Origin of the sequence: Psychroserpens ponticola (genome assembly GCF_023556315.2) — a bacterium.
Classification (GTDB): Bacteria; Bacteroidota; Bacteroidia; order Flavobacteriales; family Flavobacteriaceae; genus Psychroserpens; species Psychroserpens ponticola.
This window is the reverse complement of the sequence record NZ_CP116221.1, coordinates 3,855,072-3,970,414: the sequence shown is the minus strand read 5'-3', so window position 1 is coordinate 3,970,414 and position 115,343 is coordinate 3,855,072. Positions and strand designations below refer to the sequence as shown.

The 115,343-nt window shown below is 32.4% G+C and carries 100 protein-coding genes (1 of these 100 only partly in view); 48 read left to right on the top strand and 52 right to left on the bottom strand.

All coding sequences use genetic code 11. From position 1 onward, the window contains the following. The first annotated feature begins 114 nt into the window (after positions 1-114). Entirely contained in the window at positions 115-1,167 is a 1,053-nt protein-coding gene (gene thiL / locus MUN68_RS17470) for a thiamine-phosphate kinase (RefSeq protein ID WP_249997010.1), read from the top strand. Here thiL and MUN68_RS17465 read toward each other — a convergent pair. The 4 genes from MUN68_RS17465 to MUN68_RS17450 all read right to left on the bottom strand — a co-directional run bounded on the left by MUN68_RS17465 (position 1,148) and on the right by MUN68_RS17450 (position 3,903). Further along, the gene (locus MUN68_RS17465) at positions 1,148-1,426 is read right to left on the bottom strand and encodes a hypothetical protein (RefSeq protein ID WP_249997009.1); all 279 of its coding nucleotides are present in this window, start codon (positions 1,424-1,426) and stop codon (positions 1,148-1,150) included. The genes thiL and MUN68_RS17465 overlap by 20 nt on opposite strands. An 80-nt stretch (positions 1,427-1,506) precedes the next feature. Next, positions 1,507-1,770, bottom strand: coding sequence for a hypothetical protein (locus tag MUN68_RS17460; protein ID WP_249997008.1), 264 nt, complete (start codon positions 1,768-1,770; stop codon positions 1,507-1,509). 62 nt (positions 1,771-1,832) lie between these two features. Then, the gene (locus MUN68_RS17455) at positions 1,833-2,609 is read right to left on the bottom strand and encodes an alpha/beta fold hydrolase (protein ID WP_249997007.1); all 777 of its coding nucleotides are present in this window, start codon (positions 2,607-2,609) and stop codon (positions 1,833-1,835) included. Position 2,610: 1 nt separating this feature from the next. After that, a complete protein-coding gene (locus MUN68_RS17450) occupies positions 2,611-3,903 on the bottom strand; it encodes an aminopeptidase P family protein (protein ID WP_249997005.1) in 1,293 nt (430 codons plus the stop codon). A gap of 120 nt (positions 3,904-4,023) precedes the next feature. On the opposite strand from MUN68_RS17450, the gene MUN68_RS17445 reads away from it, so the two are divergent. The 7 genes from MUN68_RS17445 to MUN68_RS17415 all read left to right on the top strand — a co-directional run bounded on the left by MUN68_RS17445 (position 4,024) and on the right by MUN68_RS17415 (position 15,127). Continuing rightward, the gene (locus MUN68_RS17445; RefSeq protein WP_249997004.1) at positions 4,024-5,799 is read left to right on the top strand and encodes a T9SS type A sorting domain-containing protein; all 1,776 of its coding nucleotides are present in this window, start codon (positions 4,024-4,026) and stop codon (positions 5,797-5,799) included. A gap of 157 nt (positions 5,800-5,956) precedes the next feature. Further along, positions 5,957-8,800 (top strand): WD40/YVTN/BNR-like repeat-containing protein, encoded by a 2,844-nt coding sequence (locus MUN68_RS17440; RefSeq protein WP_249997003.1) that lies wholly within the window; start codon positions 5,957-5,959, stop codon positions 8,798-8,800. A gap of 38 nt (positions 8,801-8,838) precedes the next feature. Beyond that, positions 8,839-9,714, top strand: coding sequence for a hypothetical protein (locus tag MUN68_RS17435; RefSeq protein WP_249997002.1), 876 nt, complete (start codon positions 8,839-8,841; stop codon positions 9,712-9,714). A gap of 92 nt (positions 9,715-9,806) precedes the next feature. Next, complete coding sequence (locus MUN68_RS17430) at positions 9,807-10,481, top strand: succinate dehydrogenase cytochrome b subunit (protein WP_249997001.1); 675 nt, start codon at positions 9,807-9,809, stop codon at positions 10,479-10,481. A 12-nt stretch (positions 10,482-10,493) separates the two neighbouring features. After that, positions 10,494-12,506, top strand: a complete 2,013-nt coding sequence (locus MUN68_RS17425; protein WP_249997000.1) for a fumarate reductase/succinate dehydrogenase flavoprotein subunit — start codon at positions 10,494-10,496, stop codon at positions 12,504-12,506. A 14-nt stretch (positions 12,507-12,520) separates the two neighbouring features. Next, positions 12,521-13,267, top strand: coding sequence for a succinate dehydrogenase/fumarate reductase iron-sulfur subunit (locus tag MUN68_RS17420; RefSeq protein WP_249996999.1), 747 nt, complete (start codon positions 12,521-12,523; stop codon positions 13,265-13,267). A 90-nt stretch (positions 13,268-13,357) separates the two neighbouring features. Then, positions 13,358-15,127 (top strand): MutS-related protein, encoded by a 1,770-nt coding sequence (locus tag MUN68_RS17415; RefSeq protein WP_249996997.1) that lies wholly within the window; start codon positions 13,358-13,360, stop codon positions 15,125-15,127. Between the two features lie 119 nt (positions 15,128-15,246). Here MUN68_RS17415 and rpmA read toward each other — a convergent pair whose 3' ends face one another. Both rpmA and rplU read right to left on the bottom strand, forming a co-directional pair. Next, positions 15,247-15,507: a 50S ribosomal protein L27 gene (gene rpmA / locus MUN68_RS17410; RefSeq protein ID WP_249996996.1), complete on the bottom strand. Its 261-nt coding sequence runs from the start codon at positions 15,505-15,507 to the stop codon at positions 15,247-15,249. A gap of 39 nt (positions 15,508-15,546) precedes the next feature. Further along, entirely contained in the window at positions 15,547-16,230 is a 684-nt protein-coding gene (gene rplU / locus MUN68_RS17405) for a 50S ribosomal protein L21 (RefSeq protein WP_249996995.1), read from the bottom strand. A gap of 305 nt (positions 16,231-16,535) precedes the next feature. On the opposite strand from rplU, the gene MUN68_RS17400 reads away from it, so the two are divergent. After that, positions 16,536-17,864: a M16 family metallopeptidase gene (locus MUN68_RS17400; protein WP_249996994.1), complete on the top strand. Its 1,329-nt coding sequence runs from the start codon at positions 16,536-16,538 to the stop codon at positions 17,862-17,864. A gap of 19 nt (positions 17,865-17,883) precedes the next feature. Continuing rightward, positions 17,884-19,965: an insulinase family protein gene (locus MUN68_RS17395; RefSeq protein ID WP_249996993.1), complete on the top strand. Its 2,082-nt coding sequence runs from the start codon at positions 17,884-17,886 to the stop codon at positions 19,963-19,965. A 54-nt stretch (positions 19,966-20,019) separates the two neighbouring features. Here the strand turns inward: MUN68_RS17395 and MUN68_RS17390 are convergent, their stop codons facing one another. Beyond that, positions 20,020-20,898: a DMT family transporter gene (locus MUN68_RS17390; RefSeq protein ID WP_249996992.1), complete on the bottom strand. Its 879-nt coding sequence runs from the start codon at positions 20,896-20,898 to the stop codon at positions 20,020-20,022. 94 nt (positions 20,899-20,992) lie between these two features. Here MUN68_RS17390 and MUN68_RS17385 point away from each other — a divergent pair, with 94 nt between their 5' ends. Further along, positions 20,993-21,508, top strand: coding sequence for a heavy-metal-associated domain-containing protein (locus MUN68_RS17385; RefSeq protein WP_249996991.1), 516 nt, complete (start codon positions 20,993-20,995; stop codon positions 21,506-21,508). Between the two features lie 55 nt (positions 21,509-21,563). On the opposite strand, the gene MUN68_RS17380 is transcribed toward MUN68_RS17385, so the two are convergent. From MUN68_RS17380 to MUN68_RS17370, 3 genes are read right to left on the bottom strand one after another with little or no spacing between them, the layout of a single operon-like run. Continuing rightward, positions 21,564-22,085, bottom strand: a complete 522-nt coding sequence (locus MUN68_RS17380; RefSeq protein WP_249996989.1) for a YciI family protein — start codon at positions 22,083-22,085, stop codon at positions 21,564-21,566. Positions 22,086-22,099: 14 nt separating this feature from the next. After that, positions 22,100-22,567 carry a CYTH domain-containing protein gene (locus MUN68_RS17375; RefSeq protein WP_249996988.1) on the bottom strand — a complete coding sequence of 156 codons (468 nt, stop codon included), beginning with the start codon at positions 22,565-22,567 and terminating at the stop codon, positions 22,100-22,102. Positions 22,568-22,587: 20 nt separating this feature from the next. Next, on the bottom strand, positions 22,588-23,184 hold the full coding sequence (locus MUN68_RS17370; protein WP_249996987.1) for a DUF2238 domain-containing protein: 597 nt from the start codon (positions 23,182-23,184) through the stop codon (positions 22,588-22,590). 31 nt (positions 23,185-23,215) lie between these two features. Between MUN68_RS17370 and dinB the strand changes: the two genes are divergently transcribed. Continuing rightward, complete coding sequence (gene dinB / locus MUN68_RS17365; RefSeq protein ID WP_249996986.1) at positions 23,216-24,325, top strand: DNA polymerase IV; 1,110 nt, start codon at positions 23,216-23,218, stop codon at positions 24,323-24,325. 147 nt (positions 24,326-24,472) lie between these two features. On the opposite strand, the gene pyk is transcribed toward dinB, so the two are convergent. The 5 genes from pyk to MUN68_RS17340 all read right to left on the bottom strand — a co-directional run bounded on the left by pyk (position 24,473) and on the right by MUN68_RS17340 (position 28,778). Beyond that, entirely contained in the window at positions 24,473-25,915 is a 1,443-nt protein-coding gene (gene pyk, locus MUN68_RS17360; RefSeq protein ID WP_249996985.1) for a pyruvate kinase, read from the bottom strand. Next, complete coding sequence (locus MUN68_RS17355) at positions 25,915-26,397, bottom strand: IPExxxVDY family protein (protein ID WP_249996984.1); 483 nt, start codon at positions 26,395-26,397, stop codon at positions 25,915-25,917. The genes pyk and MUN68_RS17355 overlap by 1 nt, the downstream gene beginning before the upstream one ends. Before the next feature lie 135 nt (positions 26,398-26,532). Further along, entirely contained in the window at positions 26,533-27,273 is a 741-nt protein-coding gene (rnc, locus tag MUN68_RS17350; protein WP_249996982.1) for a ribonuclease III, read from the bottom strand. A 6-nt stretch (positions 27,274-27,279) separates the two neighbouring features. Beyond that, entirely contained in the window at positions 27,280-28,530 is a 1,251-nt protein-coding gene (gene fabF, locus MUN68_RS17345) for a beta-ketoacyl-ACP synthase II (RefSeq protein ID WP_249996981.1), read from the bottom strand. Between the two features lie 14 nt (positions 28,531-28,544). Beyond that, positions 28,545-28,778, bottom strand: a complete 234-nt coding sequence (locus tag MUN68_RS17340) for an acyl carrier protein (protein WP_033959404.1) — start codon at positions 28,776-28,778, stop codon at positions 28,545-28,547. A gap of 185 nt (positions 28,779-28,963) precedes the next feature. On the opposite strand from MUN68_RS17340, the gene purN reads away from it, so the two are divergent. The 4 genes from purN (at position 28,964) to MUN68_RS17320 (ending at position 33,134) form a co-directional block, all read left to right on the top strand. Further along, the gene (gene purN / locus MUN68_RS17335; RefSeq protein ID WP_249996980.1) at positions 28,964-29,530 is read left to right on the top strand and encodes a phosphoribosylglycinamide formyltransferase; all 567 of its coding nucleotides are present in this window, start codon (positions 28,964-28,966) and stop codon (positions 29,528-29,530) included. After that, positions 29,523-30,164 (top strand): ribonuclease H1 domain-containing protein, encoded by a 642-nt coding sequence (locus tag MUN68_RS17330; protein ID WP_249996979.1) that lies wholly within the window; start codon positions 29,523-29,525, stop codon positions 30,162-30,164. Before purN ends, MUN68_RS17330 begins: the two co-directional genes overlap by 8 nt. 55 nt (positions 30,165-30,219) lie before the next feature. Next, the gene (locus MUN68_RS17325; protein ID WP_249996978.1) at positions 30,220-31,146 is read left to right on the top strand and encodes a PfkB family carbohydrate kinase; all 927 of its coding nucleotides are present in this window, start codon (positions 30,220-30,222) and stop codon (positions 31,144-31,146) included. 89 nt (positions 31,147-31,235) lie between these two features. Further along, complete coding sequence (locus MUN68_RS17320) at positions 31,236-33,134, top strand: amidophosphoribosyltransferase (RefSeq protein ID WP_249996977.1); 1,899 nt, start codon at positions 31,236-31,238, stop codon at positions 33,132-33,134. Between the two features lie 574 nt (positions 33,135-33,708). Here MUN68_RS17320 and MUN68_RS17315 read toward each other — a convergent pair. Continuing rightward, the gene (locus MUN68_RS17315; RefSeq protein ID WP_249996975.1) at positions 33,709-34,317 is read right to left on the bottom strand and encodes a superoxide dismutase; all 609 of its coding nucleotides are present in this window, start codon (positions 34,315-34,317) and stop codon (positions 33,709-33,711) included. 112 nt (positions 34,318-34,429) lie between these two features. Here MUN68_RS17315 and MUN68_RS17310 point away from each other — a divergent pair, with 112 nt between their 5' ends. The 13 genes from MUN68_RS17310 to MUN68_RS17250 all read left to right on the top strand — a co-directional run bounded on the left by MUN68_RS17310 (position 34,430) and on the right by MUN68_RS17250 (position 50,324). Continuing rightward, entirely contained in the window at positions 34,430-37,582 is a 3,153-nt protein-coding gene (locus tag MUN68_RS17310; RefSeq protein ID WP_272792391.1) for a UvrD-helicase domain-containing protein, read from the top strand. Between the two features lie 20 nt (positions 37,583-37,602). After that, on the top strand, positions 37,603-38,796 hold the full coding sequence (kbl, locus tag MUN68_RS17305) for a glycine C-acetyltransferase (RefSeq protein ID WP_249996972.1): 1,194 nt from the start codon (positions 37,603-37,605) through the stop codon (positions 38,794-38,796). A 133-nt stretch (positions 38,797-38,929) separates the two neighbouring features. Further along, a complete protein-coding gene (locus MUN68_RS17300) occupies positions 38,930-40,291 on the top strand; it encodes an OmpA family protein (RefSeq protein WP_249996970.1) in 1,362 nt (453 codons plus the stop codon). A 70-nt stretch (positions 40,292-40,361) separates the two neighbouring features. Continuing rightward, positions 40,362-43,124, top strand: coding sequence for a PD-(D/E)XK nuclease family protein (locus tag MUN68_RS17295; RefSeq protein ID WP_249996968.1), 2,763 nt, complete (start codon positions 40,362-40,364; stop codon positions 43,122-43,124). Continuing rightward, complete coding sequence (locus tag MUN68_RS17290; protein ID WP_394357625.1) at positions 43,121-43,978, top strand: alpha/beta hydrolase family protein; 858 nt, start codon at positions 43,121-43,123, stop codon at positions 43,976-43,978. Before MUN68_RS17295 ends, MUN68_RS17290 begins: the two co-directional genes overlap by 4 nt. Positions 43,979-44,080: 102 nt before the next feature. Then, positions 44,081-44,935, top strand: coding sequence for a helix-turn-helix domain-containing protein (locus tag MUN68_RS17285; protein ID WP_249996966.1), 855 nt, complete (start codon positions 44,081-44,083; stop codon positions 44,933-44,935). A gap of 92 nt (positions 44,936-45,027) precedes the next feature. Next, entirely contained in the window at positions 45,028-45,423 is a 396-nt protein-coding gene (locus tag MUN68_RS17280; protein ID WP_249996963.1) for a DUF5367 family protein, read from the top strand. Positions 45,424-45,469: 46 nt separating this feature from the next. Next, a complete protein-coding gene (locus tag MUN68_RS17275; RefSeq protein ID WP_249996961.1) occupies positions 45,470-46,300 on the top strand; it encodes an NmrA family NAD(P)-binding protein in 831 nt (276 codons plus the stop codon). A 108-nt stretch (positions 46,301-46,408) separates the two neighbouring features. Beyond that, a complete protein-coding gene (locus MUN68_RS17270) occupies positions 46,409-46,690 on the top strand; it encodes a 5-carboxymethyl-2-hydroxymuconate Delta-isomerase (RefSeq protein WP_317134784.1) in 282 nt (93 codons plus the stop codon). 36 nt (positions 46,691-46,726) lie between these two features. Further along, positions 46,727-47,830 (top strand): serine hydrolase domain-containing protein, encoded by a 1,104-nt coding sequence (locus tag MUN68_RS17265; RefSeq protein ID WP_249996958.1) that lies wholly within the window; start codon positions 46,727-46,729, stop codon positions 47,828-47,830. Positions 47,831-47,834: 4 nt separating this feature from the next. After that, positions 47,835-49,334, top strand: a complete 1,500-nt coding sequence (locus MUN68_RS17260; RefSeq protein WP_249996956.1) for a serine hydrolase — start codon at positions 47,835-47,837, stop codon at positions 49,332-49,334. Continuing rightward, on the top strand, positions 49,334-49,750 hold the full coding sequence (locus MUN68_RS17255; protein WP_249996954.1) for a hypothetical protein: 417 nt from the start codon (positions 49,334-49,336) through the stop codon (positions 49,748-49,750). The genes MUN68_RS17260 and MUN68_RS17255 overlap by 1 nt, the downstream gene beginning before the upstream one ends. A gap of 37 nt (positions 49,751-49,787) precedes the next feature. After that, positions 49,788-50,324 carry a DUF7010 family protein gene (locus tag MUN68_RS17250; protein WP_249996951.1) on the top strand — a complete coding sequence of 179 codons (537 nt, stop codon included), beginning with the start codon at positions 49,788-49,790 and terminating at the stop codon, positions 50,322-50,324. A 23-nt stretch (positions 50,325-50,347) separates the two neighbouring features. Here the strand turns inward: MUN68_RS17250 and MUN68_RS17245 are convergent, their stop codons facing one another. Continuing rightward, on the bottom strand, positions 50,348-51,145 hold the full coding sequence (locus MUN68_RS17245; RefSeq protein ID WP_249996949.1) for a universal stress protein: 798 nt from the start codon (positions 51,143-51,145) through the stop codon (positions 50,348-50,350). A 56-nt stretch (positions 51,146-51,201) separates the two neighbouring features. On the opposite strand from MUN68_RS17245, the gene MUN68_RS17240 reads away from it, so the two are divergent. The 5 genes from MUN68_RS17240 (at position 51,202) to MUN68_RS17220 (ending at position 54,534) form a co-directional block, all read left to right on the top strand. Then, positions 51,202-51,702: a GNAT family N-acetyltransferase gene (locus MUN68_RS17240; RefSeq protein ID WP_249996947.1), complete on the top strand. Its 501-nt coding sequence runs from the start codon at positions 51,202-51,204 to the stop codon at positions 51,700-51,702. Further along, positions 51,699-53,033, top strand: a complete 1,335-nt coding sequence (locus MUN68_RS17235; protein ID WP_249996946.1) for an MATE family efflux transporter — start codon at positions 51,699-51,701, stop codon at positions 53,031-53,033. Before MUN68_RS17240 ends, MUN68_RS17235 begins: the two co-directional genes overlap by 4 nt. A gap of 31 nt (positions 53,034-53,064) precedes the next feature. Next, entirely contained in the window at positions 53,065-53,214 is a 150-nt protein-coding gene (locus tag MUN68_RS17230) for a hypothetical protein (protein ID WP_249996944.1), read from the top strand. Positions 53,215-53,315: 101 nt separating this feature from the next. Continuing rightward, entirely contained in the window at positions 53,316-53,768 is a 453-nt protein-coding gene (locus MUN68_RS17225) for a 6-pyruvoyl trahydropterin synthase family protein (protein WP_249996942.1), read from the top strand. Positions 53,769-53,778: 10 nt separating this feature from the next. Next, the gene (locus tag MUN68_RS17220) at positions 53,779-54,534 is read left to right on the top strand and encodes a UDP-2,3-diacylglucosamine diphosphatase (RefSeq protein ID WP_249997049.1); all 756 of its coding nucleotides are present in this window, start codon (positions 53,779-53,781) and stop codon (positions 54,532-54,534) included. Between the two features lie 3 nt (positions 54,535-54,537). On the opposite strand, the gene MUN68_RS17215 is transcribed toward MUN68_RS17220, so the two are convergent. The 4 genes from MUN68_RS17215 to MUN68_RS17200 form a co-directional block, all read right to left on the bottom strand. Further along, a complete protein-coding gene (locus tag MUN68_RS17215; protein ID WP_249996939.1) occupies positions 54,538-55,827 on the bottom strand; it encodes an MFS transporter in 1,290 nt (429 codons plus the stop codon). Positions 55,828-55,988: 161 nt separating this feature from the next. Further along, entirely contained in the window at positions 55,989-56,726 is a 738-nt protein-coding gene (locus MUN68_RS17210) for a GNAT family N-acetyltransferase (protein WP_249996937.1), read from the bottom strand. A gap of 32 nt (positions 56,727-56,758) precedes the next feature. Further along, positions 56,759-58,444: a single-stranded-DNA-specific exonuclease RecJ gene (gene recJ, locus MUN68_RS17205; protein WP_249996935.1), complete on the bottom strand. Its 1,686-nt coding sequence runs from the start codon at positions 58,442-58,444 to the stop codon at positions 56,759-56,761. A gap of 22 nt (positions 58,445-58,466) precedes the next feature. After that, positions 58,467-58,889: an OsmC family protein gene (locus MUN68_RS17200; protein WP_249996933.1), complete on the bottom strand. Its 423-nt coding sequence runs from the start codon at positions 58,887-58,889 to the stop codon at positions 58,467-58,469. 157 nt (positions 58,890-59,046) lie between these two features. Here MUN68_RS17200 and MUN68_RS17195 point away from each other — a divergent pair, with 157 nt between their 5' ends. From MUN68_RS17195 to MUN68_RS17185, 3 genes are all read left to right on the top strand, one after another. Next, a complete protein-coding gene (locus tag MUN68_RS17195) occupies positions 59,047-59,649 on the top strand; it encodes a carboxymuconolactone decarboxylase family protein (RefSeq protein WP_249996932.1) in 603 nt (200 codons plus the stop codon). Positions 59,650-60,402: 753 nt separating this feature from the next. Then, a complete protein-coding gene (locus MUN68_RS17190; RefSeq protein ID WP_249996930.1) occupies positions 60,403-60,984 on the top strand; it encodes a hypothetical protein in 582 nt (193 codons plus the stop codon). Positions 60,985-61,056: 72 nt separating this feature from the next. After that, entirely contained in the window at positions 61,057-61,374 is a 318-nt protein-coding gene (locus tag MUN68_RS17185; RefSeq protein ID WP_249996928.1) for an HIRAN domain-containing protein, read from the top strand. 179 nt (positions 61,375-61,553) lie between these two features. Here the strand turns inward: MUN68_RS17185 and MUN68_RS17180 are convergent, their stop codons facing one another. Together MUN68_RS17180 and rsmI are read right to left on the bottom strand one after the other, a co-directional pair. After that, on the bottom strand, positions 61,554-62,129 hold the full coding sequence (locus MUN68_RS17180; protein ID WP_249996927.1) for a uracil-DNA glycosylase family protein: 576 nt from the start codon (positions 62,127-62,129) through the stop codon (positions 61,554-61,556). A 126-nt stretch (positions 62,130-62,255) separates the two neighbouring features. Next, positions 62,256-62,930 (bottom strand): 16S rRNA (cytidine(1402)-2'-O)-methyltransferase, encoded by a 675-nt coding sequence (gene rsmI, locus MUN68_RS17175; protein WP_249996925.1) that lies wholly within the window; start codon positions 62,928-62,930, stop codon positions 62,256-62,258. Positions 62,931-63,019: 89 nt separating this feature from the next. On the opposite strand from rsmI, the gene MUN68_RS17170 reads away from it, so the two are divergent. Beyond that, complete coding sequence (locus MUN68_RS17170; RefSeq protein ID WP_249996923.1) at positions 63,020-66,397, top strand: DUF7933 domain-containing protein; 3,378 nt, start codon at positions 63,020-63,022, stop codon at positions 66,395-66,397. On the opposite strand, the gene MUN68_RS17165 is transcribed toward MUN68_RS17170, so the two are convergent. Further along, positions 66,394-67,122: a hypothetical protein gene (locus MUN68_RS17165; RefSeq protein ID WP_249996922.1), complete on the bottom strand. Its 729-nt coding sequence runs from the start codon at positions 67,120-67,122 to the stop codon at positions 66,394-66,396. The two genes, MUN68_RS17170 and MUN68_RS17165, sit on opposite strands and share 4 nt — an antisense overlap. A gap of 104 nt (positions 67,123-67,226) precedes the next feature. Here MUN68_RS17165 and MUN68_RS17160 point away from each other — a divergent pair, with 104 nt between their 5' ends. The 9 genes from MUN68_RS17160 (at position 67,227) to MUN68_RS17120 (ending at position 82,842) form a co-directional block, all read left to right on the top strand. Beyond that, the gene (locus MUN68_RS17160; RefSeq protein WP_249996920.1) at positions 67,227-67,874 is read left to right on the top strand and encodes a thymidine kinase; all 648 of its coding nucleotides are present in this window, start codon (positions 67,227-67,229) and stop codon (positions 67,872-67,874) included. Beyond that, positions 67,867-68,976 carry an alanine racemase gene (gene alr / locus MUN68_RS17155; RefSeq protein ID WP_249996918.1) on the top strand — a complete coding sequence of 370 codons (1,110 nt, stop codon included), beginning with the start codon at positions 67,867-67,869 and terminating at the stop codon, positions 68,974-68,976. Before MUN68_RS17160 ends, alr begins: the two co-directional genes overlap by 8 nt. 81 nt (positions 68,977-69,057) lie before the next feature. Next, a complete protein-coding gene (mscL, locus tag MUN68_RS17150) occupies positions 69,058-69,462 on the top strand; it encodes a large conductance mechanosensitive channel protein MscL (RefSeq protein WP_249996916.1) in 405 nt (134 codons plus the stop codon). A 131-nt stretch (positions 69,463-69,593) separates the two neighbouring features. Continuing rightward, positions 69,594-70,583: an aspartate-semialdehyde dehydrogenase gene (locus MUN68_RS17145; protein WP_249996914.1), complete on the top strand. Its 990-nt coding sequence runs from the start codon at positions 69,594-69,596 to the stop codon at positions 70,581-70,583. A 205-nt stretch (positions 70,584-70,788) separates the two neighbouring features. After that, entirely contained in the window at positions 70,789-72,174 is a 1,386-nt protein-coding gene (locus MUN68_RS17140; protein ID WP_249996912.1) for an Ig-like domain-containing protein, read from the top strand. A gap of 27 nt (positions 72,175-72,201) precedes the next feature. After that, the gene (locus tag MUN68_RS17135) at positions 72,202-75,456 is read left to right on the top strand and encodes an FG-GAP-like repeat-containing protein (protein ID WP_272792390.1); all 3,255 of its coding nucleotides are present in this window, start codon (positions 72,202-72,204) and stop codon (positions 75,454-75,456) included. 114 nt (positions 75,457-75,570) lie between these two features. Next, on the top strand, positions 75,571-79,239 hold the full coding sequence (locus tag MUN68_RS17130; protein WP_272792389.1) for an FG-GAP-like repeat-containing protein: 3,669 nt from the start codon (positions 75,571-75,573) through the stop codon (positions 79,237-79,239). Between the two features lie 178 nt (positions 79,240-79,417). Then, entirely contained in the window at positions 79,418-81,859 is a 2,442-nt protein-coding gene (locus MUN68_RS17125; protein WP_272792388.1) for an FG-GAP-like repeat-containing protein, read from the top strand. A gap of 71 nt (positions 81,860-81,930) precedes the next feature. Next, on the top strand, positions 81,931-82,842 hold the full coding sequence (locus MUN68_RS17120; RefSeq protein WP_249992631.1) for an ABC transporter ATP-binding protein: 912 nt from the start codon (positions 81,931-81,933) through the stop codon (positions 82,840-82,842). On the opposite strand, the gene MUN68_RS17115 is transcribed toward MUN68_RS17120, so the two are convergent. From MUN68_RS17115 to pdxA, 19 genes are all read right to left on the bottom strand, one after another. Further along, on the bottom strand, positions 82,832-83,398 hold the full coding sequence (locus MUN68_RS17115; protein WP_249992633.1) for a 4'-phosphopantetheinyl transferase family protein: 567 nt from the start codon (positions 83,396-83,398) through the stop codon (positions 82,832-82,834). The genes MUN68_RS17120 and MUN68_RS17115 overlap by 11 nt on opposite strands. Further along, positions 83,395-83,649 (bottom strand): acyl carrier protein, encoded by a 255-nt coding sequence (locus MUN68_RS17110; protein ID WP_249992636.1) that lies wholly within the window; start codon positions 83,647-83,649, stop codon positions 83,395-83,397. The genes MUN68_RS17115 and MUN68_RS17110 overlap by 4 nt, the downstream gene beginning before the upstream one ends. A gap of 51 nt (positions 83,650-83,700) precedes the next feature. Beyond that, a complete protein-coding gene (locus MUN68_RS17105; protein ID WP_249992637.1) occupies positions 83,701-84,969 on the bottom strand; it encodes a beta-ketoacyl-[acyl-carrier-protein] synthase family protein in 1,269 nt (422 codons plus the stop codon). After that, positions 84,966-85,403, bottom strand: coding sequence for a 3-hydroxyacyl-ACP dehydratase FabZ family protein (locus MUN68_RS17100; RefSeq protein ID WP_249992639.1), 438 nt, complete (start codon positions 85,401-85,403; stop codon positions 84,966-84,968). The genes MUN68_RS17105 and MUN68_RS17100 overlap by 4 nt, the downstream gene beginning before the upstream one ends. 65 nt (positions 85,404-85,468) lie before the next feature. Beyond that, complete coding sequence (locus MUN68_RS17095; protein ID WP_249992641.1) at positions 85,469-86,266, bottom strand: SDR family oxidoreductase; 798 nt, start codon at positions 86,264-86,266, stop codon at positions 85,469-85,471. After that, complete coding sequence (locus MUN68_RS17090) at positions 86,260-87,312, bottom strand: type III polyketide synthase (protein WP_249992643.1); 1,053 nt, start codon at positions 87,310-87,312, stop codon at positions 86,260-86,262. The genes MUN68_RS17095 and MUN68_RS17090 overlap by 7 nt, the downstream gene beginning before the upstream one ends. Further along, positions 87,302-88,027, bottom strand: a complete 726-nt coding sequence (locus tag MUN68_RS17085) for a methyltransferase domain-containing protein (protein ID WP_249992645.1) — start codon at positions 88,025-88,027, stop codon at positions 87,302-87,304. The genes MUN68_RS17090 and MUN68_RS17085 overlap by 11 nt, the downstream gene beginning before the upstream one ends. Next, a complete protein-coding gene (locus MUN68_RS17080; RefSeq protein ID WP_249992647.1) occupies positions 88,024-89,163 on the bottom strand; it encodes an NAD(P)/FAD-dependent oxidoreductase in 1,140 nt (379 codons plus the stop codon). Before MUN68_RS17080 ends, MUN68_RS17085 begins: the two co-directional genes overlap by 4 nt. A 1-nt stretch (position 89,164) precedes the next feature. Next, positions 89,165-89,704 carry a YceI family protein gene (locus tag MUN68_RS17075; RefSeq protein WP_249992649.1) on the bottom strand — a complete coding sequence of 180 codons (540 nt, stop codon included), beginning with the start codon at positions 89,702-89,704 and terminating at the stop codon, positions 89,165-89,167. A gap of 36 nt (positions 89,705-89,740) precedes the next feature. Next, a complete protein-coding gene (locus MUN68_RS17070; RefSeq protein WP_249992651.1) occupies positions 89,741-90,199 on the bottom strand; it encodes a GreA/GreB family elongation factor in 459 nt (152 codons plus the stop codon). Then, positions 90,186-90,890 carry a monofunctional biosynthetic peptidoglycan transglycosylase gene (gene mtgA, locus MUN68_RS17065; RefSeq protein ID WP_249992653.1) on the bottom strand — a complete coding sequence of 235 codons (705 nt, stop codon included), beginning with the start codon at positions 90,888-90,890 and terminating at the stop codon, positions 90,186-90,188. Before mtgA ends, MUN68_RS17070 begins: the two co-directional genes overlap by 14 nt. A 111-nt stretch (positions 90,891-91,001) precedes the next feature. After that, positions 91,002-92,078 (bottom strand): polysaccharide lyase family 7 protein, encoded by a 1,077-nt coding sequence (locus MUN68_RS17060; RefSeq protein ID WP_249992655.1) that lies wholly within the window; start codon positions 92,076-92,078, stop codon positions 91,002-91,004. A gap of 78 nt (positions 92,079-92,156) precedes the next feature. After that, positions 92,157-93,272, bottom strand: coding sequence for an NAD(P)/FAD-dependent oxidoreductase (locus MUN68_RS17055; RefSeq protein ID WP_249992657.1), 1,116 nt, complete (start codon positions 93,270-93,272; stop codon positions 92,157-92,159). Positions 93,273-93,488: 216 nt separating this feature from the next. Continuing rightward, positions 93,489-94,838: an acetyl-CoA carboxylase biotin carboxylase subunit gene (gene accC / locus MUN68_RS17050; protein WP_249992659.1), complete on the bottom strand. Its 1,350-nt coding sequence runs from the start codon at positions 94,836-94,838 to the stop codon at positions 93,489-93,491. 75 nt (positions 94,839-94,913) lie between these two features. Further along, positions 94,914-95,402 (bottom strand): acetyl-CoA carboxylase biotin carboxyl carrier protein, encoded by a 489-nt coding sequence (gene accB / locus MUN68_RS17045; RefSeq protein ID WP_249992661.1) that lies wholly within the window; start codon positions 95,400-95,402, stop codon positions 94,914-94,916. Positions 95,403-95,437: 35 nt separating this feature from the next. Then, on the bottom strand, positions 95,438-96,433 hold the full coding sequence (locus MUN68_RS17040) for a beta-ketoacyl-ACP synthase III (protein ID WP_249992663.1): 996 nt from the start codon (positions 96,431-96,433) through the stop codon (positions 95,438-95,440). A 178-nt stretch (positions 96,434-96,611) separates the two neighbouring features. Next, positions 96,612-96,815 (bottom strand): 50S ribosomal protein L32, encoded by a 204-nt coding sequence (gene rpmF / locus MUN68_RS17035; RefSeq protein ID WP_028873082.1) that lies wholly within the window; start codon positions 96,813-96,815, stop codon positions 96,612-96,614. 8 nt (positions 96,816-96,823) lie between these two features. After that, positions 96,824-97,366 carry a YceD family protein gene (locus tag MUN68_RS17030; protein WP_249992665.1) on the bottom strand — a complete coding sequence of 181 codons (543 nt, stop codon included), beginning with the start codon at positions 97,364-97,366 and terminating at the stop codon, positions 96,824-96,826. Between the two features lie 72 nt (positions 97,367-97,438). Beyond that, positions 97,439-98,485, bottom strand: a complete 1,047-nt coding sequence (gene pdxA, locus MUN68_RS17025; RefSeq protein WP_249992674.1) for a 4-hydroxythreonine-4-phosphate dehydrogenase PdxA — start codon at positions 98,483-98,485, stop codon at positions 97,439-97,441. A 126-nt stretch (positions 98,486-98,611) separates the two neighbouring features. Between pdxA and MUN68_RS17020 the strand changes: the two genes are divergently transcribed. Then, complete coding sequence (locus MUN68_RS17020) at positions 98,612-99,199, top strand: riboflavin synthase (protein ID WP_249992676.1); 588 nt, start codon at positions 98,612-98,614, stop codon at positions 99,197-99,199. A 13-nt stretch (positions 99,200-99,212) separates the two neighbouring features. Here the strand turns inward: MUN68_RS17020 and MUN68_RS17015 are convergent, their stop codons facing one another. From MUN68_RS17015 to MUN68_RS16975, 9 genes are all read right to left on the bottom strand, one after another. After that, positions 99,213-99,416 carry a hypothetical protein gene (locus tag MUN68_RS17015; protein ID WP_249992678.1) on the bottom strand — a complete coding sequence of 68 codons (204 nt, stop codon included), beginning with the start codon at positions 99,414-99,416 and terminating at the stop codon, positions 99,213-99,215. Between the two features lie 287 nt (positions 99,417-99,703). After that, entirely contained in the window at positions 99,704-100,453 is a 750-nt protein-coding gene (locus MUN68_RS17010; RefSeq protein ID WP_249992680.1) for a LytR/AlgR family response regulator transcription factor, read from the bottom strand. 2 nt (positions 100,454-100,455) lie between these two features. Then, positions 100,456-103,422 carry a ligand-binding sensor domain-containing protein gene (locus MUN68_RS17005; protein ID WP_249992682.1) on the bottom strand — a complete coding sequence of 989 codons (2,967 nt, stop codon included), beginning with the start codon at positions 103,420-103,422 and terminating at the stop codon, positions 100,456-100,458. 197 nt (positions 103,423-103,619) lie between these two features. Continuing rightward, positions 103,620-104,342, bottom strand: coding sequence for an SH3 domain-containing protein (locus MUN68_RS17000; protein WP_249992684.1), 723 nt, complete (start codon positions 104,340-104,342; stop codon positions 103,620-103,622). A gap of 391 nt (positions 104,343-104,733) precedes the next feature. Next, on the bottom strand, positions 104,734-106,815 hold the full coding sequence (locus MUN68_RS16995) for a tail fiber domain-containing protein (protein WP_249992687.1): 2,082 nt from the start codon (positions 106,813-106,815) through the stop codon (positions 104,734-104,736). A gap of 11 nt (positions 106,816-106,826) precedes the next feature. Beyond that, on the bottom strand, positions 106,827-109,034 hold the full coding sequence (locus MUN68_RS16990) for a tail fiber domain-containing protein (protein ID WP_249992689.1): 2,208 nt from the start codon (positions 109,032-109,034) through the stop codon (positions 106,827-106,829). A 352-nt stretch (positions 109,035-109,386) separates the two neighbouring features. Next, entirely contained in the window at positions 109,387-113,232 is a 3,846-nt protein-coding gene (locus MUN68_RS16985; RefSeq protein ID WP_249992693.1) for a two-component regulator propeller domain-containing protein, read from the bottom strand. Positions 113,233-113,398: 166 nt separating this feature from the next. Next, positions 113,399-115,090: a T9SS type A sorting domain-containing protein gene (locus tag MUN68_RS16980; RefSeq protein WP_249992696.1), complete on the bottom strand. Its 1,692-nt coding sequence runs from the start codon at positions 115,088-115,090 to the stop codon at positions 113,399-113,401. 123 nt (positions 115,091-115,213) lie between these two features. Continuing rightward, a protein-coding gene (locus MUN68_RS16975; RefSeq protein WP_249992699.1) for a tail fiber domain-containing protein crosses the window boundary here: on the bottom strand, positions 115,214-115,343 show its 3' portion. Its footprint extends 1,442 nt past the window's final position; 130 of the gene's 1,572 nt are visible here — the last part of the coding sequence; its start codon lies off the right edge, out of view — the gene reads right to left on this strand; the stop codon is at positions 115,214-115,216.

The following is a 115,343-nucleotide window of genomic DNA, read 5'->3' as shown; positions in this document are numbered from 1 at the left end:
TAACTTAGACTAACCACGTATTTTTTCGATGAAATGCATTCATATTCTTGTTTTACGTTTTGAAAAAGGCCTAGAAATGTAAAGTCTTCAAAAAAAACATACTATTTTTGCACTATGATTGAAGATAAAAACCAACAACGTACATCTTTAGAGAATTTAGGTGAATTTGGACTCATTGAGCACTTGACAAAAAACTTTGATATTAAGCACAAGTCAACTATTAAAAGTATTGGAGATGATGCTGCTGTTTTAGAGTTCAAGACTAATCAAATTGTAGTTACTACAGATTTACTTATTGAAAATGTACATTTTGATTTAAGCTATGTACCCTTAAAGCATTTGGGTTATAAAGCTGTAGTTGTAAACCTCTCTGATGTGTATGCCATGAATGCTAATGCTACACAAATTACAGTTTCTATAGCAGTCTCAAATCGTTTCCCACTTGAAGCACTTGAAGATTTGTATGCTGGTATTGAAGCTGCTGCAAAAATCTATAACATTGATGTTATTGGTGGAGATACGACATCTTCAACTACAGGACTTATTATTTCTGTAACTGCAATAGGAGCGGTTGATGAAAAAAATGTGGTGCTTAGGTCTGGAGCAAAAGCTAATGATTTAGTTGTTGTAACAGGAGATATTGGAGCTTCATATATGGGTTTACAAGTATTAGAGCGTGAAAAGGAAGTGTTTAAGGTAAATCCTCAAAACCAGCCAGATTTAAGTATGTACTCTTATATTATTGAACGTCAATTAAAGCCTGAAGCTAGAAAAGATGTTATTGAATTGCTAAAAAGTTTAGACGTAAAACCAACTTCCATGATTGATATTAGTGATGGTTTGTCATCTGAAATTATTCACTTGTGTAAAAACAGTGATGTTGGTGTTGAACTCTATGAAAATAAAATCCCATTAGATCCTCAAGTGATTTCTACTTGTGAAGAATTTAATATTGACAGTACAACTATAGCTTTAAATGGTGGTGAAGACTACGAATTATTAATGACAATTTCACAAGAAGATTTTCCGAAGATAAAAGGAAACCCAAACCTTACAGTAATTGGTTATATTACCGAAAAGTCAAGAGGTATGCACTTGATAACAAGAGGAGAGCAAGCTATACCAATTATTGCAAAAGGGTGGAATGCTATGAAAAATGAGGTGTGAAATTTATCAGATTTTTTTCATTCTTAACATGAAATGTTTTTTCTTTTTTAAGTCCTAATCTAGACATTCGTTTATTATGAATACGTTCTAACACCGAATTAATTTCTTTGAATTTAGGCGTAAGTGGAGATATGCCACCTTTTCCATTTGTGGTCATCTGCGTACTACAATGTGTACACTTATATTCTTTAACGTGATAGGTGATTTTTTTAGAGACCTCATATTGGTGTCCAAAAAATGAGCAGTAGATACTTTTCATTATACAGTTAAATTTAGTTATTACTTTAGATGGATTAATCTAAATATATTGAAAACCAAATATTAACGTGCGTTTTTTCCTTAATAAATCGATGAAGTGAGTGTTTTATTCTTCAAACGTATCATTCTACGTGTATAAATCTCTTCAAGAATGCTATTAATTTCTTGAAACTTAGGTGTTAATTCGGTAAGTTTTCCATTACCATTTGTTGTTAATTGACGTTTACAACACTTACATGTATATTCCTTTACATGTTTAGTTACCTTTTTAGTCATTTCATAATTGTGCCCAAAAAGGTCGCAGTAAATCCTCATCGGAGCTATAGCATTTGTAGTTTTTTTCATGTCTTAATGATTTGGGAACCACTAACATAGAAAAAAATATCAATAACAAACGATTAAGAGCTTTATTTTTCGATGAAATGCAATAATTTGTAAGTTAATTCTTTCTTATTTTCAATATGACTCATGTGACCATCTGGAAATTCAACTATTTTAGTAGTTGAATTATGAACAAGATTGATAAGAGTATTGTATTCTAAAACAGGGTCTTTACGTCCAATAATCATCATTGTATTAAAATTAGCTTTTTGAAAAATAGATTCTCTATTTAGCCTAACTTTCATACCTTCCAAAGCAGCAATAATTCCTTGAATTGGCATTTTAAGCGCCTCTTGTTTTATAAATTCTATCTCTTTAGAAAATCGCTCTCTATTATCTGATGCAAAAAGATTTGCAATCGACATGCTAATAAATGTTTTATGATTTTTCTTTACGGCTTGTATGGCTCTATCTCTATTTATTTTTCGCTCTGCATTGTCGTCTAAAGCAGAAGAGTTCATCAAACATAAGCCACTAATGAAACTTGGGTGTTTTTCGGCCAAAGCCAAAGCAACATATCCACCCATTGAATGACCAATGAGCGTGCATGTCTTAATTTTTAATTCATCAAAAACTGCTTTTACTGCATCTGCCATATCATCCATAGAATGAATATATCCAATGCAACCTGTATTTCCATGACCTAATAAATCAATACAAACCACTCTATTGGAATCGACAAAATATGGAACAAGAGATTTCCACATTGTACTATTTTCTAGAAAACCATGTAATAAAACAACAGGATTTCCTTGCCCTTCATCTGTATAAAAAACAGAGCTTCCTTTGTATTCTAAAATCATTTTATGAATTCATAATTTCCTCAATCTCTTCAGCTTCAATAGGAATATTACGCATCAAATTAAAAGGCTCTCCATTTTCTTGGATTACCAAATCATCTTCTAAACGTATTCCGAAACCTTCATCAGGAATATAGATACCTGGTTCTACAGTAAACACCATATTGGCTTGCATAGGTTCAGTTAAAATTCCGTAATCATGCGTATCTAATCCAATATTATGACTCGTACCATGCATGAAATATTTTTTGTAAGCTGGCCAATCTTTATTTTCATTTTGAACATCAGCCTTATCTAATAAGCCCAAACCTAATAATTCAGAAGTCATTAATTTCCCTACTTCAACATGATAATCTGCCCAAATTGTTCCTGGTGTAAGCATTTTTGTAGCTTCATTTTTAACGCGATTCACAGCATTATAAACTTGCTTTTGTCGCTCAGAAAACCGACCAGAAACAGGAATAGTTCTTGTCATATCACTTGAGTAGTTCGCATATTCTGCTCCAACATCCATTAAAATCAAATCACCAGCTTTACACTGTTGGTTATTCTCTATATAATGTAATACATTGGCATTATTTCCAGAAGCAATAATTGGTGTGTAAGCAAATCCTTTAGAGCGATTATTTAAAAACTCATGCATAAATTCAGCTTCAATATTGAACTCCCAAACATCAGGTCTAACAAAGTTTAATACACGACGTAATCCTTTTTCGGTAATATCACTGGCTTTTTGCATCACATCTAATTCAATAGCATTTTTTACAGAACGTAAGCGTTGTAAAATTGGATTACTCTTAGCCACAGCATGTGCTGGATATTTATCTTTAAGCCATTTTGTAAAACGATCTTCACGAGTTTCTGTTTCTACATTCGATCTGTAATGTTCATTCGTATTGATAAAAACCGTGTCACATTGTGTCATCAGCTCAAACATGATTTTCTCCATGTCTTGAAGCCAATAGACCGTTTTAATTCCACTAGTTTTAAAAGCTGCTTCTTTAGTTAATTTTTCACCTTCCCAAACTGCAATATGTTCATTCGTTTCTTTTAAAAATAAAATTTCACGATGCTTTTCATTTGGGCAATCAGGAAACATTATTAAAATGCTTTCCTCTTGATCAACACCGCTCAAATAGAAAATATCTCGATGCTGCTCAAAAGGCAATGTACTATCTGCGCTAACTGGGTAGATATCGTTAGAGTTGAAAACTGCTAAGCTGCTAGGTTTCAGTTTAGCAGCAAAATTTTTTCGATTTTTTATAAAAAGAGTTCTATCTATTAAGTGATATTTCATGGTTTATTGTTTTAATATGGTAAAGGTAAATAGTTTAAGTAAGTATCGCAACTTATCGATAAATCGCTATATTTACCGATGAAATACAATAATTAAAACATTAACCGACAACTAACCAATATGAAAAAAACTACTTTTAAAAATTTGTTTGCAGCAGTTTTAATGCTGTGTATGATTGTAAACATGTCAGCACAAGAACTCATGTTTGAAGTACCTTTAACTGAGCAAATTCAAGCATCTACACAAATAGTTGAAGGGAAAGTTGTTTCAAAAAATTCGTTTTGGGATATCAATCGCGAAAATATTTACACTTCAAATATTGTAGAAGTTTATAAAGTATTTAAAGGCGAATCTATATCAACTATTGAAATTATTACAAGAGGTGGTACCGTTGAATTAGAAGCTGAAATTGTTACTCCTAGTCTACAACTGGGTCTTTATGATATTGGAATATTCACATTACACGATAACAACACTAATATTACGAATAACTCAACTTCTACATTTCAGCCATATAGTGAAGCTCAAGGCTTTTACAAATATAATACGCTTTCTAATGTAGCAGCAAACCCTTTTAAAATAAAACAAGGCATCAACAATTTTTATAATGAAATTGAAGGCCTAACGAATAACGCGTACACTAGTATTGGAAACTTTAGCATAACTGATATCATAAGTTTAAATGAAGCAAATAGAGGGGTAATTAATATCACATCATTTGATCCAGCAATAGCTACTGCTGGAACACAAACGGTTTTAACAATTAATGGTTCTGGTTTTGGAACAACGAAACAAAACGTTGGATTTGCTAATGCAAATGATGGTGGTGCTACTTTTACTTTAGCATTAGAATCACAGATTTTAACATGGACAGATAATCAAGTGACCGTACAAATACCTTCTCAAGGTGGCTCAGGTCCTTTTGCATTAATTAACTCTGCTGCAACAGCTGTAATAGCACAATCAGGAAATTTGGATATCACTTATGCTGAAATAAATGCTGTTTTTGATCCTGATGGAAATGGGAACTTTGCCTACCCAACTCAACATATTAATAATGATGGTAGTGGTGGATACATTTGGCAAATGGAAACCGATTTCAATAACAATACAGCTGCTAACGAATCTTTCACTAGAGCCTTTGATACTTGGAGGTGTGAAACTGGTATAAATTGGACTATTGGAGCTGTAACTGCTACAGATGTTATTGCTGATGATGATATAAATGTCATTAGATTTGATGATGGATCTGAGATGGCTTCTGGAACTTTAGGAGTATGTACTTCCCGCTTTGGAGGTTGTTATACACAAGCACAACCAACAACCGAAATGCAATGGTTGGCGACCGAACTTGATATTGTTTTTAACGATACTACTAATTGGCAATTTGGACCAGCAAATGCGAATAACTCTCAAATAGATTTTGAAACAGTTGCTGTGCACGAATTAGGACATGGACATCAATTAACTCATGTGATTGACACAAACAAAATAATGCACTTCGCCATTGGTGGTGGCACCAATAATCGCTCATTAAGTGCTAGTGATATTTCTGGCGGTAATGATATACAATCAAGAAGCACAACCCTTACTCCTTGTGGAGCTCCAGTTATGATTGATTTTGATTGCTCAACTTTAAGTGTAAGTGACCAAGGATTTGCTGAGAATATATCTATTTATCCTAATCCAGCAAAAGATTTGCTTAATATTAAGCATTCCGGAACTATTCGCTTAGATACAGCCATATTATATGACGTAAGAGGGCGATTAATTTCAACCCTTGACCTTAGCAATACCACATCAATTAATACGAGTCAACTTCATTCAGGAATTTATTTCATAAGGATTGACGACACTGATGGAAATACATTAACTAAGAAATTTATTGTAGAATAATCACAAAACAAATAATCTAAAAAGGCGTTCAAATTATATTGAATGCCTTTTTTAATTGTAAGTGCCTCATACCTATTTGTAAAGCGTTAAATACAACTAGGAATTACTGTTTTATTCAAAAAAGCAGTAATTTCATAGCTCAAAAATTCTAACCAACATGTCGTATTCTAAATTTTTATCAATCATTGCACTTATCTGTGTTTTTATTTCTACAGCACAACAAACATCTACATCATCTGATCCTATTATTAAAATACTAGATCAAAAAGAAAACCTCTCCAAAACGTCACTGGTAAAAAATGTTTTCTTTGAAAATATTGGACCAACAATTATGAGTGGTCGTGTTGTTGATCTCGCTGTAAATCCAGAAAACCCAACAGAGTTTTATGTTGGATATGCTTCTGGAGGTGTTTGGCATACTATAAATAACGGAACAACCTTTACACCTATTCTTGATACGTCAAACACACAAAATGTTGGCGACATAGCAGTCGATTGGAAAAGTAGAACCATTTGGGTTGGTACAGGTGAAAATAACAGTTCAAGATCGAGTTATGCTGGAATTGGAATTTTAAAATCTACTGATAACGGAAAAAATTGGCAAAATATGGGCTTAGTAGATTCTCATCATATTGGCCGAATTCTTATCAATCCAAACAATCCTGATGAAGTTGTCATTGGAGTTACTGGACATTTATATTCTCCAAACCAAGAACGAGGCATTTACAAAACAATGGATGGCGGAAAAACATGGTCGCAAAAATTATTTATAGATGATATGAGTGGTATTATTGATGTGCAAACCAATCCTAATAATTTCAATCTCATGTTTGCATCGTCTTGGACTAAAGATCGAAAAGCTTGGAATTTTAGCGGAAGTGGAAATAATTCTGCCATATACAAAAGTACTGATGCTGGAAATACTTGGATTAAAGTATCTACTGAAAAAAGCGGCTTTCCAACTGGAAATGGTGTTGGCAGAATTGGCTTAGCCATTTATAATGATGATATCGTTTATGCTGTACATGATAGTCAATTTCGTAGACCTTCCGAAGACAATAAGGAAACCTCAAATAGGTTAACAAAAAATGATTTTAAAAGTATGACGACTAAAGCATTCTTAGCTTTAGATGATAAAAAACTGAACGACTATTTAAAAACAAATGGCTTTCAGGAAAAATATAGATCTGAAAATGTAAAGCAAATGGTACGTAGCGGAAATGTAAAACCGATTGACCTTGCTAAATATATTGAAAATGCAAATTCTATATTGTTTGACACACCTGTTATTGGAACAGAAGTTTATAAAAGCACAGATGGAGGAACAACATGGAAGAAAACACACGATGATTATCTAGACGATATTTACTATAGTTATGGCTATTATTTTGGTCATATTTATGTCGCTCCAAATAATGAAGATCATATTTACATTTATGGCGTTCCTATTGTGAAATCTAAAGATGGTGGGAAAACGTTCACTTCTATTAGTGCTGAAAATGTTCATGCAGATCATCATGCACTTTGGATCAACCCTAAAAACCCAAACCACCTCATCAATGGAAATGATGGAGGTGTAAACATTAGTTATGATGATGGTGAAAATTGGATCAAAAACAATTCACCTTCTGTTGGTCAATTTTATGCGATTAACGTTGATAATGAAAAGCCATATAATGTGTATGGTGGTTTACAAGACAATGGTGTTTGGGTTGGCGCTAATAACGCAAGAGAAGATAAAAGCTGGCACCAAAGAGGTCAATACCCATGGAAAGGTATAATGGGAGGTGATGGCATGCAAATTCAAATTGACAATAGAGATCATAACATTGTGTATACAGGCTATCAATTTGGAAATTATTACCGACTTAATCTCGAAACTGAAGAAGACGCATACATTCAACCTAAACATGAGTTAGGTGAAAATCCATATCGTTTTAATTGGCAAACACCCATTTTTTTATCACCTCACAATCAAGATATTTTATATTTAGGTGGAAATAAACTCATGCGCTCCATGAATCAAGGTGATGATTGGGAAGCCATTAGTGAGGATTTAACCAATGGTGGAAAAAAAGGAAATGTGGCTTACGGAACCTTAACTTCAATAAGTGAATCTCCTTTTCAGTTTGGATTGATTTATACAGGAAGTGATGACGGATTAATTCATGTTACTAAGAATTCAGGTAGCCATTGGACTAACATTTCTAATAATTTACCAAAAAACCTTTGGGTGAGTCGCGTCATCGCATCAAAACATAAAAAAGAACGTGTTTACGTAAGTTTAAATGGGTATCGTTCAGATGATTTTAAAGTCTATATCTATATGAGTAATGATTATGGGCAAACTTGGAAAGACATTAGCGCTAACATTCCTGCGTCTCCAGTAAATGTGGTTAAAGAAGATACTGAAAATGAAAATATCCTTTATCTAGGAACAGATAATGGCGCTTACATCTCTTTTAATCAAGGAAAAAATTGGGAAGTTTTCAGTAAGGGATTGCCAAATGTTGCAATTCATGATATTGTAATACAACCAGAAGCTAAAGATCTTTTATTAGGAACTCACGGAAGAAGTATTTATAAAACTGATATTTCAGCACTTCAATTAATGAATTCTAATATATTATCAGATGAAATTACACTTTTTAAAGTAGATGATGTAAGACATTCTTCGCGATGGGGAAGTTCTTGGGGAAAATGGTACGACACCAATGAACCTGAAATTGAATTGGCTTTTTATGCTAATACTTCAGAAGAAAAAACGGTAAAAGTTTTATCTGAAAAAGGAACGCTTCTCAATGAGTTGAAAGTAACTGCTGACAAAGGATTTAATTATGTAAATTATAATTTATCATTAACCGAAAAAGGACGAAAAGCTTTACTTAAAGAAAATACATCCATAGAAATAGAAAAAGCTAAAAATGATCTGTATTATTTACCTAAAGGCATATATACATTTCAAATCAACAATGTAAAAACTAACTTTGAAATAAAATAAAGCTAATACTTTAAAGTTATACTAAAAACTCTAAATCAATGAAATACATTAAACTTAGCATCCTTTTAATCTGTGGATTAGTGATGTCATGCAGTGAAGACAATGATGACAACTTAAGACTTGACCCAACAGAACCTAACTTGGTTATTAAACTAAAATTTGACCCTAATCAAGAACGTTTAGGTAATCTTGGTCAACCTGTTTCTGTTGTTACTGGAAATGCCGCACAATCACCTAGTATTAATCGCATGAGTGCCAATTATATTGAATTTGCTCAAATGGAAACAACTGCTTTAGGAACTGGTGAAATTATTTTTGAAGGCGATGAAACAACTGCTGGAGGAGCTCTTGCTATCGATTTTCAAAATGCTGTTTTCGCAGGAGATAATGAAACATTTTTAACGATTCCGTTAAGTGAAATTGCTACAGGAAACTACGAATGGGTTAGAGTCTCTTTAGCATATCAAGAAGGTAATATTGATCTATTGGTAAATGGACAAGATTATACTGGAACCTTAGCTAGCTTTGTTGGTTACAATTCTTATATCACTTCTTTTGATCTCAACGGAAGCACTTTTGATATTAATAACAATAAAGTACAAGGCTTTTGGGCTTTTGAATCTCAAGAAATCACCACACAAGGACAAGCTCCAGCAGGTGCTACAACAGTTCCAAATCCACTATTTAACTCATCTCCAATTCCGCAAGGATCATGTATTGTAACTGGTGAATTTGAAAACGGATTAGCCATCACTGGAAATGAAACACAAGATATTACTGTAACATTATCATTTTCAATCAATAATAGTTTTGAATGGACCGAAGTAAATGCAGATGGAAAATATGAACCAGAAGCGGGAGAACAAGTTGTAGACATGGGACTTCGTGGTTTAATTCCAATGGTTTCTAATTAAACCCATTCTAAATTATCAAAATTGTAGCTAAAATTTGTTGTACAACACAATGAATCTTATCTTTGTTAGACAAATAATTAACTACAATTATAATGAGCGGAATTTTAAATTCGTCGATTGGAAGAAAATTTGCCATGGCACTTTCGGCACTCTTCCTTATGTTTTTCTTACTTCAACACTTTGCAATCAATATTCTTTCTGTGTTTAGTGCAAATGCTTTTAATGAGGTATCTCACTTTATGGGAACGTTTTGGGCCATTCAGTACATCCTACAACCTGTATTGATTTTTGGCGTGATTTTTCACTTCGTAATGGGTTTTGTTCTCGAAATTAAAAACAACAAAGCAAGACAAATTAATTATGCTAAAAATAATGGAGCTGCGAACTCCTCTTGGATGAGTAGAAATATGATTTGGAGTGGTTTAGCAATTTTAGCCTTTATAGTGCTTCACTTTATTGATTTTTGGATTCCAGAAATCAACACAAAATACATCGTTGGCGACATGTCTGGTTTGCACAATGGTGAATACAGATATTTTCATGAATTAGTAGAAAAATTTCATAGTCCGCTTCGTGTAGGAGCTTACATTATCGCATTCGTATTCTTAGCATTACATTTATTACATGGTTTTAATTCAGCATTTCAATCTGTTGGAGCAAATAATAAATACACTAAAGGATTAAAAACGTTCAGTAAGATTTTTGCAATAGGTATTCCATTAGGATTCATTTTCATTGCATTATTTCATCATTTAACAGGACACTAAAAAACAGCTTGTATGGCTTTAGATTCTAAAATACCACAAGGTCCAATTGCGGATAAGTGGACAAATTATAAAAATCACATCGACTTAGTAAATCCTGCTAACAAGCGTAACATTGATGTTATTGTTGTTGGTACTGGTTTAGCTGGTGGTTCTGCTGCTGCTACTTTAGCAGAACTTGGCTACAATGTAAAAGCATTTTGTTTTCAAGATTCGCCAAGACGAGCACATTCAATTGCAGCTCAAGGTGGAATCAATGCAGCAAAAAACTACCAAGGTGATGGCGATTCAACTTATAGATTATTTTACGACACTGTAAAAGGTGGTGATTATCGTTCTCGTGAAGCTAACGTATATCGCTTAGCTGAAGTTTCAGCAAATATTATTGACCAATGTGTTGCTCAAGGTGTTCCTTTTGCTCGTGAATATGGTGGGTTATTAGATAACCGTTCGTTTGGTGGTGTTCTTGTATCAAGAACATTTTATGCTGCAGGACAAACTGGTCAACAATTATTATTAGGAGCATATTCTGCAATGAATCGCCAGATTGGTCGTGGAAAAATCAAAATGTACAACCGTCACGAAATGTTAGACGTTGTTAAAGTTGGTGGAAAAGCTCGTGGAATCATAACGCGTAATTTAATCACTGGAGAAATTGAAAGACATTCAGCACATGCTGTGATTTTAGGAACTGGTGGTTATGGTAACGTCTTCTTTTTATCAACTAATGCAATGGGATCTAATGTAACAGCTGCTTGGAAAGCTCACAAACGTGGTGCTTACTTTGCAAATCCTTGTTACACACAAATTCACCCAACTTGTATTCCTGTTTCTGGAGATCATCAGTCTAAATTAACATTGATGTCTGAGTCTCTACGTAATGATGGACGAATTTGGGTGCCAAAACACATGAAAGACGTTGAGGCTATTCGTAATAGAACTTTAATGCCTAAAGATTTAGCTGAAGCTGATCGCGATTACTATTTAGAACGTCGTTATCCAGCCTTCGGAAACTTAGTGCCTCGTGATGTTGCTTCTCGTGCTGCAAAAGAACGTTGTGATGCTGGTTTTGGTGTAAATGCAACTGGTGAAGCTGTATTCTTAGATTTTGCTTCTGCAATTCAACGTTATGGAAAAGAAACTGCACATGTAAAAGGTTTAGATGAAAATGACGCAGCTCTTGTTAAGACATTAGGACAAGAAGTTATCAAAAATAAATACGGAAACTTATTCCAAATGTATGAGAAGATTGTAGATCAAGATCCATACAATACTCCAATGATGATTTATCCAGCTGTTCACTATACAATGGGTGGAATTTGGGTAGATTATAATTTAATGACAACGGTTCCTGGTTTATACTGTATTGGTGAAGCTAATTTTTCTGATCATGGTGCAAACAGACTTGGAGCTTCGGCTTTAATGCAAGGATTGGCAGATGGTTATTTTGTATTACCTTATACCATTGGAGATTATTTATCTGATGATATTCGTACAGGTACAATTCCAACAGATTCTAAAGAGTTTGAAGATGCTGAAAATGAAGTTAGAAAGACTTTAAATTTCTTCGTTACTAATGAAGGAAAACACTCTGTAGATTATTTCCATAAGAAATTAGGAAAAATCATGTGGAATAAAGTCGGAATGGCTCGTAACGTTAAAGGTTTAACCGAAGCTATTTCTGAAATTAAAGAACTTCGGGCAGAATTCTGGAAAGATGTTAAAGTTCCTGGAACTAATGAAGAATACAACGAAGAATTAGCAAAAGCTGGTCGTGTTGCAGATTTCTTAGAATTAGGAGAACTATTCGCAAAAGATGCTTTAGATAGAGAAGAATCTTGTGGTGGACACTTTAGAGAAGATGCTGTAGAATTAGATGGTGAACAAAAAGGAGAAGCAAAACGTGACGATGAAAACTTTGCTTATGTTTCTGCTTGGGAATATAAAGGTGAACCTAGTGATGCTGTGTTGCACAAAGAGCAGTTAGAGTTTAAAGATATTGAATTGAAACAAAGAAGTTATAAATAAGGAAAGCTATGAATATGAATTTAACACTTAAAATTTGGCGTCAAAAAAACGCAAGTGATAAAGGAAGTATGGTTGATTATAAAGTCAGTGATATTTCGCCAGATATGTCTTTTCTTGAAATGTTAGACGTACTAAACGAACAACTCGTAAATAAAGATGAAGAGCCAGTTGCTTTTGATCATGATTGTCGTGAAGGTATTTGCGGCATGTGTTCTTTATACATTAACGGTGAAGCACATGGTCCAGATAGAGGAATAACGACTTGTCAATTACACATGCGTATGTTTAAAGATGGTGATACGATTACGATTGAGCCATTTAGAGCAACTGCATTTCCTGTAATAAAAGATTTAATTGTCGATAGAACTTCTTTTGATCGTATTCAACATGCTGGAGGATTTATTTCTGTGAACACCTCTGGAAACACGATTGATGCGAATGCAATTCCGATTAACAAACACGACGCAGATACAGCGTTTGAAGCTGCAACTTGTATTGGTTGTGGTGCTTGTGTTGCGAGTTGTAAAAACTCATCTGCAATGTTATTTGTTGGTGCGAAAGTATCTCAATTTGCATTATTACCACAAGGACAAGTTGAAGCTACAGATCGTGTGTTAAACATGGTAAAACAAATGGACGAAGAAGGGTTTGGGAACTGTACTAATACTGGAGCTTGCGAAGTAGAATGTCCTAAAGGCATTTCTCTTGAAAATATTGCTCGTATGAATAGAGAATATTTAAAAGCAAGTCTAAAGGGATAATCTAAAATAGTTTAAAACTCAAATTATATACAAACGAAATCTCAAGAGCAATCTTGAGATTTTTTGTTTCTTTACTACATAAAATTAATCATGATTGATCCCATAACATTCTATAACCAAGAACTAGAGACATATAAAACAGAAGTCGCTTCACATAAAAAAAGCCTTTTAATACTCAGTTCATTGCGTATATTAATATTTGCACTTACTGGAATAGCAATATATGTTACCTTTTCCAACTGGCAATTAGCATTAGCTATTGGAGTGTTAGGTTTAACAAGTTTTATATATTTACTTTCAAAGTATACAAACATAAAAGCAAAACGCGAACTCCATAAAGCATTGGTTCATATCAATGCTGAAGAATTAAAAATTGCTTCTGGTGATTTTCATCATAGAGATACAGGCTTACAATTTCAAGATCCAAAACACTTTTACAGTTTAGATATTGATCTCTTTGGAAAAGGATCTTTTTTTCAATTTATTAATAGAACAATTTCTTCGGAAGGTCAACACGAACTTTCAAATGCCCTAAAAACAAATAATACCTCTAACATTGAAGAACGACAAGACGCAATTAAGGAGTTATCTGAAAAAACAGAATGGACGCAATTGTATTCAGCTACAGGAAGCTTAATAAAAACTGAAACTCCAGCATTAAAAATTATCAATTGGTTAAAAAACCATAAAGGTTTCATTCCAAAATACATGAAATTGTTACCATGGCTATTTACAATAATCTCAGTAACCTTATTAATCTTATCGATCCTTAACATCTTAGATATTACATACTTTGGGTATTGGTTGTTTGTTGGATTAGGATTGACAGGGTTATATTTGAAAAAAATTAATGTTTTAGCTGTAAATTCAGATAAAGCTAAAGACACCTTTAGACAATATGCGTCTTTATTACTTCAAATAGAAAATGAACGTTTTACATCAAAACTTCTTCAGGAAAAGCAAAAACAAATTCAATCTGAAGGCAAAAAAGCGTCAGCAATTTTTTCTGAATTTTCAAAACACTTAGATGCTTTAGACAATCGCAACAATCTTATTGGAGCAATTTTCGGAAACGGTTATTTGCTTTCAGATATTAAAAACGCTTATAAGGTGGAGCAATGGATTTCTAAGTATGGACACAAAGTTGAAGATTGGTTTGAAGTGGTTTCCTTTTTCGATGCTTATAATAGTTTAGGGAATTATGCTTTCAATCATCAAGATCATGTATTTCCAAAAATTTCAAAAAATCAAATAACCATAAATTCAAAAAATTTAGGCCATCCATTACTAGATAAAACCAAACGCATCAATAGTGATGTCTCTATCAAAAATCAGCAATTCTTTATTGTGACTGGAGCAAATATGGCTGGTAAAAGCACATTTCTAAGAACAATTTCTTTACATATTATGATGGCAAATGTAGGATTACCTGTTTGTGCTACATCAAGTTCTTATTCTCCTGTGAAACTCATTACAAGCATGCGTACAAGCGATTCATTAACCGATGATAGTAGTTATTTCTTTTCAGAATTAACACGCTTAAAATTCATTGTTGATGCCATTGAAAAAGAACCTTATTTTATCATTCTAGATGAAATTTTAAAAGGCACTAACAGCACTGATAAAGCCATTGGCTCAAGAAAGTTTGTCGAAAAATTAGTTGCAGGAAACGCGACTGGAATTATTGCCACACATGATTTAAGTCTATGTAAAATTTCTGAAGAATTAGACGATGTAGAAAACTATTATTTTAATGCTGAAATTGTAAACGACGAGCTCTACTTTGATTATAAATTCAAAAAAGGAATTTGCCAAAATATGAATGCGAGCTTTCTGTTAAAGAAGATGGAGATAATATAATAGTCTAGATATCATTCAAAGCCTTCTGAATGACAATAGACATTTTTAATTTATTGAATAAAACAAAAAAACCCATTCTAAATTAGAATGGGTTTTTAATATTGTGAGATAAAACTCAATTAAGCTTCAAAAGGCTCAATAGAAACGTAAGACTTATTGTCTCTTTTCTTTGTGAATTTCACTAAACCATCAACTTTAGCATGTAAAGTGTGATCTTTTCCACCATACACATTTTCACCAGGATGATGTGTATTACCTCTTTGTCTAACGATGATGTTACCAGCTAATGCAGCTTGACCACCAAATATCTTAACACCTAAGCGTTTCGATTCTGATTCTCTACCATTTTTAGAACTACCTACTCCTTTTTTATGAGCCATTGTATTAAGGTTTTATATTGTTATACTTAAGTGGTTAGCTTACGCTTTTCCACCGTCTAATTCGTCTTGCCATTTCTTTAACTCATCCCACTTACCATCAGCAGCTAATTGAGCTTGTGCTGGCCAAGTATCTGTTACGTGGTTTCCACGAACATCTGCGATGATTTCTGAAATTTTTGCAGAATCTGCTTTAGCTAAATCCGCATAAGTTGCGATTCCTGCTTCAACTAATGTTGATGCAATCTTTGGTCCAATACCTTCGATTTTCTTTAAATCGTCAGCTTTTCCAGTTGATTTCTTAGCTTCAGTTTTTGGAGCAGCAGCTTTTGCTTCTACTTTTGGTTCAGCTTTTTTAGTTTCTTTTTTCGGAGCAGCTTTCTCAGCTTTTGCTGGAGTTGCTTTTTTTGCTCCTGAAGCAACAATACTTTCAATTACGATTTCAGATAAAGATTGTCTGTGTCCATTTTTAACACGGTAACCTTTTCTTCTTTTCTTTTTGAAGACTATTACTTTATCACCTTTAAGGTGCTTTAAGACTTTTGCACTTACTTGTGCTCCGTCTATAGCTGGGGCGCCTAAAGTTACATTGTTACCATCGCCTATTAAAAGAACATTATCGAAAGAAACTTTCTTACCTTCTTCTGTTGCTAAACGGTTAACAAAAACTTTTTGGTCTTTTTCAACTTTAAATTGATGCCCTGCTATCTCTACAATTGCGTACATAGCGTAACGTTTTTATTAATTATTTTATTCAAAATGTGTACTTTCTCTTCAGAAAGCGGGTGCAAATATACATCCTAATTAATTAATTTACAAACGATTTAAACAAATTGAGGAATATTATAGTTTATTTGAATTGAAGCCATTAAAAATTCATAAAAAAAATGACTATTATATGAATTTTAAGATTTTTTTAGAATCAGAACCACTAAAAAAGAATAGTTAATCATTATTTTTGTAAAACATTGTAACATTTCACGTTATAAGAACACTTACAACTCGTAAAACTAATTTAAAACAAACTCACAATGAAAAAAGGCTTATTTACTTTAGCTGCTTTTGTACTTGCAATATTTGCTACATCTGCACAAGAAGTTAAATTTGAAGAATTTGATCTAGACAATGGATTACATGTTATTCTTCATCAAGATAACACTGCTCCAGTAGTTATCACATCCGTTATGTATAATGTTGGAGGAAAAGATGCAGGAGGAACTGCTGAAGCACCTCGAACAGGATTTGCTCACTTTTTTGAGCACCTTTTATTTGAAGGAACAGAAAATATTGGACGTGGAGAATTTGCAAACATAGTTCTAGCAAATGGCGGAAGATTAAATGCAAACACGTCACAAGACAGAACCTATTATTATGACATCTTTCCTTCTAATAAATTAGAATTAGGGCTTTGGTTAGAATCTGAACGTATGTTACATCCTGTAATTGATCAAGTTGGTGTTGATACACAAAACGAAGTTGTTAAAGAAGAAAAGCGACAACGTTATGAATCACCTTACGGTAAAATCTTTGAAACTTTAGGAAAGAATCTTTTTAAAGTACACCCTTATAAAAACCCAAATATTGGCTTTATGGAAGACTTAGACGCTTCTACTCTAGAGGAATTTAACACCTATTTTAAAGATTATTACAGTCCAAATAATGCTGTTTTAATAGTAGCTGGTGATATTGATTCTGGTGAAACTAAAGACTTAGTAAAGAAATACTTTAATGAAGTTAAAAGAGGATCTGAAGTGGTTAGAAATTTCAGTAAAGAGCAACCAATTACTGTTACAGAAAAAGCGAAGGCTTACGATAAAAACATTCAAATTCCAGCGATACTTGCAGCTTACAGAACACCTGGATTTGGAACAAGAGATGCTTATATTTTAGATATGATTTCTTCATATTTAAGTGGAGGGAAAAGCTCTGTACTTTATAAGAAATTAGTTGATAACCAAAAACAAGCATTAGCTGTTCAGGCCGTAAATATTCCACAAATGGATTATAACATATTTGCCATGTTTGCACTTCCATTAGGTGAAGTTGGTTTAGAGACTTTATTAACTGAAATTGATGAAGAGGTAACTAAAATGCAAACCGAATTAATTACTGAACGTGATCACCAAAAACTAATCAATCAATTTGAAAATCAATTTGTAAATGCAAACTCTGGTATTGAAGGTATTGCAGAATCACTCGCAAAGTACTACCTTTTATATGGTGATGTAAATTTAATCAATAAAGAAATTGAAATATACAGATCTATTACAAGAGAAGACATTCAGGCTGCTGCTAAAAAATATTTAAGTCCAAATCAACGTGTTGAAATTGAATACTTACCTCAAACAGATGAACAATAAGATGAAAACTATATATAATATGAAAACGAAATTATCAGCATTTATTTTACTGTTCTTAATGTCAGTAGTTAGTGTAAATGCACAGTTAGATAGATCAATTCAGCCAAAACCAGGACCAGAACCGTCAATTACTTTAGAAGTCCCTAGTGAATTTGAACTAAAAAATGGATTAAAAGTTCTTGTTGTTGAAAACCATAAACTGCCAAGAGTTACGTATTCTTTAAATATTGATAACAAGCCATTTTCGACAGGAGCAAAAGCTGGTATTGAAAGTCTTATAGGATCGATGTTAGGAAATGGAACTACAACTATTACTAAGGACGATTTTAATGAAGAAATAGATTTTTTAGGTGCCAATTTAAACCTAGGTATTAATGGTGGTTTTGCGAGATCACTTTCAAAATATTCGGAAAGAATATTAGAATTAATGGCAGATGCTGCTATCAATCCTTTGTTAACTGAAGAAGAATTTAACAAGGAAAAAGAAAGATTTATTGAAGGTTTAAAAACTGAAGAAAAAGATATCGATGCTATTGGTGATCGTGTTGGTGATGCTTTATTATATGGTGCAAAACATCCTTATGGAGAATTTGTTACTGAAGAAACAATTAATAATGTCACTTTTGGTGATGCCGTTGCATTTTATGAAAAACACTTCAACCCTAATAATGCTTATTTAGTAATTATTGGAGATGTTGATTTAAGTACTGTTAGAAAACAGGTTAAGAAATATTTTAGTGATTGGGAAAAGTCTATCGATGTGTCAACTACAGTTCCTGCAGTTAATCCAAATGCCCAATACACCCAAATTAATTTTGTGGATTTACCAAATGCATCTCAATCAAGTATTTCAGTTAAGAATAGTGTTGATTTAAAAATGAATGATGAAGATTTTCATGCAGCACTTATTACAAATGACATTTTAGGATCTGGTTTTTCTGGTTATTTGTTTAAAAACTTACGTGAAGACAAAGGATATACTTATGGTGCTTATTCAAGATTAAGAGCTAATAGATATGGTGCTGGAAGTTTTAGTGCAGGTGCAAAAGTGAGAAACATGGTTACAGACAGTGCTGTAGTTGAAACCATGAAAGAAATTAACCGTATTAAGACTGAGACTGTAGAATCTCAAACGCTTAAAGATGCAAAAGCAAAATACGTTGGTAATTTTATCATGGGATTAGAAGATCCACAAACCGTAGCACGTTATGCTTTAAATATTAAGTTAAATAACTTGCCGAAAAATTTCTATACGACATATTTACAAAAAATTAATGCAGTTACTGCAGACGATGTAAAACGTGTAGCAAACAAATACATGAAAGCTGAAAATGCTAGAATCGTAGTTATAGGTAAAGGAAGTGAAGTTTTAGAAAACCTTGAAAAAACAGGAATTCCTATTAAATATTACGATAAATATGCAAATGCTGTTGATAAGCCAGTATTCTCTAAGCCAATCCCTTCTGGAGTAACAGCTGAAACTGTTATTGCTAGTTACTTAAGCGCAGTTGGAGGAAAAGACAAATTACAAAACATCAAAACATTATTAAATAATGCAGATGTAACTATTGTTGGTGCTCCTTACAAACCTAAAGCTGTTATAAAAGCTATGGCTCCTAATAAGGAATCTATGGAAATGATTATAGAAGGTATGGGAACAGTTATGAAAGAAAAGTTTGATGGTGCAACTGGTTACAAAGAACAACAAGGAATGAAAATACCAATGACTGAAGATGAACTTTCAAACAAGAAAGCTGAAAAAGGTTTATTTACAGAATTATACCTTGATGTTGCTAATATGAAATTGGAGACGATTTCAACTGTTGAAGGTAAAGATGCTTATAAGATTATAGTGACTAAAGGAGACGATGTGTCAAGTAGATACTATGATGTAGAAACGGGTTACTTAGTTCGCACAGAATCAACTAGCGAACAACAAGGCCAAAGCATCACTACTACTTTTGATTTTTCTGATTACCAAGATATTAATGGAGTAATGATACCTCATACTCAGAAAATAACCGCAGGACCACAAGTTATTATTTTAAACTCAACAGAGGTTAAGTTTAATGAAGGCGTTACTGATGCCGATTTTAATTAATAAAGATTAGAATAACTAATTAAAAAATCCGAAGCAGAAATGTTTCGGATTTTTTTATCGCTTTCGTTTATGCGAAAGATAGACTCCAACTAAGATAATGAAACTTCCTAAAGCTTGTGTTGAACTAAAACCTTCGCCATCTAGTAAGCCCCAAACTAAAGCAACCAAAGGCATTAAGTAAGTTACAGAAGATGCAAAAACTGGCGTTGAAATTTGTACCAAAGTATTAAACAAAACCTTAGCTAAAGCAGTTCCAAAAAGGGATAAAATAACAATATATACTAGTGACATTTTAAAATCAGGATGTGTATAAGTATTCTCATTGAAAAAATCAGTAAAACAAAGGACAATAATAGCTGGTATTATAATCGCAATATAATTTCCAGTTGCAATACTCAAAGGCTTTACATGTTGTAAATGTTTTTTAATAATATTCACATTAAGTGCATACATACATGTGGCAATAATAATATATCCAGAAAATAAATAATTTTGATTAGGATTGAGTTCGGCACCTTTCAAAATCAAAATACTAGTTCCTATAAAACCAATAATTACACCTAAAACTTGTCGTCTTGTAGATGCAATTTTAAAGATTGAAAAGCCGAATAATACTGTATTCAAGGGAACTAAAGAGTTTAAAATTGAAGTGACAGCACTATCAATTTCTGTTTCTGCGACAGCAAATAAAAATGCTGGAAAAAATGATCCTAAAAATCCTGATAGTATCACCCATTTCCATTCGTTATTTTTAATAGATTTAATGCTCTTAAAACCAACAATGAAAAGAAAAACTCCTGTTATAATTGTTCGCAAAGCACCTAATTGATAGGGAGACAATCCTAAAAGTGCCTTCTTTATTAAAATAAAAGAGCTTCCCCAAATTAAAGCTAAAACAATTAAATACAACCACTTACTATTAGTGTTTTTCATAACAATCTTTTAACCAGGTCACAAAATTCGTTAATTTTCATGCAAGGAACATCAATATTTATTAAGTTTGTTACAAATACAATATTTAAAAACTATGAATACATTAAAAAACATATTAGTTGTTGCTTTAATATCTGTAAGCGTTATAGCTTGTAAAAATGATGCAAAACCTGAGGTTAAAACTATTGAAACTGAAGTTGCTTCAGAAATCAATACAAATGAAGCAAAGCAATTAGATCCTAATGCCACATATGCAAAAGCAGAATTTGGTATTGAAGGAATGACTTGTGCAATGGGATGTGCAAAAACCATAGAGAAGAAAATTGCTAAAATGGATGGTGTTAAATCTGCTAAAGTTGATTTTGAAAAAGAAATCGCAATGGTAGAATATGATGAAGCTAAAGTAACCACTAATTCTTTAGAAGAAGCAGTCGCAAAAGCAGGAGGTACTTACAAAGTAAAAGACATGAAAACCGTTAAGTCTTTCTCTTCTGAAAAGCATGAATGTTCAGGAAAATGTGACAAAGCATCTTGTGCAAATAAGACAAAAGCTGAAAAAATGGCTTGTGCTAAAGATTGCAAAGAAGCGTGTTGTGCTAAGAAAGCCTAAAACACTTTATAACAGTATAAAAAAAGCCATTCAATAGAGTGGCTTTTTTTATGTCTTATCGTAACGAAAAACCCTTTGCTGCCCACCATGGATGAATTTCAATTTGGAGACGACCAGCTTTAACCATTGGATCAGAATTAGCTAAACTATCTGCCATTTTTTGATTCGGAACATTATAAATTGTAATGCCACGAATATCACCATCATCTCCAAAAGGACCTGATATATCTGCATAACCCAATTCATACATCTTACCTAAATGGGCTAAATGTGCCGTCTGAAGCTGAGTCGCTTCTTCTTCATTTTGATTACGAACTGATCCACGCTTTAAAAATGCAATAAAATACTGCTGCATAATAATAGTGTCTTGAGTTTTTTCATCAACATAATCAAAGATTTGAAAGCCTTTTGATGTGAGTTCTTTTTTAAGTTCTCTAACTGATTTTTTATCTTCAACATCTTTTGTTTCAACAACTTCTTTAATATCATTGTTAATTAGTTCAACCGATGATATAGTATTTTCTTTACAAGCCGAACAAACTAAAACGAGACAAAGTGTAACTAGAATTTTATTCATTATTTATATGTTTTCTACCATGTTTTATATGGCATTAGACTTAATTGAGAATTATAATATTTAATATCACCAGTGACTTCTTTTCCTAACCAATCCGGTAATTCAAACTTTTCGTTTTCATGTTCAAGCTCAACTTCTGCAACAATCAAACCTTCATTATCTACAAAAAATTCATCGATTTCAAAGACATGTTTTCCAGCTTTAACTTCGTATCGCATTTTATCAATAATGCCTTCTTCGCATAAATTTAAAAGTGCTTTAGCATCACTTTTCGAAATTTCTTTTTCCCACTCAAAACGCTTCAAACCATCATTAGTTGACTTGCCTTTTACTGTCAAGTATCCTATTTCTCCCTTAAGCCTAACACGAACAGTACGATTAGGGTCAGTATTTAAAAACCCTTGAATAATTCGTGTGTGTTTGAAAGATTCTGTTTTAAAATCTTCTGAAATCACTAAAAATTTGCGTTCTATTTCAATCATGTCTATTATTAACAGTCGTGTTATAATTTTCTAATTTGAATTGAATGATATTTACCAAAAAGAACCAAACTTAAAATTGCTCCAATAGAAGCATAAAGCATATCCGATTGAGTATCCCAAATATAGCCTTGAGTACCTAAAAAGGAATCTCCTCCTTCTCCAGTTCCTAAAGAAACTGCCCATTCAATAAATTCATAAGTAACGCTAATTGCCATTGCAATACATACGATAATAAAGTTTAACCAATTATTTGAATTAACTACATGTTTTCGAATTAACAATTCTCTTGCAATCATAGCAGGAACAAACCCTTGAGCAAAATGACCAACTTTATCGTAATTATTTCTGGTGTGATTAAAAGTCTCCTGAATCCAATCAAATAATGGCACTTCAGCATATGTATAATGACCACCAATAATTAAAATTACACAATGAAAAAAAATAAGGATGTAGATAAAGTTTGTAAATCTAAACTTTCTGAATGTTATAATGAGAACAAAAACCCCAAGTATAGCAGGCAAAACTTCTAAGAACCAAGTAAAATATTCGAAAGGTTTTATAGCTGACCAAACAAATAATAAAAGTAATACTCCTAAAAGTGTATATATAAGTTTCATAAATGAATCAAAGATATCATAAATTTGTTTTATGATGAACACCTTACCAATAAGAAAAATTATTCACGTCGATATGGATGCTTTTTATGCTTCTGTAGCGCAAATGGATAATCCTGAACTTAAAGGTAAAGCGATTGCTGTTGGTGGTGGAGGTATTCGAGGTGTGATTAGCGCAGCAAGTTATGAGGCTAGAACATTTGGTGTAAAAAGTGCGATGTCTGGCAGGTTAGCAATTAAATTGTGTCCGGAATTAATCTTTGTAAGAACCGATTTTGCACGCTATACAGAAATTTCTAAACACGTACGACGCATCTTTTATGATTATACAGATTTAGTAGAGCCTCTATCCCTCGACGAAGCCTATCTTGATGTCACCGAAAACAAAAAAGGAAATCCGAGTGCATCATTAATTGCTGAAGAGATCCGAACTCGAATTTTTAATGAGGTTGGTTTAACTGCTTCTGCAGGAATTTCAATCAATAAATTTATTGCCAAAGTCGCTAGTGATTATAATAAGCCTAACGGACAAAAAACTGTAAATCCAGAAGAAGTGCTTCAGTTTTTAGAAGTCCTAGATATCAGAAAATTTTATGGTGTTGGTAAGGTTACATCCGAAAAAATGTATCAAAAAGGCATTTTTACAGGCGCAGATTTAAAATCTAAATCTCTAGAATATCTTGATGATAACTTCGGAAAATCTGGACGCTATTATTATCATGTGGTTCGAGGAATTCATAATAGCGAAGTGAAACCAAATCGCATTAGAAAATCTCTGGCTGCCGAACGTACATTTAGTAAAAACTTATCTTCTGAAGTTTTTATGCTTGAGAAGCTTGATCATATAGCTGAAGAAGTTTCAAAACGACTAAACAAAAGTAATGTTGCAGGAAAAACGATAACACTTAAAATTAAGTACAGTGATTTTACGCTCCAAACACGAAGCAAAACTTTGCCTTATTTTATAAATGATAAAAACATCATACTCGATACTGCGAAAGATTTATTGTATCAAGAAAGACTTAATAATTCTGTACGTTTATTAGGCATTTCATTATCTAACTTAAATACTGAAACTTCAAAAACTAAAAAAGTTAAAACGATTGAAAAACCAATTAGTGTTCAATTGAAGTTTGAGTTTTAAAAAATAACCTCACTATATTATATTTAATGAGGTTGTTTTTTGCGTTAGCGATAGAACGTTTAGACTGCGCTCAACGCAGGCTAATTGTTTAAGCTCCTCGAAGAGAGCGAGTAGTGAAAGCGCGACCCTTGTGGTAACGCCCAAATTTTAAAAACTACAACTCTCTATTTCTTTAACTCTTAAAGTATTCACCATTCCTTTTTCTTTAATAGGCATTGCTGCTAAACTAATGAGCATATCACCAACTTCAAGATAGCCTTTTTTACAGGCAATGGCATTAACATCTTCTATCGTTTCGTCTGTAGTTACAAACTTATCATAGTAAAATGATTCAACTCCCCAAAGTAAACTTAATTGAGTTAGAATTCGTTTGTTTGACGTAAATACTAAAATATATGCACTTGGTCTCCATGCCGAAATTTGAAAAGCGGTATATCCACTATTTGTTAGTGTTGAAATAGCTTTAGCATTAATTTCGTTAGCCATATTAGCCGCATGATAACAAATAGATTTTGTAATGTAACGATTGGTGCGAATATGTGGTGGTGATTGAGGCACCTGAATTAAATCTGAATCTTCAACACTTCTAACAATACTTGCCATTTGCTTAATAACTTGTACTGGATAATTTCCAACTGAAGTTTCTCCTGACAACATCACAGCATCAGCGCCATCCATTACAGAGTTAGCAACATCATTTACCTCAGCACGTGTTGGTGTTAAACTTGTAATCATTGTTTCCATCATTTGGGTAGCAATAATTACTGGTATTCTTGCGCGTTTTGCACGTAATACTAATTGTTTCTGGATGAGAGGCACTTCTTCAGCTGGAATTTCAACACCTAAATCTCCACGAGCAACCATTAATCCGTCACAATAGGCAACAATCTTATCTATATTTTCTACAGCTTCAGGCTTTTCAATTTTGGCTATTATTGGAATTTTATGATCACTATGTTCTTTAATTAATGACTCAAGTTCTATTAAATCCTCTGCATGACGAACAAATGATAATGCCATCCAATCAACTTGTAAACTACATGCAAATATGGCATCTTCAATATCTTTTTCTGTAAGAGCTGGTTGCGAAATATTTGTGTTTGGAAGGTTTACACCTTTCTTAGAACGCAATGGACCACCTTGAATGACTTTGGCTTTAACTTCAGATTTTTTATCTGTAGATACAACTTCAAAAATTAATTTTCCATCATCTAAAAGAATACGTTCTCCTGGTTTGGCATCCTGAGGAAATTTATCATAGGTCATGTAAACACGCTCTTTTGTGCCTTCGAAACGTTCTCCTGTTGCAAAAATAATTTCATCGCCTTCATTAACAACGACTTCGCCTTTCATGACGCCGACTCTCAATTTCGGCCCTTGTAAATCACCTAATATTGCAGCGTTATAACCAAACTCTGCATTGAGTTCTCGAATCATTGTGACACGTTCTTTAACATCTTCATAATCGGCATGAGAAAAATTGATTCTGAACACATTTGCGCCTTCTTCAAGCATTCTTTTTAGGACTTCTTTACTACTTGTAGCTGGTCCTAAAGTAGCAACAATTTTAGTTTTCTTTTTTCGTAACATTAATTAAAAATTAAATGATCTTTTGATTTTATCTGATCTACATCTATATTATAAGATGTAATTACTTGTGGTATAGATTGTATTTTATTGAGAATACTCTTCTCATTAAAATTTTGATTTTCGTTAGTGACTTTAATTAAATAATCTACATTTTTAAACTCTGGTAATAAATTATAAGTTTTCATAATCAAATTTTGATTATCAAATAAAGAACCAGAACTCTGCAATGCAGCTTCCTCCTTTTTACAAACATTAGAAACTAAATTCCAAGTTGTATCCATGGTTATATTATCCCACTCATAAATTGCATATGACGCAGCAAAATAATTATAATCTAAATCTTGAGGCTTACGTTTTAAATTTAGATCTAAATATTTATTAAGAAAATAGGCTAATCTATAGTCTTCTAGTCTACAATGTATTGCTAAAAGCACAAAAGAAGTGTCGTAAAAATCGTCTACAAATAACTTATGTAAAGCCATAATTTAATCGCTATCAAATGTAAATATAGAACATTATGACTAGTTTAAGATTAAGTTTTTATTAATCTTAACAGCCTTGGGCTTCGAAAACGTTATAGTACTGCAACTATTTTTTTAAGAATATAAAATAAGGTATTAAAATACTTTGGTAATCTCATTTTGAAATACAAAAAACGCGCGTCTGGATGCTTTTTCTTCGGCTTTTTTCTTAGAAGTTGCTCTCGCTTTAGAAATAACCTTATCGTTAATGGATAATTTAACAGAGAAATGTTTTAAATCATCATTTCCAGTGTCTTCATAAACATTATAATCGAACGATTTTTTTTCTTTTTGACACCATTCAATAAGCAAGCTCTTGTAGCTAATTACCTTACCTTCTAAAGTCTCAATATCAACATGAGGTTTGATTACCTTTTTAAAGATAAATTTATCGCATTTCTTATAACCTTTATCCAAGAAAATAGCACCTACTAGCGACTCAAAAAGATTACCATGTATATTGTTTCCGAAATTTGAAGTCGGTATTTTGCTTACAACTAAATCAATAAGTTTCAGTTCTTTTCCTAACTCATTTAAGTGTTCTCTACTCACAACTTTTGAACGCATCTTAGTTAAGTAGCCTTCATCTCCATGAGGTACTTTTTCAAATAAATAAGAAGCGATAACTGCGCTTAACATAGCATCACCAACAAACTCTAGTCGCTCATAATTAAGAGCGTTGCCTTTATCATCTTTTAAATTTAAAGATCTATGTGTAAATGCTTTTATGTAAAGTTCTTTGTTTTTAGGCTTATAATCCAGTATTTTGGAGAGTTCCAAAAAAAAATTCCCGTCTTTACTAGAACGGGAATTTAATATGTTACGAATGATATTCATTCGTATTTAATCTAATTTTTTGAATAATACACAAGCGTTGTGACCGCCAAATCCAAACGTATTACTCATCGCAACTTTAACGTCTCTTTTTTGTGCTTTATTTAATGTTAAATTAAGTTTAGGATCAATATTTTCATCAACAACTTCGTGATTTATAGTTGGAGGTACAATACCATGTTCCATTGCTAAAATTGAAGCAATAGATTCAATAGCACCTGCAGCACCTAATAAATGTCCAGTCATGGACTTGGTTGAATTTATATTGATATTTTTTGCATGCTCTCCAAACACTTCAGAAATCGCTTTAAGTTCAGCAACATCTCCAAGAGGTGTTGATGTTCCATGCGTGTTGATATGATCAACTTCTTCAGGTTTAACACCAGCATTTTCTAAACAATTTTTCATTACAGCAATAACACCAATCCCTTCTGGGTGAGGTGCTGTCATATGGTGAGCATCAGAAGATAAACCACCTCCTAGTACTTCAGCATAAATTTTAGCTCCTCTAGCTTTAGCGTGCTCATAATCTTCAAGAATAATCGCTCCTGCTCCTTCGCCTAACACAAAACCATCTCTGGTTCCATCAAAAGGTCTTGAGGCTGTTTCTGGACTTTCATTTCTTGTTGATAACGCATGCATCGCATTAAAACCACCCATTCCGGCAATGGTTACAGCTGCTTCACTCCCACCAGTTACAATGATGTCACAATGTCCTAAACGAATGTAGTTTAAGGCATCAATCATTGCGTTGGCAGACGATGCACATGCAGATACAGTTGTATAATTAGGTCCCATAAATCCATGTTTTATAGATATGTTTCCTGGCGCAATATCTGCAATCATTTTAGGAATAAAGAACGGATTAAATCTTGGTGTACCATCTCCTTCAGCGAAATTTAATACTTCATTTTGAAATGTTTCCAAGCCTCCAATTCCTGCTCCCCAAATAACACCTACTCGTAATTTATTTACTTTTTCTAGATCTAACTTAGCATCTATAATTGCTTCATCTGAAGCCACCATAGCATACTGGGTAAATCTATCCATTTTACGAGCCTCTTTTCTTTCTAGAAAATCGGTAGCGTTAAAGTTTTTTAATTCACAAGCGAACTTTGTTTTGAACTTTTCAGTATCAAAATATGTTATAGGTGCAGCACCACTTTTCCCACTTATAAGTGCATCCCAATATTCATCTTTGGTATTGCCTATAGGTGTAAGCGCTCCTAAACCGGTAACTACTACTCGCTTTAATTCCATAAAAATTTATTGGATTATTTTGCTTCTTCTATATAAGAGATAGCTTGACCAACTGTAGCAATATTTTCAGCTTGATCGTCTGGGATTTGAATATCGAATTCTTTTTCAAATTCCATGATTAACTCAACAGTGTCTAATGAATCTGCTCCTAAATCGTTAGTAAAGCTAGCTTCTATAACAACTTCGTTTTCATCAACTCCTAATTTGTCTACGATAATCGCTTTTACTCTTGATGCAATGTCTGACATAATTTTTTAATTTTAAGTTTTAATTAGGTCGCAAAAATAAAAAAACTTTATTTCAATACACACCTTTAGTTTAAAAATGTGTCTGTAATTTACTAAAATAACTTTGAAGATTTTATCTTTTGCGCTCTAATTGTTAATTATTATTCTTTTTTTTGTTCTGAATAATAGTAACTGATTGTCTGTAAATGAAACGTATTGTAATCTTTGCGTCCGGAAGTGGCACTAATGCTGAAAATTTAATTAAGTTTTTTCACAACAGAGAAAATATTTCTGTTATTCAAGTATTTACTAACAATCCTCATGCCAAAGTTTTAGATAGAGCCAAAAAACTTAAAGTTAGCGCATTGTCTTTCAATAAAATAGCATTTACTGAAACTAATGACATATTAAATGCTCTAAAATCAATACAACCAGATTTAATTGTATTAGCTGGCTTTCTTTGGAAGTTTCCGAAGCATATTTTAGAAAAATTTCCTAATAAAGTGATTAATATTCATCCTGCGCTTCTACCAAAATATGGAGGAAAAGGCATGTACGGAATGTATGTTCATGAAGCCATTGTTAAGAATAATGAAAAAGAAACAGGCATCACTATTCATTTTGTAAATGAACACTATGATGAAGGTGCAATTATTTTTCAGGCTAAATGTAAAGTAAATGTTTCTGATTCTGCTCAAGATGTAGCCAACAAAATTCATAAATTGGAAATGGAACACTTTCCTAAGGTGGTCGAAAAACTTTTAAATGAGTAAAAAGAAAAAGAAATATTACACCGTTTGGAAAGGACATCACACAGGTGTTTTTGAATCTTGGAATGATTGTAAAGCGCAAATTAAAGACTTTCAAGGTGCTCAATACAAATCATTCTCAACTTTTGATGCCGCAAAAAAAGCTTTAAAAGGAAATTATTTTGATTATATAGGAAAAAACAAATCGTTTAAAAGCGAACTTACTGCAGAGCAACTTAAACAAATTGGCTTGCCTAATTATAATTCGATTTCGGTAGATGCTGCATCATCTGGTAATCCTGGTATTATGGAATATCGTGGTGTTGAAACCAAATCTAAAAAACAGCTTTTTATTCAAGGTCCTTTTGCTCAAGGCACCAATAATTTAGGGGAGTTTTTAGCATTAGTTCATGGACTGGGATTTCTAAAAAAGCACAATAGTGATTGCATTTTATATACTGACTCAAGAACTGCAATGAGTTGGGTGCGTAAAAAAACCTGCAATTCAAAGTTAGAACGCAATACAAAAAACAAACCCGTTTACGATTTAGTAGATCGTGCAGTACAATGGCTTAAAGACAATGAATATAAGACAACCATTGTAAAATGGGAAACAAAAGCTTGGGGAGAAATTCCTGCAGATTTTGGTCGAAAATAAATTCTTTTTTAAGTTTTCAAAAACCGTATATTTGCAGCAAATTTTAAAACACTTTATGAGCAAATTAGTTATAGTTGGTACAGTAGCTTTTGACGCTATTGAAACCCCTTTCGGAAAAACAGATAAAATACTTGGTGGTGCAGCAACCTTTATTGGATTAGCAGCATCACAATTTAATGTAGATTCTGCTGCAGTATCTGTAGTTGGTGGTGATTTTCCACAAGAATATTTAGACTTATTATCAGACAGAAACGTTAATATTGATGGTATTGAAATTATAAAAGAAGGAAAAACATTCTTCTGGAGTGGTAAGTATCATAATGATATGAATTCTCGCGATACGTTAGTAACAGAATTAAATGTTTTAGAACATTTTAATCCTATCGTACCTGAAGCTTATAAGGATGCAGAAGTTGTAATGCTTGGAAACTTACATCCAATGGTACAACAAGGCGTATTAGACCAAATGACTAAAAAACCAAAATTGGCTATTTTAGATACCATGAATTTCTGGATGGACATAGCTCTTGACGATTTACATGCCGTTATAAAAAATGTCGATGTTATTACAATTAATGATGAAGAGGCGAGACAACTAACTGGAGAATACTCATTAGTAGTTGCTGCTCGAAAGATTCATGAAATGGGTCCTAAGTATGTAGTGATTAAAAAAGGAGAACATGGCGCTTTATTGTTTCATGATGATCATATGTTTTATGCTCCAGCTTTACCTCTAGAAGAAGTATTTGATCCTACAGGAGCTGGCGACACTTTTGCTGGTGGTTTTGCTGGTTATCTTGCAAGCACAGAAGACTATTCGTTTGAGAATATGAAAAACGCAGTTATATTTGGCTCAAATTTAGCTTCCTTTTGTGTTGAAAAATTTGGAACAGAGCGCATGCAAAATTTAACTAAAGATGAAATTGGCTATAGACTGAAAGAGTTCAAACAACTCACTCAATTTAATATTGAATTATCATAAACCAACGCGCTCACAATTGAGCGCGTTTTTTATTAAACACTAAATCCAAAATTAATAATTTTGGTAAACCTAATAACAAGAATACAACAATGAGCGATGCTTTAAAACATGAATGCGGAATTGCACTCATAAGACTAAAAAAACCATTAGAGTATTACAAGGAAAAGTACGGAAGTGCATTTTACGGTGTAAATAAAATGTATCTCATGATGGAGAAGCAGCACAATCGTGGTCAAGATGGAGCTGGTTTTGCGAGTATCAAATTAGATACTAATCCTGGAGAACGATACATAAGTCGCGTACGTTCTATAGCTCAACAACCTATACAAGATATTTTTGCTCAAATTAATGAACGCATTAATGATGAGTTAAATGAGCATCCAGAATACCAAGATAATGTCGCGCTTCAAAAGAAGCACATTCCATATATAGGTGAATTACTATTAGGTCATGTTCGGTATGGTACTTTCGGAAAAAACAGTGTTGAAAGCGTTCATCCATTTTTAAGACAAAACAATTGGATGCACAGAAATCTTATTGTTGCTGGGAATTTTAACATGACCAATGTAAACGAATTGTTTGATGGTTTAGTTGAACTTGGTCAGCATCCCAAAGAAAAAGCGGATACCATCACTATTATGGAAAAAATCGGCCACTTTCTAGATGATGCAGTTAGTAAAATTTATAAAAAACTAAAAAAAGAAGGCTATAGTAAAAGTGAATGTTCACCTTTAATTGCTGAGCGCTTGAATGTTACTAAAATATTGAAAAAAGCAGCTAAAAACTGGGATGGTGGTTATGCAATGGCTGGATTATTAGGTCATGGAGATTCCTTTGTTTTAAGAGATCCTGCAGGAATTAGGCCAACCTATTATTATGAAGATGATGAAATCGTTGCTGTAGCTTCTGAGCGTCCTGTAATTCAAACAGTATTTAATGTTGATTTTGAAGATGTAAAAGAATTAGAACCTGGACATGCAATCATTACAAAGAAATCTGGTGAAGTATTTATTGAACAAATTCTTGAGCCTTTAGAACGAAAAGCTTGTTCATTTGAACGCATCTATTTTTCTCGTGGAAGTGATGCCGAAATTTATCAAGAGCGTAAAAAATTAGGAAAGTTATTAATGCCTAAAGTTTTAGAAGCCATTGAAGGAGATACTAAGAATTCGGTGTTTTCATACATACCAAATACTGCTGAAACGTCATTCTTCGGAATGATAGAAACTGTTGAACAACATCTCAACGAACGAAAAACACAAGCCATATTAGATGGTAACGGAAAACTTTCCGCAGAGAAAGTGACCGAAATACTTTCTGAAAGACCTCGAATTGAAAAAATCGCCATCAAAGATGTAAAACTTAGAACTTTTATTACTGAAGATAGCAGTCGTGACGATTTAGTAGCTCATGTCTATGATGTCACTTATGGTGTTATTCAACCTACTGACAATTTGGTGATTATTGATGATAGTATTGTGAGAGGCACAACGCTTAAAATGAGTATCATTAAAATGATGGATCGTTTAAACCCAAAACAAATTGTTGTGGTTTCATCTGCTCCTCAAATTCGTTATCCAGATTGCTACGGAATTGACATGGCGAATCTTGAAAGTTTAATCGCTTTTAGAGCTATGCTAGAACTATTAAAAGAAAACGATAAATATCATATGATTGAAGACGTGTATCACAAATGTAAAGCACAGCTTGAATTAAAGGACAAGGAGGTCAAAAACTTCGTAAAAGATTTATACAACGAATTTACTGCAAACCAGATTTCTGATAAGATTGCAGAATTAATATCTGATGATACAGTAAAAACGAAAGTGAAAACTATTTTTCAACCCATCGAGAATTTACACAAAGCTTGCCCTAAGAATTTAGGAGATTGGTACTTCACAGGAAACTATCCAACCGTTGGTGGTAACCGTGTAGTTAACAGAGCTTTTATTAATTTCTATGAAGGAAACAAAGAAAGGGCTTACTAGATAAAATACTCAATTTTAGCATTTTACCCGAAAAAAAGCGTTGTTTATCCGATAAAAATGTATTTCATCTAATATTTGTTTAAGGTTAAACAAAATACGCATACATTGGTATCACCATAACATAAGTAGGTTAAGTTCATGGTAGATTTGGGGCAAAAAAAGGTGAACTTCTGTTCACCTTTTTTTATTAACATATGTTTACAACCTTATAACATCTTGTTTTTCAATTTCTTTTCATTACCATCTAAAGCATTTCTTTATTATCACTTATAAACAGCTAAAATTGTAGTTTTCCCCGTTTAAGCCAATTTATTTGTCGTTAGTCTAAAAAATTTAACTATTAGAAAGAAGTGCGCTTATATTTGTTTCACCATAACATAAGTAGGTTAAGTTTATGGTAGATTTGGGGCAAAAAGGTGAACGTAAGTTCACCTTTTTCATTTTAAGTTCAGACCAAAATTAAATTCTCTTCTATTTCCGAAGCATAAAAAAAGCAAACTCAAATGAGCTTGCTTTCATAAATTACTTTTCTATTAGACCTACAAGGTTTTAAAAACCTTGCAGGAAGAAATCGTTACTTTGCTTCTGCGTAACGTCTTTCAACTTCATTCCAGTTTACAACTTTAAAAAAAGCATCAATATAATCTGGTCTTCTGTTTTGATAGTTTAAATAGTACGCGTGTTCCCAAACGTCTAAACCTAAAATTGGAGTTCCTCCGCAACTCACACCAGGCATTAATGGATTATCTTGATTTGGTGTTGAACACACTTCAACCTTTCCGCCTTTATGAACACATAACCATGCCCAACCTGATCCAAACTGAGTTGCTGCTGCCTTACTAAATGCTTCAACAAAAGCATCTTTAGATCCAAATTCTGCTTCGATAGCATCTTTTAAATCTCCAGACAAATAGCCTTTGTCATCTGGATTCATAACGTCCCAAAATAACGAATGATTATAAAAACCTCCTCCATTATTTCTAACACCAGCATTATTCATATCAAGATTTGTTAAAATCTCTCCTATAGATTTACCTTCTAAATCTGAACCTGCAATTGCAGCATTAAGTTTAGTAGTATAACCATTATGATGTTTTGAGTGATGTATTTCCATTGTACGAGCATCAATGTGTGGTTCTAAAGCATCGTATGCGTATTTTAATTTCGGTAATTCGAAAGCCATAATATTATGTTTTTTAAGTTAATATCTAATGATACCAAATTTACATATAAAACAGCGCAATTAAAAATAATAAATAGCTATGAACTCATTGATAGTTTTTATAATTTTAAGCGTGCAAAAGCAAACTCCTTTTACAATTTATAACGCTTCCGCTGGAAGTGGAAAAACCTATACCTTAGTTCAAGATTATTTAAAGATTCTCTTTACTTCAAATAGTCTTTTGACTTTTAGAAACATTTTAGCGCTCACATTTACAAACAAAGCTGTTGGAGAAATGAAGGAGCGTATTATCGACACATTAAAAACATTTTCAGATGCCTCCATTTTAAGTAGCTCAAACAGTATGTTTGAAACCATTGCAAAAGATTTAAATTTAGAGCCTAAAGGATTACACGAAAAATCTAAACTGCTTTTGCACACCATGGTTCATAACTATGCAGCATTTGATATCTCAACTATAGATAAGTTTAATCACAAACTCATTCGCACGTTTGCTCATGACTTAAAACTTCCAGTAGACTTTGAAGTTGAACTCGATACAAAAAACATGTTGGGCAAAGCCGTTGACAAACTTATTGAAAAAGCAGGAAGTGATAAGGAGCTCACAAAAGTATTAGTTGATTTCGCCATAGAAAAAACGGATGATGATAAAAGTTGGGACATTTCTTATGATTTTAATACGATTGCTGAATTATTAATTAATGAAAATGAAATTCCGTACATCGATCAACTTAAAGACAAAACTCTTAATGATTTTAATGCCCTTAAAACCAATTTACAAAAGCAATACAGAACTCATTCTGACCAAGTAGTAGAGGTGGCAAAAAAAACTCTTGAATTAATAAGTCAGTCACAAATAGAACATGCAGATTTTTCTAGCAGTTACTTACCTAAACATTTTATTAAACTCGCTGATGGAAATTTTAATGTGTCGTTTGCTCCTAAATGGCAAAATGATCTTTTAGAGGGCTTTCCAATTTATCCAAAAAAAGTTTCAGATGATGTTGGTGAGACTATTGAAGGTATTCGTCAGCAACTTATAGATGCATTTCATGAAACTAAAAACGCAGTCTTTCAGATTAAATTTTTAAAAAACGCATTAAATAACATTACACCTTTGTCAGTTTTAGGCGCCATTAAAAAAACATTAGACGAACTAAAATTAGAAGATAATCTCTTATTAATTTCTGAGTTCAATGCTATTATTAATAATGAAATTCGCGAACAACCGACGCCATTTATATATGAACGAATTGGAGAGAAATTTAAACATTATTTTATTGATGAATTTCAAGACACTTCAGAGTTACAATGGGAGAATTTAATTCCGTTAGTTGATAGTGCCATTACAGGTCAAAACTTAAAAGGTGAAACAGGAACGGCAATGATTGTAGGTGATGCCAAACAAGCCATTTATAGATGGCGTGGTGGACGAGCTGAACAGTTTATTGATTTATACTCTGAAGGCAATCCATTTCATATAGATAAAACAGTGGAGAACCTTCCATCTAATTATAGGAGTTATAAACGTATAGTTGAATTCAATAATACGTTTTTTAGTCACATTTCAAGTTTTGCGTTTTCAAATGAACAACATCAGCATATTTATAAAAATGCACATCAAGAATTAGTATTTGAAAATGAAGGTTATGTAGAATTGTCTTTTTTAAATATCGATGATGAAGATAAAAACGAATTACAATGCGATGCCGTTTTAAATAGGATTGAAAAAGCGCAACAAAATGGGTTTGCACTCAAAGATATTTGCATCATTGTTAGGCGAAAAAAAGAAGGCATTGCTATTGCCGAATATTTAAGTAGCAAACACTATTCAATAATTTCTTCCGAAACATTGATGCTTAAAAACTCTCCAGAAGTTAATTTTATAGTCCACCTATTAACTCTTGCAATACAACCTAAAAACGATGAAATTAAGATTGAACTCTTAAGTTATTTGGCAGAATATAAATTATCACTAGATGATAAGCATGCTTTTTTTAGTCAATTAATTCATAATGATATTTTTAACCTATTCAAAGCACTCAAAGATTTTGGTTACACATTTGATTTTAATCGGTTTTTACAATTGCCTATTTATGAGGCTATAGAAAGTATCATAAGACAATTTAATCTCAACGCATCCTCAAATGCTTATATTCAGTTTTTCTTAGACGAAGTTTTAGATTATTCTCAGAAATACAACACAAGTCTTTCTGGCTTTTTAGAATTTTGGGATCGAAAAAAAGAGTCTTTAAGCATTGTGTCTCCTCAAGGTGAAAATGCGGTTCAAATTATGACGATTCATAAGTCAAAAGGACTAGAGTTTCCTGTGGTTATTTTTCCTTATGCGAATCAAAATATTTATTTTGATTTAAACCCAAAAGTTTGGATTCCAGTTGAAAAAGACAATTTTAATGGCTTTTCTCATTTGTATTTAAATCAAAATAAAGATCTCAAAGATTATAATGAAACAAGTAACACCATATATAATGACTACCAATCTGAACTTGAATTAGATAGTATTAATTTGCTTTATGTTGTTTTAACAAGAGCTATTGAACACTTATATATTATTTCAGAATTAGATCTTGACAAGAAAACTCAAACCGAAAAACTAAAGCATTATTCAGGATTATTTATTAATTATTTAAAAACCACTAATCATTGGAACGACAATACGCTGACTTACAGCTTTGGGAATCCAATAAAAACTTCAGAAAAACAAAAAGAGACACATAATACCATCTATCAAAATGAATTTATTTCAACAGCTAAAGAAGAACATAACTTAAATATTGTTACAAGTTCAGGATACTTATGGAATACACTTCAAGAAAAAGCCATAGAAAAAGGAAACCTAATTCATGATATTATGTCTGAAATTAAAACAATTGATGATGTTGAACATGTATTAAAAGGTTTTGAAAATTTAGGAAAAGTAAATACGTTACAATATGATGAATTAAAAGTAACTGTTTATGATATTATAAATCACAGTCAGTTACAACCTTATTTTAACTCTGAACACACGATATATAATGAACAAGATATCATGACTAAAGAAGGATATCTTCTAAGGCCAGATCGCGTTGTAATAAATGCTAAAAACGAAGCTGTAATAATCGATTATAAAACAGGTTTAACAAATCCTATACATCAAGAGCAACTTTACGATTACCAATTGGTATTAGAAGACATGAATTTTAAAGTCATTAAAAAAATTCTAATATATATTAATGATGTAATAACAATAAAAGAATTTTAAATTTATAAAAAAAAGGAACCATGTACGGAAAAATTCAAGAACATTTACAATCTGAATTACAACATTTAAAAGAGGACGGACTTTTTAAAGAAGAACGTATTATCACTTCTGCTCAAGGTGCAGAGATTACTTTAAACACTGGTCAAAGTGTATTGAATTTTTGTGCTAACAATTATTTAGGACTGTCATCACATCCAGATGTAATTCAAGCTGCTAAAGATGTTATGGATACTCATGGCTTCGGAATGTCATCTGTTCGTTTTATTTGTGGTACTCAAGATATTCACAAAACATTAGAAGCTAAAATTGCTGAATTTTATGGTACCGAAGACACCATATTATATGCAGCAGCTTTTGACGCAAATGGAGGTGTTTTTGAGCCTTTACTAGGGAAAGAGGATGCAATAATTTCAGATTCATTAAACCATGCTTCAATAATTGATGGCGTTCGTTTGTGTAAAGCTGCTAGATATCGATATAAAAATAATGACATGAGCGATTTGGAGCAACAACTCATTTTAGCAAATGAAAATGGAGCACGTTTTAAAATTATAGTAACTGATGGTGTCTTTTCTATGGATGGCTTAGTTGCTCCTTTAGATCAAATTTCTGATTTAGCAGAGAAATATGACGCAATGATTATGATTGACGAATGTCATGCTACTGGCTTTATTGGCGAAACAGGTCGAGGAACACTTGAAGAAAAAGGAGTTATGGGTCGCATAGATATTATTACAGGAACTTTAGGAAAAGCACTTGGTGGCGCCATGGGAGGATATACGACAGGCAAGAAAGAAATTATCGAAATATTAAGGCAACGATCTAGACCGTATTTATTCTCAAATTCTTTAGCTCCAGCAATAGTAGGCGCATCAATAAAGGTTTTTGATATGCTTTCTAATGATACAACACTAAGAGATACCTTAGAAGAAAATACAGCATATTTCAAAAAAGGTCTTAAAGACGCTAATTTTAATATTATTGATGGTGATTCAGCTATAGTTCCTGTAATGCTTTACGATGCAAAGTTGTCGCAAACAATGGCGAAACTATTATTAGACGAAGGGATTTACGTCATTGGTTTCTTCTTCCCTGTAGTGCCAAAAGAAAAAGCAAGAATTCGTGTTCAATTATCGGCTGCACATACAAAAGCACATCTAGACAAAGCAATTGAAGCTTTTGTTAAAGTAGGAAAACAACTAAATATTATTTAAATTGAGTCCAAACTCCCTAAATTTAATGCAACTAATCAATATTTTTATATATTTGTCTTTGTTAATAAAATTTAACAACTTACTTTTGCTTAGAATTAACACTTATAACACTTAAAATTAAAATTATTAGAATATGAAAAATCTTAGCAGATTATTTTTTGTTTTGTTGCTTGCTTTAAGCTTCAATGCTGGTGCACAAGATGAAAACAACCCTTGGAAAATTAGCATTGGTGTAAATGCAGTTGACATGTATCCAGTTGGAGAAGATGCTCCAAGAGGAGAATTCTTAGATGAATTTTTTAACTTACAAGACCACTGGAATATACTTCCATCTTTATCTACAGTATCTGTTTCTAGATATATAAATAAAGGTTTTAGTTTTTCTGCAACAGGTTCTATTAACGAAATAGAAAAATTTGGTGATTCAAAAGTGAACAATTTATCATACTATGCTTTAGATGGTACAGTTTCTTACAGTTTAATGAATCTTATTAAGTCTAACAGCGTTGACCCTTATTTAGGTGTTGGTGGTGGTTACACTTGGGTTAATGAAATTGGAGCTGGTACTTTCAACGGTACAGTAGGTATCAACTATTGGTTTAGTGATAACTTAGCTTTAACAGCACAAACTTCATATAAGAGTTCTTTTGAAGATTACTTAGTAGATCATTTCCAACATTCAATGGGTATATCAGTTAAATTTGGTGGAAAAGACACTGATTCTGATGGTATCTACGACAAAAATGATGCTTGTCCAGATGTTCCTGGTTTAGAAGCTTTCAATGGTTGTCCAGATTCTGATAATGATGGTATCGAAGATGCTAAAGATGATTGTCCTAACGAAGCTGGTTTAGCTGAGTTTAATGGTTGCCCTGATTCTGATGGAGATGGTGTAGCTGATAAAAATGATGATTGCCCTACTGTAGCAGGTCTTGCAGCTCTTAATGGTTGTCCAGATGCTGATAACGATGGTGTAGCTGATAATGCTGATGATTGTCCTAACGAAGCTGGTCCATCTGCAAACAAAGGATGTCCTTGGGCTGATACTGATGGTGATGGTGTTTTAGATAAAGATGATAAATGTCCTAGCGAAGTTGGAACTGTTGCAAACAATGGTTGTCCAGAAGTTCTTCCTACTGCAGAAGTAATGGAAGAATTAAATAGCTATGCTAGAACAATCTTATTTAACTCAGGTAAGTCTTCTTTCAAGAGTGAAACTGATGCAGTTTTACAAGCAATGTCTGCTATCTTCAAAGAATATCCAAAAGCTAACTTCTCAATTGAAGGTCATACTGATAGTGATGGTGCAAAATCATCTAACCAGTTATTATCTGAAAGAAGAGCAAGTGCTGTTAGAGATTACTTAATTGCTAATGGTATCAATGCTGACAGATTAACTTCTACAGGTTTTGGAGAAGATTACCCAATCGATTCAAACAAAACTAGAGCTGGAAAAGCAAATAACAGACGTGTTGAAGTAAAACTTAAAAAATAAGTTTTATTAAATATTGTAAATAAATTTTAAAAAACGCTCCGAAATTCGGAGCGTTTTTTATTTTTATAACATGGTAAGTTTTTTAAATGATGTTATTGTTGATCTACAAAAAAAGAATGCTGATTTTTCGCAATTAACATTTGTTTTACCAAGTAAAAGAGCAGGAGTATTTCTTAAGAATCAAATCTCAAATCATCTTAACAAAACAATTTTTGCTCCAAAAATTTTATCTATTGAGGAGTTTATAGAAACCCTTTCTGATCTCAAATACGCTAACAATACAGAGTTACTGTTTGAGTTTTATAAAGTATACTTATCACACACACCAAAAGATCAAATTGAACCCTTTGATACGTTTTCAAAATGGGCTCAAATGCTTCTACAAGATTTTAATGAAATTGATCGTTACCTAGTTTCTCCAAATCACATCTTTGATTACTTGAATGCTATTAAGGAGATTGAACATCAACACTGGTCTCTTGAAGAAAACCAAACCCCTTATGTAAAAAATTACCTCTCATTCTGGAATCGTTTAAAATTATTTTATACAGAATTCAGCAATCAACTTATTAAAAATAAAAAGGGATATCAAGGACTTGTATATAAAGAAGCTATTGAAAATCTTGAACAGTTTATAGATACGCAAGACAATGAAACATATGTATTTATTGGTTTTAATGCACTTAACAAAGCGGAAGAAATAATTATACAAGAACTTCTTCAACAAAACATAGCTAGTATATATTGGGACATTGACGCTAGCTTTGTAAAGGATCAAATACATGATGCAGGCTTATTTATTAGAGCTCACAAATCACAATGGCATTATTTTAATAATGAGGACTTTAATTGGTTATCGAATTATTATAATTCAGAAAAAAAAATAAACTGTATTGGTGCACCCAAAAACATTGGTCAAATCAAATATGTTGGTGAATTATTATCTGATTTAAAACAACAAAATGCTACTTTAGAAAATACAGCAATTGTATTAGGAGATGAATCTTTACTTATTCCATTACTAAATTCTATTCCTAAAAACATTGGGCCTATAAACATCACAATGGGTTTACCTTTAAGTAGTATTCCAATGGCTTCACTATTTGAAAGCCTATTCAGGTTACATAAATCAAGCACTACTAAATTTTACCATAAAGATGTTATTACAATTTTATCTAATCAATTTATTAAACCCCTTTTCAATACAGAAAATGATAATATTTCAGATTACATTAATAGTGAAATTCAACAAAACAATATTAGTTATTTAACTATTGATCATTTAAAAACCCTCGCTGGCACCAAGTCAGAAATAATAAAATTGCTGTTTGAGACATGGCAAAACAATTCTAAAATAGCATTAGAACAATGTGCTAAATTAATATTAGAATTAAAAAATGTATTGGACCAAAACAAGCAAAACAATTTATTAGCTTTAGAATACTTATACCGCTTTAATGTTGTTTTTAATGAGCTAAATACATTAAATAACACCTATTCATATATAAACAACATTTCAGTACTTTTTGGGCTATATAAAGAGATTTTAAAGAACGAAACCTTAGATTTTAAAGGTGAACCTCTAAAAGGTTTACAAATTATGGGTATGTTAGAATCAAGAGTTCTTGATTTTGAAACTGTTATTCTTACATCAGTAAATGAAGGGATCCTACCAGCAGGTAAAAGTAACAGTTCGTTTATTCCTTTTGATGTAAAGCTTGAAAACAGTATGCCAACTTATAAAGAAAAAGATGCAGTGTACACTTATCATTTTTATAGATTGCTACAACGAGCAAAAGACATACACATCATTTATAATACAGAACCAGATGTTTTAAATGGAGGCGAAAAAAGTCGGTTTATTACACAATTAGAAATTGATAAAACGCATAACATTAAGCACAATTTAGTCTCGCCAAAAGTACCAATAACAGAATGTAATCTTATTGAGATATCAAAATCGTCTGAAATTATTGACGAATTGAAACGCTATTCAAAATCCGGATTTTCACCATCAGCTCTTACAAATTACATAAGGAATCCTCTTGCATTTTATTATGAAAAAATACTAGGAATAAAGCAATATGAAGATGTTGAAGAAAGTGTTGCTTTAAATACTCTAGGAACAATAATTCATAATACTTTAGAAGACTTCTATAAACCAATTGAAGGGCAAATCTTAACACTAGAAATTATTTCCGAAATGGTGTCAAAAATAGACGATACAGTAAGTCACCATTTTAAAACAGAATACAAACAAGGTGATATCACTAAAGGTAAAAATCTTATTATTTATAAAATAGCCAAACACTATATATTGAATTTCTTAAAACTTGAAAGTAAAGACATAAAAGAAGGAAATACAATTAAAATCTTAGCTATTGAAACCAAAAATGAAGTACCAATAGACATTGATGGCTTAGAATTTCCAATTATTTTAACTGGTAAAGTCGATCGTGTAGATATCTATAATGGTATCACAAGAATTATTGATTATAAAAGCGGACGCGTAGAACAAAACAAAGTCGAAATTGTAAATTGGGAAGACATTAGCTCAGATTATGATAAATACAGTAAAAGTTTTCAAATATTAATGTATGCTTATATGATGTATAAACAGAAAAAGATTGTTTTACCAGTTGAAGCAGGTATTATATCATTTAAAAAATTAAGTTCAGGTTTTATCAAATTCGGAAAAAAAGCATCCAAAGGCACAAGAACTAAAGACAACATAATAACTGAAGAAACATTAATTGCCTTTGAAATAGAATTAAAAAAACTCATCTCCGAAATCTGTGACCCTAATATTAATTTTATAGAGAAAGACGTTTGATAACCGTTATAAAAAATCAAATTCGTTGTCGAGTAAATAACAAATCTATTGTTTGGGATGCCTTTTTCAAATCTGATAGAGAAAAAAAACCTCTCGTTATCTTTTGTCATGGCTACAAAGGCTTTAAAGATTGGGGAAGTTGGAATATGGTAGCTGAAGCCTTTAGTAATCAGAACCTTTTTTTTATTAAGTTTAATTTTTCACACAATGGAGGAACCATTGAAGACCCAATAGATTTTCCAGATTTAGAAGCGTTTGCCGAAAACAACTACACTAAAGAACTTACTGATTTAGAGGATGTGCTCAATTTTATTCTTTCTGAAAACTTTCAGTTTAAAAATGAGATTGATATCACAAATATTACGCTTATAGGTCATTCTAGAGGTGGTGGAATTTCCATTATAAAAGCTTCAGAAGATAAAAGAATTACAAAACTAATCACTTGGGCTAGTGTAAGTGATTATGAATCACGTTTTGGCTCAAATGATGAGAAAAACGAATGGTATAAAAATGGTGTAAAGTATGTTTTAAATGGCAGAACAAAACAACAAATGCCTCATAACTATCAATTTTTTGAAGATTATGAAGCCAACCAAAAACGTCTTAACATCCAAAATGCAACAAGAAAATTGAATATCCCATTTTTAATTATTCATGCAGTAGAGGATCCTTCAGTTAAATATATGGAGGCTGAAAATCTACATTCATGGAATTCTAATAGCAAACTTTTCAAAATTGAAAACTCAAACCATGTTTTTGATGCCTCTCATCCATGGGAAAAAGATAAGCTTCCAGAAACCTTAAATCTTGTGGTAGAAAAAAGTATTCATTTTATAAAAAACACATGTTCTTGAGGAGTTATTTAAATGAAAATTAAATCCTATTTACGATATCTCTTTCGCAAAAACACAAATAATTTGTAGTTTTAAAGAACTATGATGTATTCATACTAAAATATGACAAGAGATATTATTGATATAAATGATTTTACCATTTTAGTTGAAGAAGCTAAAGTCAATCAACTGACTATTGATTCATGTTTTTTTGATGAACCAATAATTGCTGTAGCTTTTTATGGATCTGGAAATGTTGATTTAACAGTCCAATTCGGAAATAAAAAGAAAGCATTTAACTACACTAAAGGTTTAGCACTATCATTTTATGCTGATGAAAATGTAGAATTTATACATTCAGTATCTTCCACAAAACCATTAGAATGCATTGTAATAGCAACCTCAACAGCTACAATAGATCAACTACCTAATCATGAAGGTGAATTGTTTGGAGAAATGCTTAACCAATTAATGAATCCTTCAGATCATTACGTTGAAGGTCCTAGTTTCATAATGACTCCAGAAATGCAATCTATTATTGATTCGTTATTCAATATTAAGTATGAAGGCAAGACTAAAATGATGTTTTTTAGAAGTCAGATAACAACACTTTTGTCTCACTTTTTTGGGGAATTAGCAAGTTTAAAAACAGAAAAAATAAAATCGCCTGAACGTGAGAAATTAAATCTGGCAAGAGATATTTTACTCAAAAACATTGATAACCCTCCTTCTCTTAGTGAAATTTCTAGACAAATCGGTTTGAACACTTTCAAATTAAAAAAGAATTTCAAGGAACTATTTGGTGTTCCCGTTTTTAAATACCTTCAAAATGAGCGACTTACTTTGGCTCATAAAATGATTCGAAATCAAGAATCTACAGTTCAAGAAGCCGCATGGCATGTAGGTTATGAAAGCCTTAGTTCCTTTTCAAATGCCTTTGAAAAAAAGTTTGGTTATCGGCCTAGTCAAATCAAGTAAGCTCCTTTTCGAACAAATCATAATTCTTTTCAAATAAGTTCTTCCTTGAGAGCTGCAATACATTTGTCTTATAATTAAAAACTTATACAGACATGAAAATTAAACGTGCAATTTTAACAGGCATAGTGATTTGGATAATAGCTGTTCTTCTATATGCGATTTCCTTCTATGTTTCAATTTTAGAAGATTCAATTACACAAGCAAACATTACGCTTTTTATAGTTGTAATGCCACTTGTTTGGTACGGTTGCAAACACTACTACAAAAAAGACAAACAAACTCATGGAATTAAAGTTGGACAAACAATGCTGTTAACGAGTGTTGCTTTAGATGCTTTAATAACAGTACCATTATTTGAAATTCCAAATGGTGGAAATCATTATAGTTTTTTTACAACTCCTAGCTTTTGGATTATAGCATTTGAGTTTGTTTTAGTAGCTACTTTATACTGGTATTCTAATGTGTATATAAAAGCTAACAATAAATAAAATTGATCATTCTGATTATAATAAACATCAAATAAATATAATAAAAATGAAAAACAAGACTAATATTTTAGTAATCGGTGGAACTGGTAAAACCGGTCGTAAAGTTGTAAATAAATTAAAAAAAGAAAATCAGAACGTAAGAATTGGTTCTCGGAATGTCTCACCTTCTTTTGATTGGCAAAAGCCAGAAAATTGGGCTAATGTATTAAATGGTATGGATAAAGTATATATTACTTTCCAACCAGACTTAGCTGTTCCTGGTGCTTTAGATGCTATTGAAGAATTAACACGTCAAGCTAAAAAAAGCAACATTAAAAAATTAGTGCTTTTATCTGGAAAAGGTGAACGAGAAGCTGAATTATGTGAACAAGTTATCATCCACTCTGAAATCGATTACACCATAATACGAGCAAGTTGGTTCAATCAAAATTTTAGTGAAAGCTTCTTTTTAGATCCAATACGTGAAGGATTTGTTGCATTACCACAAGCTGAAGCAAAAGTACCTTATGTTGATACAGACGATATTTCAGATGTAGCTGTTGAAGCGCTTTTAAATAATGAACATAATGGAAAAATATATCAATTAACGGGTCCGAGACTCCTTACTTTTAAAGACGTAATTCAGGAAATTTCAGAAGCTACAGGAAAACCTATCGCTTTTACACCAATTGCATTATCTGCGTATACAAATGTTATGAAACAACAAGACGTACCTGCAGATTATATTTGGCTTATTGAGTATCTGTTTTCTGAAGTACTAGGAGATATGAAAAATTCTGAAATAACAAATGATGTTGAAAAAGTACTTGGAAGAAAAGCCAAAGACTTCAATCAATATGTACAGGAAACTGCATTAACTGGTATTTGGAATAATTAATAACTCATCAATCAAAAAACGAACCTTAATAAATATAACACTAGGATGCCACATTTTATAATTGACTGCTCAGAACACCTCTTAAATTTAAAATCTCCAAAGGAAATTATGCAAAAGATTTATAATGCAGCTGAGAACAGTTCCCTTTTTAAAAAAGGAGATATTAAGGTGAGAATTAAGCCTTATAAATATTATAATAACGGAAATACAGATGATAATTTCATACACATTTTCGCCAATATTATGGAAGGACGCACTGTGTTACAAAAAGCAAAGCTTTCTAAATCAATAATAACTGAGCTTAAAACAATATTTCCAAAAACACCTATTATTTCTATCAATATTAGAGATTTTGAAAAAGCAACCTATTGCAATAAATCTATGGCTTAAAACTTAAAATGAAGAATTAGGCAAAAATTTTACATCATGAAAAAACTAATGATAACAGTACTATTTACAAGCATCTTGTTTACAAAATCATATAGTAAAGAACAATTAACACCTGTTGACAAAAAGATTTTTAGTGAGGTAGATGAATATGTGGAATCAATGATTGATAGCTTAAAAATTGTTGGACTAAACTATATGGTATTAATTGACAATAAGGTTGTTCACGGAAAATCTTTTGGATTATCCAATGTTCAACTTCAAGTTCCGATGACAATGGATAATTCATTTCCAGTAGCATCCATTTCAAAATTATTTAGTTCTATCGCTCTACATGATCTGCTAAGTATCCATAATCGGAATGTTAATGAAACCATAGAAGAATTTATTCCTAATAGAAAAGATTTACCTACATCATGGAAAAAATTAACTTTAAAACAATTGTTATCCCATACATCTGGAATTCCAGACCAAATAGATTATCAAATCTACCTAGCACCTAAAAGTGAAAAATCTGTTATTGATGCCTTAAAAAACAAACCCTTTAGTTCAAAACCAGGAACAGAATCAAAATACAACGCTACTGGCTTTTTACTAATTCGTATAATCATAGAAAAATTAGCGAACCAAGATTTTGAATCATATATGCAGAAACAGTACTTCGATAAATTAGGGTTGAGTTCGGCTAAATATGGTGGATTTAAAAAAGTTATTCCAAACAGGGTAACTTGTTATCAAAATATTGATAATACACTAGAACTATTTCCGCTAAATTATTCGTCTCCAATGTATGCTGGAGCAGGACTTAATATTACGATTAACGATTTAACAAAGTGGTTTCAAGAAATCCAAAAAAAACAAATTTTAACCAAAAATCAGTTTGAAAAAATTTGGGCTCCAGTAAAATTAAACAATGGAAAAGACGGTTACTTTGGATTGGGATGGGAAGCATATAGACTACAAGACAATTACAGAATGGTTGGACATGGAGGAGCTGGAATTTCATCCTTACAACATTATTGGAATGAGAAAACAAATGAAAACGTCACGATTGTCTTACTAACTAATGGAGCTTTTAACTGGGTCATTAGACCAAATCAAATTAATTCGCAAATTGCTAATATAATATTAGGAGCAAAATAAAATTATGAAAAAGCATCTATTAATTAGTCTCACTTTAATTCAATTCATATTTGGAGCAAATACCTTAATAGGACAGGAAACACATAATAATAAGCTTAAGTCTAAAATTGAAATCTATTTAAACAATAGTGTATCAAATGGCTACTCTGGATCTGTTCTAGTAGCTCAAAAAGGAAAGGTCATAATATCCAATGGTTATGGTTGGTCTAACAGAAAGAATAAAATTAATAATACGCCTTCATCGATTTTCAATATTGGTTCGGTTACGAAACAGTTTACTGCTGCTGCTATTTTAAAATTGATTGAACACGGAAAAATTAAAACATCTGACAAAATTAGCCTATTTTTTAAAGATATTCCTGTTGATAAAAGAAACATCACTATTCATCAGTTGCTAACACATACATCTGGTGTATCACCAATAACAGGTGGTTTTAGATATGATGAAGCGAGTAAAGAGCAGTTTTTAAAAGAATTCTTTGAAGCAAAACTACTATCAAAACCGGGAACAAAACACAGGTATGCCAATGCAAACTATATTATGCTTTCCTCTATTATAGAAATTTCATCTGGGCAAGATTACACTACTTTTTTACAAGAAAATTTCTGGAAGCCATTAAAAATGAATAACACTGACTATAAAAACATCCCCTTCAATAGCGAACAAATTGCTCACGGATATTATTTCAATTACACTGATGGTGTTTGGAAAGATTGGGGAACAACTCAAGATCACTTACCATTTAATGACAAGCATTGGTATAGCATTGGCAAAGGTGATATCCATTCTACAGTAGAAGATCTTTATAAATGGCATTTAGCTTTACAAAGCAATAAAGTGTTAAGTTCTAAATCAAGAGAAATGCTTGAAACTCCTTATGTAACAGAAAATGAAGAAGGAACCTCTCATTATGGTTATGGATGGGCAATATATAAAAGCAAACGTGATACTAAAATCGTAACTCATAATGGCAGTAATGGAATTTATTTTGCGAATTTCATCAGATATATTGAAGATGACGTCGTTATTATTGAGTTGTCAAATGCTATTTTAGGAGAAGAAAGTGAGACTGTTGCTTGGAGAATAGGCAAAATGGTTTTTGATGAAAAATATAATGCAAAACCTATTACTAAATCGGTTTACGAACTTGTCTTTGATTTTATAAGAATAAACAAATTAGAAAATGCAAAAATGATATCTAGTTTTCTAGAAAAGAATCTTCAGAGAAAATTTAGCGATAAAGGAGTGCTTAACAGAATAGGATTAAAATTGTCAAAAAAAGAAAACAACCCAAATTGGGGTCTTGAACTTTTAAAAATAAACGTTCAATTATTTCCAGATGATGGAAATCTATGGGATTCTCTTGGTGATGCATATCTTAAATATAACCAGAAAGAAAATGCAATAAAAGCCTATAAAAAAGCACTAAAATTGGCAAATAAAAATAACTGTCATTGGTGTGAGAACTCTCAAAATAAGCTAAAACAACTTAAAGGTCAATAATGTTCAACCAAGGAATAATTAAAAAAGCAATACTAACATTTAGTGTCATTCTATACGCAGTTGTGGTTCCTTTTCTCGAAATAAATACGTCACATGTTTTTAATCCTAATTGGACTCCGCATGTTAGGATTCATGAGGTTTGGCAACTCATTACAAATTCGAGTATTGGACTATTTTGCCTATGGTTGGTTTGGGTTAAAAAAGAAATTAAAATGAGTACAGTACTTAGTCTATTAATTGTTGGTGGGTTTTTATTAGCATTTTTATTACAAGAATTTTATGGAGGCTCAATGACATATTTAGATGGAAGTGAAAAAACACTGTTCGGAATTAATATTGGAATTATTGGGTTTGGATTAGCCTTTATCGGTTTACTATTTAACTTAAAATCAACTGCTAAAGTACAAAGCAAATAAACTCGAAAGTTTGAAAAGACATTACAATTAAATAACTATGGAAAAACCACTAGAATCTCAACAAATAGAATTTTCAAATCGAAAATTTTTAGCAACTCCTCTTTCTGGAATGATAGCATGGTTATTAGTTGGTATTTCAGGATTGTTGTTCCCAGATAGAATTACTGTTTGGGTTTTATTTATTGCAACAGGAAGCATTGTGTATTTAGCCTTATTCATTTCTAAATTTACTGGAGAGAATTTCCTAGATAAAACTAAACCTAAAAATGTATTTGATAAATTATTCCTCTATACTGTAGCTCAATCAATTTTGATATATGCAATTGCTATCCCATTTTTTGTCTTAGACCATACTTCATTACCACTATCAGTAGGAATCTTAACAGGTACGATGTGGCTGCCTTTTTCTTGGATTATTAAGCATTGGGTTGGATTGTTTCATGCAACTCTACGAACAATTCTTATACTATGCCTTTGGTATGCCTTTCCAGATCATCGATTTGTAGTCATCCCTTTTTCCATTGTTAGCATTTATGTTGTAACTATGATAATTTTAAGGAATAGAAAAATATAAATAAGCGAGCTTTAGTTCCAAAATTATTTCAAACCAGACAATACCAAAACTGGTAAGCTAGAGCTATGAAAATCTTTCTTTAAAATGGTATTGCTTTCCCAAAGCTTAGAGAAAAAACCTCGATTACGTCTCACCACACATAATAAATCTGGATTATTTTCTTTGTAATGTTCTAACACACCTTGATAAGTGGTTGCGTTTTCTGACGTAGTACTATTTGTAATGTGATTTAATAAATTATCACTCACATCTAAATCACCTTCATTGTAAAATGGTGTTTTAACCAATAGTAAATTCAAAACCGACTTAAATTGATTTTTAATTTCCATCAACGGAATTAATGCATCATCTTTATTAATAATCGCCGATTTCATAGCTAATAAAATTTTTACAATAGGTTTATACACATAACCTTCAGGAACTATTAACGCTGGAATATTGGTCTGCTTTATAATTTTCCCTGAAGTCTTTCCTAAATAAACTTCATCTTTAATAGAGTTTGTTCTTGGCTCCAGAATAATTAAATCTACATCTAAAGTTTTACATGCCGTATCTAAAGTATCTCCAAGTTTGCCCTTAAAAGTTTTTAAAACAATCTCAACATTCCTTTGATTAACTTTATCAACATGACTCTTTAAAAAGCCTAAACTTTCGCGTTCAATCATTTCATCTACTTTCATCATCGTTCCTGCTTTAGTGTCCACGTTATACACTTGAACTACATAAAGTTTTGCGCCAAAAGTATTTGCAAAATCAACTGCGTATTGTAAATGGCTTACTGCATTTTTAGATGAACCAACTGGAACTAGAATAGACTTCATAATCAAATATTTAAAAGTAACTTTGTATTAATATTTGGCAAAGGTAACTATTAAAAATGATTCGAAAAGCAACTCTAAACGATATTGATAATATAATAGATATTACAAAAGCTTGCGCACGATTTATGATTGCAAAAAACATTTTTCAATGGAACGAACATTATCCAACTCATAGCGCTTTTGAAAATGATGTTAAGCGAGATGAACTTTATGTTTTAGACATTGAAAACACAATTATAGGTTGTATTGTCATTTCGACATTGATGGATGATGAATACATTCCGATACAATGGTTAACTCCAAATGAAAACAACATTTATATTCATCGGCTGGCAATTCATCCAAAACATCAAGGAAAAGGCTATGCACAAGACTTAATGAATTTTGCAGAAGAATTTGCTCAACAAAACAACTATACTTCTATTAGATTAGATACCTTTTCTCAAAATGAGAAGAATCAAAAATTTTACGAACTAAGAGGTTATCAAAAATTAGGAAATATCTTTTTTCCGAAGCAAAGTGAATATCCTTTTTATTGTTATGAATTAATCCTTTGAAAACAGACATCACATTAAAAAATATCAACAAACTTGCCATTCCTGCTTTAATTGCTGGAGTTGCCGAACCTATCTTGTCATTAACTGATACTGCAATTATTGGTAACGTCGATTATAATGCTGCAGAATCTTTGGCAGCAGTTGGTATTGTTGGTACTTTTATTTCGATGCTCATTTGGGTTTTAGGACAAACACGAAGTGCTATTTCATCTATTGTTTCTCAACATCTAGGTGCAAATCAATTAGAAAAAGTAAAAAACTTACCTGCTCAAGCCATATTTATTATTACATCGATAAGTATCATAATTATAATTACAACGTGGCCTTTTGCATCTCAAATTTTCAAACTCTACAATGCGTCACACTTAATATTAGAATATAGTATTGACTATTATCATATTCGAGTTTTCGGATTCCCATTTACACTTTTCACTATTGCCATTTTTGGGACTTTTAGAGGGCTTCAAAACACCTATTACCCAATGATAATTGCTATTATCGGAACTATAGTCAACGTCATCTTAGACTTCGCTTTAGTATATGGCATTGAAGGCCTTGTCAACCCAATGCACATTAAAGGTGCTGCTTATGCAAGTGTTATTGCTCAAATTACAATGGCTTTTTGTTCGGCTTATTTCTTATTGAAAAAGACAGATATTTCGTTGAGAGTTACCTTTCCTTTTAATGCGGAAATCAAGAATTTCACCTTAATGATCCTCAACTTGTTTGTGAGAACATTAGCACTTAACGTCACCTTATATTTTGCAACACGTTTTGCTACTTCTTATGGAACCGAATATATTGCTGCATATACTATTGCTATTAATCTTTGGTTCTTAGGTGCTTTTATAATTGATGGCTATGCGAGTGCTGGAAATATTTTATCTGGAAAATATTTGGGTGCTAAAAATTATAAGAAATTAGTTGAATTAAGCCAATTCTTGATTAAATGTGGAATTGGTGTCGGAATCATTTTAACTATTCTAGGTTTCATAACCTATGATTTTGTTGGTTCTATTTTCACACAAGACCAATTGGTTTTAAATGAATTTCATAACGTTTTTTGGATTGTTTTAGCCATGCAGCCTCTTTGTGCTTTAGCCTTTATTTTTGACGGAATGTTCAAAGGCATGGGGAAAATGAAATTTTTAAGAAACCTCCTCTTATTATCAACAGGATTAGTATTTATTCCTGTTTTGTTCTTATTAGATTGCTATGATCTGAAATTATATGCTGTGTTTATTGCGTTAACACTATGGATTATAGCTAGAGGCTTCCCTTTAATCATAAAATTTAGACAACTATTTTTATCGCTTTCCCAAAAGACGTAACTTTGGACAATAATACACTTTAAACATGAATATGCTTTTGATATCTCTATTTCAAGATTCAGAATCTTATGATTCAGGTTATGATATTGGTTATGCCATTGGGCAAAATTTACCATATGTAATTTTACTAATCTTAGCGTTTATTGTGTTTCGGTATTTTAAAAATAAATCTAAAAAATAATCTATGGATTTCATGTCATTTATAAGCGGAAGTGGTTTATTCCTTATTTTAGGAATTGTGCTCGTTATTGTATATTTCTACAACCGAAATAAAAGGAGATAATGAGTAACATTAGAATCACCAAACAGTTTTCTTTTGAAACAGGTCATGCCTTATATGGCTATGACGGAAAATGTAAAAATGTACATGGACATAGTTACAGATTAGATGTTACTGTTATTGGAACTCCTATTTCAGACAACACCAATGTCAAGTTCGGAATGGTTATCGATTTCAGTGATCTGAAAAAAATCGTAAAAGAAGACATTGTAGATGTCTTTGATCATGCAACCGTTTTTAATAAAAACACACCTCATGTTGAGCTTGCAAAAGAATTAAGTGAAAGAGATCATAATGTATTGCTGGTAGATTATCAACCAACAAGTGAAATGATGGTCATTGATTTTGCCAAAAAAATAAAAAATAGATTACCAAGTAATATCAAACTACACTCGTTAAAATTACAAGAAACAGCAACCTCTTATGCACAGTGGTTTGCTTCAGATAATGACTAAGCCAACACACATAAAAATTCCAGAAGGTAAATTCATTTATTTTGCTTCAGATAATCATTTAGGAGCACCAACGATGGAAGCTTCTCTACCTCGTGAAAAGAAATTCGTGGCTTGGTTAGATGAAATTAAAACTGATGCTGCTGCAATTTTTTTATTAGGTGATTTATTCGATTTTTGGTTTGAATATAGCACTGTAGTTCCAAAAGGGTTTGTAAGAACTTTAGGAAAACTAGCCGAAATCAGTGATTCTGGAATTCCGATTTACTTCTTTGTAGGTAATCATGATCTTTGGATGAATGGCTATTTTGAAAAAGAACTCAATATTCCTGTTTTTCATAAACCTAAAGAATTTATATTTAATGACACGTCTTTTTTTATAGCTCATGGTGATGGTTTAGGGCCTTTTGATATAGGTTACAAACGCATGAAAAAAGTATTCACCAATCCTTTTTTTAAATTCCTTTTTAAGTGGTTACATCCTGATATTGGTGTAAAAATTGCTCAATATTTTTCAGTGAAAAACAAATTGATTTCAGGAGATGAAGATGCAACCTATTTAGGTGCTGAAAAAGAATGGCTCATTCAATATAGTAATTCAAAATTAAAGGAATCTCATCGTGATTATTTCGTGTATGGACATCGTCATTTACCTATGACAGTCGATTTAGAAAACAACGCTAAGTATGTTAATCTTGGTGATTGGATTACGTATTTTACTTATGGTGTTTTTGATGGAAAAAACTTCGAACTGAAAAATTACAAATAACAACTAATCTTCAGCATTTTCGTGCTCTTCTAAATCTACGGTTAGATCTAATTTTCTAAATGAAGGTGATGCAAGCGCTGTTGTAATTACAGTAATTAAGGTCATTGTGCCTCCAAATACAACAGCAGTAGCTGTTCCCATGAGTTTAGCTGTTAATCCGCTTTCAAAAGCACCTAATTCATTTGAAGATCCTACAAACATAGAATTTACTGAAGACACTCGACCACGCATATGATCTGGTGTTTTTAACTGAAGAATCGTTTGACGAATCACCATAGAAACGCCATCAAAAACGCCACTCATAAACAGAGCTATCACAGAAATCCAAAACCAAGAAGATAGTCCAAAAGCGATAATACTTAATCCAAATCCAAAAACAGCCACAAGTAACTTTATACCAGCTTTTTTAACAATAGGAATATAAGCTGTTACTAACATTGTTAAAAAAGAACCTACATTTGGAGCTGCTACCAAAATACCAAAACCTTCTGATCCAACTTCTAAGATATCAGTAGCAAAAACAGCAGCTAATGCGATTGCACCTCCAAATAATACAGAAACCATATCTAAAGTTAAAGCACCTAAAATAGCTTTCGTTTTAAACACAAAATTTACACCTTCCTTTAAACTTTGAATCATTGGTTCGCCAATATTCGGATTTAGAATAGGTTTCCTTTTAATACGAAATAACATCAATAATGAAAACATAACCAATCCGAAAACTATGCAAAGCGACCAATGCACTCCCATTTGATCAGTTTCTCCTAACCAACTAATAGAAAATCCCGCAAAAGCGACACCCAAAACGCGAGCCATCTGCCAAGTAGAACTATTCCAAGTGGCTGCATTTGGGTACGCCTTTTTGGGTACAATTAAAGCCACTAATGAAAATATTGATGGTCCGAAAAAAGATCGTAAAAGTCCACCAAAAAACACAAGCGCATAAATAGAATATAATATTTGTTTGGTAGACCATGCTTCAGATATTTCAGGAGAGGTAATCCAAAACAATGCAAAACTAATGATCGAAAACAAAGCAATACAAAGTGCGAGTAGATTTCGTTTTTCCTTTTGATCTACAATATGTCCAGCAAACAATGCCATTCCTAAGGCTGGAATAATTTCCATTAAACCAATTAGGCCAATATATAAAGGATCTTTGGTAAGCGAATACACTTGCCATTCAATGATGACAAATTGCATGGACCAACCAAAAACTAACGCAAAACGGACTAATATAAAAATATTAAATTCTCGATATCGCAATGCTGCGTATGGATCTTTTTTTGCCAATTGTAATGTTGATTAAATAAGTACCAAAGGTAGATAAAATGTCATTCAGATAACAACGAAGCATATCAAAAACTAGATCGTGTTTGTGTATAGTTGGTTGCGTTGGCAAGAACTAAGTTAATAAAAGAAAACGAACTAGTAGAAAATTCCACACCAATTAATTATACACGTTGTTGTAAACTATTTTTACGTTTTAAAACCTGGCAGTTAAACTCTTTTTTAAATCCTAAATGAATGTATAGTTTTTCAGCGCTTGAATCTTTAATAGTTTGAAGTGTAAGATTTTGAACTTTAATATTGATACAATTAACTAAAGCTGATTTCATTACATTTGTTGCTATTCCTTTTTTTCTATATTCAGGTAAAGTAGTTACTGAATATATTCCATATGTATCATTAGAATCAATAATAAGACAAGTGCCTACAGCTTTGTCCGCTATGTAGGCAATAAAAAAATGTTGATTCTTGAAAAGAGCTCCTTCAAAGTTTTTTTTTCTAAAAAAAGGAAACCATTCATTATAAAGTGCATTGGTTTCACAAAACCCTCTTGATTGAACAATACTGAATAGCTCTAAATCTGAATTATTTATAACTTTTTTAGTTACAATAGAGTTATTTGTTTTCCATTCTTTTAAAACATTTGGATTAGCGAACATATATGTTAAATCCGCTATTTTTTCTGCTTTATCAGATTTAATAATTTGGTTTGAATTACTTGACCATTCTGGTAAGTAAATCATTTTACTATTAATGGTTGGTTGGTATTCATTAATTAAAAAGGTAATATCCCAATTATCTACTTCGCTTGATATTCGAATATTTTTATTTTCATCCCGTTTAGAACCTCTATTTTGTTGCAAAAAGCAGATATGATTATTTAGTAATTGTTTGTTTTTCATTTATGATTTATCTGTTGGGTAAATTGTGTACATCACTTTATATCTCGCAATTTCAACTGCAAACTTACATGGCCTTTCCAATGATTCTCATCAATAGAATACACAGCTTTAAATGGTTTCTTATTCTGTATTAATTTTAGCTTATTTCCGATATTAAATCCAATCCCAACAATTTTTTGACGACCTTGAATTGCTGTTAAACGTAAATGTTTATCATCTTCTCCAACACACTTGCCATAACCTGTGTCTTTTAAGTTCTCAGTCATGAATATTGGTGTCATATTTCCAGGACCAAATGGCGCAAACTGACTTATAATTCGAAAAAATTTAGGTGTAATATCACTAAGTTCAATTTGTTCATCAATATTAATTTCTGGAGTAAGTAAACTTCGGTCGATCGTTTTACAAACCTCTTCTTCAAACGCTTGTTTGAAAGCTTCATAATTTTCAGGACGTAATGTTAAACCAGCAGCATATTTATGTCCACCAAATTGTTCAATATGTTCGCTACACGCTTCCAAAGCATTATACACATCAAAGCCTTTAACCGAACGTGCAGAAGCGGCTAATTTATCACCACTTTTCGTAAACACTAAAGTTGGTCTGTAATAAGTTTCTATTAATCTTGAAGCGACAATACCAATCACGCCTTTATGCCAAGACTCATGATACACGACAGAAGTTAGTCTATCTTCTTCTTTGTTTTCTTCAATTTGAATCAATGCTTCTTGAGTAATTCTTTGATCAGTTTCTCTTCTATCGAGATTGAATGCATTGATTTCTTTAGCGTAAGTTTCAGCTAAAAATTCATCTGTTTCAGTTAATAAGGTTACAGCATAATTACCATGCTTCATTCGTCCAGCAGCATTAATTCTTGGAGCGACAACGAACACAACATCTGTAATCGTTAGTTCTTCTTTTTTGACTTCGGAAATTAATGCTTTAATACCAGGTCGTGGATTCGTATTTATAACTTTCAATCCGAAATAAGCCAAAGCACGATTTTCTCCAGTTATAGGAACAATATCTGCTCCAATCGCAGTCGCAACTAAATCTAAATATTCTGCTAAGGCTTCAACCGGTTGATCATCTTTTGAAGCCAATGCTTGAATTAATTTGAAGCCAACACCACAACCACATAATTCTTTATATGGATATTCACAATCGTCACGTTTAGGATCTAAAACAGCAATTGCTTTGGGTAATTCTTTTCCTGGTCTATGGTGATCACAGATGATAAAATCGATCCCTTTTTCAGCAGCATAAGCGACTTTATCGATTGCTTTTACACCACAATCTAAGGCAATAATTAGCGTAAATTCGTTATCTTGAGCAAAATCAATTCCTTTAAAAGAGACACCATAACCTTCGTCATAACGATCTGGAATATAAGTCGCAATTCTTTCTGATTTTGTTTTTAAATAAGATGACATTAGGGCTACAGAAGTTGTTCCATCCACATCATAATCACCAAAAACTAAAATGTTTTCATCATTTGCTAAAGCTTTTTCAATACGAGCAACAGCTACATCCATATCTTTCATTAGAAACGGATCGTGCAAATCTTCTAAACTTGGTCTGAAAAATGTTTTAGCAGCATCATAAGTATCAATACCACGTTGTATTAATAAGGTGGCGACAGAACGCTCTACCTGAAGTGCTTTTTGTAAAGCTTCAACAGTTTTAGAAACTGGTTTAGGTTTTAGAGTCCAACGCATGTACTAATATAGAAAATTTTCGCTAAACATTATGATAATGGATCGCTGTTTTTACTTCGGCAAATCTTCTGAACATTTCCATCACACCACAATATTTATCAACAGAAAGGTCAACGGCCTTTTTAATCTTGACTTCGTCTAAGTTTTCACCATAAAAATGATATTCCATAGAAACTGTATGGTAATATTTTGGGTGTTCATCAGTTAATTCTCCATACGTATCAATTCTGAAATCAGAAAAAGGCACTTTCATTTTCTTTAGAATAGAAACCACATCTAAACCAGAACAGCCAGCTAAAGAAGATAGCATCATCGCTTTAGGTCTTAATCCAGAATCATGACCACCATGTTCTTGTGATGTATCCATGGTAAATAATTTCCCACTAGGATTATCAGATTCAAACTGTAAGTTTCCTTTCCAATGTGTGACAACTTTATTAGACATTTTTATAAGTTTTAAATTAAGAATTGATAACGTATTTAAAGCTCAAAAAAAAGTTATATATAATAAGTAGACGTTTAAGCTACATAAAATTTATACCTTTAAATACTTATAACTTTAAGTACTTTTATAATCAAAAATACTACTAAAAACATAACATATGGCATTAGTTACACCTTTATCTGCTGAGCATGATCCAGAAACAAAACAACTTGCAGAATTCTTTAATGAAACCCTTGGGTTTTGTCCAAATTCTGTATTAACAATGCAACGTCGTCCTGCTATTAGTAAGGCATTTATCAATTTAAACAAAGCTGTTATGGCAAATGAAGGCAGAGTGACTTCGGCTTTAAAACGTTTGATTGCTTGGGTGAGTAGTAACTCTACAGGTTGTCGGTATTGCCAAGCGCATGCTATTCGTGCAGCTGAACGTTATGGTGCGGAACAAGAACAGTTAGATAATATTTGGGAGTATAGAACACACTCGGCTTTTTCTGAAGCAGAACGTGCAGCTTTAGATTTTAGTTTAGCAGCTTCGCAAGTGCCAAACGCTGTAAATGCAGAGATTAAAAAGCGTTTATACGAACACTGGAATGAAGGTGAAATTGTAGAGATGCTTGGCGTAATTTCATTGTTTGGTTACCTCAACCGTTGGAATGATTCTATGGGAACATCAATTGAAGAAGGCGCTGTTGAAAGTGGTAATCAATACCTTGGTAAACATGGTTTTGAAGTTGGAAAACATGATGGTTCACATTATTAAACTTGAGTAAAAACATTCAATTCAAATTTTCTATTTAAAAAACTTATCTATATTTGTGACGTAAATGAACACTACAATAGTACATATTGCACCTAAATCACTGATGTGTCAGTGGGATTATCGAGGAAATAGCGAATTATTTCATCGGTCAAGGACGTTATGTAACTATTTTTAATCATTTTTTAATATGATTTAAACACAAAAACTATAAATAGTAAAAGCGTCCAAAATATTGGACGCTTTTTTTATGAAAAAAAATAAAACATTTGAATTTAGACTTTAAAAAATAAAATAATAAGACTTGAAGACTAAGCAATTGATAAACAAACTCTTGCAACATATCTCAATAATCTGCATAAAGCGGATAGGAAAACCCTTGTCTAAATTTAATCATAAACACTTGATTATCAATAAAATAAATTGATTTTTTGTTTGGATATTTAAAAATAGTGTTCATCTTTGCATCGCAGAATTAAACAAACCTATTCTGCATTATATCATTAATAACAAAAACAAAGAAGCCATGCTAAAACATAAAGTAGCATTTCAAATTTTGAGTAATGACAATGAGTCATTAATGAAGAGGCTTCGGTATTTTCTGTAAACTACTTTCCAGAGAAGAATCCGAAGCAAACTAACTGTTTCGGATTTTTTTATTTCAAAAATCATAAATAAGTCAATCTGATCAGTTTTAAGAGTTCCACGAATTAAGGGAACATTTAAAACAATACAAATCTATTGAATAGAAATGTCATGGAAACAAATTTACAAAACCACTATATTTTTAAAGCTATAGAAGCTTATCCTTGGGAATTAGAAAAAGCCGTTGAAGCTTTAAACTATGCTTTAGCGTATGATCCAGAAAATGTAAAAGCATTGCATTTGATGGCTAAAGTTCACTACGAACAATTAGGTGATAATGAAACGGCTAAGACTTATTTTGAAAAGGCTTTAGCAAGTAGAATGGATATACCTGACATCTATCCAGAATACATCAGATTGTTAATCAACAATGATGATTATAAAGAAGCGCAAAACTTAATTGACTTTGCTAAAACAGTAAAAGGTATTGACAAAGCAGGAATTGCATTAACTCAAGGTCAATTATATGAAAGTTTGACTTTCTTTAATGACGCTGAAAAAGCTTTAAAAAATGCTAAGCAATTAGCTTTAAACAACGATTTTATTAGCTATGTAGATGATGTGTTATCTCGAGTTAAAAAGAAGAAAAAAATTCAAGCTAACGAAAATAGAATCATTGAAAATCAGTCAAAAAAAGAGATGGAAACCGCTAATAAAAGTTGGTTTCAAAACAGACTGAATAATTTATTATAACCATTCTCCTGACGCTCTTTTCAGGAGAATTATTAAAACATCATTAGTTCTAACTAATAAACACTATTAATCATGAAAAAAGAACATTTAGCAAATTTCCACATAGCAGGTTTTACTTATTATGAAGGCGCATCCATTTTTAGAAAATTAAAAATGGGTAGAAAACTTATTTTAAAACTAGAAGAAGAAAATAAATATGACCCAAGAGCTGTAGCTATTTACTATAAGGATTTTAAAATTGGATTTATTCCAAGACAAGACAATAGAATCTTTTATAAATTAATGAAGGTTGGTTTGTCTGATCACATTCAGGTAAGAATTCAACAAATAGATGCTACTGCTAGTCCAGAAGAACAAATTCGTTTAGTTGCTCATTTAGTGACTAACTAAAATGATACGTTATTTTAAATGCGTTAGGAGTTTTCCTGGCGCATTTTTTATTTAATAAGTTTCAATTTTAAAATTGACTTAAATCTATAAGTTTTGTCATTCCAACAAAGTGACGTATGAACGACGAAGAATCTCATTTTTAGATTCTTCACTTCGTTCTGAATGACAAAATTCATAAACTACTTATGAATTAAATTATGTACCGATTTTTTCAATTCAGGTACAACTTCCTCATCAAACCAAGGATTCTTAGTCAGCCAAAATCGGTTTCTCGGACTAGGATGCGGTAACGCAAAATATTGAGGCAAGTAGTCTTTATAATTTGCAACCGTTTCGGTTAGTGTACGTTTTGCTTGTGCTTTCAAATAATACTTTTGAGCATACATTCCAATTAAAATGACCAACTCTACATGTTTCATTTCATCAAATAATAGCTGATGCCATTGTGGAGCACATTCTTTTCTTGGAGGTAAATCGCCACTTTTTCCTTTTCCTGGATAGCAAAATCCCATAGGAATAATTGCAAACTTACTTTCATCATAAAAATCTTCTACAGTTACATTTAACCATTTACGCAATTGTTTACCAGAAGCATCATCCCAAGGAATACCAGACGCATGAACTTTAGTTCCTGGTGCCTGACCAATTATGACAATTTTAGAATTTGGATGTGCTGTTGCGATTGGTCTTGGACCTAATGGAAGGTGATGTTCACAAATTCGGCATTGTCTTATGTCGTGGAGTAAATCTTCCATTTTAATTATTAAACATCAACCTTTTGTTAAACTGAACTTGTTTCTGTTTCACACTCGAAAATAATGAGATTCTGAAATCGAAGATTCAACGGAGTTAAATGAATTTAGAATGACGACGCTTTTAAACTATTTTTTCTTTCCACCAACAACAATCACAATCTCTCCTTTTGGTGGTTTGTTTGTGTAATGTTCTAAAACCTCTTTTGCCGTTCCTCTAACTGTTTCTTCGTAGAGTTTTGTCAATTCTCGCGATACAGAAACTAATCGTTCTTCTCCGAAATATTCACAGAAATTAGATAATGTTTTGATTAGTTTATGCGGACTTTCATAAAAAATAATCGTTCGAGGTTCTTCAGCTAGTAATAATAATCGTGTTTGTCGGCCTTTTTTCACTGGAAGAAAGCCTTCAAAAACAAACTTGTCGTTTGGTAATCCCGAATTAACAAGTGCAGGAACAAACGCTGTTGCTCCAGGCAAACAATCGACTTCAATATTATTTTCAACACAAGCTCTCGTTAATAGAAATCCAGGATCGGAAATTGCTGGAGTTCCTGCATCACTAATAAGTGCAATTGATAATCCGTTTTTAAGCTTCTGAATTAAACCTTCAACCATTTTATGTTCATTATGCATGTGATGGCTTTGCATTTGGGTTCCAATTTCGAAATGCTTGAGTAATTTTCCCGAAGTACGAGTGTCTTCAGCAAGAATTAAATCGACTTCCTTAAGCACCTCAACAGCTCTAAAAGTCATGTCTTTTAAATTTCCTATTGGTGTCGGAACAATATAAAGTTTAGGCATTATCATTTTGATTGTTTCCAAATTTACAATCTTTAGTCTATATTAACGCAACCAATAGGACTATTTGGTATCTATAAACAAACCAATCCATGTTAAAAAAGTGTTTCTTATTTCTTTTTTTATGTGCTTCTTATGTTCAATCTGAAGCACAAACTACAGATTTAGCTGTTTTGGTTGAAGCGCAGAACACGAGTAATACAGAAGTTTCACAAGTTCATATTTATCAAGAATTTCAATACATTCTCACCATACTTAACTCTGGAAACTTAGTTAACAATGCCACATTTACACAAGACATAAATGCCAATGTTACAGTTGTTTCTTTTGAATATCAAAATGCAACTGGAGGTGCAGGAATTGTTACAGATTTAATCCTAGACGACAATACAAATAATGTATCTGGAACCATAACGTCACTCCCAACAGATTCAAGTATAGAAGTGAAAGTTACAGTCATAGCACCAACTTTTGTTGGTGGAATTGCAACTAATGTAACGGTCTTTCCTCCAAGTAACACAACAGATATTGATAATACAAATAACCAATCTATTATTTCTCTAGATGTTACAGATCTTGACATTGATTTTACAGTTGTTCTCAATCAAATCACACCAAATGTAGGCACTCCAATAAATGTTTGGGGAGACAATGTTACGTATCAATTTACAATACGTAATAACAGTAGTATTGCATTTCCTTTAGATGCTTTTGAAATGAGTATGGTTAGTAATCCTGTAGAAAATGGAGAGCCAGATATACAGGTTCAATCTTTAGATTGCATTGCTACAACAAATGGCGTATTGTGTCCTGATCTTATTCCGTTTTCAACAACTATAGTTAATTTAGGAAGCACTTCCGAAATTTTTGCTTTTAATGAAGCTGTTATATTCCCTGTAAATGGCACGATTACTATTGAAATTGTTGTCAAATTTCTTGAAGGTCCTTGTGCAGAAGAACCAGATGTAATTAATATTGAAAGCATTGTTGAAATAGGACTAAGCCATGATAATATATCTCCTAACCAATCCAATATTGTCAATACACTTTTACTAACTCCAGAAGCTTGTTTACTAACTGATCTGGCAATCGAAACTGAAGTGATTCAACCAACAAGTGGTGGTATTAGTGATTGGGATGATATTGTTATTTTAGAAACTGTTGTCTCTAACTTAGGAACATTTCCTGTTCCTATTCAGTTTTTTCTACAAAATTTAACCTCTGCAGCAGGAACGTGGAACTTAATTAGCGTTACTTGCACAGGAACAACTGGTCCTATCGATTGTAGTGATTTAAGTTTTAGTTTAAATGGACAATCTTGGAATACCTTGAATTTTGACATTCCTGCTGGAGCAACAATTACTATTCAAACCGTTTTAAATTATTTAGAACCGCAATGCAGTCCAAATCCACAATTATATACTTCACAAATAAGAAGTGCTATTGTTATTCTTCCAGACGATATTATTGACATTGATTACAGTAATAATTTTGATGATGATTTTGTTGTACTTTTTCCAGCTGAAGAATGTACAGTTTCCGACTTGACAGTTACCAAAACTCAAATCGATCCTCAATTACCTATTGGTGGCTCAGACCAAAGTCCGATGCCATGGGGAAATGTAACATATGAAATTACAGTAAGTAATATTGGTGATGAAGATACTTATATGACTTTGGTAGATTTGTATGCAAATTCTGGAGTTAGTGCTGCTAGTTTTTTAAGGAGTGTTGACTGCGTTTCTTCAACAGGAGGTGCATCATGTGGTACAGTCACTGTTCAAAATATAGATGTAGAAATTGATCAAGATTCTGCAGATTCTACCTTTTGGGAAATTACCGAAAATGATAATTGGTTTATGCCATCTGGATCTTCTGTAACATTTAGAACCGTTCATTCTTGGTTTCCAGAATGCAGTAATGAACCAATTCCAGTAATAAATACTGTAAATGTATATGCTTATGGTGGTGTTCCGGAAAGTAATTATACTAATAATGGATATTCTGCAACGACTTACTTCACACCTTGTGTAGATTTAATTATTCAAACATTTCCGTCGTCGTCGATAATTCCTATAAACTCAACATTTAATTGGGTGGTTGATATTACAAATAGCAATACGAGTTCTACTGCAATTGATGCTACGTTTTCAGATATTCTAAATCCTGCATTTACCATTGTTGGAGCACCAACTTGTCAGGTTCAGAATGGTACGTCAACATGCATTACAAATTTTAATGTAAATGGTTCTACGATTACTGGTACAATTCCGTTGCTAGAAGCGGCTTCTACAATACGCATTTTAATTCCTGTAATGGCTCCAAATTATGGAGGTGTTTTTAATAATACTGCTGATGTCTTTCCTAGCGCTATTAATAATGAAGAATTAACACCTGAAACTAATATTTCAATTAGTAACGCTCAGGTTGTATCACCAACTTTAACCAAAAACTATAATCCTGATACTATTATAGCTGGAAACATAAGTACATTAACGTTTACCATTAATAATGTAGCGTCTAATCCTGCTCAAATCGATATTGCTTTTACAGATAATCTTGCTCCAGAACTCAATTTAGTGGATTCACCAATTTGGGTAAATTCAAATGGATGTACCGCAAATTTTATCGGAAACACAGGTGATAGTTTTGTAGGTATCACAGATTTAACGTTTCCGGAAGGTGCTAGTAGTTGCACGTTTTCAGTTCAAGTGACTTCAGATGTAATTGGGATTTATCTAAATGATGACTCCAACTTCAGTAATCAGAATAATATTAATACATCACAAACAGAGGCAACGCTAACGGTTATTGAAGATACTTCAAATGTTGATATTGAAGTATTAAAAACAGTCTCAGAAACCTCAGTATTTTTAAATGACGACATCGATTTTACGATTACTGCAACCAATATTGGTACAACAACAGCCACACAAATTGAAATTCTAGAAAGCTTACCTATTGGTTATCAATATCTGTCTCACACAGCAACAGAAGGAAGTTATGATATAACGTCATCAATTTGGAGTTTAACAACTTTAGATCCTAATCAATCTGAAAGCTTAACATTGACGGTTCGTGTAATTTCTTCAGAAAACCTATTAAATGTAGCTGTTTTAAATCAGGTGAATGAAGTTGATCGAGATGAAACCAATAATGAAGATTCAGCTGAAACTTCAGTCGATAATTGTTTAAATATTCCTCGAGGGATTTCTCCTAATAACGATGGACTTAATGATGTTTTTGTGATTCCTTGTTTAGAACTTTATCCTAAAAACGCTATTAAAATCTATAATCGCTACGGAATACTAATCTACCAAGCTAAAACCTATAAAAATGATTGGAATGGTAGAGCAAATAGAGGATTTCCTGAAAATTCTGGACGACTTCCTGTAGGAACTTATTTTTACATCTTAGAAATTTCTGAAGGTATAGAACCTGTAATTGGTTGGGTGTATTTAAATTATTAAACAAACTTACTCTCAATAATTCCCATAAACCGATTTTCGATTTCTTCTTTTCCAGACCAATTATTGTAATCTGGTTTTACAATATCATTTATAAAACTAGTAGCATCTTCAAAAGATTGTGTTGTATTTAATTGAGAAATAACGCGATCATAATCTTCAGTTTTACCATCAAATAATTGCTTTATAAAGGCTAGTTTATCATTCAGACCAATATTTAAAGCACCATGTTTTAATTGATCATTTAATGATTTTTTAGTATTAGCTTCCGAAACAGGTTCAAATTCAGGCATATCTTCAAAACCTGCAGTTATATCTTCTAAATGTGTTACTGAAATTTCCTTTTCGGTAACTATAGTTTCGATTATATCATCCACTTCTTGAGACTCTTGAGGCATATGAGCTACCATATCTTTTATTTTGGCCATTACAGGTTCGTAAATATGATCATCCTCATTTTCGTCGAGGTTAACATAAATCTTATCTTCAATTTCAATATTATCACTCACTTTATTATTAAAAGCGGTATCTAACATCCCAAAGAAAGAAGAATTATTTCCTATTGTTGGTAAATCTCCATCAAGGTTTTCATGAGCAAATTTTAGAACGCTTAACTTTTCATATAGAGCTGAAACTTCAGCATGCATTTTTAATACATCTTCCTTGCCCTTTAGTTTTAAAATTCTATGCGCAAGGCTTACTAATTCAGATTCTAACTTCTTCTTCATAACTTTTTAAATTTAAAACGAATTTATGCGATTGATTTTTAATAAATTTACGCCACCTTTATACAAAACGACTAATCGGTTTGTTTTAGTGTTAAAATTACAAAATGTTTCTTGAAAATACAGTAAATCATAAAGAACAATTTGGATGGATTGAAGTTATTTGTGGCTCAATGTTTTCTGGCAAAACAGAAGAACTGATTCGTAGACTCAAACGTGCCAAATTTGCTAGACAAAAGGTTGAAATCTTCAAACCTGCAATAGATGTGCGTTATGATGAAGAAATGGTGGTATCTCACGATTCGAATGAAATTCGTTCAACTCCAGTTCCTGCTGCTGCTAATATTCCGATTTTAGCAGATGGTTGTGATGTGGTTGGTATTGATGAAGCTCAATTTTTTGATGATGAAATTGTTCGTGTTTGTAATGATTTGGCTAATAAAGGAGTTCGTGTGATAGTTGCAGGTTTAGATATGGATTTTAAAGGCAATCCATTTGGACCAATGCCTTATTTAATGGCAACAGCAGAATACGTAACAAAAGTACACGCTATATGTACACGTACTGGGAATTTAGCACAATACAGCTACCGTAAATCTAAAAATGATAGTCTTGTTCTGTTAGGAGAAGTTGATGAATATGAACCCTTAAGTCGAGCTGCATATTACAAAGCAATGCTTCGTGATAAAGTAAGAAACATGAAAGTCAATGATGCTGAAGAGTTAGCAACAAAAAACAACAACTCTAATGCCTAAAGCGCAAGAAACTGTACTTGAAATAGATTTAAAAGCACTCAAGCACAATTTCGAGTATCTTAAATCTAAAACTCAAAAAGACACTAAAATATTAGCCGTTGTTAAGGCTTTTGCCTATGGAAGTCATGCTGATATAATTGCCAATTATCTTCAAGGTTTAGATGTTGATTATTTTGCTGTGGCATATGTTTCTGAAGGTGTTGCTCTAAGAAATGCTGGAATCGTTACACCTATTTTAGTTTTACATCCTCAAGCCATAAATTTCAAAATGCTTATTGAAAGATGCCTTGAACCAAGTCTATATAATGCGAAGATTTTAAATGAATTTATTACGGTCGCTTCAGAGGAAGGGCAAACCAATTATCCTATTCATATAAAATTCAATACAGGTTTAAATAGGTTAGGATTTGAAAAAAATGATGTAGATGATATCATATCAAAATTAAAAGGAACAAATTCAGTAATCACTAAATCCATATTTTCACATTTAGCAGCTAGTGAAGATCTTTCTGAAAAAGAATTTACAAGTCATCAGATTCAAAATTTTGAAAACATTACGAAAGAATTTTCAAAAAAAATAGGCTATCAGCCATTGTTTCATATTTGTAATACATCTGGAATATTAAATTACCCAGAAGCACATTTAGATATAGTTAGGACTGGTATTGGCTTGTATGGCTTTGGGAATTCAGAAAAAGAAAATAAAAACCTCAAACCTATAGCCAAATTAAAATCTGTAATTTCACAAATTCATCGTGTTGAAAAAGGCCAATCTGTAGGCTACAATAGAGCGTATAAAAGTAATGCTTTTGTTAAAACTGCAACGATTCCTATTGGTCATGCAGATGGCATTGGCAGACAATATGGTAATGGTAAAGGCTATGTAATTATCAATGATAAACCTGCATATATAATAGGTAATGTCTGTATGGATATGATTATGGTCGATATTACAACTATTGATTGTAACGAAGGAGATGAGGTTATTGTTTTTGGTAATCATCCTCACTCAGCTTCAGAGTTTTCAAAAACAACTCAAACTATTTCTTACGAAATATTAACAGCAATTTCTCAGAGAGTTAAGCGTGTCTTATTAAGATAGTTAATTGTTCTTGTTATTATTTGTGACTTTTTAATTAAATTAGAGTCTTAATTATGTACTAACTAATAAAACACTAAAATTATGTTGAAAGAATTTAAAAATTTTATCATGACTGGTAACGTCATTGATTTCGCTGTTGCAGTAATTATGGCAGGTGCACTAGGTGCAGTTATTAATGGTTTTGTATCTAACATCGCCATGCCTTTTATAGGATATTTTGCTGGTGGAATGAATTTTGAAGACCTACATTACGCTATGGATGGAGTTGAGTATGCATCATTAGCAGCTGCTAAAGAAGCTGGTGCAGCAGTTATTGCATACGGATCTTGGATTAACACAATTGTTAATTTAATAATTGTTGGATTTGTAATGTTTATGATTGTAAAAGCATACAACAAAACAAAAGCTCCAGTTGAAGCTCCAGCTCCTGCAGGCCCATCAGATAATGATTTACTTGCCGAAATAAGAGATTTACTTAAAAAATAAGATAGCTAACCGCTACATTATATATTTTTTAAACTTTAACCACCTTATGAAAAAGAGGTGGTTTTTTTATGCTTTCTTTTAGAGTAAAAATGAATAAATTCCTACTTTTGTTTTATCAAAACATCATTATAATGAAAGTAGCAGTTGTTGGTGCCACTGGTTTAGTAGGCGAAGTCATGCTTAAAGTTCTTGAAGAACGAAATTTTCCGGTTTCAGAATTAATTCCTGTAGCTTCAGAACGCTCTATCGGTAAATTAATTTCATATAAAGGAACAGATTACAAAGTGGTTGGTATGCAAGATGCAATTGACATGAAACCTAACGTAGCATTATTTTCCGCTGGAGGAGACACCTCATTAGAATGGGCTCCAAAATTTGCAAAAGCAGGAATTACTGTTATTGATAATTCTTCAGCTTGGAGAATGGATCATTCAAAACATTTAGTTGTTCCTGAGATTAATGCAAATACATTAACTTCTGAAGACAAAATAATTGCCAACCCAAACTGTTCAACCATACAAATGGTTCTGGCTTTAGCGCCTCTTCATAAAAAATATAAAATCAAACGTATCGTTGTTTCTACTTATCAATCTATAACTGGAACTGGTGTAAAAGCAGTTAGACAATTAGAAAATGAACTTGCAGGTATTAAAGGAGAAATGGCTTACCCTTATCCTATTCACCAAAATGCAATTCCTCATTGTGATGTCTTTGAAGAAAACGGATACACCAAAGAGGAAATGAAGTTAGTTCGAGAAACTCAAAAAATATTAGATGATCGTACTATAGCAATCACAGCAACAGCTGTTAGAATACCTACAGCAGGAGGGCATAGTGAAGCCGTAAATGTTGAATTTGAAAATGACTATGACCTTTCTGAGGTTAGACAAATACTAAACGAATCTGAAGGTATTGTTGTTCAAGACAATATTGATGTAAACACATACCCAATGCCAATTTATGCTCATGGAAAAGATGATGTTTTTGTTGGTAGAATTCGTAGAGATGGGTCTCAACCCAATACGATAAATATGTGGATTGTTAGTGATAATCTTCGCAAAGGTGCTGCAACAAATACGGTTCAAATTGCTGAATATTTATTGAAAAAAAATCTACTTTAAAAAAAAGCATAATTGCTTTAGGGTTTTTATGAGTTGAATTGTTATATATACGGAAGTCTCTACCAAATTTTAGAGAAATAACTTGTAAATAACCGTAAATCCATTATTCAAGCGCTCTTGTTGTCTGATAAAAAGAGTATTACATCTAATTTAACATTTGAAATTGTAGATTTATAAGTACATTTACTCTCCAAATTTATTATAAATGCTTAAAAATTACCTTAAATCACTTTCGTTAGTAGTGTTGATGATTTCAATACAATCTTGTGCAGATGATGATGATAAAAGTGATATTTATACTCCTATTAATATAGAAACATCTCCAGATCTAGCTGAGGTCGTTCAAAATAATGCCATACAAATAGACGTTTTGAGCAATGATACTAATGTGCCAACATCTGGTAGTTTAGTTACAAGCAATGCTACAAACGGAACTATTGAGGTGTTAGACATTAATAATACACCAGATAATCCTTCGGATGACATGGTTTTATACACACCAAATACTGATTATATTGGAACAGATAGCTTTACATATACTATTTGTAATAACTTAAATCCTATTAATTGTGCTACAGAAGATGTAGCTGTAACTGTAACTCAAGATTTAGAAGTTGTATATAATCCTGATGAAATTCCTTATCCAACACTTTCAGAGTACAATTTTTTTAAAGGTGAATTAAAAGATTTAGAACCAGTACCAGGAGTACTTCCTTATGATTTAAATTCTCCTCTTTTTAGTGATTATGCTCACAAAAAAAGGTTTATTTGGATGCCTGATGGAACTATGGCAAATTATAATAGTGATCATACACCATTAGATTTTCCTGTAGGAGGAATGCTTATCAAGAACTTTTACTATGATAATGTTCAACCTGAAAACACAACAAAAATCATTGAAACTCGCTTAATGTATATGACAGAAGATGGTTGGGATTTTGCGAAATATGTTTGGAATGAAGAACAAACCGAAGCCACATTTAGTAATGACGGAAGCTTTATTGAAGTTGATTGGATTGAAAACGGAAATTCAAATTCTGTAAATTATAGAATCCCTTCACGAAATGAATGCTTTACATGTCACAATAAATTTGGCACACCATTACCTATTGGACCAAAGCCTCAAAACTTAAACAAAGATTATAATTATACTGATGGTGCTGCTAATCAATTAAACAAATGGATTGAAGTTGGGTATTTAGAAAACACGTTGCCTTCAACTATTGTTTCAACGGTTAATTGGGAAGACGACTCTCTGCCTTTAGAACTTAGGGTTCGTTCGTATTTAGATATTAACTGTGCACATTGTCACTCTGAGGAAAGTTATTGCGAATATCGTCCTTTACGACTAGCATTTAATGAAAATGATGATGATGTAAATAAGGGAGTTTGTGTTACACCAGATACTCAAATTTCACCATATACGCATATTGTTTCAAGTGGTCGAATTGATAGATCAATTTTACACTTTAGAATTAGTTCTACAGAAGAACAAAATAGAATGCCGCTTTTAGGAAGAACACTTCAACATACCGAAGGTGTTAGACTTATTGAAGAGTGGATAAACTCCTTAGAAGGAGAATGTGAATAATTAAATTAAAATTTGAAATAAATTATTATGAAAACAAAATTACTTTTTATTACAGCGGCTTTAATGGCATTTAGCTTTCAAGCTTTTGCTCAGCCAGTAAATGATGTTTTTTCAGGTGCAATTCCAATTACACCTGCTGCTGATGGAAGTGGTTGCACGAGTTCATTTTCTCTTCCATTTTCAACTGATGGCACGACAGATAGTGGAGTTCAAGGTTCTTGTAGAGCTTCTGGCTTAGATCAATTCTTTACTTGGACAGCAACAAAATTAGGTTTGAATTTTTACTCACAAAACCCAGGAAATCCAGGTATTGTAGTTTATAATTCTACTGGAACTATAGAAATTGCCTGTACAAATACCTTTGACAATGAAACTATTGGTGGATGGAATATAGGAGATGACCTTGTTATTCAAATATATGATTTTGAAGGCACTGGTCTTTCTGATGTTGCATTTTGCTTAGAATCTACAGACAATGCTCCTGTTCCAACTCCTATAACATTTACCTCAAGCACTTCTGGGTCTTCTGGATCTTATAGAATTGCTTGTGTTGATATGAACGGTGATTTTCTAGATGACTTAGTTTCTATTTCATCTAATAATGTAAACATTAGAGAACAAAACAATGGTGGTGGATTTACAACAAAAAACATCGCTACCACGAATGCAGATTTTGAACCGTCATGGAGTTTAGCTGCAGCAGATTATAATAGAGATGGTTATACCGATTTACTTTATGGTGCTGGAAACGGTGTAACTTTTATGAGAAGTGATGGAACTGGTAATGGATTCACTGAGGTCTCTGGTTCTGAAGATGTGTTCTCACAGCGCTCTAATTTTATTGACATCAACCAAGATGGGCATTTAGATGCCTTTGTTTGTCATGATGTTGCTCCTAATGTATATTATATAAATGATGGAAGTGGAAACCTTACCTTTAATCAAGGAGGTTTAGGAGATTATTCTTCAGGAGGTAATTATGGTTCAATATGGATTGACTATGATAATGATAGGGATTTAGATTTATTTATCGCTAAATGTGGTGGTGAGACTGCAAGAAGAACTAATCAAATGCATACCAATGATGGAAATGGAAACTATACAGAAAATGCAGCTGCAATTGGTTTAGCAGATCCAATGCAAACATGGTCTTCTGCATGGGGAGATTTTGATAATGATGGAGATATGGATGTCTTTGTTGGTGCAAGCTCAGGAAGTCATAAGATGATGCGTAATGATGGTGGTACTTTTGTCGATATCTCAGCAGGTACAGGTGTAGATTTATTATCACTTACTTCTACAGAAACTGTAACATACGATTTTGATAATGATGGTAACCTTGACCTAGTGTCTGGTGGTAATTTATTATTTGGTGATGGTAATATGAATTTCACTGTTCATACTGGAGTTTTTCCAGGAGCTGGAGCTTATGGAGATTTAAATAATGATGGTTACATCGATGCATTCAATTCTAGTAACATCTATCTAAATAATAAAGAAACAAATAATAATTGGATTAAAATTCATACTGTTGGTACTACAAGTAACATTAATGGTATTGGTGCTCGTGTAGAAATATACACTGATAGTGGTGTTCAAATTAGAGACGTTAAAAGTGGTGATGGTTTCAGATATATGAGTTCTATGAATACACATTTTGGTATTGGAAGCGATACTAGCATCTCACATATTACTATATACTGGCCTAACTCTGGTGGTGAAACATTTTTAAATCCGCCTATAAATCAACCTTTCAATGCTGTTGAAGGTACTGGTTTTCGTTGTGTCGTATCTCCAATAGCTTACTTAGAAGGTGCCGCTTTAAACCCTAATTCTGGTGAAAACAACTTAATGCGTGATGATTTAAGACTTAATGGTTGGTTAGCTTCTAATGCTACTACTAGCCCTTATGCTGATGCTTTAATCGCTGACCCTTCTGTGTTTAATACTACTGGTGATGATGCTATTGTTGATTGGGTGTTTGTGGAACTTAGAGATAAAAACGATAACTCTATTGTTATTGATTCTCAATCTGCTCTTTTACAACGTGATGGTGATGTGGTTGGTGTAGATGGTCTCTCTGCCTTAGGTTTTGACCAAGATCAAGACGACTATTTCATCGCTATTAAACACCGTAACCATCTTGGTGTTATGAGTGCTACAACACATGCTTTAAGTCCTTCCAAATCAATTATTGATTTTGCTTCAAACCCAAACACAGTTGAAGGTGACAACAATGCTGTTGTTGCTCTAGCTAATGGTAAATATGGAATGTATACAGGTGATTTTGATGGAAATGAGCAAGTACAAAATTCGGATGCTAGTGGTGTGATTCAACTTATTGGTGGTTCTGGATATAATAATGCGGATATGGATGCTAATGCACAAATTCAAAATTCAGATGTCAACACTTTAATTAATCCTAATATTGGACGTGGTCAACAATTTCAAAGGTCTGGCGAATCTAATGAAGATCAATTAGAATCTAACCTTACTTTAACTTTTGCTAATGCTCAAATTACTAATGATGGTAGTGATAATTTTTATGAAGCAGATATTTTAATTGCATCTACAGAAGATTTCTATGTAGGTTCTGGGCAAGTCTATTTTGAGTATAATACCGCAGCTTTTGGTGGGAATATATCTTCAAATGGAGCTATTGAATACTCTCAACCTACTGGTTCTATTTTAGAAGGTAATTTTGCTACACTTCCTGCTTATAAAGATTTTGTCCAAAATGATAATACCGCTTCTAGAGTGTCACTATCTTTTCAACAAAATTTTTCCGAATCGTTCATTGCTAGTAACATTCCTAACATCCAAATTACTGCAACACCTAAAGTACTGTTTCATATTAAAATAAAATATGTTAATGCTGGTCAAGATGCTGATGTGTGTTTCTATAATGATGGCGTATTTCAAGATCAATTTTATACAGCTTGTGGTGGTGCTGGTGCTCCAGATTGTACAGGTAACCCTGGAGTGCAAATAACAGACGACACTTATGATTGTGCTGCTGCTGGTGTGACCACCTTAGATATCGCTTCTTATGAAAGTAATTCTTTTAAACTTTATCCTAATCCTGTAAAGAATACTCTATACATTAAAGGAAATACAGAAAATTTAACTAAAATTGAGATTATTAACATTAATGGTCAATTAATAAAAACAATTAATGCTCATTTTAATCAAATTGATGTTAGCCATTTAAATGCAGCTATTTATTTCTTAAAAGTTTATGCGAAAAATAATACATCAACATTAAAATTGATAAAACAATAATGCTGTAATCATTTATTGAACAGAGAAAACATAGTAACTAAAAAAACCTCCAAATACAGTTTGTAGGTTTTTTGGTTACTTTTAGAAACTATATTACCTAATACATGAATTATTATGAAAAAAATTACATTATTAACATTTCTTGTAATGTCTTATTGCTCGTTAGCCCAGGTTTTAAACGAACCTGCTAACTGGCCTAACAATAACTGGACAATAACTGGTTCTTATGACGCTGATCCAGTTATTTTTACAGACAATCCAACAGTGAGTTCAAATTTTTCTTTTGATGATGATGAAGGAGGACAAAATTCAGATAATACTGTCGCTGCAGAATCAAATACCATTGATTTAACTGCTGCTCATACTGCAGGAGAAACTTGGATTACTGTATCTGGCTCATATGTATTTAATATTTATCAAACTGAAGATTTAAGCATACAGTATTGGGATAATGATGCTGGAAATTGGCAAGATTTTGGCTCAGAATTAACACAGACAGCTAATGCTCCAAATGTAGCATTTTGTAATGGAACTCCTGAACAAGCAAATGAAACTATAAATATTGCTTCTTTTTCAGCGTCTCAATTAGCTAATTTTAAATATCGCATCCTTTATAATGATAATGGATCTTATGGTTGGGGATTTTGTTTTAATTCTCCAACAATAAGTTCAGTAACACCTCCTGCTTGTCCAAATGTAAGTGACCTATCTGTTACTTTTATTTCTTCAGATGGTGCCAATGTATTTTGGGATGCTGGTGATGTAGAAACGTCTTGGGAAATAGCTTTACAAGCTTCTGGAACTGGTATTCCTTCTGGCTCTGGAACATCTACAACTACTAATAATCCACATGTATTAAGCGGATTAACTCAGAATACTTCCTATGAAATCTATGTAAGAGGATTTTGTGGAGGAACAGATTATAGCAATTGGATTGGACCTTTAAACTTTACAACATTAATTCCTTCTAGAGTTAATTTTTCTCAACAAGCTATGGGTATTGGAAATTACGACTTAACAGTTGTTGATATGAATGGAGATAACTTAGATGATATTGTGTCTGCATCTACAAGTAATGTAAACATACACTATCAATTAGCTTCTGGAGGTTTTAACGAAGTGGATATTCCAACACCTAGTGCCGACTTTTTACCTGGTTGGAGTATGGCTGCGGCCGATTTTAATAAAGATGGTTATACCGATTTACTTTATGGAGCTGGAAGCGGTGTTACATTTATGAAAAGTGATGGTACTGGTTCTGGTTTTACTGAAATCTCTACTGGTGAATATGTGTTTTCTCAACGTTCAAATTTTGTTGATATCAATCAAGATGGCCATTTAGATGCTTTTGTTTGTCATGATGTAGCTCCAAATGTATATTATATAAATGATGGTTCTGGTAACCTTACGTTTTATCAATCTAACGTTACGCCAAATGCGCCTTTTAATTTAGGTGATTATGAATCTGGTGGTAATTATGGTTCTATTTGGATCGATTATGATAACGATAGAGACATGGATATGTTTATCGCTAAATGTGGAGGTGAAACTGCTAGAAGAACAAATGTCATGCTTACCAATAATGGTGATGGTACTTTTACAGAAAATGCAAACGCTTTAGATCTTGCTGATCCTATGCAAACTTGGTCATCATCTTGGGCAGATTATGATAACGATGGAGACATGGACGTTTTTGTTGGTGCTAGCTCAGGAACACATAAACTTATGCGTAATAATGGCGATGGTTCTTTTACAGATGTAACAACTGGTGCTGGTGTAAGTGGAGCGCCTCTTGGACATGAAAACGTAAGCTATGACATAGATAACGATGGTTACTTAGATATTCTTTGTAATGGAATGATTATGTATGGAAAAGGTGATCTTACTTTTGAAGATGCCGATGATACTCAAATCAATTATAAAAATGGATCTTTAGGTGATTTAAATAATGATGGATTTATTGATGCCTATTATAATGGTAATATTTATTGGAACTTAACAACGAGTAACAATTGGATTAAAATAAACACAATTGGTACTGCAAGTAATATTGATGGTATTGGTGCTCGTGTAGAAATATACACTGATAGTGGTGTTCAAATTAGAGATGTTCGTAGTGGTGAAGGGTTTGAATATATGAGTACTTTAAATACGCATTTTGGACTTGGAAGTGATACTAGTATCTCACATATTACTATATACTGGCCTAACTCTGGTGGTGAAACATTTTTAAATCCGCCTATAAATCAACCTTTCAATGCTGTTGAAGGTACTGGTTTTCGTTGTGTCGTATCTCCAATAGCTTACTTAGAAGGTGCCGCTTTAAACCCTAATTCTGGTGAAAACAACTTAATGCGTGATGATTTAAGACTTAATGGTTGGTTAGCTTCTAATGCTACTACTAGCCCTTATGCTGATGCTTTAATCGCTGACCCTTCTGTGTTTAATACTACTGGTGATGATGCTATTGTTGATTGGGTGTTTGTGGAACTTAGAGATAAAAACGATAACTCTATTGTTATTGATTCTCAATCTGCTCTTTTACAACGTGATGGTGATGTGGTTGGTGTAGATGGTCTCTCTGCCTTAGGTTTTGACCAAGATCAAGACGACTATTTCATCGCTATTAAACACCGTAACCATCTTGGTGTTATGAGTGCTACAACACATGCTTTAAGTCCTTCCAAATCAATTATTGATTTTGCTTCAAACCCAAACACAGTTGAAGGTGACAACAATGCTGTTGTTGCTCTAGCTAATGGTAAATATGGAATGTATACAGGTGATTTTGATGGAAATGAGCAAGTACAAAATTCGGATGCTAGTGGTGTGATTCAACTTATTGGTGGTTCTGGATATAATAATGCGGATATGGATGCTAATGCACAAATTCAAAATTCAGATGTCAACACTTTAATTAATCCTAATATTGGACGTGGTCAACAATTTCAAAGGTCTGGCGAATCTAATGAAGATCAATTAGAATCTAACCTTACTTTAACTTTTGCTAATGCTCAAATTACTAATGATGGTAGTGATAATTTTTATGAAGCAGATATTTTAATTGCATCTACAGAAGATTTCTATGTAGGTTCTGGGCAAGTCTATTTTGAGTATAATACCGCAGCTTTTGGTGGGAATATATCTTCAAATGGAGCTATTGAATACTCTCAACCTACTGGTTCTATTTTAGAAGGTAATTTTGCTACACTTCCTGCTTATAAAGATTTTGTCCAAAATGATAATACCGCTTCTAGAGTGTCACTATCTTTTCAACAAAATTTTTCCGAATCGTTCATTGCTAGTAACATTCCTAACATCCAAATTACTGCAACACCTAAAGTACTGTTTCATATTAAAATAAAATATGTTAATGCTGGTCAAGATGCTGATGTGTGTTTCTATAATGATGGCGTATTTCAAGATCAATTTTATACAGCTTGTGGTGGTGCTGGTGCTCCAGATTGTACAGGTAACCCTGGAGTGCAAATAACAGACGACACTTATGATTGTGCTGCTGCTGGTGTGACCACCTTAGATATCGCTTCTTATGAAAGTAATTCTTTTAAACTTTATCCTAATCCTGTAAAGAATACCCTATACATTAAAGGAAATACAGAAAATTTAACTAAAATTGAGATTATTAACATTAATGGCCAATTAATAAAAACAATTAATGCTGATTTTAATCAAATTGATGTTAGCCATTTAAATGCAGCTATTTATTTCTTAAAAGTTTATGCGAAAAATAATACATCAACATTAAAATTGATAAAACAATAATGCTGTAATCATTTATTGAACAGATTTAATTTACTAATTACTATTGAAAAACATGTAAATATTCTATTTTAAATCAAAAGCTTAAGACTTATTTAGTCTTTATTAAAGGCCTCCAAATTATATTTGGAGGTTTTTTTTTATTATTTTTAGAAACTATTTACCTAATACATAAATTTTTATGAAAAAAATTACATTAATAGCATGTTTGATTATTTCTTATTGTTCCGTTGCTCAGGTTTTAAACGAACCAGCAAACTGGCCAAACAATAACTGGACAATTACTGGTTCTTATGATGCAAATACTGACTACTTTACAGACAACCCAACTGACAACTCATCAAACTTCTCATTTAATGATGACTTACCAGGTGGAGATTCAAACAATAATCTAGCTGCAGAATCTAACACCATTGATTTAACTGCTGCTCATGCTGCAGGAGAAACTTGGATTACAGTATCTGGCTCATATGTATTTAATATTTTCCAAACTGAAGATTTAAACATACAGTATTGGGATAATGATGCTGGAAATTGGCAGGATTATGGTTCAGAATTATCTGAAACAAATAACGCTCCAAATTCGGGTTTTTGTAATGGAACTCCTGAACAAGTTAATGAAACTATAAATATTGCTTCTTTTACAGCTTCTCAATTAGCTAATTTTAAATATCGTATCCTTTATGAGGATAATGGTTCATTTGGTTGGGGATTTTGTTTTAATTCTCCATTAATTAGGTCTGAAACACCTCCTGCTTGTCCAAACGTGAGTGATCTATCTGTTACTTTTATTTCTTCAGATGGTGCCAATGTATATTGGGATGCTGGTGATGTAGAAACGTCTTGGGAAATAGCTTTACAAGCTCCTGGAACTGGTATTCCTTCTGGCTCTGGAACATCTACAACTACTAATAATCCACATGTATTAAGCGGATTAACTCAGAATACTTCCTATGAAATCTATGTAAGAGGCTTTTGTGGAGGAGCTGATTTTAGCAATTGGATGGGACCCGTAAACTTTACCACATTAATTCCTTCTAGAGTAGATTTCTCTCTTCAAGCTATCAGTATTGGAGGTTACGACTTAACTGTTGTGGATATGAATGGAGATAACTTAGATGATATTGTGTCTGCATCTACAAGTAATGTAAACATACACTATCAATTAGCTTCTGGAGGTTTTAACGAAGTGGATATTCCAACACCTAGTGCCGACTTTTTACCTGGTTGGAGTATGGCTGCGGCCGATTTTAATAAAGATGGTTATACCGATTTACTTTATGGATCTGGAAGCGGTGTTACATTTATGAAAAGTGATGGTACTGGTTCTGGTTTTACTGAAATCTCTACTGGTGAATATGTGTTTTCTCAACGTTCAAATTTTGTTGATATCAATCAAGATGGCCATTTAGATGCTTTTGTTTGTCATGATGTTGAGCCAAATGTATATTATATAAATGATGGTTCTGGTAACCTTACGTTTTATCAATCTAACGTTACGCCAGATGCGCCTTTTAATTTAGGCGACTATTATTCTGGTGGTAATTATGGTTCTATTTGGATCGATTATGATAACGATAGAGACATGGATATGTTTATCGCTAAATGTGGAGGTGAAACTGCTAGAAGAACAAATGTCATGCTTACCAATAATGGTGATGGTACTTTTACAGAAAATGCAAACGCTTTAGGCCTTGCTGATCCTATGCAAACTTGGTCATCATCTTGGGCAGATTATGATAACGATGGAGACATGGACGTTTTTGTTGGTGCTAGCTCAGGAAATCATAAACTTATGCGTAATAATGGCGATGGTTCTTTTACAGATGTAACAACTGGTGCTGGTGTAAGTGGAGCTTCGAATGGTCACGAAAATGTGAGTTATGATATAGATAATGATGGGTTTTTAGATATTCTATGTAATGGAACAATTATGTATGGAAAAGGTGATCTTACTTTTGAAGATGCCGATGATACTCAAATCAATTATAAAAATGGATCTTTTGGTGATTTAAATAATGATGGATTTATTGATGCATATTATAGCGGTAATATTTATTGGAACTTAACAACGAGTAACAATTGGATTAAAATAAACACTGTTGGTACTGCAAGTAATATTGATGGTATTGGTGCTCGTGTAGAAATATACACTGATAGTGGTGTCCAAATTAGAGATGTTCGTAGTGGTGAAGGGTTTGAATATATGAGTACTTTAAATACACATTTTGGACTTGGAAACGACGATAGTGTTAATCATATCATTGTGTATTGGCCAAACTCTCCTTGTGAAGTGTTTTTAAACCCAGACATTAATAAAACATTTAATGCTGTTGAAGGTGCAGGGGATTCTTCTTGTGACGCACTCGGAGTTGATGAAGAGGTATTTGCTAATGATTTCATTTTGTCGCCAAACCCAACTAAAAATGTTTTAAATATTACAACTGGCTTACAGTTAGAAAATGCATTCTACAATATTTATGATATAAGCGGAAGACGTGTGATGACCAATTCATTAAGTAATTCTAAGTCAATTGATGTATCTCAATTATCTGCCGGAAACTATATCATCAGTATTGTATCTGACAACACGATTAGAAATCAAAAATTCATAAAGCAATAATTCTATTTATTTATTTTTTATAAAAAAGCCGTTACTAGAAATGTAGCGGCTTTTTATGCTATTTTTGCTAAATGCTTCAAGTTAAAAACCTTTCTTTTAGTTATAATAAAACTAAGATTTTAAATCATATAAACTTCTCTGTAAATCTTGGGGAAAACATTTCTATAATTGGTGAAAGTGGATCTGGAAAAACCACATTGCTCAAACTTCTTTACGGTGAATATGACTTAGACAGTGGTTCATTATTTTGGGGAAAACAACAAATTTTAGGACCAAAATATAATCTTGTAATAGGTTATGATTTTATAAAATATGTGGCTCAAGAATTTGATTTAATGCCATACATTAGCGTGGAAGAAAATATTGGTAAATTTCTCTCAAATTTCTTTCCAGAAGAAAAACAAAAACGAACTAAAGAATTACTTGAGGTTGTTGAACTCACTAAGTTTGCTCATGTAAAAGTAAAAACACTCAGTGGCGGACAAAAACAACGTGTGGCACTTGCTCGAGCATTAGCGAAAGAGCCAGAAATCATTCTTTTAGATGAACCTTTTAGTCACATTGATAATTTCAAAAAACAATCCCTCAGACGACGTGTTTTTAACTATTTAAAAGACAAAAAAATCACATGCATTGTTGCTACTCATGATAAAAATGATGTCTTAGAATTTGCAAATCGTATAATTTTGTTAAATAATGCAGAAATTGAAGCTAACGACACTCCTAAATATTTATTTCAGAATCCAAATACACCATTAATCGCTTCCTTTTTTGATGAATTTAATACGATCAATAATGAAATCGTATATGCACATCAATTGGGCATCGTTGAAAAATCAAATATTCAAGTAATCGTTAATAAAAACTATTTTAAAGGAACTTATTATTTAATTGAATCTTATTTCGAAAATGAAACTATATTTTTCGAACACTTCGAAGAACTTTCTGAAGGAAACACTGTTTATTTGAGTATTAATAAATAGCAAAAGCAGCATATTTACCATGATGAGATATTGATAAAGCTTCAAAAATTTGTTGGTTGCCTAAAAACACATTTGGAACTCCTAATACTGTCTTTTTAATATTAATTGAATTTATATCTCGATCTTTTCCATTTATGACTTGATGTATTAATCGTGATCTGACTTCGTCACTTAAATTATTATCATACAATTTAAAAAGGTCAGCTTTTGGAAATTTTTCATTTGTATTACTTGCTATACTATGAACATATTCTGAAGTAATTGTTGATTTTAAATAATACGTGTTATCGTTTATACTAACGAAACCTTCATTGTTTAAATCCAATTGACATTCGGCTAGTTTTGGGTTGAAGAAGCAATGCTTAAATTCCCTTACGAAAGCTTTATACGCAGCTTCCTTCATACTCCAAAGCAACCAAACCATTTGTTCCTTGTTTGCTGAATAAAAAATAATTGATTGCTCTTTTTGTGTAAATACTTTATCTAAAAAACGAGGTCTTTTCCAATTAGAATCTTTTGCTGCTTGCTTTAAATCTACAACGTCATTTCCAATCATCTTTGAGCTAATTTTTCATTTACAATATCCATAGCTGCTTTTACTGATATCATTTTTTCCATATCATCATTCTCGATTCTAATATCAAATTCGTCTTCAACATCAAGAATAACATCAACTAAATTTGCAGAATTAATCTTTAAATCATTAATAAAATCTGTGTCTTCAGATAAGTTATCAAACGCAGTTTTATCTTGAATGTAAGGCTTTACAATCGTTTTTAATTTGGCAATCAATTCGTCTTTGGTCATAGTTTTGTAAACTGTCTCCGCGAGCGCAGTCGAGAGGTTTGAGTTATCTTTTCAATACTTTTTAAAGATAACACAACCATTCACATCACCAAACCCAAAACTTGCTTTTGCTGCAATATTCAATTCGGTATGCATTAATTGTTTGACAATTTTATCTTCAGAAATTAATTCGGAAATTTCATCATGTACATCCTCACAATTACTATTTGGAAACACAAATTGTTCTTTTAATTGCAAAATAGTTGCTACACTTTCAATACTTCCAGCAGCAGCTAAACAATGGCCAACCATTGATTTCAAGGAATTAATAAAAGGAAAGTTGTCGCCTTTTCTATTCAAAGCTATCGTCCAGTTCTCTATTTCAAGGCTATCTTTTGAAGTTGCTGTTAAATGACCATTAATAACATCAATATCATTTGCTGAAATATTAGCATTTACAATAGCTTCTTTAATGCAACGCTGAACTGCTTCAGCATTTGGAGCAGTCATCGTTCCTCCATTACGTTGTCCTCCCGAATTAATATGTCCTCCTAAAACCTCAGCATAAATAGTTGCACTTCGTTCTTGAGCACTCTCTAAAGATTCTAAAACCAAAGCTCCTGCTCCTGCTCCAGGAACAAATCCTGATGCTGATGCACTCATTGGTCTCGAGCCTTGTTTAGGAGAATCATTGTGTTTATAAGTCATGACTCGCATGGCATCAAATCCACCCCAAATATAGGGTCCACCATCACTACAACTTCCAACCAACATTCGTTTCGCTTGACCATTTTTGATACGTTCATAACCCATCAAAATAGCTTCGGTTCCTGTGGTGCATGCTGAAGAATTCGTTGTAACCTGGTTTCCTAAGCCTAAAATCCCACCCAAAAATGCACTGATTCCACTTGTCATAGTTTGCACAACAACAGTACTTCCTAAACGTTTTACTTGATTATCATCTAGTTTATAAATCGCTTCTCTGAATTTCTCAACACCAGAAGTTCCTGTTCCGAAAACAGTTCCGCTATCAAAATCTAATTCACTGTTAGTTTCTATATTAAATCCAGCATCTTTCCAAGCATCAATTCCTGCCATACAGCCATATAAAATTCCTGAGCTATTGAATCCTCTTAATTGTAAAGGTGTTAAATATTCGAGTTTCTTTTCTTCTGAAATATGAGGAATTCCACCAATGCAACACGAGAAATTTAAGTCGGCTAATTGTTGATGAAAGGTAATTCCTGATTTACCTTTTTTAATCGCTTTAGAAAATGCATCGAGACCAACTCCATTTGGCGCTACAACTCCCAATCCTGTAATGACGACTCTATTTTTCATAATTTTAGCATTCCTGAAATCATACCACGACACATTAATTCTTCTTTCTCATTAAAAAGTTTCACATTACATTTTAACTTATTGAAACGAAAGACTTCTTTTTCAGAAACTACAGTAACTTTTTCTCCAGGAAACACGGGTAAAAAGAAATCCATTTGACTAGAGGTTAATGCTATTTGCGGATGATTTTGTTCTGAAAGTTCATCTTTCATTATATAAATTCCTAAACACACAACACCAATTTGAGCCATACACTCTGTAAGAATTACACCAGGAGTAATTGGATTGTCTTTAAAATGTCCTTCGTAAAAAAAGGCATCTTCTTTAAAGGTAAAGTTTCCTGTTATGCCTTCCGAAGATATTTCGGTTAACTCATCAACAAACAAAAATGGTTCTTGATAGGGTAATAAAGCTATGATTTGATTGCTGTTCAATTAAAATATTAATTATTAAAGACCTTTCGATTGCGCTCAAGGTGACATTTAGTTTTAATTTATAATTAGGATATATGTTCTCCTCCATCCACAGGGATAACACAACCATTAATCCAAGATGCTTCGTCTTTAGACAAGAGATATACAGCGTTTGCTACGTCTTCAGGTTGTGTTAATTTTTTAAACGGATTTCGTTTTAAACTGTGTTCTTTAATTTTATCACTTCCAGGAATCATTCTCAAAGATGCTGTGTCTGTTACTCCTGCCTGAACGCAATTGGCTCTAATTCCAAAAGGAGCAAACTCTAAAGCTATGTTTCTACTTATGGCTTCCAATGTTACTTTTGCTGCTGAAACTGCTGCGTAATTTTTCCAAGCTTTAGTATTGCCTTCACTTGTGAAACTAATAATTCGAGCATCTTCAAAAAATAATTTAGCTTCAAAAATCGCTTTTGTCCAATCGTACAAACTTATTGCCATTGCATTAATAGTTAAATTGAAATCATCTGTCTTAAGTGTTGGTTTTTGATCATCTAACATGGGTTTTAAATTTCCTTTAGCAACACTATGTACTAAGGTTCTTATTTTTCCAAGTGAGCCAAATACAATTTTTAATTCAGATATAATTTGTTCTCTTTTTTCAGATTTGAAAGCGTCAATATTAAACGATTTGAATTGCACGCCTTCAGCTACAATTTTATTAAATTCAGTATTAATCTCATCTTCTTGGGCTCTCGAGTTTCGATGTATGATACAAATATTCATACCATGTTTTGCAAGTTTTTGGGCTGTTGCTAAACCTAATCCGCTAGAGCCTCCTAAAATGAGTGTCCAATAATTTTTATTTTGAAATTCTTTTACCATTCTAATAATATGCGTTGTGCCGAAAAGCCAGGTCCAAAACTTAGCATTAATCCTCTATCTCCTTTAGGCAGTTGTTTGTCCATAAAGCGTTCTAAAACATATAAAACGGTTGCACTACTCATGTTTCCATACAACTTAAGTACATTTTTAGTGTCGTCTATATTCTTTCCTAAAGATCCGAATAAATCTTCAATAGTTTGTACAATTTTCTTTCCTCCTGGATGAAATATGAGGTGATCTATATCTTCAATTGTGATTTTATTTTGTACTAAAAACGGATGCACTATCATAGGGAAGTGCTCTGAAATTGTTTCGGGAACCGCTTTATCTAAAATCATTTGTAAGCCTGTATTTGTCAATTTAAAACCCATCATAGTTTCTGCATCATAAAAATGATACATAGCTTCATCAACTATTTTCGGGCCTTCTTCATTTTTATAAGAAGATAAAATAACACTCGAAGCACCATCACCAAAAATTGCTGCACTAACAATATTTGCCATAGAGAAATCATCTAGTTGAAATGTAGCTGTTGGTGATTCGACAGCGATTACTGCTGCGCGTTTGTTAGGATTTGATTTTAAAAAATTCTTTGCATAAATAATTCCAGAAACACCTGCTGCACATCCCATTTCTGTGACAGGAAGCCTTACAACATCTTGCTTCATCTTGAGATTATTAATCAAATAAGCATCCATTGACGGAATCATAATTCCTGTACAACTCACAGTTATGATGTAATCAATATCTATTGGTTTCAAATTAGCTTTATGTAAAGCTTTGACCAAAGATTGTTCCGCTAATTTAACTACTTCACGAGAATAAATTTCGTTTTTTTCTTCAAATGACGTGTTTAAAAACACCTCTTCAGCATCCATAATTGAATAGCGTTTGTCAACTCCTGCATTTTCGAAAAGCTTAATAACTTTCCGCTGAAATCGTTCTTCTTGACCAGACATCCATATTTTTAAATACGGAATAATATCCTTAGTTTCTCTCGTATATTTAGGCAGCTGTTTTGCAACTGATGTGATCTTAACACTCATATTTTTTATGCTTCAAAATCCACTGGAAACGAAAAGCCCATTTCCATTGTATTTGATAATTTGTATGCAATTGTTGAGCCATTTCAATTAACTCTTTCCGTTTGAATCCTCTTAACACAGAAGTTAATCCATCTTCAATAATTGTTTTATTTTTTATAGTGGTACACAGCAATTTAAACAAGTAATAGGCGAGTTTATGTCTGTGTAAATCATTAACTACGATTCCAAATTTTGCTTTCTCTAAAACGGGTTTTAAAAATGACAGGAGTACTCTTTCTTTAAAATGATGCAAAAATAGTGTAGTTAAAACTAAATCGTAATTTAGTTCATTAAACCTTTCAGAAAAAATATCTATGGCTTTAAAATCAATATTATCATAGGTTACAGATAATGAATTGGCATAATCTACTGTGTGTTGATTTGCGTCTATTCCAATAAGGTGAAATCGGTAACCATTTCTCTTACCAAACTCAGAGATGTCTCTTAATATATCTCCTCCTCCACAACCTAAATCAATAATGGTTATTACCTCATTTTTTGGGTGATTTTTGAGCACTTTTTTAAGTCCATTAATTGTGACTTTATTTCCTCCTAACCATTGGTTTATTTTAGCGAGCTTATCAAGTGCATCATGAAGTATTGGGCCATTATAATTCAAATCGTCCATGATTTCATTTTGCTCACTTCTATGTTTTGTGTTTACTAATAAATTCATTCTACTTTCATAACTTTACCATGCGTTCGCTTTATAATAAAAGGCAAAATACCTGGAAACCATTTTAAGATTTGCATCAATACCTCTGATAATTTGGGTTGATTAAATAAATCCGCTATTATATGACCCGTTTTTAAACGCCATTTAAACGCTGTATTCCATTCTCTAAGGTACTGTTTTTCTAGTGCTTCTCTATCGTAAGTTTTCGAATTAAAATATTTAATAATAAGTATCGAAGCTATTTGGGCACTTCGTATTGCCATACTCATTCCGTTTCCCGAAAGTGGATGAATTAAAGCTGCTGTATCACCACACATAAGGATGTGATTTTCAATAGGTTTTTTACTATCGAATGAGATTTGGCTTATGGTTAAAGGCTCATCAAAAACAGGGTTTGAACTACTAAAAACAGTTTTAAGGAAGGTGTTTTTGAATACCACTTTATGTTGAAATTCGTCCATATCTTTGTAGGCTTTAAATGCATCTAAATTAGTAATGTAGCATAAATTTATGCTATTATTTTCAACTTTTGAAACACCACAATATCCACCTTCAAAATTATGCAATGCTACAACATCGTCAGGAAAATTTCCTTTTACATGAGTTTTAACAGCTAAATATGGCGATTTACGTTTTATGAATTTCCGATTGAGTTTGATGTCGAGGTTTGAACGTTTTCCGTAGGCTCCAATTACAATTTTTGCCTTAAATAGCTTATCATTTTTTGTTTGTACAGAAAATTCGTCATTAAAAAACTGAATGTCTTCAACTGAATCTTGAATAATTTCTGAGCCAACTTGAACTGCTTTCATTGCTAAAGTATGATCTAAACAAAACCGACTAATTCCAAAACCACCTAAGGATAATCTTGAAGAAATCAATTTGCTTTTTGTTGTAGACAATTGAAATTTATCAATCCTTTTTGCACCTAATTTAAAGACGTCAATATCTAGAAATTGAAGATAAGGTAGTACTTCATTAGAGATATATTCACCACAAACTTTATGCTTTGGATAGCTGTTTTTTTCAATAACTAAAACACTCAGGTCTGCATTTGACAAATGAATAGCGCTTGATAAACCTGCCAATCCACCTCCAACAATTATAACATCAAAAGACGAAAGACGTGTACTCAATTTATTGTTTTTTTACAGTATGACTAACAGCAATTTTTACTGTTTTTGACATTACTAAACTATTACCACCAACATCAAAATCGCGTCTGTTAATTTCAAAATCACATGTCAATTGAAGTGCATCTTTATTATTGATAATTAACATGGGAATTGTAATCTTTTTAGTCGTTTCTTTTATAGTTAAACTAAATGTAACATCGTATTTATTTAGGGAAGTCTTCTTGAAATTCGTTGCCATTAATACTATTTTAGGAAACGTTTTAACGTCAAAAAAGTCGTCTTTTAGAAGATGTACATCACGCTTTTCGTTGTTAGTCCTAATAGAATTGACAATAACATTTCCTATTAATGTCCATTGCGAAATATCATCATCTGAAAAATTGCTTTCTATATTAATTTCAGAAAAGAAACCTTCTACATTGAACCCTAAATTTTTAATTTTAAATGCTACTGAAGACTTAGCAACCAAATCCTGAGAAAACCCAACAACGGAAAGCAGGAAACTGGTAAATAATACAAGTGTGATTTTTTTCTTTTTCATTTAATAAAGATACACTGAAAATGATTGAGGTTAAATCTATAATATCTTAATAATTTTGAACTCCTGATCTCTAAATATAATTTCATCGTTTTTTAGTTTCCCTAAGAGTAATTTAGCAATAGGTGTATTTGCAGAAATCGCATAAAACGATTGATTATTTACTTTTAATTCTCCAGCACTTATGGCGATAAAATAATTAGCTTGAGATGTATAAACCAAGCTTCCTAAACCGATAATTTCAGAATTATTTGACACATCAATTTTAGGCAATAATTGATTTAATTTCTGTATTTCAGCCAATTGCTGTCCTGCTTTTTCACGTTCTAATTGTAACATTGCTCGACCAGTTTCATGTTTATCTCCAGCAGAACTTTTAGTTTCTGAGGTTAAAGATTCTTGAATTTCATCAATTGTTTTTTGAATCGCTTTTAAGCGACAATCAACAAATGCCTGACACTGACTATATAAGTCATTTTTTATGCTATTCTTTGTCATATCGATTTGGATAATTTAATGGCCCGAAATAACCCATTTGCCTGACAATCCAAGCCTTTCTACCTTCAATATAAGGTGTTGCTGGATTCGCCTTGTAACGTAATGGATTGGGTAAAATTGATGCAATAGCTGCTGCTTCATATTTAGTTAATTTTGATACAGATTTCTTAAACCAATATTGAGATGCAGCTTCTGCACCATATATTCCTGGTCCCATTTCTATGCTATTGAGGTAAACTTCAATGATGCGCTCTTTACTCCAAATAAGTTCAATTATAAAAGTGAAATAGGTTTCTAAGCCTTTTCGTAACCAGCTTCGGTTTGGCCATAGAAATACATTTTTTGCTGTTTGTTGTGAAATAGAACTCGCTCCTTTTATTTTTTTTCCATTTTTATTATTCTCGTAAGCTTTTTCAATGGCTTTAATATCAAATCCATGATGCTTCAAAAAATTTTGATCTTCACTACAAATAACGGCTAATTGCAAATTGGTAGAGATTTCTTCAATAGGAACCCAATCATGTTTCCAACCTTTTATATTATCATCTGTCTGTTCAATACTACGGATAACCATTAAAGATGTCATCGGTACTGGAACCCATTTAAAAATTACAACTACAACAATAGAAAGGACAAAAAGCCAAAATATTGTTTTGAAGATGAATTTAAAGAACCGTTTTATGAATTTCATAATATTTCTAGAGAAAGCAATAGCATTACCAATAATGATTTGTTTTAAACAGTATGCTCAGTTATTTAGATACAAAATGCAATCAATGGCTAACCTAATTGACATATTAATTTAGTCATTTTTAGTAAAATACCCTTCATTAGACACGGCAGCATCACTTATAAATATGCTTGCTTCTTTAAACCAAACTTCAGCGTAATTTCCGTCTTTATATTGTTTTTGAATATCACCTCCATGCGTTTCAGCACCAGAACACCAGTTTTTATTTACTTCAGGAGATTTCCCATTTGTCTGATTGTAACATCCTAGTTTAAAAAAACACCCCTCACCTGCGTAAGCTTTTTCACGTTCTACACCATCTTGACCAATTGGCACAAATAGATCTTGAGTTTGCTTAGGAATATCTGCAGTTGTAGTATATTCAGATTCGATTAAGTTTTTTGTAAACGTTTTAGTTTCATGGCCTTCACTCGTGAATTTTAGGCGCATAATTCCATCTTTAACCTCTATTTCGTAACTAAATTCTTCGCCTAAATCAATGCCATCTTTAGGTTCTTCTGGATAAGTATTTACATCAGTACCAACAACAGAAAAGTCATTTCCCCAAACAGCTGAAGAAAAATCCCATCTTCCAGAATTGTCATCACCTGCTGTATTGATTTCATAATGCCAAAAAACAGAACCTTTGGTATGGTCAGGAAATTTCTTATAAAATATTTTAAGCGGTTCATTCTCATGTTTATCAGCACTATGAATTTGACCTACGACTACAGAATATGAAGCCGCTACACGAGCATCACCAGTATTTGATACATTCATCACTTTTAATGTCGCGTTCAATTTATCATTCGCTGTAGCTGGATACCATTTTTTTATTTGCGCCAATTCAGTTCTTGTATTGTTAGAAGTTCCATGAGTATCTCCACCATTAGGAGATTTAAAAACTACCCAATCATCTGTACTATAAAAGAAGTCTTTATTCTCAAAATTATTTGCGATACCTGCATTTGAACCATCACCTAAAATCAATTTCCAATGATCAAAAAATGGAATAACGTCACTTGCATAAACGGTTTTTTTAGTTTCTGTTTTATTAGATTCTTTAGTTGTATTGCCACAGCTATTTAGCATCAATAAAGCGCCAGAGATTAGAAACGTCGATAATAATGTGATAATTTTTTTATTCATTTTTTTATGGTTTGGTTACAAAACTGTTTTTTGTTTAATTAATTGAATATGCTTCGATAAATATTGAAGTTCCTCATATTATGAAGGAATTAAATCGGCCAATTCTTTTCCTACTAAACTCCCAATAGCGATTCCCATTCCTCCTAAACGAACTCCACAATACACATTGTCGTTCAACTGATTTACAATTGGTTTCTTTTGTTGTCCAACTCCCATTATTCCACTCCAACGCTGTTCAATTTCAAAAGGAGTATTTGGTAAAATTATCGTTTTTAAAAGATTTTCTAATTTATTTTGAATGAGCTGAGTTTGTTTTAATTCGGTTGTTTCTTCACCTTTAAAATCGAGATGTCGCCCACCACCAAATAAAATTCTATCATCTATATTTCTAAAATAATAATAGCCTTGATTTAAATGAAACGTCCCTTTTATGTTTAAATTATCAATAGGTTTAGTAATTAATACTTGTGCTCTTGCTGGTTTTACTTCGGAAATGTTTAAAGTTGAAGCAAAGCCATTAGTCGCAATTAGTAATTTAGATGATGTAAATTCAAACTGATTAGTCTTTATTTTTACAGATGTTGAGTCTTCTGAAAAGGTCTCAACCTTTATATTATTTAATATTTTTATTCCAGAATTTAAAGCTAATTGCGTCAATGACATCATCATTTTCCCTGTATCAATTTGACCTTCAAACTGATTAACACTTAAAATGTCATGACTGTTTTGAAAACCAAATGTATTAGACTGAAAACGAAACACTTCTTGATTAAATAGTGGTTTTAAAAACGAATTTATGTTGTCTTGTTTGGCTTTACATTCTTCAAATAAGTCATCTGTTTTAGAAAACAGCTCATAACCTCCTAATTGTTGATAATTGATATTGTCATCTCCTAGAGTTTGTCTCAATAATTGCAATCCATTGATGCGCTTTTTAACCAATTGAAACACCTCTTCCTGAGAATGTGATTTAAGATCGTCAATTATTTCACTTAAACTTCCGAAGCATGCAAAACCAGCATTTTTAGTACTTGCTCCTTGTGGCAACATTCCTTTTTCAAGCACCAAAATATTTGCTTTAGGAAATCGTTGTCTTAACTGTAGCGCACAATTTAGACCTACAATTCCGCTACCAACTATAGTGTAATCTACATTGGTAAGCCATGATTTTATTTCCCAATAAGATAAATTCAATATTGTTGTGTTGTTTAGTAAAAATAGTAATTTTTGGCTGGCTTAACTCTAAAATCTGGAACTACATTTTTGTATACACCTCTGTTAAGGATAGAAGTGATATCCTTTTTTGTTTTTTCAAAAAAGATTTAGCGGATAGCCTGACGCTTTGGAGCTATTGCGGAAAAGGGTAACAGCATAAAAAAACTCCGAAACGTTAATTTCGGAGTTTTTTTATTATTCTTCTATAGGTTTAATCACAAAATCTTCCATAAACTTCGTGGTGTAATTACCAGCCAGATAATCTGGATGCTCCATTAATTGTCTGTGAAAAGGAATGGTGGTTTTAATACCTTCGATAACAAACTCATCTAAAGCGCGTTTCATTTTATTGATGGCTTCTTCACGAGTTTGCGCAGTTGTAATCAACTTTGCAATCATAGAATCATAGTTTGGCGGAATCACATAACCAGCGTAAACATGTGTATCTAAACGTACACCATGACCACCTGGAGCGTGTAATGTTGTGATACGACCTGGTGATGGTCTAAAATCGTTAAATGGATCTTCAGCATTGATACGACACTCTATTGAATGTAAATTAGGTGTATAATTTTTACCAGAGATTGGAACTCCAGCTGCCACTAATATTTGTTCACGAATTAAATCAAAATCTATAACTTGCTCTGTAATAGGATGTTCAACTTGAATACGCGTATTCATTTCCATAAAGTAGAACTTGCGATGCTTATCTACCAGAAATTCTACAGTTCCTGCGCCTTCATATTTAATGTATTCTGCTGCTTTTACCGCTGCATCACCCATTTTTTTACGTAAAGCTGTCGTCATAAAAGGCGAAGGTACTTCTTCAGTTAGTTTTTGATGACGTCTTTGAATTGAGCAATCTCTTTCTGACAAATGGCATGCTGTTCCTGTAGAATCTCCTACAATTTGAATTTCAATATGACGTGGCTCTTCAATGAGTTTTTCCATGTACATATCATCATTTCCAAAGGCCGCTTTAGATTCTGCTCTAGCAGATTCCCAAGCGTTTTGTAGTTCTTCAGGTTTCCAAACGGCACGCATTCCTTTTCCACCACCACCAGCAGATGCTTTAAGCATAACTGGATAACCGGTTTCTTTTGCTACTTTTTTACATTCGTCAAAATCTTCTATTACGCCTTCACTTCCAGGCACACAAGGTACTCCAGCTTCAAGCATGGTCGCTTTAGCATTTGCTTTATCTCCCATTCGATTAATCATCTCTGGGGAAGCTCCGATAAATTTAATATCGTGTTCTTCACAGATTTTTGAAAACTTAGCGTTTTCTGATAAAAAACCGTAGCCTGGATGAATAGCATCAGCATTTGTAATTTCTGCCGCTGCAATAATGTTTGGTATTTTTAAATATGATTCGCTACTTGAAGGAGGTCCAATACAAACTGCTTCATCAGCAAACTTTACGTGTAAACTTTCGGCATCAGCTGTAGAATATACTGCAACGGTTTTGATACCCATTTCTTTACAGGTTCTAATAACACGTAGTGCTATTTCACCTCTATTGGCTATTAATATTTTTTTAAACATAACTTATTTCTATTTAAAATCTCAAATTCCAAATTCCAATATATTAGGAATTTCATTTTGGAATTTTAAATTTGGTTATGATGGATCAACTAAGAATAATGGTTGATCAAATTCTACTGGTGAAGAATCATCAACTAAAATTTTAACGATTTTCCCTGACACTTCAGATTCTATTTCATTAAACAATTTCATTGCTTCAATAACACAAAGCACATCACCTTCTCCGATTGAAGTTCCTACCTCAACAAATACAGGTTTGTCTGGAGATGGCTTACGATAAAACGTTCCAATGATTGGTGATTTAATAGTAATATATTTTGAATCATCTGATGAAGATTCTGTTTCTACTACTGTAGCAGCAGAAGCAACTGCAGGAGCTACAGCTGGTATTGCTTGAGCTACTGGTTGATTCATCGGTATTTGTTGAACGTAAGTAGTTGATTCTCCTCTATCTTCTGAACCGGTTCTAATGGTGATTTTAATATCATCCATTTCTAATTTAACCTCACTTGCGCCTGATTTGGCTACAAATTTGATTAAGTTTTGAATTTCCTTAATATCCATAATTAGTTAGTCTTTTAATTAGTTAGTTAAAAAAGTTAGGAATTATAAGCCCATTTCAAATATATTGAGCCCCAAGTAAATCCGCCTCCAAATGCTGCGAATATAATCTTATCACCTTTTTTTAATTGTGATTCGTAATCGTGTAATAATAATGGTAGTGTTGCCGATGTTGTATTTCCATACTTATGAATGTTCATCATCACCTTGGCAGGATCTAGAGAGACTCTCTTTGCCGTGGCTTCAATGATGCGTTTGTTAGCTTGGTGTGCTGCTAACCAAGAAATATCATCATTTGTTAAGTTATTTCTTTCAATAATACGTTCGGTTACATCTGCCATGTTAAAGACAGCATTCTTAAATACAGTCTTTCCCTCTTGAAACACGTAGTGCTTTCCTTCATTAAATGTATCTGCATTAATTGGATATGAAGATCCTCCATAAGTCGCTTGAAGGAACTCTCTTCCTTCACCATTGCTTCTTAATAATTCATCTTGTAGTCCTAGACCTTCGTTATTTGGTTCAAATAGTACAGCACCTGCTCCATCTCCAAAAATAATACAGGTAGCTCTATCTTTATAATTTATAAAAGATGAGTTTTTATCTGCACCAATAAGCAACACATTTTTGTATTTACCAGATTCAATATAACTCGAAGCAACAGACATTCCGAATAGAAAACTCGAACAAGCAGCTTCTAAATCGAATGAAAAGGCATTGGTTGCACCTATTTCTGTGGCAGTAAAAGCTGCGGTTGAAGCCGCTTTCATATCTGGAGTTGCTGTAGCAACAATGACTAATTCAATGTCTTTGGGATCAAGTCCTTTTTTATTTATAAGGTCGTTTGCAGCATTTATAGCAAGGAAAGATGTTCCTTTACCTTCTTCTTTAAGAATTCTACGTTCTTTAATACCTGTACGTGTGGTAATCCATTCGTCATTAGTCTCGACCATGGTTTCCAAAATTTGGTTGGTCAATTTATATTCAGGTAAATAAGCTCCTACACCTGTTATTGCAGCTGTGATTTTACTCATATTGAAATTTTAAAACAGTACTAAAAAGGCAAAAATCATCAAAAAAAGGCGAAATTTTAATGAATTTACTAAATTTTGAACCATTATGGCGCAAATTAAGTCGTTTTTAAGACTTATAGAAATTAAACATAAAAAAAACGCTCATCTCTGAGCGTTTTATTATATGCGTGCATAATACTTATGCTAAATTTTCTTCTTTTTCAGAATTGTCAATTAATACTTGACCTCTGTAATACAATTTACCTTCATGCCAGTGAGCTCTATGGTAAAGGTGTGCTTCTCCTGTTGTAGGACACGTAGCAATAGTAGGAACAGATGCTTTATAATGTGTTCTACGCTTATCTCTTCTTGTTCTAGATATTTTTCTTTTAGGATGTGCCATTTTATATGTTATTTATCCGTTAATAGTTTTTTTAATGTATTCCAACGAGGATCTATATCCTCAGATGTTTCTTCTTTTTCTTTTAAGCCTTTTGGGCTTAACTCTTCTAATTTTTTAAGTATCTCTGAATCTAATGTACCATCTTCAACTCCTGGATGTATTCGTTTTGCTGGCATTGATAATATGATTAACTCATATATAAACTGTGCAACATTTATTTCATACTCACCATGAGGTAAAATAACGATGTCTTCAAAATCATCATTATATTCATCTCCAAACTTAACAACCAGATCAAACATGCCGTTTACATCTTGATTATAGGGTTCATTTGTAAGATCACAATTAACATTTACAAAGCCCGAAACTTGGAAATGCAACTCTAACAGTGTTGTTTTCTTTTCAAAAATCAACTCTGTTTTGACATCTACATCATTAAAATCATCATACTCAAAATACTCAAAGAACTTTTTATCAATCTGATAATCAAAATGATGCTTTCCTATCTTAAGACCAACATATGGTATGGTATAGTCGTTTAAAGGCTTCATGATCGCATTCATTTTGAGCCTGCAAATATATATATATTTATTTGTTTTTTATGTGTTATAAACAAAAAATGTTTATATCTTTTTTGGCCTTTGTTTTAAAGGGTTGCTGGAGATTGTTTCAAATTCAGTCCTATTCTTAAAAATTTGAATGGCTGAGAAAACCGCTTCTTTAAACGAACCATTGTCAGCTTCACCTTTTCCTGCAATTTCAAAAGCTGTACCATGATCTGGAGATGTTCTTACTCTATTAAGTCCTGCAGTATAGTTTACACCATGTCCAAACGCTATGGTTTTGAAAGGGATTAAACCTTGATCGTGATAAGCAGCAATTACAGCATCAAAGTTTTTATAATTACCTGAACCGAAAAAACTATCAGCTGAATATGGTCCGTAAACTAGTTTTTTGTTTTCTCTAATTTTTTCTAAGGTTGGTTTCAACACATTATCATCTTCATTTCCAATGACACCATTATCACCAGCATGAGGATTGATACCTAAAACAGCAATTTTAGGTTTACTGATTCTAAAATCTTTAACTAAAGAATTATAAACTGTGTCAATTTTTTTTATAATGAGTTCTGAAGTGATTTGCTTAGGTACATCTTTTACTGGCACATGGTCTGTAAGCAATCCTACTTTTAGGTTTTCAGTAACCATAAACATAAGGCTTTCACCTCCAAGTTTTTCGGCTAAATAATTAGTGTGACCAGGAAATTTAAAACTTTCAGATTGGATATTGTGTTTATGAATTGGCGCAGTTACGAGTACATCTATTGCTTCTGTTTTTAACGCTTCAGTTGCTTTCTCAAGAGATTTAACTGAATACTGACCAATCTTAACATTCTCTTCACCAAACTTAATAATCACATTTTCTTTCCAAACATTAAGTACATTCACTTTTCCTTCAACAATTTGATCTGTATGATTAATTCCATGAAAATTAATATTACTTTTAAAATGCTTTTTAAAAAAAGACATTGTTTTTATTGAAGCAAAAATAACAGGTGTACAAAACTCCAACATCCTATTGTCTTCAAATGTTTTTATAATGATTTCTGAACCGATACCGTTAAGGTCTCCAATTGAAATTCCTAATTTTATTTTATTCTCTTTCTTCATGTATTTACTCTCATCCTTTAGCACTTTCTCACTTTGATTTTGGCTAAAATTTATATGTCATTTTAATTAAAAGCTATCTTTTGTGCGTATTTTTACCATTACAAATTTAACTATTTAATTGACATTATGTTTACAGGTATTATTGAAGATTTAGGGAGTGTTATCAAATTAGAAAATGAACGGGAAAACCTTCATCTAACTATACAGTCTAAAATAACACATGAATTAAAAATTGATCAAAGTGTTTCTCATAATGGTATTTGTTTAACAGTTGTGCATATTAAAGATGACACTTATACGGTTACAGCAATTAAAGAGACGCTAGACAAGACTAATCTTAGCGAATTAAAAAATGGAGATCAAATAAATCTAGAGAGAGCAATGAAATTAGGCGACAGACTTGATGGCCACATTGTTCAAGGTCATGTTGATCAAACAGCAATTTGTAAATTGATTGAAGAAGTAGACGGAAGTTGGGTTTACACCTTTGAATACGATAAAAGTCTAAAAAACATTACTATTGAAAAGGGATCAATAACGGTTAATGGTGTTAGCTTAACTGTTGTGAATTCTAAATCAAATAGATTTAGTGTAGCAATAATACCTTATACATATGAGCACACTAATTTTAACATGTTTACTAAGGGAACTGTTGTAAATTTAGAATTTGATGTCGTTGGAAAATATATAAAGAGACTCTACGATATCAGATAAGTGTTATATCTTCTTAACGTCTTGACAATTTAAATCGCTTTACTATTCCATAAATAATTGCAATCACTAATAAAATAGGTAAAAAATCATCTATAGGCATACCTGGAGGTGGTGGTGGCGCAGGTGGTGGTGGTGAGCCGTCTGGCTGTGCATTACATACAAAACTTATTAATACAAATAAGATTGAGGCAATATATTTCCTGTTTTGTATTCTCATTAGGCGGTAAAAGTATAAAAAAAACTGGGTCAACAAAATAAAATTTGAAAACTCACCCCAAAAAAACAAAAAACATCGACGAAATGTAGTTTGTAGTCTTGAAATTGTTAAAATTTTCAGAATGTCAAATATATGCTTTTTTGACAAAATTAAAAGTAATTCAACATTATTTTAGTTTTAATGCGTTGTTATGTTGGATATTACTATCATTAAATATACGATTTTATCTATGTTTCGGTTTTCTTTTTTAAAAAAAAACATTGAATTAAATTCAAAAACTCTCCTTTCTATCTGTGCATTTGGTCTAAAACTTCAATGACTTCAGATTTTTTTCTCACTGATACTGGAACACTTTTTCCGTTTTTAAGCATTAAATAGCCACCATCTGTTTTAATAAACGCACTTATGCATTGCAAATTGACTAAATGGCTTTGATGCACTCTCAAAAACCCATAAGGTTTTAATAGATCTGCAAAATACTTTAGAGTTTTAGTTACAAATATTTTTCTTCCGTCTTGAAGATGAAACATTGTATTATTACTATCAGATTCACAACGAATAATATCATCTAAGTTGACAATTATAATTTTATCTAAAGTGTGTAGCGAGATTTTATCTGGCTTCTTATCTGGAGAATTTAACGTTTGTTTTAAAATGTTTAGTCGTTCTTTATTTGGTTGAATTTGTTGTTTAGCTCTTTCTATTGCTTGTGTTAATTCTTCTTGCGCATAAGGCTTTAAAACATAATCAATTGCAGCAAATTTGAACGCTTTAATTGCAAATTCATCACTTGCTGTGACAAAAATAATCTTAGATTTTAATTCTGGGAAAATCTCAAGAACATCAAACCCAGTACCATCACCTAGCATAATATCTAAAAACAAAATGTCTGGATCAGTAGTGCGTAACACTTTTGCCGCTTCAACTACACTTTTGGCTGTGTTTATAATTTTTATTTCTGGATGATGCTTTTCAATATCACTTTTTAAAAGCAGCATTGCATCTAATAAATCTTCTACTATAATTGCAGTTAACATATCTAATAATCAGTTTCTAACGGGATTTTAAACACTATTGTTGTGCCATCAATCGTTCCGTCTTTTTGTTTTGTTTCATTTATTTTCAAAGCATCTTTGCCAGATATAGACTCTAATCGTTCTCTTGTAACTTTAAGAGCCATGGATTGATGATCTGTTTTTGGCTTTTGTTGTTGAGAGTTATAAATCCCGATACCATTATCTTCAATGGCTACTTTCAAAATTTCATCTGTGGTGTCAAATTGAACTTTGAGTTTTCCTTTTCTTGGACCTTTTAAAATCCCATGTCGAATTGCGTTTTCGACAAAAGGTTGAATTAACATTGGAGGAATTAAAATTTCTTCAACATCTAAATCGGTATTCAAAATAATATCATATTCAAAAGATTCTTCAGCCATTAAACGCTCAACTTCAATATAATGTTTTAATGTTTTAATTTCTTGATCTAAACCAATCTTATCTTTTCTAGAATTTACTAATGTTTCTCTTAAAAGCGTAGCAAAACTATTCACTGTATCATTCATTTTTTCAGGTTTTGTTGGAGCCATCGCCTTAATTCCGTTTAGTACATTAAAAATAAAATGCGGATTCATTTGTAAACGCAAAGCCTTTTGTTCTAGCGTTAATAAATGGTTTTCTAATTGCAATCGTTCTTGTTCTTTTCTGTTTTTATTCTTTAAGCGCTTTACATATTGAAGAATTGAAAAAACAAATATTAATACTGTAATTCCAATAATTAACCACTGAAACCATGTTTTTTTATATAGAGGTTTTTCAATGAAAAATGAAAATCGAGTTGGTTCACTTTCAATCCATCTATAGTTTCTTGATTGAGTAATAAATTTATGTGCTCCATAATTGAGTTCTGAAAAATCTTGAGTATTATTTGTAGACCAAAGACTCCAATCGTTATCATTTAATTTATAACGATATTCAATTCCGTTTGGATGATTGACATCTATACTTTTAAAAGAAAAACTAACTTGATTTTGATTTGGATTTAACCTCAACACTTTGTCTGAATTACTCCAAAGTGACAAATTAATTGTGTCAATACTTTTGTAAGCCACTTTTACATCCTCTAAAAAAAGTTTGGGCTTTTTAAGATTTAGACTAATATCTGTTGGTTGATACTCAGTTAAACCATTAATAGCACCAAACCATAGATGTCCTTTATGGTCTTTATCAACTGCGTTTAAGCATGTTTCAATACCTAAGAAACCATCATTTCTTCCGAAGAAAAAAACATCATTAATATCATAATCTTTACTTAATTCTACTTTATCTACACCCTTTTCTGAACCAATCCATAAATAACCTTGATCATCAAAAATGAGTTGATACACATTTTCTGACGTTAGATTTTTAGTTCCTTTTAATTTTTTAAACACACTAAAATTTGTGTCGTTAGACCACCATACTCCATTACCAGCAGTTCCTAAGAACACAGTGCTATTTTGAACTACAATAGAATTAATTGAAATATCCTGATCTAAAGCCAATCCTAAATGTGTGATTCGATTTTCTTTTAAATACCCTAAATGACCATTTTTTGTTGCATACCATAATCGACCATCATCATCTTTAGTCATATCCATTATATAAACATCTTCTAATCCTTCAAGGCTCGAATAAGTTCTATAAATGGTTATATCATCTAATTCAGGATCGTAACTAAACTTCACAATTCCGTTAGAATATGTCGCTGCCCAAACTGTATCATTTTCAGTATGTATGGTTCTTATCCAATCAAAAGGGAAGCCATTTTCAGTATTAAATATTTTTGTTTTAAGGCGTTCTATAGGAATTCTCTTTTTTGATTTTTTTAATGTATCAATAGCAATCGAATCTGAGAGCACTTTCCCTTTAAACACTAATCCTTTACCATCAGATCCAGCCCAAATATTTCCATTTTTATCACTCGTAATGGATTTTATTTTGACTTGTGAAAAGGCTTCAGGAAGTTCTACATCATGAATTCCCATTGGATCAATTTTCATTAATCCAGCTTCAGAATTTGAAACCCATAAGCCATTTTCATTGTGATGAACAGCATAAATTCGGTTTCCATTTAAACCGGTTTCAATATTATAGTGCTTGAAACTGTTTTGAAAATATTTATACAAGCCTCCTCCTGAAGTGCCAATCCAAATGTTTCCGTGTTGATCAGATAACACTTCTCTAACATCAGACGTAGAAAGTCCGTTTGTGTTTTTAATAGTAAAAAGCACTTTAAATGTTTCGGTATCAACAACAGAAACGCCTTCATTATCGGTCGCGATCCAAAGTTGATTACTATTTTGAATTGAGATACTATTGATTCTTAAAGGTGTTCTAATTAAATATGCGTCTTCAAAGTTTTGAGTTTCAATGACCAGTGTGCCATAATTAAATGTTGACGCAAAAATCTTTGCATCTAAAATTGCAAGATCTATATAATCATTGTGATCCAATTGTTCTATTGTTTTTGCTTCAGAATTTAGAGCACTTAATTTCCAAAGTCCGTTGTTGGTTGCTACCCAAAAATAATTTCCATCAAAAACCAAATCATTGATTTGACTATTGTTTATTACTGAATGTAATTTTACTTTTTCTACGGAAATGCCATTGATTAATTTATAAAGCCCGTTATCAGTTAATGCATAAACTGTATGTCCAAACTTTAAAATTTCATTAACCTGAGGTGTTTTTATATTATAAAAGACGTCTTTAACCTTAACAGAAATCCCTTTTTGAGTTCCTAAGAACAGTGTGTCATTCGAAGCCTTAATTGCGTGAATATAATTAGAAGCTAATCCGTGTGTTTTATTAAACACTTTAAAATCACTTCCATCAAAACGCGCTAAACCACCACCTTGAGTACCTAACCACAAATATCCTTTGGCATCTAACGTTAAAGCATATACTTGAGATTGAGGTAAACCATCTTCTAAAGTATAGGCTCTAAGTTGCTTATTTTGAGATTGCATATTAACAACAAAAAACGAGCAAAAAACAAAAAGGCAATATGATAAAATAGGTTTCAATATAGTATAGATATCTATGTGCAACTTACAATTTTGAACGCAGTTTTAGGTATTGTAGTATATACAATTTTGATGATATGTAAAAAAGCGCTACGCTCTAAAAAGAAACGTAGCGCTAAAAACATCAACTACAACATTAATTAATTTTCTTCTCCTTCGCAAAACACATATGACAAGCCAGTGTATATTGGTTTAGTCATGTTACTAGCAACTAAAGTGTTCGTTTTTTGAAGTTTATTATTTTTAAATACAATGTAAGATGCAGCATCTAATGTATTATTAAGTGTAATAACATCTACTGTTGATTTCTTGTCTTTTTGATTCAATAATGTAATATTAGCATGACTTAATCGCTCTGATTGGAATACAATTTTATCGACCTGAATTCCATTTTTTAAAGCTCTTACTTGAAATTGTTTATTTCCTTTAAAATCAAATCCAGCTTCACCAAAAACAAATCTTATTTCTGGATTGGTGTTACTTACCATTGTTTTTTGAGAGATCATTCCTCCAAAAATCCATCCGATTTGCGAACCCATTTTTACTTTATACCATTTGCTTTTAATTCCGTTTATGGTATGTGGTGTTTCGCTCTTTGCTAACAATCTCACATTGGTTCCAATATTTATGGTTGTTAATTGTTCGCATTGTACTGAAGGGCAATCACGAAGTGCAACATCATCTGCTAATAAATATTTTGATGCTTTTGTTGCTGATGTTGTGTAGACATCAAATTCGACTTCTTTAGTTTGTGAAAATACATCTGATGCAATAAATAATACAGCTACAATTAAAAGGCTTTGTACTATTCTTTTTGAAGTAGACATTGTTTTGTTTTCTTGGGTGTTCTTTAAAGTTCTCATAATGATTTGTTTTTATGGGTTTATACTTGTTTGATACTTCAAATGTATATTGGTTTTGGAGTAAAATTTGGACGCTTCTAGAATTCGTTGAAGATGGTATAGAATTCGTTGATAATTGGGTATATAACTAAAAAAAAGAATAACACAAACCTAAGTTTAAGTTATTCCTTTATTACTAATTAACCCGTTGTGCATTTTGATGAAATTCGTCAGTTCGAGCGAATTTTTCGATTGGAAATGAGAAAAACTTGTATCGATAACAATGATTTTAGCTATAAAAAGGTTCTCGATACAATTTTTCGTGCCTCAAAATCACTCGAACTGACAGCAAACCGAGTTTTTAGACACAAAATGCACAGCAGGTTACTAATTAATATATAAGATTAATATTTTACTGTTTTAATAGTGCTTCTAATTGCTTTACACGTAAATCAATATTTTTTACGTTTTCTATTTCTGCGGATAGATTATTTAACTCTGTTTTTTGAGTATCTATAAGTTTTTGTTGCTCTTGAATGGCTTTGATAAGTACAGGTATTAAATCTGAGTAGAACACACCCATTCGCTCTAGCTCCTTTTTTATTTTATTACCATTCTCATCAGTTTTCCAGTCGTGTGTTTTTACAATTTCTGGAATGACTTTCAATACATCTTGAGCTATTAAACCTAACTTGACGTCGCCGTTTGGATCTGTTTTAAAATTAAAACTTACAGGATTTAGTTTCATAATATCTTTTAATCCGTAGTTTAATGACACAATATTTGTTTTATTTCTTCTATCTGAGATAAGAATATTTCCATAGGTAGCATAAATATATCTCCATCTGCGAGATGCACTTCCAATACTAAAAGCACCTTCAACAGCAGGTATTAAATCTGCATTAAATGAAAGTTGGTTTAATCCTTCATCCTCAATATCTTCATCTCCTATTCGTAAAGTCCCATCTATATCGACATTTCCTGATATATCTGTATTACCTGAAATATCCACATTACCATAAATGTCAATATTTCCACCTTCACTAACAGAAAACGAATTTTCATTATCTCCATTTCTTACAATAAAAGAGCCAGATTCATTATCATCATAATCCAACTGAACTATGACTCCATCATAACTTCTGATGTAAAAATCACTACTTCCATAAGTAGGATCTGATGAAATAATAGCGTCATCACTATTATTAGCTGAACTATTTCCTCTTAAAATAAGATCGGGATTCTCACTATTTGAGCTTCTAGTTGTTAGACCAGATATTTCACCCTCTAAACTTGCTCCATAGTTTTCAGCTCCAGATACAAAAACACCACTTTGTCCAGGGTTATTAATAATTATCCCTGTACTCTCTGCAGAAATTGTTAAACCTGTAGAGCTTGAATTAATAATATGATTTCCATTTTTTCGAACAGTTAAGGCATTACTTCTTTCTGTACTTGAAGTTCCATTACCAATTTCAAATAGTGGATCTATATCATTCCATATAGTTGCATTTCCTCCACTAACATTGTAACGCCCTATTGCTGTTGAGTTATAGGCAAATGCTTGCGTAGATCTACCCATTGCTGTTGAGTATTCGCCTGAAGCTGTTGTACTAAATCCCATTGCTGTAGACCTATCACCTGAAGCTGTTATAGCCGTACCCATTGCCATCGAAGCAAAACCTGATGCATTTACACTAGAACCTATTGCTGTGGAGTAGTTTTCTGATGCGCTTGAATCATAGCCAATTGCTGTTGAATATTCACCTGAAGCAACAGTTTCATTGCCCAAAGCTATTGCGTAATCTGATATTGCTTCAGCACTTCTTCCTATTGCAAAAGAATCATTTCCTGATGCTTCTGAATAAGACCCTAATGCTATTGAACCTCTGCCTGATGCATCTGCTGTTAAGCCTATAGCCAAGGAGTTAGTTCCTAAAGCAGAAGCATATATTCCCATAGCAAAAGAATAATCTCCAATGGCTCCAAAAGGAGCAAAATCTGAATCAGAAAAACTCAAATCAACTGCGCCTTCTCCAATATCTCCATAATAATCTGGATTAGCATTATGACGTCTTAAACCTCTATTGCCTCCTTCAAAAATTTCTACTAAACCTTCATTTTGCATGGCTCGTATGGCATAAGGTACTACTTTAAATGGTGTGCTTCCTAAATCTACATACCCATTACCTATATCTATTTGTACATTGAGGTTTGGTTTATCATTTTTCCAATCAATGCTCTCAAAAGCGCCTTCAACAACAGTTCCTTCTCCAATGTTTAGAATAATTAAACCATTTGCATTTGTATCAACATTATGCGTTTCAACATATACTGGTAGTGTAAAAATTTCTAAAGATATTTGAACATCAATATTGGAATTTGCAACAACATTACCTAAATCATCCTTGATAACGGCTTTATAGTTGATACCATTTTGGGCTACTGTCACTATTGAAATTAATAGTGCTAAAACTGTAAGTTTTGTTTTCATTTTCTTAGGTTTTAATTTGAAGCATTAGATTCTAATATTTCTATTCTTGATAAGAGTGCTTCTAGTTGTGAGTTTTGTTTAGAATTAATTGACTTTTCGTTATCAATTATTTTTTGCTGTTCTTTTATGGCATTAATGAGTATAGGAATCAATTCTATATAACTAATCCCTAATGTTTTGGATTCATCATTTTGAGTATTGACAATCTCATTTATAATAAGTTGAACATCTTGCGCAATAAGACCTAATGATTTATGTTCTTGTTTATTCTTTTTCCAATGGTATGCTTTAGGTTGTAGTTGTAGAATTTCATTTAAACCATAATGCAAGTCGGCAATATCCTGTTTTAAGCGTCTGTCTGAAAATTGAGTTAAATTACCAGCTAAATTAGCATTACCATCTTCATATACCCGAAAAGCGACATTACCTGCACTGTCATGTACTTGAAAGGAACTATTTGCAGTACTAGCATCATGATCTAATTCAATAACCACAGCATCGTTACTTCTTAAATAAATGTCACTGCCTGAATAGTTAGGATCTGACGCTATAATACCGTCATCACTAGTATTTGCAGAACTATTTCCTCTTAATATGATATCTGGATTACTACTTGTAGAACTACTAACAGCTAATCCAGCTGTATCACCTTCTATATCTGCTCCAAAATCACCTGCATTAACAACATACAAGCCACTATTGCCTGGGCTGGTGATTACAACACCAGCATTTGTTGGGCTAGAAATTTGAATACCATTACTACCTGGATTATTTATAAATATTGCTTCGTTCCCAGAATTAGGAATATAAAGCCCTATATATTCTGATATAATATTTAAACCAATTACTTCTGAATCAATAATATGATTACCACTTTCAAATACCTGAAAGACAGCATCACCTGAACTGTCATGTACTTGAAACGAACTATTTGTAGAACTAGCATCATGATCTAATTCAATAACGACAGCATCATTACTTCTTAAATAAATGTCGCTACCATCAAGACTAGGGTCTGACGCTATGATTCCGTCATCCATAGTATTTCCACCACTATCACCTCCTAGAATAATATCTGGATTTGCATTGATATTGGCTTCAGCAAAAATCGCAGCAGAATCACCTATGAAACTTCCACCATATTGATTAGCGCTAGTCACAAGAATGCCGTTATCATTATCACCCAATATACGAATGCCATCAGACCCATTAGAATTTATTCTAAGACCATTTGTTGAGCTATTTATGTTCATAGAACCATTTTTATAAACAATTAATGCGTTACTTCTATTACTATCATTAAAACCATTGCCTATTACAAAAAGTGGATCGTATGGAATCCACTCTGCTGAATTTAATCCACCATAATTAAGATTATAATGTCCTATTATAAATGACGAATAAGAATCTGTTATAAGTCCTCTGCCAATAGTATGCGCAAAATCAGCTAAAGCCTCATTAGCAAGTCCAATTGCTGTAGAATAGTTACCTGAAGCCTCAGTATCGTTTCCTATAGCAAAACTATAACTGCCTGAAGCTTGTGTGCTTTCTCCCATAGCTGTTGAATAATCTCCTGAGGCAGTTGCATATCTTCCTAAAGAAAAAGATGATCTACCCAATGAATTAGATCCTTCACCAAATACTACAGAGTATGGAGCATTAGCTATAGTTGCTGCACCTGAAGCAAAAGAATAAAGACCTGTTGCTCCTCTATTACTAGAAAAACCTTGAAAGGATAAATCTACCGCTTGGGCTCCTATATCACCATAATAATCTTCATCTGCTCCAGTTGCTATTCGCCAACCAACACCATTACCTTCATTAATAGCTTCCAATCCTTGGGGATTTAAAGTATGCATTGCATATGGCACTGTACCAAAACTAGTGGTTCCTAAATCTACCAATCCAGAGCCTATATTTACCTGTACATTTAAAAAGTGGTCGTCGTTACTCCAATTAATACTATTAAAATCATCAGGTGTTGTACCTTCTCCTATATTGAGAATTATAAGTCCATTGGTATCTGTAGTTGGTGTATGTGTTTCTTGATACACATTGGTTTGTGCTACACCTTGTAGAATGCTAAATTGCACTTGTATTAAATCATTAGCAACCACATTACCATTAGCATCTTTTATTATGGCTTTGTAATTTATACCATTTTGTGCAAATAAAATTGTTGAAACTAATAGTGCTAAAAGTGAGAGTTTTGTTTTCATGTTAATATGTTTTTTTAATTTATGAGATTGCTGCGCTTTGCTCGCAATGACAATTCATTTTTTAAAGTTTAATTTTTTAATCACCTTGTTTTCTTTTAAGAGATGTAGTTGGTAGAGTCCATCTTTAAGGTGGTCTATATTGATGTAAATTTTTGATGTTTTATTTTTAGGATTACTCTTATTACTATCTACCATGAATAACCATTGTTTTAGATGATATGGTAAATCTATACGATATGTAATACGTTGGATGCTAAATATGTGTCAGAGCATAAGACATATGTGACAACACTAAAAAAACCTTTGTTTATTGATGTTTTTGTATGAAAAAAAATCTAATAAAAGGGTTTCATTATTTTTTAGTAAGATATTCATTGGGTGTGCAGCCGTAAATGTCTTTAAAACATTTAATAAAATAGGAAGAGGAATTAAAACCGACTTGATATGCTATTTCTGCTACAGTTTCATCAGATTCTTTTAGTAATTGTACAGCTAATTTTAAGCGTTCTTTTCGAATGAATTCGGAAGCTGTCATATTCACAATTGCTTTTAGTTTTCTGTGCAATTGTGTTCTACTCATTAGCATTGCTTCTGCAAATTGTTCACTAGTAAAATCGGAATTTGTTAGATGAGATTGAAGTGTTTCTTGTAGGCGTTTAATAAATTCGGTTTCTGTAGATGTAATTTTTATTTCTGGACTAATATTAAAACCTTTGCTGTAATGTTTTTGTAATTGTGTTCTACTTTCTAATAATTTTTCAACTCTAGTTTTTAGTTTTTCTAAGCTGAATGGTTTCGTAATATAAGCATCTGCACCTGTTTTAAGTCCTATAATTTCATGCTCCTCTCCAACTTTTGCTGTAAGTAATACAATAGGAATATGACTTGTCAACTGATTGTTTTTTAAATCATTACAAAGTACAACGCCATCTTTTATAGGCATCATAATGTCGCTAATAATCAAATCTGGAATGTGTTGCAACGCTATATTTACTCCTTCTTCTCCATTTACGGCTTCAATAATTTTATAGTGATTTTTAAAAACATTGGTTACAAATGCTCTTATATCATCATCATCTTCAACAATAAGTATAACTGTATCATCAGTTAAACTTATCTCTGAAACAACATCGTTTTTATTTTTTTGAATCGTCTTATTTTCAATTTCAGATATATTGAATGCTGATTTATCAATTGGTAAGGTTACCGTAAACTGAATTGTATCGTCATCTAGCTTATTCGCCAAAATAGTACCATTGTTTAGCATGACTAATTCTTTCACCAAAGCTAAGCCAACACCAATACCTTCAGCAGAAGCATCATTCTGGTAAAAACGTTGAAAAAGTTGCGCTAAATCATTTTTAGTTTTACTAGAGTTTACAACAGATAACACTAAGTTTTTATCCTGCTGACTAGCATTAAACGCAATACTAGAATTAGATGTTGCGTATTTTACAGCGTTCGATAATAAATTAAAGACTATTTTTTGAAGGCTATCTCTGTCGTACCAAACAGATTCTAGTTGATTTATGTCTGAGTATATTTTAATGCCATTAATTTCTGCTTGGTATCGAAATGCATCTACAGCTTGTTTTAAAAGCAAATTTAAATTGCCTTCATTTATTTTAAGTTTTAATTGTCCTGAATCTATTAAAGCTAAATCCATGAGTTGATTAACAAGATTCAGTAATCGGTCTGCATTTCGCTTAACTAAGCTTAATTCTTCTCGATCATCTTCTTCTAAATTGTTTTTAGATAATTGATGCTCAATGGGTCCAGAAATTAAGGTTAGAGGTGTTCTGAGTTCATGAGATATATTTGTAAAAAGGTTTGATTTTATATGGTCTAATTCTTCTACTGCTTTTAGTTTAGTGGAAGCCAATTTTTGTTTGTATCGCAATTGAAAAAAGTAAAAAATAACTGCTGCTAATAGGAGAAAAAACAAACTATAAGCTACTATTGATTTATACCAAGGTGGATTTATTTTTAATGCTAGCGTAGCAATTGGAGCATCATCATCAACTTGATATGCAGCCTTTACATATAGGTTATAAGTTCCAAAATTTAGGCTGCTAAAGTTAATGGTATTGTCTTCAGATTTTGTCCAAACAGCATTATCACCTAATTTGTAATAATAATTTATTTTTTGCGGAAAACGATAATCTGTTATTGCAAAACTCACCGAAAAATTAGGTTGACTATAATCAATATTAATAGGTTGATTTTGTGCAGATAAATTTTGAATTACAGATAATTTTTCGTCTTTAATAGTTAACGCAGTAAATTTGGGTGCGGTTTTAACCTCTGGATAAGAAAAACGCGATGCATCGATAATTTGCACACCATTATCTGTGCCAAAATAGAGTGTGTTTTTATCGTTTGTGCTCGATGTATATAAGCATGCGTTAGACACTAAGCCATCTTCTTCTCTTAAGTTAAAAAGTCTATTGTTTCGTTGGTTGTAAACATAAATGCCATCAGTAATAGTGCTAACCCACATTAAATTATTAACATCTGTTTCAATTGCCATTATTTTTTTATCGAAAAAAGTACCATTAACAATCAACGGGTCAAAATTGTCTTTTTCTTTGTTATATGTATTAATTCCAAAATCTGAACCAATCCAAATATTGCCTTTTGGACTTAAATGAATTTCCATAACAACATTGGTATTTATAGTATTTTCATCATCGTCATCATGTACATAATGTTTGTAAATCAATGTATCTGTTGAAGCATTTACTTCAGAAATATTTGGTATTCTAAACACGCCATCACCAACGGTTATTGCCCATAAATTATCATCATTATCAATTAATACTTTGAGTATTTTAACATCTTTTCCATCATGCTTAGATTTTAAATTATATGTATTACTAATCTCACCATCAGGATTGAGCATATAAATTCCGAACCAAGTGCTTACCCATATTCTATTGTTTTTATCTTCAACAATTCCATAAATTCTAAGTGATTCGTGATTCCCTTGTCGCAAATCAATCGTTTTTATATTATCATTTTTATCAACAAAAAATACGCTTCCATAATAATGGCCAAACCACAAACCATCTTTAGTTTTGCAAAGTGAAGTTACTCTAGTATTATTAAGTGTTTCTTGTTCTTGTGATCCATCAGTATTATTAATAATTCTATGTAAGCCTTTGCCTCCACCAATGTATGTCGTGTCTAAGCTTTTTAAAATTTTTCTAGCATGTAAATCTATTGTGCCAGTAAAAACTTTTCCCAATAAACTTTCTTTAAATAAACCTTTATTAGTGGCTACCCATAACAGGTTTTGCTTATCGATAAAAAGTTCATTAATGCCTAATTTTTCGAATTGTTGAATGTTATAATTATAAGTTTCAAACGTTTCAGATGTTACATCAAAACTATAATTTTTCACATCACCAACTAAAATACATTTGCCGTTTTGGAGATTAGATATTGAATTGATTGTTTCATTATTTGGTATATTAATTTCTTTAGGAGATCCTATAAAATTATAACGGTACAGCTTCCCTTCTGAGTTGTAAATGATTGATTTTTCACCAGAAATCAAAAGTTTATCAATAGGAATATCACTAAGTAAGACTTCTAATTTGTTGGTTGTTTTATTAAAAGAAAAGAGTTTGTTTTCAAAAACTACAATTTCTGAGCCGTCGTGCAACTCATAAACTCGCGTTGAGTTACCTGGCTTTACGATTTTTACAAAAAAAGGATCTGTTAAGGACTTTCTATACAATCCATTATCACTAACAACCCAAGTTGTTAATGCTTTTGTGGTAATAGCATCAAAAACTAATTTTATATTATCGCTTTCAGTTGGCGAAGACATGTCAACATCGGTAAATTTTAAAGTACTCTCCTCAAATTTCACTAAACCAGCGCCATGAGTTCCTAGCCAAAACACACCGTTTTTATCTTGATTTATAGAGCGTACCCAATTGGCAGGTAAAGAATTTTTATTGGTAGGATTGTAACGAAATGCTTTAAAATTCTTTCCATCATATTTATACAATCCATCTTGTGTACCAACCCAAATAAATCCGTCTTTATCTTGATATATTGAAGAAATCCATTGTCCGGAAACCTCTTGTTTAATTTCATTAAAATTCAAAAAAGAAGTCTCAGTCTTTTGCTGACTTTGAAGAAACCCAAAGCACAACATAAAACATAAGACGAGTAGCTTCTTAATCATATAAAAAATTGATTCAATAAATATAAAGAATATTAACCGATACTCATTTAGCAAAAAAGGAACAACATAAACCTAAGTTTTAGCCATTCCTCCTCTATTAATCATGCTATTTATTGGGATTTATTTTCTAGTCTTTTAAAAGACTGTTTCAAATTCAACTAATATATTATTTAACTACAATCTTTTTAGTGATTGAGTCTTTATCTGTTATAATTTCAACCAAATACACACCATTTTCATAGACACTCATATCGATAGTTTGATTTATAATATTGCTCAACTGAAGTACTAATTTTCCGGAAACATCATAAATATTTAAATCATACGGATTTTTAATCCCTTTAATTTCAAATGTCTTACGAACTGGGTTTGGAAATATGACAATAGTGTTCTCTTGATATGCGTCTAAATTCAATGTATCTATATCTGCTCCAGAACAATCATAGGTGTCATCTGTAATTTGCTCTCCAGGGTTATTAGTACAATCTGCAGCACCAGCACCTCCACATGCTGTATAAAATTGATCTTGAAATACACCTTGATTGTAGAAACAAACCTCAGGGTCTTCACTGGCATCAATAAATTTTATTTTAAGATGAAACAATGCTTTAGGTGTTGCTGTAGTTTGAATATCTGGAATATTAGTTGCTATGAAGGATTCTGAAAAATTTTGTTGGAAGGATAGCGATACTCTTGAAGTATTATTATCATTTTGTACAAAATCTTTATAAGCAGGAAGTCCCACATAAGAACCGCCTAATATAGAAGTTTGCGGTTGTGAGTATTCAATAGCATTATTTGAAGATATATTGTCTCCAAAAGCATCTGTATTGTAATCGAAATAGATTTGACCCGAACCTATATAAAAATCTTCAGTAGAAGCAATTAAAACATCTGCTTCATAAAAGTCATCATTACCATCATTAGTGATTTGTGCATTGGCAAACGTAAGCGTGATACCAGCATCTAAAAACTCTCGTTCACTATCCTCTCTGTTAAACTGCTGACCGAGTCCAATATTAGGTTGAATTAATGCATTGACGTCCGTATTTTGTATTTGAGTATTAGCATCCATATCTGCATTCGTATAACCTGTGCCTCCTATAAGCTGTACAACACTATTGGCATCCACATTTTGTATTTGATTATTCTCATCATAATCTCCAGCATAGGCACCATGGTTTCCGTTAGACAACACTACAACAGCATTGTTACCACCAGTTACTAGATTAGGATCTGATGTTAAATCAATTATAGTATCTGTTCCACTTAATGCAAATGAAGAAGCGCTCATCACGCCTAAATGATTTCTATGGCTCACTGATACATAATAATTACCATCAGGAAGCGATGCACTTAAAGAACTCATACCATCTATAGCAACAACATCGCCATCACGTTGCAAGAATGCAGATTGCGCATTGCTAATTATAGAATTATCACTACCATCACGAAGTTCAACCCAAACCCAGTCAACAATAGCATTATTACCTGTAACTAAAAACACAGAAGCATCGCAAATTGCATGATCTTCATAAGGACTTGTGGTCGGAATTAGATCTGCTACACGCAAATCGTCATTCATAAGACCAGCTGTATCTGGATTTAAAATTGGGCCTTGTAAATATGCCACAGGATTTATTTTTAGTCTAAAACTAGAATTAATAAAGCCTTCGGAAACCGAAAGGTTAGTAGTGCTGTATTCTTGTACAACAACTTCACCAATAGTATAAAGAATTTGAATTCCTCCTGCGGAAGTCGAAGCTCCACCAGAATCGATACTAAATTTCTCTATAGATTGGCTATAGCCGCAAAAAACGAATAGGTTGAGTAGTAAACTTAATTTAATGGTTTTCATAATTGGGTGTTTAGTTCTTACGCTATTTTACAAATATCAGGTTTAAACTTAAATTTGAGTTTTAGTTATGTAACAAATGATATAACATATGTAACATTTTGAGTCTTTTCCATTTTTAGCTCATTAATTATTGACAGTTTCTAGGTTTTCTAATCGCTTTGATAATTTAGATAAATGCTTTTCAACATTGTCAAGTTTAGAGTTTTGTGAGTCTATAATATCTTGTTGCTCTTGTAAAGCTTTTATTAATATT

What these genes read in the sequence shown, in the direction of transcription:
- thiL (WP_249997010.1), top strand. Translation starts at nt 115, where the DNA reads ATGATTGAAGATAAAAACCAACAACGTACATCTTTAGAGAATTTAGGT.
- MUN68_RS17465 (WP_249997009.1), bottom strand. Translation starts at nt 1,426, where the DNA reads ATGAAAAGTATCTACTGCTCATTTTTTGGACACCAATATGAGGTCTCT.
- MUN68_RS17460 (WP_249997008.1), bottom strand. Translation starts at nt 1,770, where the DNA reads ATGAAAAAAACTACAAATGCTATAGCTCCGATGAGGATTTACTGCGAC.
- MUN68_RS17455 (WP_249997007.1), bottom strand. Translation starts at nt 2,609, where the DNA reads ATGATTTTAGAATACAAAGGAAGCTCTGTTTTTTATACAGATGAAGGG.
- MUN68_RS17450 (WP_249997005.1), bottom strand. Translation starts at nt 3,903, where the DNA reads ATGAAATATCACTTAATAGATAGAACTCTTTTTATAAAAAATCGAAAA.
- MUN68_RS17445 (WP_249997004.1), top strand. Translation starts at nt 4,024, where the DNA reads ATGAAAAAAACTACTTTTAAAAATTTGTTTGCAGCAGTTTTAATGCTG.
- MUN68_RS17440 (WP_249997003.1), top strand. Translation starts at nt 5,957, where the DNA reads ATGTCGTATTCTAAATTTTTATCAATCATTGCACTTATCTGTGTTTTT.
- MUN68_RS17435 (WP_249997002.1), top strand. Translation starts at nt 8,839, where the DNA reads ATGAAATACATTAAACTTAGCATCCTTTTAATCTGTGGATTAGTGATG.
- MUN68_RS17430 (WP_249997001.1), top strand. Translation starts at nt 9,807, where the DNA reads ATGAGCGGAATTTTAAATTCGTCGATTGGAAGAAAATTTGCCATGGCA.
- MUN68_RS17425 (WP_249997000.1), top strand. Translation starts at nt 10,494, where the DNA reads ATGGCTTTAGATTCTAAAATACCACAAGGTCCAATTGCGGATAAGTGG.
- MUN68_RS17420 (WP_249996999.1), top strand. Translation starts at nt 12,521, where the DNA reads ATGAATTTAACACTTAAAATTTGGCGTCAAAAAAACGCAAGTGATAAA.
- MUN68_RS17415 (WP_249996997.1), top strand. Translation starts at nt 13,358, where the DNA reads ATGATTGATCCCATAACATTCTATAACCAAGAACTAGAGACATATAAA.
- rpmA (WP_249996996.1), bottom strand. Translation starts at nt 15,507, where the DNA reads ATGGCTCATAAAAAAGGAGTAGGTAGTTCTAAAAATGGTAGAGAATCA.
- rplU (WP_249996995.1), bottom strand. Translation starts at nt 16,230, where the DNA reads ATGTACGCAATTGTAGAGATAGCAGGGCATCAATTTAAAGTTGAAAAA.
- MUN68_RS17400 (WP_249996994.1), top strand. Translation starts at nt 16,536, where the DNA reads ATGAAAAAAGGCTTATTTACTTTAGCTGCTTTTGTACTTGCAATATTT.
- MUN68_RS17395 (WP_249996993.1), top strand. Translation starts at nt 17,884, where the DNA reads ATGAAAACGAAATTATCAGCATTTATTTTACTGTTCTTAATGTCAGTA.
- MUN68_RS17390 (WP_249996992.1), bottom strand. Translation starts at nt 20,898, where the DNA reads ATGAAAAACACTAATAGTAAGTGGTTGTATTTAATTGTTTTAGCTTTA.
- MUN68_RS17385 (WP_249996991.1), top strand. Translation starts at nt 20,993, where the DNA reads ATGAATACATTAAAAAACATATTAGTTGTTGCTTTAATATCTGTAAGC.
- MUN68_RS17380 (WP_249996989.1), bottom strand. Translation starts at nt 22,085, where the DNA reads ATGAATAAAATTCTAGTTACACTTTGTCTCGTTTTAGTTTGTTCGGCT.
- MUN68_RS17375 (WP_249996988.1), bottom strand. Translation starts at nt 22,567, where the DNA reads ATGATTGAAATAGAACGCAAATTTTTAGTGATTTCAGAAGATTTTAAA.
- MUN68_RS17370 (WP_249996987.1), bottom strand. Translation starts at nt 23,184, where the DNA reads ATGAAACTTATATATACACTTTTAGGAGTATTACTTTTATTATTTGTT.
- dinB (WP_249996986.1), top strand. Translation starts at nt 23,216, where the DNA reads ATGATGAACACCTTACCAATAAGAAAAATTATTCACGTCGATATGGAT.
- pyk (WP_249996985.1), bottom strand. Translation starts at nt 25,915, where the DNA reads ATGTTACGAAAAAAGAAAACTAAAATTGTTGCTACTTTAGGACCAGCT.
- MUN68_RS17355 (WP_249996984.1), bottom strand. Translation starts at nt 26,397, where the DNA reads ATGGCTTTACATAAGTTATTTGTAGACGATTTTTACGACACTTCTTTT.
- rnc (WP_249996982.1), bottom strand. Translation starts at nt 27,273, where the DNA reads ATGAATATCATTCGTAACATATTAAATTCCCGTTCTAGTAAAGACGGG.
- fabF (WP_249996981.1), bottom strand. Translation starts at nt 28,530, where the DNA reads ATGGAATTAAAGCGAGTAGTAGTTACCGGTTTAGGAGCGCTTACACCT.
- MUN68_RS17340 (WP_033959404.1), bottom strand. Translation starts at nt 28,778, where the DNA reads ATGTCAGACATTGCATCAAGAGTAAAAGCGATTATCGTAGACAAATTA.
- purN (WP_249996980.1), top strand. Translation starts at nt 28,964, where the DNA reads ATGAAACGTATTGTAATCTTTGCGTCCGGAAGTGGCACTAATGCTGAA.
- MUN68_RS17330 (WP_249996979.1), top strand. Translation starts at nt 29,523, where the DNA reads ATGAGTAAAAAGAAAAAGAAATATTACACCGTTTGGAAAGGACATCAC.
- MUN68_RS17325 (WP_249996978.1), top strand. Translation starts at nt 30,220, where the DNA reads ATGAGCAAATTAGTTATAGTTGGTACAGTAGCTTTTGACGCTATTGAA.
- MUN68_RS17320 (WP_249996977.1), top strand. Translation starts at nt 31,236, where the DNA reads ATGAGCGATGCTTTAAAACATGAATGCGGAATTGCACTCATAAGACTA.
- MUN68_RS17315 (WP_249996975.1), bottom strand. Translation starts at nt 34,317, where the DNA reads ATGGCTTTCGAATTACCGAAATTAAAATACGCATACGATGCTTTAGAA.
- kbl (WP_249996972.1), top strand. Translation starts at nt 37,603, where the DNA reads ATGTACGGAAAAATTCAAGAACATTTACAATCTGAATTACAACATTTA.
- MUN68_RS17300 (WP_249996970.1), top strand. Translation starts at nt 38,930, where the DNA reads ATGAAAAATCTTAGCAGATTATTTTTTGTTTTGTTGCTTGCTTTAAGC.
- MUN68_RS17295 (WP_249996968.1), top strand. Translation starts at nt 40,362, where the DNA reads ATGGTAAGTTTTTTAAATGATGTTATTGTTGATCTACAAAAAAAGAAT.
- MUN68_RS17285 (WP_249996966.1), top strand. Translation starts at nt 44,081, where the DNA reads ATGACAAGAGATATTATTGATATAAATGATTTTACCATTTTAGTTGAA.
- MUN68_RS17280 (WP_249996963.1), top strand. Translation starts at nt 45,028, where the DNA reads ATGAAAATTAAACGTGCAATTTTAACAGGCATAGTGATTTGGATAATA.
- MUN68_RS17275 (WP_249996961.1), top strand. Translation starts at nt 45,470, where the DNA reads ATGAAAAACAAGACTAATATTTTAGTAATCGGTGGAACTGGTAAAACC.
- MUN68_RS17270 (WP_317134784.1), top strand. Translation starts at nt 46,409, where the DNA reads ATGCAAAAGATTTATAATGCAGCTGAGAACAGTTCCCTTTTTAAAAAA.
- MUN68_RS17265 (WP_249996958.1), top strand. Translation starts at nt 46,727, where the DNA reads ATGAAAAAACTAATGATAACAGTACTATTTACAAGCATCTTGTTTACA.
- MUN68_RS17260 (WP_249996956.1), top strand. Translation starts at nt 47,835, where the DNA reads ATGAAAAAGCATCTATTAATTAGTCTCACTTTAATTCAATTCATATTT.
- MUN68_RS17255 (WP_249996954.1), top strand. Translation starts at nt 49,334, where the DNA reads ATGTTCAACCAAGGAATAATTAAAAAAGCAATACTAACATTTAGTGTC.
- MUN68_RS17250 (WP_249996951.1), top strand. Translation starts at nt 49,788, where the DNA reads ATGGAAAAACCACTAGAATCTCAACAAATAGAATTTTCAAATCGAAAA.
- MUN68_RS17245 (WP_249996949.1), bottom strand. Translation starts at nt 51,145, where the DNA reads ATGAAGTCTATTCTAGTTCCAGTTGGTTCATCTAAAAATGCAGTAAGC.
- MUN68_RS17240 (WP_249996947.1), top strand. Translation starts at nt 51,202, where the DNA reads ATGATTCGAAAAGCAACTCTAAACGATATTGATAATATAATAGATATT.
- MUN68_RS17230 (WP_249996944.1), top strand. Translation starts at nt 53,065, where the DNA reads ATGCTTTTGATATCTCTATTTCAAGATTCAGAATCTTATGATTCAGGT.
- MUN68_RS17225 (WP_249996942.1), top strand. Translation starts at nt 53,316, where the DNA reads ATGAGTAACATTAGAATCACCAAACAGTTTTCTTTTGAAACAGGTCAT.
- MUN68_RS17210 (WP_249996937.1), bottom strand. Translation starts at nt 56,726, where the DNA reads ATGAAAAACAAACAATTACTAAATAATCATATCTGCTTTTTGCAACAA.
- recJ (WP_249996935.1), bottom strand. Translation starts at nt 58,444, where the DNA reads ATGCGTTGGACTCTAAAACCTAAACCAGTTTCTAAAACTGTTGAAGCT.
- MUN68_RS17200 (WP_249996933.1), bottom strand. Translation starts at nt 58,889, where the DNA reads ATGTCTAATAAAGTTGTCACACATTGGAAAGGAAACTTACAGTTTGAA.
- MUN68_RS17195 (WP_249996932.1), top strand. Translation starts at nt 59,047, where the DNA reads ATGGCATTAGTTACACCTTTATCTGCTGAGCATGATCCAGAAACAAAA.
- MUN68_RS17190 (WP_249996930.1), top strand. Translation starts at nt 60,403, where the DNA reads ATGGAAACAAATTTACAAAACCACTATATTTTTAAAGCTATAGAAGCT.
- MUN68_RS17185 (WP_249996928.1), top strand. Translation starts at nt 61,057, where the DNA reads ATGAAAAAAGAACATTTAGCAAATTTCCACATAGCAGGTTTTACTTAT.
- MUN68_RS17180 (WP_249996927.1), bottom strand. Translation starts at nt 62,129, where the DNA reads ATGGAAGATTTACTCCACGACATAAGACAATGCCGAATTTGTGAACAT.
- rsmI (WP_249996925.1), bottom strand. Translation starts at nt 62,930, where the DNA reads ATGCCTAAACTTTATATTGTTCCGACACCAATAGGAAATTTAAAAGAC.
- MUN68_RS17170 (WP_249996923.1), top strand. Translation starts at nt 63,020, where the DNA reads ATGTTAAAAAAGTGTTTCTTATTTCTTTTTTTATGTGCTTCTTATGTT.
- MUN68_RS17165 (WP_249996922.1), bottom strand. Translation starts at nt 67,122, where the DNA reads ATGAAGAAGAAGTTAGAATCTGAATTAGTAAGCCTTGCGCATAGAATT.
- MUN68_RS17160 (WP_249996920.1), top strand. Translation starts at nt 67,227, where the DNA reads ATGTTTCTTGAAAATACAGTAAATCATAAAGAACAATTTGGATGGATT.
- alr (WP_249996918.1), top strand. Translation starts at nt 67,867, where the DNA reads ATGCCTAAAGCGCAAGAAACTGTACTTGAAATAGATTTAAAAGCACTC.
- mscL (WP_249996916.1), top strand. Translation starts at nt 69,058, where the DNA reads ATGTTGAAAGAATTTAAAAATTTTATCATGACTGGTAACGTCATTGAT.
- MUN68_RS17145 (WP_249996914.1), top strand. Translation starts at nt 69,594, where the DNA reads ATGAAAGTAGCAGTTGTTGGTGCCACTGGTTTAGTAGGCGAAGTCATG.
- MUN68_RS17140 (WP_249996912.1), top strand. Translation starts at nt 70,789, where the DNA reads ATGCTTAAAAATTACCTTAAATCACTTTCGTTAGTAGTGTTGATGATT.
- MUN68_RS17135 (WP_272792390.1), top strand. Translation starts at nt 72,202, where the DNA reads ATGAAAACAAAATTACTTTTTATTACAGCGGCTTTAATGGCATTTAGC.
- MUN68_RS17130 (WP_272792389.1), top strand. Translation starts at nt 75,571, where the DNA reads ATGAAAAAAATTACATTATTAACATTTCTTGTAATGTCTTATTGCTCG.
- MUN68_RS17125 (WP_272792388.1), top strand. Translation starts at nt 79,418, where the DNA reads ATGAAAAAAATTACATTAATAGCATGTTTGATTATTTCTTATTGTTCC.
- MUN68_RS17120 (WP_249992631.1), top strand. Translation starts at nt 81,931, where the DNA reads ATGCTTCAAGTTAAAAACCTTTCTTTTAGTTATAATAAAACTAAGATT.
- MUN68_RS17115 (WP_249992633.1), bottom strand. Translation starts at nt 83,398, where the DNA reads ATGATTGGAAATGACGTTGTAGATTTAAAGCAAGCAGCAAAAGATTCT.
- MUN68_RS17110 (WP_249992636.1), bottom strand. Translation starts at nt 83,649, where the DNA reads ATGACCAAAGACGAATTGATTGCCAAATTAAAAACGATTGTAAAGCCT.
- MUN68_RS17105 (WP_249992637.1), bottom strand. Translation starts at nt 84,969, where the DNA reads ATGAAAAATAGAGTCGTCATTACAGGATTGGGAGTTGTAGCGCCAAAT.
- MUN68_RS17095 (WP_249992641.1), bottom strand. Translation starts at nt 86,266, where the DNA reads ATGGTAAAAGAATTTCAAAATAAAAATTATTGGACACTCATTTTAGGA.
- MUN68_RS17090 (WP_249992643.1), bottom strand. Translation starts at nt 87,312, where the DNA reads ATGAGTGTTAAGATCACATCAGTTGCAAAACAGCTGCCTAAATATACG.
- MUN68_RS17085 (WP_249992645.1), bottom strand. Translation starts at nt 88,027, where the DNA reads ATGAATTTATTAGTAAACACAAAACATAGAAGTGAGCAAAATGAAATC.
- MUN68_RS17075 (WP_249992649.1), bottom strand. Translation starts at nt 89,704, where the DNA reads ATGAAAAAGAAAAAAATCACACTTGTATTATTTACCAGTTTCCTGCTT.
- MUN68_RS17070 (WP_249992651.1), bottom strand. Translation starts at nt 90,199, where the DNA reads ATGACAAAGAATAGCATAAAAAATGACTTATATAGTCAGTGTCAGGCA.
- mtgA (WP_249992653.1), bottom strand. Translation starts at nt 90,890, where the DNA reads ATGAAATTCATAAAACGGTTCTTTAAATTCATCTTCAAAACAATATTT.
- MUN68_RS17060 (WP_249992655.1), bottom strand. Translation starts at nt 92,078, where the DNA reads ATGAATAAAAAAATTATCACATTATTATCGACGTTTCTAATCTCTGGC.
- accC (WP_249992659.1), bottom strand. Translation starts at nt 94,838, where the DNA reads ATGTTTAAAAAAATATTAATAGCCAATAGAGGTGAAATAGCACTACGT.
- accB (WP_249992661.1), bottom strand. Translation starts at nt 95,402, where the DNA reads ATGGATATTAAGGAAATTCAAAACTTAATCAAATTTGTAGCCAAATCA.
- MUN68_RS17040 (WP_249992663.1), bottom strand. Translation starts at nt 96,433, where the DNA reads ATGAGTAAAATCACAGCTGCAATAACAGGTGTAGGAGCTTATTTACCT.
- rpmF (WP_028873082.1), bottom strand. Translation starts at nt 96,815, where the DNA reads ATGGCACATCCTAAAAGAAAAATATCTAGAACAAGAAGAGATAAGCGT.
- MUN68_RS17030 (WP_249992665.1), bottom strand. Translation starts at nt 97,366, where the DNA reads ATGAAGCCTTTAAACGACTATACCATACCATATGTTGGTCTTAAGATA.
- pdxA (WP_249992674.1), bottom strand. Translation starts at nt 98,485, where the DNA reads ATGAAGAAAGAGAATAAAATAAAATTAGGAATTTCAATTGGAGACCTT.
- MUN68_RS17020 (WP_249992676.1), top strand. Translation starts at nt 98,612, where the DNA reads ATGTTTACAGGTATTATTGAAGATTTAGGGAGTGTTATCAAATTAGAA.
- MUN68_RS17015 (WP_249992678.1), bottom strand. Translation starts at nt 99,416, where the DNA reads ATGAGAATACAAAACAGGAAATATATTGCCTCAATCTTATTTGTATTA.
- MUN68_RS17010 (WP_249992680.1), bottom strand. Translation starts at nt 100,453, where the DNA reads ATGTTAACTGCAATTATAGTAGAAGATTTATTAGATGCAATGCTGCTT.
- MUN68_RS17005 (WP_249992682.1), bottom strand. Translation starts at nt 103,422, where the DNA reads ATGCAATCTCAAAATAAGCAACTTAGAGCCTATACTTTAGAAGATGGT.
- MUN68_RS17000 (WP_249992684.1), bottom strand. Translation starts at nt 104,342, where the DNA reads ATGAGAACTTTAAAGAACACCCAAGAAAACAAAACAATGTCTACTTCA.
- MUN68_RS16995 (WP_249992687.1), bottom strand. Translation starts at nt 106,815, where the DNA reads ATGAAAACAAAACTTACAGTTTTAGCACTATTAATTTCAATAGTGACA.
- MUN68_RS16990 (WP_249992689.1), bottom strand. Translation starts at nt 109,034, where the DNA reads ATGAAAACAAAACTCTCACTTTTAGCACTATTAGTTTCAACAATTTTA.
- MUN68_RS16985 (WP_249992693.1), bottom strand. Translation starts at nt 113,232, where the DNA reads ATGATTAAGAAGCTACTCGTCTTATGTTTTATGTTGTGCTTTGGGTTT.
- MUN68_RS16980 (WP_249992696.1), bottom strand. Translation starts at nt 115,090, where the DNA reads ATGAAAACCATTAAATTAAGTTTACTACTCAACCTATTCGTTTTTTGC.